Genomic DNA, 115,343 nt, shown 5'->3' on the forward strand with positions numbered 1-115,343 from the left:
CGCCCTGACCTCCACTCAGATGCAGGCACTGACCAATGACCAGATCGCCAGCCTGACCACCACCCAGATCAATGCGTTTTCCGCCACGGCGATCAGTGGCTTGAGCGGGGCGCAGGTATCGGCGCTGACAGCGGATCAACTGGCGGCCCTGAGTACCCGGCAGATTGCCGCCCTGAGCGGCACGGGTATCGAAAGCCTGTCGACAACCCAACTGCAAAGCCTGACCACGACACAGTTCCGGTCACTCACGGCAACGCAGATCGCCCGGTTCAGTGAAGACCAGATCGCTGCGCTGAGCGCTTCGGAAATCGCCGCCATGACAACTGCGCAGATAGCTGCCCTGACAGCGACAGAAGCCGGGGCGCTGCAGCCTGAGCAACTGTCCGCCCTGACATCGACGCAACTTGCGGCCCTGACCGTGACGGCTTTTGGCGGCCTCACGGCTGATCAGATGGCGGAACTGAACACGACGCAGTTGAACGGCCTGGCGGCTCAGCAGATCGCCTCCCTGACCGAGGATGAAATATCCGGACTGACGGTGACGATCCTCAAGGGCATGTCCACGACGCAGATTCGGGGACTGACTGCGACCGGTCTCGCCGCCTTCAGTGCCGATCAACTGGCGGCCTTCAATACCACCCAGATCGGCGCCTTGACCACGACGGCGCTGGCCGGACTGAACGACAGCCAGGTAGACGCCCTGAGTGATGATCAGTTGAAGGCCCTGACCTCGACCCAGCTTGGTGTTCTGACATCAACGGCACTTGGCGGCCTGACTTCCGGAGATATATCGCTTCTGACCACGACGCAGGTTAAGGGCCTGACGGCGGCGGAAATCGGTTATCTGTCAACGACACAGCTCAAAGGGCTTTCGGCGCTCCAGATGTCCGGGTTGACCACGACCCAACTCAAGGGGCTGACCGCCGACGAGGTCGGAAGCCTGAGCGCGACCCAGATGGCGGCGCTGGACCGGACCCAGGTCGCCAATCTGTCGGAAACGGGCGTCAGTGGGCTGACCTCGACCCAGATATCGAAACTGACCACGACCCAGGTTTCCAGCCTGACCTCGACCCAGATCGGCGCCCTGACCGAAACCCAGGTGAGGGGGCTTTCCACCACCCTGCTGGCTGGCCTGACCTCAACCCATATTTCCGGCCTGACCACGACCGGTATTGCGGCGCTGGAAGAGAGCCAGGTCGCCAGCCTGACGACCAGCCAGGTCGCCAGCCTCAGCCTGACAGCCCTCGGCACCCTGTCATCGACACAGGTGGACGAACTGACCGCTACCCAGTTGCACGCCCTGAGCTCCACCCAGCTCGGCGGGCTGTCGGAGACCGGCATAACTGGCTTGTCCGTGACAGATTTCGCCACCCTGACCACAACCCAAATCAAGGGACTGACCGGTAGCCTCATCGCGGCCCTGACCACAACGCAGGTGGCCGGACTATCGACGACGGATATCGCCGTTTTCTCGACGACGCAGATGAGCAGCCTGGCCTCGACCCAACTTGAAGTCCTGACAGCCGGGCAACTGGGCGTGCTGACCTCGACCCAGGTCGGTGCCCTGGCGACGGCCAGCCTCGGCGGGCTGACTTCGGACGGGGTCGCGGCCCTGACCACGACCCAGCTACGCGGGATCAGTTCGACCCAGATAGGTTATCTGAATGAAACTAATATCAAGGGCCTGACCACGACCCAGTTGATGGCGCTCACGACCACACAGATCAAGGGACTGAACGCAACCGAGGTGCAGGCCCTGTCGCAGACACAGCTATCGGCCTTTTCCACGTCGCAGCTTGCTGCGATATCAACCGATGGCATTCAGGGGCTGAACGACGATCAGATCGCCGGCATGACCCTGACGCAACTGATCTCCATGACCTCGACCCAGCTTGGTTCGCTGACCACCAGCCAGGTGGCGGCACTGAATGCCACGCATCTGTCGACCCTGACCACGACCCAGATCCATGGCCTGACGCAGGCACAGATCGGTGCGCTGAACCCGGATGAATTATCCGGCCTGACAACGACAGGGGTGGCGAGCCTCTATACCAGCCAGGTTGCCGGTCTGACCTATACGCAGTTGGGCGCCCTGACGACGACCCAGGTCGGCGCTTTGGCGACAACCCAGATGGCTGCCATTAGTCCGGACGCGATTTCAGGTTTGACGGAAACCCAGATCGGCAATCTGACGACCACGCAGATAGGGGCCCTTGGCGCCACGCAGGTGGCGGCCATGGAAACGGAAGACGTGGCGGATCTGAATGTCACGCAGATCGCCGCTTTCAACAGCACGCAACTGAAAGGCCTGACCACCACCCAGATCGGCAATCTGACGACCACCCAGGTCCAGGGACTGACGACGACCCAGGTTGGCAATCTGACCACCGTGCAGCTCAAAGGGCTGACCACGACGGAGATGGCCGTCCTGACATCATCCCAGCTCCAGGCGCTGACGACAACCCAGATGGCGGCCCTGTCGGTGACGGCGGTCAGCGGCTTCACGGAAACGCAATTGCAGGCCCTGACGACCACGCAACTCAAGGCCCTGACCTCGGTTCAGCTAGGCGCCCTGGCGGCCACCGGCATAGCAGCCCTGACTACAGCGCAACTGGCCGTCCTGACCTCGACGCAAATGTCAGGGCTGACCACAACCGAAACCGCGGCCATTACAACCACGCAACTGGCGTCATTGACATCGACCCAGCTTTCCGGCCTGTCGCCCAACGGCATGGCCGGGCTGACGGCGGAGCTTGTAGCGGCGCTTTCGACGACCCAACTCAAGGGACTGAGCGCCACCCAGCTATCGGGCCTGTCCACGACCTATATAGGCGGCCTGACGTCGGCTCAGATCGGCGCGCTGACCACGACCCAGCTAAAGGGGCTGACGGCCGATCAGATGGGCGCGCTTTCGACCACCGATATCGGCGCCTTCAGCACCAACCAACTGGCCAGTCTGACGACGACGCAACTGACCGGTCTGGTGTCGACCGGGGTCAACGCCCTGTCGACAACCCAACTGGCGGCCTTGAGCTCCGGGCAGATCAGTGGGCTTTCCACGCGTGGCCTGTCCGGACTGACCTCAGGCCAGACGGCCGCGCTGACCACCACCCAAATATCCGGCCTGACCCAGACGCAGATGGGAGCCTTGACCACCACCGTCATCAACGCCCTGACCCAGACGCAGATTTCGCAATTGACGATGGTTCAGTTCGGCTCGCTGTCCGGCACAGGCGTGGCAACCCTGCTCGAAGCGCATATCGATTCGATCACGACGACCCAGATCGCCTCCCTTTCGAACACCGGCATCAGCGGCATGACGGCAACGGAAATGGCGTCGCTGTCGCTCGATCAACTGGGCGCGTTCAATTCAACCCAGATCAGCGCCTTGTCGACCGATGCCATCAGCGGCCTCACCGAAACTCAGATCGAGGCCCTGACCCTGACGCAACTGGCTGGCCTGACCGCGACACAGATCGGATCGCTTTCGGAGGCGGATATTTCCGCCCTGGGCACTACGGAAATTGCTTCTCTCACCACAACGCAACTGGCCGGGTTGGTGCGGATGCAGCTTCGCGCCATGACGACGGCCCAGATCGCAGCGCTCACGACGACGCAGGTCGGCAGCCTGTCGGCGACGCAGCTTTCCAACCTGACGACAAACGAGATTGCCGCTCTGACGGTGACGCAATTCAAGACCTTGTCTTCCAGCCAGTTCGGCGCTCTGACGGTGACGCAGCTTGATTATCTGTCACCGGGCGAGATGGCGGCGATATCCGGCATCCAGATCAGCGGCCTGACGACAACGACGATGTCAGTTCTGGGGATGACCTTCCTGAGCGGGTTGAATACCTATCAGATCGAGGCCCTGACTCCCCAGCAGATCAGCTACCTGACACCCACCCAGATCGGCAGCCTGTCCGCCATCCAGTTGGCGGCCCTGATGGCGGCCCAGGGATAACGAGCGGATAAGCGGGAAAGGGGCCGCCGCATCGTTTTTTTACGCCGTATGATCATTGCCGCACCGGCATTTTATCCGAATGCGCACATGCTGTCCCGGCTGTTCAAAATCAGGAGGGCTATTATGTCTGCAATATTGCCGCCGGACCCCGGTTCAGGTGCGTCCAGCCGGGATAGGTTTCCATGGAGCGCGGTCGTCATCATCGGCTTTTCCATATTCGTCGTCGGGTGGATGATTATGACCGCGGGCACCATGTAGACCGGGGTGATCCTAGAACTGGAAGCGCGTGCGCAGGGACACCGAGGTGTTGGTATATTCCGGCAGTTCCTGGTATTCGGCTTCGATCGAGAAGTAACTGTAGGGATTGTCGGCCGACAAGCGGAAACCAGCCACGGGGCCGCCGCCTTCGATATTGCCGCCCACCAGGGTAAAGCTGTCGCCGCCGGTGAAGTTCGCTACCGTGTCTGGCAGGGTGGCGGATATGTTTTGCTTGTAACCCACCCACATTTCCGGCTTCAGGAATGATGTCCTGTAACTGAGGTTGAGCAGGGCCGTGGAACTCAGCAAATGCCCGTCACGCGCCCCCACTGTAAGATCGAAATAGTCGCCGCCACCGCTTTCCGTATGGTCATTTTCATGAAGCTGGTAGTAGTCAGCCAGGACTTCAGGCGTGACCGCCCATTTGCCAAGTAGGAAATCGTACGAGGCGCCCGTGCCGGCGCTGACCGAATAACCGTCCCACTTGGCCGTTGCCACATGATCAACGGTCGTGGTCAGGATGTTTCGCGTGCTCTTGAAGGTGTCGTAGCCGGCGCCGGCGTGCAGCCAGGCTTTCAGACCACTGGTGTTGAGGCGCCAGTAGGCGCCGATCGTGAGATCAGAATTGGACATCCCCTCCGCCGCCAGGGCGAAGGTGTCGCGGGGCGAGGCGGAAGTAATGGAGAGATAGGTGCCGACCATCTGGTTGCCATAGACCTGTTTTTCGCGGCCGCCGGCGAAGCTGAAGCCGGTCGATTTGAACCCGGCCGTGTCGCTGTAGGCGCGATTGATGGCGTAGCCATATTCCTGGAGCCAGTACTGCCCGCCATTATTGTCCGGGATCAGGGTCAGGTTGCTTAAGGAGCGATTCAGCGAGGCCGAACCGACAGACAGAGAGATCAGATTTTCACCGGAATAATCTGGCAGGTACTGGTTGTAGACCTGATCAAAGGCGTCCTTGTCGGTAGCCGCCAGCAGGGATGACCGGGCGCCGGAATCCTCGGCCACCACCACCAGAACCGGCATAAGCGCGGCGTACTGGTTGCTGGAATAGCCGGCTTCGCCCTGCGTCTTCAGTCGGAAATTGGCGGTCAGCACTGTATCCGTATCATTCAGCGTCAGGTCGGAATGATAGAGGTAGGGAATATAACCGTCCAGCGTCGAGGTGGTCATGTCTCCCAGGCTGATGCTGGAACCGGTCAGGACCGTGAAACTGGTCGGCGTGCTCAGGATCTTGTCGAGAGTGAGGTACAGCTTGGCGCCGTCATCAAAGGCCACCGCGCCGGAGCCGGACAGGATTGGCACGGTCGGCGTATCTACGGCCAAAGTCAGGGCCATGCTGCTGTCCGAACCGACATGCAGGGTGCTCATCCGGACCGAACTGCCAGCCAGCAGGCCGGCGCTGGCGCCACTGTCGATATCCATGGCGATGTCGCCGGACGAGGTCAGCTTGCCGAGATAGACGGCATCATTGGTCAGGCTGAAGCTGCCAGTGCCCGCGCCGTAATCCACATTGCCGTAGATGTAACCGCCGGAGGACGACAGGGTGTCATTGCCGGAGCCGAACAGGATGTTGCCGTAAATATAAGGCGCGGCGATCGCTTCGTCATCATCGCTGTCGGTCGCGTTGTTGTCTGTCTGGGTGATGGTAACGCCGGTCGTATTGGTGCTCACATCAATGGCAGTGGCCTTGCCGGTGATCGTATCCGTCGTGCCGTCGCCGTCATCATCGCTCGCGGTAATGGTGGCGCTGATCGTGCCGGAATTGCTGATGGAGGTCAAGGTGCCGGAGGTATCAGAAATGGCGGTGGCACTTCCGGTCGAGCCGGAAGACGAGGCGTAGATGCCGGAACTGGCGGCGACATTGATGGCCGGCAGGGTGGCGCCGGACGCGATGCTGACGGCCGTCGCCTCGCCAACATTGGAGACCGTATAGACCGTATTGCCATCTGCATCTTCCGCGGAGGTGAGGTAACGCGTCGTGGTGGCGGTGACGGTGCCGTCGATATCCAGACGCGGGGTCGTGGCACCGCTCAGCAGGGAAATGGCGGTGGCGTTTCCGCCGTAAGAACTGGCGGTGATACTGCCGGCATTGCCTATGCCGTTCTCGATCGTCGTCGGATAGCCCGTGCCGCCGATTTGCAGGGCGGTGGCATTGACGCCGGGATGCACGCCGTAAGCGCCGATGCTTCCACGATTGAGCAATCCGTAATTGACAGAAGGGGGATCGATGGCGGTCGAGGCATAGGTCAGGCCGCCCAGGGTAATGTCGCTGCTGGCAGAACCAATGGCCAGGGCGGGGGCGGAGCCATATTGCGTCAGGCTGGCCGTGGACTGGACCGTATCGGTCAGGCCGTCGCCATCCTCATCTGTATTGCTGTCATCCGTGCTGGTCACGGAAGCCCCAAACAGGACGCCGTTAGCGACATTGCCGGCGATGCTGACCAAAGGGCCAACCTGAAGCAGGTTATTGGCCGGGATCAGGTTTTCATAAACGGCCTGAGTCAGCGCTGAGGTCGAGCTATAGGCCGTGCCGCTGTATGAACCGTCGATGATCAGGTTGCCGCCCAGATCACCTGCAAGCGTGATCGCTGACGCGTTTGCGCCAAGGACGCCAACCGATCCGGACAGATAGACATTGCCGGTAACGCCCTTTTCCAGCGAAATGCCTGTGGAATTATCACCGATCAGCGTCATGGCGCCATCATAGGTGAAGGCGCCTTTGATCTGATTCTCGAAGCGGATGCCGTAAGACTGGTTGCCCTCCACGTCGATGACGGAATCGCTTGTGATATATACGTCGCCAACGAAAGGCGATGCGCCGGTGGAATGGATGCCGTAACGGCCGGTGCCTTCGGCCCAGGGCGCGTCAGTGTAGCCGTCTTCGGTCCCGTCGAGACTTGTGGTATCCGAGGCCGTGTAATCGTCCGTGACCGTGATGTCGCCGGTCAGAACCAGACCCTTGGTACGGTCGGGAAAGTCGGTGATCAGAATGCCGGTCGAGCTCGACTCCGAGCCGGACATGGCGATGCTGCCTTCAAAATCAAGCGAATTGTCGCTGTCCACCGTAATGGCCGTGCCGCTGGTCAGTGTGATTGAGCCATCGGAAGTGACGGTAAGATCGCCAGCTGAACTGGTGACAAGGGGCGTGGTGGTGGCGGTCGAAATCGAGGTTTCGGCAAGTGCCTGCGTGCCAAGCCCTCCGCTGCCGAGAACCAGTCCGAGGGCTGTAGCGGTCAGGAGGCTGTGTTTACGCATGATGTCGGGATTCCAGTTTCGGTAAGGCCATGAAGCCGTGCGAAAATGAAAAATCAGAAGGGCTCTATTAAGTCCGCTTTGATGCAGTCCTGACACTCCGCAACAGGATTGAAATGAAAAGGCGCCCCGCAGGGCGCCGTTTCATGAATATGAACGGTCAGTGATGCGCGTGGCTGTGCGACTTGTTGCCTCTTTTCGGAATGTGCGCCTCATGCATGGCTATGGCGGTCGCCTGCTTGCGGCTGGTGACCTTTTTGCCGCTGCCGCTTTTCAAATCGCCTTTCTTGAATTCGTGCATGACCTTTTCGACCTTCTTTTTCTGGCCGGATGTTTCCTTCGGCATGACTATGCTCCTTTGAAAGCCCGCCCCCGTGAATTAGAAAGCCTGGCGGGTAAAAATGCCATGTGGGCGCAGAGGCGGGCGGCAAAATAGTCATTGGCGAGACAGCCAAAAACAGGCATTCAGTCGGGCATGACTCTGATTCTATACGGCATACCGAACTGCGATACGGTGAAGAAGGCGCGCAACTGGCTGATGGCCAATGGCGTCGCGTATGAATTCCATGATTACAAGAAGGCCGGCATCGATGCCGCGCATCTCAAGGCATGGTCGGGAAAGCTGGGCTGGGAAAAGGTACTCAATCGCGCCAGCAGCACCTTCAAGGGGCTGCCCGATGACGCGAAGCAGGGGCTGGACGAGGCAAAGGCCATAACGCTGATGATGGCCCAGCCGTCGATGATCAAGCGGCCGATTTTCGAGAAAGACGGACAGGTTATTTCCGGGTTCAAGCCGGACAGCGCGGAACTCAAGGCCCTGCTTATCTGACGCGCGTCCAGGTTTCGGAGCGGCAGATGCGGTCACCGAGCAGGCACTCACGGCTGTAAAGGGTGGTGCCCTTAAGGTTAAGCGTTGCCGCGTATGTCTTGCCTTCCCTTGGGCTGTAAGCCTTGCCCTTCCAGTTATTGGCGCCATCGGGGATCAGGTCGTAAAATACCTTGTCCCCGATGCGGGCTTTCGTTTTGACGGCTGGACTGAGCCAGGCGATCGTACCGCACACCCCCACGGACTGGCCACCGGCGCAGGGCGCAAAAGCGATTTGTGCCTGACCGTTTGAGCGTTGCCAGTGACCGGACAGATCCGCCGCCAGTACCGTGCCCGGAATGGACAGCGAAAATGCCAGCAGAAGTGATAATGATAAACGCATAGCATGCCCAACCTTTGACGCCAGTATAGGCGTTGTTTATCTCAACTTCAGTTAAAAATCAGTCGATCGTTTCATGAGCGCCGGCGTCGCCATGTCGCCAGTAACCCGACGCCTTGATCCATGACGGGTTGACGCCGTGATCATCGATCAATTGTTGACGGATAAGTTTGGCCTGTGTGCTTTCGCACGCCACCCAGGCATGGACAATACCTTGCGGCAGGTGCATGGCCTTGAGCGCGTCATTGAGACAGTTGGCGTGGCTACCCTGGCGATAGATCCAATGGACATGGACTTCCGCCCCTGTCTCAAAAGATACGCGGTCTTCCAGTCCATCCACTTCGGCCACTACGCAGACCTTCGTGCCTTCCGGTAGTTCTTCCAGCCGTCGCGCGATGGCGGGGAGGGCGGTGTCGTCGCCGATCAATACGTAATGGTTAAAGGTGGGTGAAATCAACATTGATCCTCGTGGCCCGCCGATATTGAGAATGTCGCCGATCCTTGCATTCGTGGCCCAGGTGGTGGCCGGCCCGGCCTCATGCAGCGCAAACTCGATATCAAGAGTCTGCCCGTCAAACCGGCGCAGCGTGTAGTCGCGCATGATGGGCTTGGGCCCATCACCTGGCGGCAGTCCCGGCTCCGGAAGGATCAGGATGCCTGTATCCGGATCAGGAAAGAACAGTTTGATATGGTCATCGAAACCCAGGCTCTGAAAGCCGGTGAAGTCGCCGGCAAGCGTGATGCGCCGCAGGTGAGGCGTAACCGCCTTCACCTGCGTGACGGTCAGTTCACGGCGGCGGGTTTCATAACGGACGCGGGTAACCGAACGCCCATCGGTCAGCGCATCCATGGTTACAGTCTTTCGATCTTCTTGGCGGTTTCATCGATCAGATCGACCACCGCCTCGATCTCGGCCTTGTTCATCGGTCGCATTCCGCGTGCCCGCAGGGCAGCCTTGAGATTGGCCATGGCGCGGAAGAGCGGGGCATAGTCGCCGTGTTCGCCACGCTGTCCGTCCATCATTGAGAATAGCTGATCGACCTGCTCGGCTTTTTCCGCCAGATGGGCGATGCCGGCTTCTGTAATGGTCGCGGACTTGCGGCCGTCTTCATTGGGGGCAATGGTGATGAAGCCTTCATCTTCCAGCCAGCTCAGGGTAGGGTAGATGACGCCGGGCGAGGGGCTGTAGGCGCCGTTGAAGCGGTCCTCGATGGCCTTGATCAGTTCGTAACCGTGGCTGGGCTTTTCGCTGATGAGTTTGAGCAGTACCAGCCGAAGACCGCCGTGACCAAAGCCACGCCCATCCCTGCCGCCACGCATCCGATCGAAAGCGCGTTCAAAACCTTCGCGGCCGCGACCGCCAAGACCGCCGCCGAAACCGGCGCCAAAACCACGATGACCGGGGCCGCCAAAGCCGTCCCGATGGCTGAAATTACGGTCAGCGCAAGCGCCCTGTCCGCGACGGTGAAAAAAAATGCCTCGCATATGAGGTCTCCTTTGTTATATATAGTGCGTAACTCGATATATCGAAATTGCAGATTCTTTAAATCTATGAGTGCGTCGCTTTCGATGCAAATTAGATATAACGAAATATGATCGAATGCAAGTGTGGGTGCGAAATTATTTGATTACGAAAACTTAATGCGACTCTCTGCATCCAAAAGGTGTGTGTCGCGCCTCCTATTATTCAAAGGGCGCTATTGGCGTCCCGAAGTCAAAAGGAGTGTTTAAATGGATATGGACAGCTTAACCGGTATTCTGGCCGTTGTTCTGGCGCTCAGCATGCCTGTCGCTATTGTCGCCATCGTCTTCTATTTCCGTCACAAAGGGCGGACGGAGGTGCAGAAGACCCTGCGCATGGCGATCGAGAAGGGAACCGACCTGCCGCCGGAATTTCTCGAAAACCTCAAAAACATGCAGGCTCGCAAAACGCCTGCCAATGACATCCGTTCCGGCCTTATCCTGATTGCGATTGCCTTGGGCCTGGTTGCGCTCGACCTGGCCAATCACAGCTTCATCCTAGGCAAGTTGTCTGGTGTCGCTGCCATTCCTGGCTTTATCGGGGTTGCCTTGCTGATTCTCGGCATTATCGGCAATCGCAAGAAATAAAACTCTCGCGGCAACCCGGAGCAAACTCAAACATGGGCCTGGCAAGTGAAAAGCCTGACCTGACGCGGCAGTCCGATGTCGATCTCGTGCGCCTGTGCCTGGGCGGCGATAAGTCGGCCTTCGCCCAACTGGTGCGTCGCCACGGCAGCCTGCTGCGGACCCATATCCGACGCATGGGCGCGCAAGGGCCGGATGCCGACGACATGGCGCAGGAAGCCTTCATGAGTGCCTATGAGCATTTATCGGAGTTCCGTTTTGACGGTGCCTTTGTTGGCTGGCTTAAACGGATCGCCTCCCGCCGCTATCTGAAAAAGGTGAGGGCGAATCAAAAATACCTGCTGACTGACGATATGAGCGCTTTTGAACCTGAGCCTGCGGCGAATGAAGGCGAATTCCGCGCCCACAATCTCGATGCGGCTCTAAATCGCCTCAAACCTGTGGAACGGCTGTGCGTGACGCTCAATTTCAGCGGCGACCTGTCACATCAGGAAATCGCCGACGAACTCAAGCTGCCGCTGGGTACGGTCAAAAGCCATATCAAACGCGCGATGGAACAGTTGAAGACCATTCTGAACGCCAAACCTGCTCCCGTACTGGAAACCGGAACATGAGCGATATGAAACTGGAAGACGATGATATGCGCGCTCTGTTCGCGGCAACGCCCGTTTATGAGGATGCGACGGCCTTCGAGGCGCGCGTGATGCGCGGCCTGCGGCTGAAGCTGTGGCTGCGCCAAGGGTTCGTGGCCCTGGCCGGTGTAGTGGGCGGACTTTACGCCCTGGCGCAGTTTGTGCGCGTACCCAACTGGTCCTTCGGTGAAAAAGTCCTGAGTGGCAGCCGGATGGCCCGTGTCGAAACCGACCAGACCTTCCGTGCCGGCGTCGAATTTTTCGACGTCATCGGCAAGAACGCGGTCAATCTGTTCTATTCTTCGGTGCATTATCTCGGCATCATGCAAACGCCGATCTTCTTCTGGGTCAGTTTTTCACTATGTTTAGCGTGTCTGGCGCTGTATTACGCCTACTCCCAAGAAGAAACCATCTAGCTTTTAGATATGCCGGGTAGTTTCAGCGCTAAACGAGAGAGTTACCCTTGAGCAGCCAAACCGCCCACAGCCGAACCAAGCGCCTGACCGCACCTGAGATCCGGGCCCGCAAAGGGAAAATTCCCCTGGTTGTCCTGACCGCCTACACCACGCCGATGGCGCGGATCATGGACCCGCATTGCGATATCCTGCTGGTGGGGGATAGCCTGGGCATGGTGATCCACGGCCTTCCCAATACCATCGGCGTGACCATGGACATGATGATCCTGCACGGGCAGGCCGTCATGCGCGGGGCTGATACGGCGTTCGTCGTCGTCGATATGCCGTTCGGCTCATACGAAGCCGGCGTCGAACAGGCATTTGCCAACGCCGTGCGCCTGCTGAAAGATACCGGCGCGCAAGCGGTGAAGGTGGAAAGCGGCCCGACCGTCGCCGCCACCATCCGCTACCTGACTGAACGCGGTATTCCCGTCATGGGCCATGTCGGCTTGCGCCCGCAGGCGGTCAATGTCGATGGCGGCTTTAAAGCCAAGGGACGCACCGAGGCTGAACGCCTGAAGGTTATCAAGGAAGCTCAGGACAGTGAAGCCGCGGGCGCCTTTTCCATTGTCGTCGAAGGCGTGGCGGCTGATCTGGCGGCGGAGATCACAAAGCTCGTCAGCATTCCGACCATCGGTATCGGCGCGTCTGCGGATTGTGACGGGCAGGTTCTGGTGACCGACGATATGCTGGGCCTGTTCGACTGGACGCCGAAATTTGTCCGCCATTATGCCGATTTGCGCACAGAGATTGGTGCGGCGGTGGAAGCTTATGCGAAAGATGTCAGGGACCGTAGCTTCCCCGCCCCAGAAGAGACATATTTTGCTAAATAAGTAGAGTTAAGAGATTTTTGGGGGAAGGCTCACGGCCGCGCCGCTGTATCCGGTTGCGTTCACCCGTGCCAAAGGTTAGGTTCGCGCCGAATTGGAGCGCCTGACGGGCATTCCCCGATGATATGATTGATGAAGGATTCGCCGTGAGCGACATTTTTGACGAAACCGAAGAGAACCTGCGCGCCGACAAGTGGATCGGCATCGTCAAGAAAACCTGGCCTTGGGTGGCCGGCGTGCTGGTTTTGGCTCTGGTGATTGCGCTGGGTGTCTGGGGCTACCAAAGCTGGCAGGCCAGTATTGCGGCCAAGGCGTCTGAATCGTATGGGCAGGCTGTCGAATCGCTCGGCAAGGGCGACAAGGCCGTGGCCAAAACCCAGCTTGAAGCGACAGTAAAGGCCGGCAACGCCACTTACAAGTCACTGGCCCTGCAGCAACTGGCCGGCCTGGCGCTGGAAGACAACAAGACGGCGGAAGCCATTGCCGACCTGGATCAGGCGGCAAAAGCGACGAACAGCGCCCTGATCAGCGATGCCGCCGCTCTCAAGGCTGCCTTGCTAGCCATGGATACCAGCAGCCTGGCCGACACCCAAAAGCGCCTTGAGCCGCTAATGAAGGAAAAGCGTCCCTTTGCCGCCATGGCCAAGGAAGCGCTTGCCATGGCCAAGCTGCAATCCGGTGACGTCAAGGGCGCCCGCAGTGATCTGCAGGTGCTTTCCGTCACGCTCGGTACGCCGGATGGCGTCAAGCAACGCGCTGCTGCCTTTGTTGCCGCCATCGATTCCGGTGCCATCGGCACGGCCCAGGCCATGATCAAGCTGCCGGAAGCGCCCATGCCGGTCATGCCGCAAATGCCCGTGCCGCAAGAGGCACAGGCACCGGCGCAATAAGCTAAGGGCCAGGCGTCCGCCGGTCTCAGTCAGAATTCTTGTTATGGAAACCCCGCATATGAGCTTGTCGATGGTTGATTTTAAAGGTGTCAAGCGCAGTGGCGCCAGCCTGGTGGTTCTGGCGGTGGTTGCGGCTATAGGCTTGAGCGGCTGCGCCACGGCGAGCAAGCTGAACCCGTTCAAGGATCGCAATAGTGATCAGGGAGCGGTTGCCTCGCAGGGGCAGCGTATCTCGATCGTGGCCTTCGAACAAAAGCTGCAACCTTCCAAGAGCCTGAAAGGGATCGGTTATTACCTGCCGCCGGCCGCGCCCGTAGCGAACTGGCCGCTGGCAAGCGGACCTGACACCCTGGTGCAGAATGCCGCGGCCGCCAAAGATTTTAAAGTGGCGTGGAGCAAATCTATCGGTACGCCCAGCAAGGGACCAGGCGAGGTTCTGGCCCAGCCGGTTTCCGACGGGCATTTGATCTACACCATGGACGGCGAAGCGCGGGTTTCGGCCCATGACGTGGCGACCGGCAACCAGGTGTGGAGCATCGACCTCAACCCGCACAACAAGCGCGACAAGACGGCCTTCGGCGGCGGCCTGGCGCTGGATAATGGCAAGCTCTACGTCACCTCGGGCTTCCGGTTTGTCGAGGCGCTCGATGCCGCCACCGGCGCGGAAATATGGAAAAAGGTCGTCGATACGCAGCTTCATGCCGCGCCGACCGTCAATGCCAGCTATGTCTTCGCCAGCGATGTCGACAACCAGATTTTTGCCTTTGACCGCAATACCGGCGAAATGGTCTGGACCTATCAGGCCATTGCCGAGCCGGCGCGACTGCTGAAATCATCAGCCCCCGTCGTTTCGGGCGACATCGTCTATGCGCCGTTCTCTTCCGGCGAACTGGTGGCACTGAACGCTGCCACGGGCGATCCGGTCTGGCAGCAGGTTCTGGCGCAATCGAGCCGCACTAATGCCCTGTCGGAAATCCGTGATATTTCCGGTCGTCCGGTGCTCTATAATGGCACCGTCTTCGCCGCCAGCCATTCGGGCGTATTTCAGGCCATGGACGCCAAGACCGGCAATCCGGCATGGAAGGTCGATACCGACAGCATCAACTCGCCCTGGGTGGCCGGTGACGTTGTTTTCCTGGTCAGCCTGCAGGGCGAACTGATCTGTGTCAGCCGCGAAAGCGGCCAGGTCTACTGGATCAAGGATCTGAATGTCGGCTTCCAGAAGACCAAGAAGGGCTTCTTCGGCATGGGTCGTGAAAAGAAGGTCGGCAAGATTCCGCTCTGGGTGGGGCCTGTTCTGGCTTCTGACCGGTTGGTGATGGTCAATTCCCTGGGAGAAGCGGTGGCCTTCGATCCCAAGACCGGCGATCGCCAGGAAACGATCAAGCTCGGCGGTGCCGGCTTCATTGCGCCGATCGTGGTGGGTGACAAGCTGTTTGTCGTCACCGACGACGCCAAGCTGGTGGCGATCCGGTAATCCGACTAAATGGCGGCTATGCTTTTAAAGTGGCTATTTGAGCGTTTTTCGCTATAAGGCGGCCATGCCTTTAAAAATAGCCATTGTCGGCCGGCCCAATGTCGGCAAATCGACCCTGTTTAACCGCCTCGCGGGCAAGAAGCTGGCCATCGTTGATGACCAGCCCGGTGTCACGCGCGACCGCCGTTACGCCACCGGCCGTATCGGTGATATCGATCTGGAACTGATCGATACCGCCGGTTTTGAAGACCTGAGTGATCACTCCCTGGAGGCGCGGATGCGGCTTCAGACCGAACGCGGCATCGAAGAGGCCGACGTGGCTTTTTTCGTGGTCGATGCCCGCGAAGGCGTGACGCCGCTCGATCGTATCTTCGCCGATATCCTGCGCAAGAAGGACAAGCCGGTTGTCATGATCGCCAACAAGGCCGAGGGGCACCAAGCGGCTGCCACCGCCGAGGAGGCGCGCGTCCTGGGCTTTGGTGAGCCGATCCACCTGTCGGCCGAGCATGGCGAAGGTATGTCCGAACTCTACGAAGCCACCGAAAAGTATCGCCAGATGTTTGAAGGCGACTTCATGGAGGCAGACGATGAGGCGGAGGATGAAGATACCAAGCCGATCCGCATAGCCATTATCGGTCGGCCGAACGCCGGCAAATCGACCCTGATCAACAAGCTGCTGGGCGAGGATCGCCTTCTGACCGGCCCCGAAGCCGGCATTACCCGTGATTCCATCTCTGTGGACTGGGAATATGAAGGCCGTACCATTCGCCTGGTCGATACCGCCGGCCTGCGCCGTAAGGCGCGGGTGCAGGAGAAGCTGGAAAAACTGTCCACCAGCGATACCATCCGCGCCATTACCTTTGCAGAGGTGGTGGTTCTGGTGATGGACGAGGCCAACGCCTTTGAAGTGCAGGATTTGCAGATCGCCGATCTGGTCGAGCGCGAAGGCCGGGCGCTGGTCTATGCTGTATCCAAGTGGGATCTGGTCGAGAATCCCCAGTCGCGGCTGAATGAGATTGTGGAAATATCCGAGCGTATGTTGCCGCAACTGCGTGGCACGCCTCTGGTGACGCTTTCCGGCGCCACCGGCCGGGGGCTGGAACGCCTGATGCCGGCCGTGCTCAAGACCTATCGCAACTGGTCGGCCAAGATCAAGACGCGCGATCTCAACGACTGGCTGGCCCTGGCGATCCAGCGCCATCCGCCGCCCGCCGTCAGTGGCAAGCGGATCAAGCCGAAATACATGGCCCAGACCAAAGGGCGGCCGCCCACGTTTGTGCTGTTCGCGGCGCGCGCCTACGCTATGCCGGATCACTATACGCGCTATCTGATCAATAGTTTACGTGAATCTTTTGATATGCCGGGTGTGCCAATTCGCCTGACTGTGAAGGCCAATTCGACCACCAATCCCTATGATGAAGGGGCTGCGTCCGAAACCTCTGGCCCGCCGCGTGTTCGCTCGAAGCCCAAGTCCAAACCGGGCGAAAAGCCGGCGCACCCGAATCGCGTCCGCCAGAAGCCGAAGGGGGCGCCGCCGGCCAAGCCAAAGGTCGTGGTCAAGGACCGTGCTGAGGTCAGCAAGGCCAAGGCGGTAAAAGCCAGGGCCATGGGACCGAGCACCAAACCGGGCGCCGCAGGGCCGGGTGGTCGAGCGAAACCCAGGAAATAAAATAAAAGCCCCGGCGTTGTGCCGGGGCTTTTATCATAGCTTTTCCAGAACGCGCGCCAGTTTGGTCAGCATGGCATCGATATCGGCAATGGTGACATCGAGCGGCGGACGGAAGCGGATGCTGTCGGTGCCGGCGCCGAGCAGAAGCAGATTCTCGCTTTCCAGTGCCAGATCGACCAGGCGACCCTTGTTCCGTTTGTCGTTGACTGTAAAGCCCTGATAGAGCCCCAGGCCCCGCACATTGCTGATTAGATCAGGGAACCGCTCCACCAGTTGATTGAGGCCATCAAACAGGTAGCTACCCTTGGCCGTCACCTGATCCAGCAGCCCTTCGTCTTCGACAATCCGCCATTCCTGCACGAAACGCACCATGTCGGCGAGCGTCCCGCCCCAGGTGGAATCGAGTACGCCGACATCCTCCATCGGGTTGAGCATATAGACGGCGCCATTGCCGAACTTCTTGGCGACCGCGATGGCCTGCGGCGGCCAGGGGACGTCGAACAGATCGATGGAAAAGATAGCGCCGGTCTGGCCGCCAGAGGTCTGGACTTCATCCAGCCCCCAGCCGATGTCATAGTCGTGACAGAGCCTGGACAGGCCCTGATAGAAACGCGGCAGGGCCAGACGATGGCCGCCGGCGCCTTGCAGAGGCTCCAGAATAACGCCGGCGATTTCATCCGGGTGGGTGCGCATGAATGTTTCGATCAGGGTCAGACAGCGGTCGACTTCAAGCTCATTTTCGGCATTGGAGCGGCGCGCGTCATATTCCGGAAACGGCACCTGAAGATTGCCGTGAATGATGCCGCGAAAATCCCTGGTCGCAACCGGATCGTGAGTCAGATTGGTAATGTTAAGCGCAAAAACCGTACGTCCATGAAAGGCTTGCTCGAAATAAATAAAGCGATGGTTTAGAACCGTCCTGCCCTTGGCCTGCTGTTTGTGGTTATGCAGATTGATGAGATATTTCATCATATTTTCGACGGCCTCGGCCCCCGAATTGACGGCATAGACCTCGACATGCTGGTCGCGCATACAGACGGGCGCCAACCGGTGCAACAAGCGGTAATAGGCCAGGCATTGCGGGGTCAGGAAATCCGGATTGGCCATCTTGTTATTGGCGGCCAGGACGAGTTCGCGGACATAGTCCGGCTCGAACAGGCGCGGGTGATTGTAGCCCAGAAGCTTAGAGCCATAGAGGCCGCACCAGTCAGTAATACGATCGCCATCCACCGTGGCCAGAGTCATGCCCTGACTATTGGCCAGATCGACCACGAAGGGGTAAGGCTCGGCAATGACATACTTGCCGAGTTCTTCGAGCATGGAAGCGCTTTGCGCTTTGGGATAGGCGGGGGGCGTATGAGTGTTCATTTTGCCATTCTGAACCGATTTAGGACAAAATGGAAGCGAATTTACGCAAAATGATTGATAATCAAATCAAATTGACCCCGCTTCAGGCGTATTGCGCGGCCTTGAGTTTCCAGTCGGGAAAGCTGATTGTTTCAAGCGGCGGCACCTTGCCGGGATCGGCAAGTTCAAGGATAAGCGGCGCGATTTCCGCTGGCAGCGGCAGGGTTTCCGGATCTTCCCCCGGATAGGCGGCAGCACGCATACGAGTGCGCATGGCGCCGGGCGATACAATGGCGGCGCGGATGGGGGTGATCTCGATTTCATCGGCCCAGGCGCGGACCAGGGTTTCCATCGCGGCCTTGGTGGCGCCATAGGGGCCCCAGAAGGCCCGGCCTTGGGTCACACTGGCGCCCGTGGTCAGGAAAATGGCGCGGCCGGCGGTGGACTGGCGCAGAAGCGGCTCCAGGGCGCGCAACAAATGCCAGGTGGCGCCGAGATTGACGGCGACAACCTTGTCGAAATCCTTGGGTTCGTGGTGCGTGACCGGGCTGAGCGTGCCCGAAATCGCGGCCGCATGGACCAAGACATCGATGCGGCCGAAGCGTTCGAAAAGAACGGAGCTCAGGCGGTCAAAGGCGTCATTATCGGTGATGTCGAACGGAATGAGCGTAGCGTGCTGGCCGGTGGCGGCAAAAACCTCGTCATCCAGCTCTTCCAGCGCCGCCCTGGACCGGCCGCAGGCGATGACTTGCGCGCCGGCCTTGGCGAGGGCCAGGGCGCAGGCACGCCCAATCCCCCTTGAAGCGCCAGTGACAAGGGCGATGCGGCCGGTCTGTGCGGTCATCTGAAGTCCTGTGATTTAGTAGCTGTTGGCAAGCAGCGAAAGCTGAGCCCCGGCGTTTTCGCCTTCGGCTTCCACTTCACGGTCGGTCAGGCGGGTCGGGTATTCGCCGGTGAAATAGTGGTCAGTGAACTGCGGGTTGGCATTGTCGCGGCCGGAATGCCCCATGGCCTTGTAAAGACCATCGACCGAGAGAAAGCCTAAGGAGTCACATTCCAGCTTCTGGCGCATTTCCTCCAGGGTGTGGTTGGCGGCCAGCAGCTTTTCACGGTCCGGCATGTCGATACCGTAGAAGTCGGGCCACATGATCGGCGGGGAGGCCGAGCGCAGGTGGACTTCCCTGGCGCCGGCCGCGCGCACCATGCGGACGATCTTGACCGAGGTGGTGCCGCGCACGATCGAGTCGTCGATCAGGATGACCTTCTTGCCCTCGAGCACGATGCGGTTGGGGGCGTGCTTCTTGCGGACGCCAAGATCGCGGATGCCCTGGGTCGGCTGGATGAAGGTCCGGCCGACATAGTGGTTGCGGATAATGCCCAGTTCGAACGGCAGGCCGGACTGTTCGGCGAAGCCAAGCGCAGCCGGTACGCCGGAATCCGGCACGGGCACGACAAGATCGGCATCGGCGGGGTGCTCGATGGCCAGTTGGCGGCCCATGCGCTTGCGCACGTCATAGATGGATTTGCCGTTTACGATGCTGTCCGGGCGGGCGAAGTAGATGTATTCAAACAGGCAGGGGCGGGCCGCCTTGACGCCGAACGGCTTGAAGGAGGTCAGGCCGGTTTCGTCAATCTGGACGACTTCGCCATGCTCAACATCGCGCACGAAGGTGGCGCCGATCATGTCCAGCGCACAGGTTTCCGAAGCCAGGACATAGGAGTCGCCCAGCTTGCCGATGACCAGGGGGCGGATGCCGAGCGGATCACGAGCGCCGATCATCATATTGCGCGTCAGGGCCACCAGGGCGAAACCGCCCTCGATATGACGCAGGGCGTCCATAAAGCGATCGATGATCTTGATCGAACGCGAACGGGCGATCAGATGCAAAATGACCTCCGAATCGGAGGTCGACTGGAAGATGGAGCCTTCGCTGACCAGTTTGGTGCGCAGGTGCATGAAATTGGTAAGATTGCCGTTGTGGGCGAGGGCGATGCCGCCGTCATCCAGATCGGCGAACATCGGCTGGACGTTACGGATGAAGGCGCCGCCTGCGGTTGAATAACGTGTGTGGCCAATGGCCGAGCGGCCCTTCAGGCGGGCCACCACTTCGGGCTGGGTAAAAACGTCACCGACCAGGCCATGTTCACGTTCGGTGTAGAAGCGCTTGCCGTCGCAGGAGGCGATGCCGCAGGCTTCCTCGCCGCGATGCTGGAGGGCGTGCATACCAAGGACGGTGATGGCGCTTGCGTCATCAATACCATGGACGCCGAACACACCGCATTCGAGGCGGGGGCGGTCATCGTCTGAGTCGCGCTGGGAGGCTTGGGGATCGGTGAGAGCAGACAGTTCAGGCTGAGACAACAGCATGGAATCTCTTTTCTAAAACGCAGTGACCGTCCGCACGGGGAGACCGGAGGGTCAGGTTACTGATTGTCCTCGACCACCTTGTTGGCCACACCCGTGCTTGCCGGAATGAAGGCCTGGATGATCTTGGCGCATTTGACGCTAAGTGGATAAACCTTGGCGGCGCGAAACCAGTGAGGTTGCCGGTCAATAGGCGTCACCGCGGAAAAAATCAAATGGAATACGCCCAAAACCACCAGTGTACGGAAGATTCCGATGCCAATGCCCAGAACGCGGTCGAAGGTATTCAAGGCCTTTTGTTTCTGGATCTTCTCCGAAAGGGCATGACCCAGATAACGGATGCCGAAATAGATCAAAAGGAAGATGACAAAGGCGGCGATGTAGCCGGTGATAGTATCGAGGTGGAAATTGTTGGCAATGAAGGGTTTGGCGATAACGGAGACGAACAGCGCCAGGAAAAAGGAAATCAGATTGACCAGTTCCTTGGTGCCGCCACGCACAAAGCCTGCGACGCATGATATGGCGAGAATGGCCAGAAAAATGAGATCGTAGGCTTGCATGTTATCCCCCATATGTGATGGCGCCAGCCATTTTCCAGTCCTGAAGCGTATTTATTGAAGACTGAGGCGGCCACAGCGTCTGGGCGTAGTCATACCATTTGCGCACAGGCTTAACAACAAGGGTTAACCGGTCAGTGTGGTTAGCCCTGAGGGAACAGGCTGGTGACGGCATCGACCAGGGTGGTGAAGCCGCGTACCTGCAAGGGCGCATTTTCACTGGCGGATTGCGCGGTGACGGCACTGGAAAAACCCAGTTTCAGGGCTTCTTTTAGGCGACCTTCTGCGCGGGAAACCGAGCGGATATCTCCGGACAGGCTGATTTCGCCAAAGACCACGCAATCGCGTGGCAGGGGCACGTCGGTCAGGGCGGATACCAGGGCCAGCGCGGCGCACAGATCGCCGGCGGGTTCGGAAATGCGCAGCCCCCCGGCGACATTGAGATAGACGTCCTTCTGGCCGAAACCGACACCACAGCGGGCTTCCAGCACCGCCAGGATCATGGCTAGGCGGCCTGAGTCCCAGCCGACGACCGCGCGGCGCGGGGTGCCATAGGCTGAAGGCGCCACCAGCGCCTGGACCTCGACCAGCACCGGACGCGAACCTTCGATACCCGCAAAGACGGCGGAACCTGAGGCGCGTTCATGGCCGTCGCCGAGAAACAGGGCGGAGGGATTGGGCACTTCGCGCAGGCCGGAATCGCCCATTTCAAACACGCCGATTTCGTCGGTGGCGCCGAAACGGTTCTTGGTGCCGCGCAGGATTCGGAAGGGATAACCGCGCTCGCCTTCAAAGGACAAAACGGCATCGACCATGTGCTCGACCACACGGGGGCCAGCAATCTGGCCTTCCTTGGTGACGTGGCCGACCATGATAATCGAGGTGGATTGTTTCTTGGCCAGGCGCACGAGTTCACCGGCGCAGGCGCGTACCTGCGACACCGAGCCTTGCGCAGCCTCGACTGCGTCCGACCACAGGGTCTGGATGGAATCGATAATGACGAGATCGAACTTTTCGCGTTTCAGCGCTTCGAGGATGGTTCGCAGGGCGGTCTCTGCCGCCAGATCGACCGGGGCCTTTGCCAACCCCATCCGTCCGGCACGGCCGCGTATCTGCTCCACGGCTTCTTCGCCGGAAATATAGGCCACCTTGAGATTTTTCAGCGCGGCGCTGGCAGCCACCTGGAGCAACAGGGTTGATTTGCCGACACCTGGATCACCGGCGATCAGAATGGCCGAGCCTGGCACCACGCCACCGCCGCAGACACGATCGAACTCATCGATCCCCGTCACCATACGGACGGGGATGGCATCCTCGCTCTCAAGAGTCTCGAATTGCAGCTTGTTCAGGCGAGAGATTTTACCGGCCGGTTCCGCTTTCAACCCGCCGGGTGGCGTGTTGTAGGTTTCCTGAACCAGGGTATTCCACTGTCCGCAGCCTCCACATTGTCCGGCCCACTTGTTATGGACATTGCCGCAGGATTGACAGACGTAGATGGCGGAATCGCGGGCCATGGCACACTCATATGAAGCTATTTGTTCTTCATATGTTCCAATTCGTTGGCCGTGTCAATCGGCTTGATTTGACGTAGTAAACAGGGCCGACAAAATTGCGCTGATAGCAGCCAAGAGCAGGAGTAGGGGAGCTATCGGAAACCATATCAAATGTTGAAAGAAGTGCCAGGGCGCTTCTATGCAGCATACGCCTCGATAGATAACGCCGGGCGCATCAATCATCTGCTGTTCGCCATCATGCGACACAATGAGGGGCAATAGAAATGAGAAGCCGACCGAACCAATCGCACTGAAACAAAGCCATATGGCGATAAAGCGCAAATTTCTGGCCATGCTCCTCGGATTCCTGGCGTCCTGCATTTCTATTCGTAGTTGCTCTCATACAAATGACTATTCGCCAGATTGCCAAAGCGCACAGTGTTGGCGTCGAACGATACGCGGACCGTACCGATGGGGCCGTGGCGCTGTTTGCCGATAATGACCTCAGCCATGTTGCGGCAGCGGTCCATGTCTTCCTGCCAGGTCAGGTGTTCCGGTGTGCCTTCGCGTGGCTCTGCGCGGCCGAGATAGTAGCTTTCGCGGTAAACGAACATGACGATATCGGCGTCCTGTTCGATCGAGCCGGATTCACGCAGGTCGGAAAGCTGCGGGCGCTTGTCATCACGGCTTTCGACTGTACGGGAAAGCTGGGAGAGAGCGATGACCGGAATGGCCAGTTCCTTGGCCAGGGTTTTGAGGCCCATGGTGATGGTCGAGACTTCCTGCACGCGGTTCATATTGGCGCCGGCGTCGCCGATGGTGACAAGTTGGAGGTAGTCGACCATCAGGCAATCGAGGCCGGCGGTGCGCTTCAGGCGGCGGGCGCGGGCCGTCAGCTTGGCCAGGGTGATGCCGCCGGTATCGTCGATATAGAGCGGGGCGGCGCTGATCTCCATGGCCGCTTCCTTGATCTGCATGAATTCACCGGGCGTGATTTCGCCCTTGCGAATCTTGTCAGACGGCACGCTGGAGGCATCGGACAGAAGACGGCCCGCCAACTGGTCGGCGGACATTTCGAGCGAGTAGAAGGCGACGATACCGCCGCGCACGGTTTTGCGGGTGCCGTCGGGCTGCGGTTCGTAGGCATAGTTCTTGGCGATATTCATAGCGATATTGGTCGCCAGCGCGGTTTTTCCCATCGAGGGGCGCCCGGCCAGGATGATTAGGTCGGACTTGTGCAGACCGCCGATCTGCTTGTCGAGGTCGGACAAGCCTGTGGATATGCCGGCCAGACCGCCATCGCGATGGAAGGCTTCCTCGGCGTGGTTCAAGGCGCCTGCGACAGCATCCGAAAAGCTGACGAAGCCGGTGGAGGAGCTGCCGGTTTCGGCCATGGAAAAGAGCTGCGATTCAGCGGCTTCGATCTGTTCGCGGGCATCCTGCTCTCCCACCGCGGCCTTGGCGATTTCGCCGCCCAGGCGGATCAGGTCGCGGCGCAGGGCCAGGTCATAGATGACGCGGGCATAATCAGAGGCATTGGCTGCCGGCGGCGCACGATCGACAAGATCGGCGAAATAGCGGATGCCGCCGAGATCCTGAAATGCCTGATCCGCCTTGAACTTGTCGAGCAAAACGATCGGTTCCGCCAGATGACCGATGCGAATCTGCTCCTCGATGACCGCAAACAGGCGCTGGTGAAACGGCTCATAAAAATGGCGTGGTTGCAGACCATCATACAGGCGCTCATAAGCGCCGTTATCGAACAGCAGGCAGCCGAGAAGGGCCTGTTCCGCTTCGAGATTATGCGGAATGGTGGAAGGCGTATCTGCGGCAGTGTTAAGCGGGGGGAGGGTGTCGGGCATGGTGGTCATAAGCAGAGTTAAGACAGGAAAGGCAAGGGCTGTCTTGGCGGATTTTCTGGCGACTCACAGCTATCCACTTAAGGCCAATTCACAGCCTGTGAAGTCTGGGGATAGAATCTGCTGACCATAACATGAAAAACCCCTCGCAGGCGAACCGGCGAGGGGGGATATTTAGCCACGAAAGTCACAACACACGCTGTCACGATTCCGGGTCCAGGGTCCGTGACCCTGGTTACCAGGATTGGCTGAGCTTGGCGTAGATATAGCGGCCGTTGAAACCGAACGGCGAGAAGCGGGTGAAGGAGAGGGCGCCGACACCGTTGCCGCTGGTGATGTTCAGATTGGCCGGAGTGGCGTCCGGATATTCATCGAACAGGTTATCCGCGCCGAGCGTGACCGTCGTGCCCGTGCCGAAGCGATAGCTTGCCGACAGATCGACAAGGGTATGGTCACCGCTGTGAATGTCGTTGGCCTGAACCGAGGCCGGATCGATCACGTCGCCGTAATAGGTGGCGCGACCATTGACGGTCCAGTTGCCGGCATTCCAGTCCACGCCCACCGTGGCCTTATCCTCAGGCGACGAATTGGTCAGGATGACCTGGCGAACACGGGCGAACAGAACCGGCTGAGGATCGAGCGGCGAGTTGTTCAGCGGGTTCAGGCGGTCGATTTCGGTCTCGTTATGGTTATAGGCCAGCGAGAAGTTGAAGCGACCCAGGCGCTCGGTCGGCAGGCGATAATTGGCCACCAGGTCAACGCCATTGGTCGTGGTGTCGGCACCATTGATGAAGAAGCGCGCCGCAGATACGCCATAGGGGGCCAGCAGATCCGCAACCTGGGTTGAGAAGGTGCGGGAAATGTTTTCCGAAAGCAGGATGCGGTCTTCGATCTTGATGCTGTAGGCATCGAGCGTCACTTCAAACGGTCCGCTGTGCCAGACGCCGCCCAAGGTATAGCTGGTGGACTTTTCCGGGTTCAGCGGCTCGGCGCCTAGGGCCGTGGCGACGGCACTTGTAGCCGGGAAGGTGCCGGTTTCGACGATCTTGCCGACGCTGCCGCTGGTATCGAGCACACTGGCGGTCGAGGTGAAGTATTGCTGGGCCAGGGAAGGTGCGCGGAAGCCGGTGGAGACCGAGCCGCGCAGGGCGAATTGATCGGTTAGCTTATAGCGGGCGGCCAGCTTGCCGGAGACATTGTCACCGAAATCGGAGTAGTTTTCGGCGCGGATGGCGGCATCGAAACTGAAGCGGTCGGTGATGTCAGCGGCGACATCGGCATAGACACCGACATTGTTGCGGTCGACATCGACGACATTGCTGGGCTGGAAGCCGCTGAAGCCCTGGGCGCCGGCCGACTTGGTCGTGTCGGAACCGAGTGCGTAGGAGGCGACATCCCCGGCCTTGATGGCGTATTTCTCCTGACGGGCTTCGAGACCCAGCGCCAGGGTGAGTGGGCTGGCCCAGCCTGATACCGCGAACGGACGGCTGATATCGGCATTGAAGACGGTTTGATCATATTTCATCTGACCGTCATAGAAATCGCGTGGCGAGGCGGCGCCATAGGACGGATTGACGCTGTTAAGCGTGTAGTAGTCGAGTTTGTTGCCGCCGGCGCTCAAGGAGAAGTCGCTGGTCCATTCGCCAATATTGCCCCGCGCGCCAACTGTGGCCGAATAGTCTTTCGACTGGGCATTGATGATGGGCAGGAAACCGAAGGGATAGATTTCGGGAATATTGCCGGAGGCATTGGTGTGGCGGAAGAAGGCTGCGCTCTTGGAATTGAGGTCCGAAACGCTGGCATTGCCGTAAAGCGTCCAGTTATCGTTCAGCGGCTTGCCAGCGTTGATGAAGACACTGGCGCTCAACTGAGCCGGATCGCCATACCGGCTGGTGACGACGGCCGGCGAGACCAGGGCGTCGATATCGCCGCGCGAGGTCGGGGCGCGATGACGGGTTTCGGCGGAGATGGTCAGGAAACCGTCACTACCAAGCGGCAGGCCGACCCAGCCGGAAACATTGGTGGTGGCACCGTCTGAGGCATGACGCGAAGAATTGGCGGGATCGACATCGGTGTCGTATTCGCCGTAGGAAACACTGACGCCGGCGCCATGATCGGCTTCGCGCAGATGCAGGTTGATCACGCCGGCGATAGCGTCGGAGCCGTATTGCGCCGAGGCGCCGTCACGCAGGACTTCGAGGCGGTCGAGCGCGATTTCCGGGATGGCGTTGAGGTCGACGGCGGATGATCCGCGGCCGGTTGAGCCGTTGACATTGACCAGCGCCGAGGTGTGGCGACGCTTGCCATCGACCAGAACCAGGGTCTGGTCCGGCGACAGGCCGCGCAAGCTTGCCGGGCGGACGTTATCGGTGCCGTCGACACCGGCCGGGCGTGGGAAGTTCAGGCTGGGGGCGACGCGGGAAAGGCCCTGGGCCAGTTCGGTCGAGCCCTGGGTTTGCAGGCTTTGCGCCGTGACGACATCGACGGGCGCCAGGGTATCGAGGCGCGACCGGCGGCTGGCGCGCTGACCGGTGACGACGACTTCGGTGGGCTGTTCATCTGCCGCCGGCGTGGCCTGGGCGGAACCTTGTGCGAAGGCGGCGGGCGCAAAACCGGCCGACAGGCTGAGGACAAGGGCGGTTGTCAGATAGAGACGTGAGGTGGACATGCGTAGGCTCCATTAATTTCGGTTCGGGTTCGTCTTTAAGGCGATTTTCCGACTCGTGCGGTTGTGCTGAGCCACAATTGGTCGCATTGCTGTCATATTTAAAGAGGGTGCGCCGCAATAAATCCTGCAATATCAGATTAGTAAAACTATATTCAGTCGGGTGGGGGCGCGTAAAAAAATCATAAAAATTATTATAATTCAGATGTGTACATAAAATTCTTGTGCGTGGCGAGTTTGCTTGGCTCAACCAAAATCCGTGAATAGACGTCTGCGCTGTAACCATTCGTGACACGGTAACATGGCCATATTTGATGGCGCCCTCGTAAGCTCAATGCGTGTTGCAAACAAAAACCCTCGAAAGCCGGAGCTTTCGAGGGTTTTAAACGTTGAAATTCACAGGCCAAAGCCTGATAAATTACGCGGTTTGCAGGTTGGCAGCCGAGGTCTTGCCCTTTTCAGTGACCAGCTCGTAGCTGATCTTCTGATTTTCGTTCAGGGTGCGCAGACCGGCGCGTTCAACAGCCGAGATGTGGACGAACACGTCCGCGCCGCCGGTGTCGGGCTGAATGAAACCAAAACCTTTAGTGGGGTTGAACCACTTAACCGTACCCGTAGCCATGATGGCCTCCGTATAGTAATCGCACCTTCGTGCATGAAGTACGCATGGAATTACGCGAACTTTAAAATCCGAAAAGAGTGCGTCTTGGGAGCCTTGTGGGCGGTCGTGCAAGTCAAACCTGAATCTCGAATGCAGTGACCATACCTGTTTTCCCAGGAATAGCAAGGCGGATCAGCCGGTTGCAATAAACACGGCGTGATGCGGACATGGAAAAGCCCCCGAAAGACTGGCTTTCGGGGGCTAAATCCTCAACGCTTAGAAGCGATTAAGCTTCGTAAGGCGCGTCGGCCAGGGCAGCGCCGGCACCGCCTTCGAGCAGATCGGCCGCGGCGGCTTCATCCGCCAGGCGATCTTCTTCGAATTGCGAGGCGATGACGTTTTCGCCGGCGGCCTGACGCTCGGCTTCGTCAGCCGAACGGGCCACGTTGACCGTGAGGGTCAGCGAGACTTCCGCGTGCAGGCGCACGGTGATGACGTGCAGGCCGAGGGTCTTGATCGGCGTATTCAGAACGATCTGGTTACGCTCGACCTTGCCGCCGGCTTCAGCAACGGCGTCAGCGACGTCGCGGGCATTGACCGAACCGTAGAGTTGACCCGAGTCACCTGCCTGGCGGATGATGACATAGGTCGTGCCGTCCAGTTCCGAAGCCGACTTCTCGGCGGCGGCCTTGTTGGCGGCGTTACGGGCGACGATCTGTTCCTTCTGGGCCTCGAAGACCTTCAGGTTGGCAGCCGTGGCGCGCAGGGCCTTGTGGCGGGGCAGCAGGAAGTTACGGGCGAAGCCGTCCTTCACGCCAACCACGTCACCGATGGTGCCGAGGTTTTCGACACGTTCAAGCAAAACAACTTTCATGATCTCTGCTCCTTACTTCACAACGTAGGGCAGCAGGGCCAGGAAACGGGCGCGCTTGATGGCCTTGGCCAGTTCGCGTTGCTTCTTCTGGCTGACGGCCGTGATGCGCGAGGGGACGATCTTGCCGCGTTCCGAGATGTAACGTTGCAGTAGCTTGACGTCCTTGTAATCGATCTTCGGGGCGTTAGCGCCGGAGAACGGGCACACCTTGCGGCGGCGGAAGAAAGGACGACGGGCGGGGCCGTTGCCGACGGGCGCGCCGGGAGCGGTGGAGGCGATTGCGTCTTCAGACATCTGGGGCTCCCTTATTCTGCGAAGTCAGGCGTGCGTTCGGCACGATCGGAGCGATCCGAGCGTTCCGGACGGTCACGGCGCGACAGGACGGGCGACAGTTCGAGGTCGAGCTCTTCGACGCGAACGGTCAGGAAACGGATGACGTCTTCATTGATCGAAAGCTGGCGCTCCATTTCCTTCACGGCCGGGGCCGGGGCGTCGATGGCGAGCAGCGAATAGTGAGCCTTGCGGTTCTTCTTGACGCGATAGGTCAGGTTGCGCAGACCCCAGTATTCGATTTTGGCGATGTGACCACCGCCTTCTTCGATCAGGTGCTTGATGGTGTCGTTAAGAGCTTCCGCCTGTTGCGGCGAAATATCTTGCCGTGCGAGCACGGTGTGTTCGTAAAAGGGCATGTTTATCCTCTTCCGTTGCTCCGGGTGGCGCCTTGAACCAGCGGAAGGTCTGGTCAGGACGATGGATCGTACATGACACGATGTCAGCCGACCACCCGGAAGGGAGCGCCCTCATAGATGAGGAACGCTCAAAAGGCAAGAGTTGTTTAGTTTTGCGCCCAGGCGACGCGCCGTGTGCAGCCTACTTACCTGCGTCGACAGCCTGCAAAAGCGTGCTGACATGGGTGGAGGCGTCACCACTGTCATGGACGAAGGCAATCTTGCCATCCGTGCCGACGACATAGGAAATGCGGTTGGACATGTTCATGGTGCCCATCTGCGCATCGTAGGCTTTGGTGACCACGGCCTTGGTATCGGCGCCCACCGGGAACTTGCCCTGGCAGACTTCCTTGGAAAACTTTTGCAGCGTGCCGATCTCATCAGTGGAGACGCCGACGACGGTCACATGTTTGGCTTCAAACTTCGGGATGGCTTCGGAAAACTGATGCGCTTCGAGAGAACAGCCGCCGGTAAAGGCTTTCGGGTAGAAATAGACCACGACAGGGCCGGATTTCAGGGCGTCCTGCAATGAGAACGTGCTGACGACGCCATTGGTGGCGACCGGAATACTGAAGCCCGGCGCCTTGTCGCCAACCTTGAGGGCGGCGAAGGCCGGGGAAGCCAGCAGGGTGGCGCCAGCGAGAGCGGCCAGGCCGAGAACGATTTTCTTCATGAGCGTATCTCCTGTTTTTGTAACGCTATGCCTTATACGGCGGTATGGCAAGATCGGTTACCGTTTATGCAAAAAGTAAAAATACATGGTTTGGCTTGCCCTGAAGGTCGCATTGTCCTAACGGAGTCGCCGGTTAAATTGTGAGAGGCAAGGATCATGACACTGGCATTTGTTTTTCCGGGGCAGGGGTCGCAGAGCGTCGGCATGGGCGCGGAGCTTTACGACACATTTGCCGTGGCGCGTGAGGTGTTCGGTGAGGTTGATGACGCCCTCGGTCAGAAGCTGTTCGCCATCATGCGCGAAGGGCCAGAAGATCAACTGACCCTCACCGAAAATGCCCAGCCGGCGATTATGGCGGTGTCTGTCGCCGTGTCGCGCATTCTTGAAAAGGAATTCGGCGTTCCATGTTCCACGGCGAAATATATTGCCGGTCATAGCCTCGGTGAATATTCGGCCCATGCGGCGGCGGGAACCTTCTCCCTGGCTGATACGGCGCGCCTGCTCAAGCTGCGCGGCCAGGCCATGCAGCGTGCCACGCCGTTAGGCGTCGGCGCGATGGCGGCCCTGATCGGCAAGGCCGATCTGGAACTTGCGGAAAAAGCCTGCGAGGCTGGCGCGGCCGCCGGCGTGGTGGTCATTGCCAACGACAATAACGCCGGGCAAATCGTCATTTCCGGCATGAAGCAGGCCGTTGAACTGGCGGTCGAAAAAGCCAAGGAACTGGGCGCCAAGGGGATGTTGCTAAATGTCTCGGCGCCGTTTCACTCGCCGCTCATGGAACCGGCCGCTGAAGAAATGCGCGCGGCGCTGGCCGAGGTGGCAATCCATGCGCCCGTATCGACCCTGGTGGCCAATGTCACGGCGCGGCCGATTGGCAGCAAGGATGAAATCGCCGACCTGCTGGTGCGCCAGGTGACAGGCCGGGTGCGTTGGCGGGAATCGGTGCAGTGGCTGGCAACAGAAGGCGGTGTCACGACCTTTGCCGAACTGGGGGCAGGCAAGGTGCTGACGGGCATGAGCAAGCGGATTGCGCCTGAAGCCAATTCGGTGGCTCTGAACGGCGCGGCCGATTTCGAAGCTTTTGCGGCCTCGTTCAAAGCCTGAGTACGACAATCTGCTTGATCCCTTACATGGTTTTCGCCTAAACGCGCCGCCATACATTGTTTCTGAGGAGCCGATTCATGTTCGACCTGACCGGAAAAACCGCCCTTGTAACCGGCGCCACCGGCGGCCTGGGCGCCGCCATCGCCCGATCGCTTCACGCCCAGGGCGCGAAGGTCGTTCTGTCCGGCACACGCGAAAGCGTTCTGGCGGAACTGGCCGCCGAACTCGGTGACAATGCATTCATTGCCGCCGCCAATCTGTCCGATTCCGCACAGGTCGATGGACTGGTCGCCAAGGCCGAAGAGGCCGCCGGTTCCGGCCTTGACATCCTGATCGCCAATGCCGGCATCACCCGTGACGGCCTGATCCTGCGCATGAAGGACGAAGACTGGGAAACCGTCATCAAGGTCAATCTCGAAGCCTATTTTCGCCTGGCGCGCGCCGCCACCAAGGGCATGATGAAGCGCCGTTACGGCCGCATCATCGGCATTACCTCGGTGGTCGGCGTCACCGGCAATCCCGGCCAGACCAACTATGCCGCCTCGAAGGCTGGCATGATCGGTTTTTCCAAGGCCCTTGCGCAGGAGGTCGCCAGCCGCAATATAACCGTGAACTGCATCGCTCCGGGCTTCATTGCCTCGCCCATGACGGACGAACTCAATGACGCGCAAAAGGCCGCCATCCTGACTAAAATTCCGGCGGGCGCCCTGGGCGAAGGCAGCGACATCGCCGCGGCGGCCGTATATCTGGCCAGCGCGGAAGCTGGCTATGTGACGGGCCAGACCCTGCACGTCAACGGCGGCATGGCTATGATTTAAGGCCATGATCTAGGACGATGATTTGAATATAACAACGGGTAAAATGCGCGTCTGGTGTGTGTTTTGCCGCTCTTGCTTTGGCCGGTGTTTTTAAATGTCTTGAAACGCCGGTTTTATATGCCTACAAGACAAAACTGGATTCTATCCTCCCCTTGGGACCCTGCGGTCTCGGGTCCTGAGTTTCTACTTTCTGAAGGGACAATAAATGTCTGAAGTTCTTGAACGTGTTCGTAAGATCGTGATCGACCACCTGGATGCTGATCCGGACAAGGTCACGGAAAAGGCGAGCTTTATCGACGATCTGGAAGCCGACAGCCTCGACATCGTTGAGCTGGTCATGGCTTTCGAAGAAGAATTCGATATCGAAATCCCTGATGACTCGGCTGAGCACATCCTGACTGTGGGCGACGCTGTTGCCTACATTGATGGCAAGCTGAAGTCCTAAGTCCAAAGACTTGCTTGAGCGCGGTTTCAGACTCCTGTTATGGGGGTTTGGCCGCGCTTAGTTGTATCTAGAGCGCAATCCAACAAAGTGGTCACTACCGCATCGGCGGTCCGATTTTTGGATAAATTGCGCGCCAAAACAAAAAGCTGGAGCAAAATGATGATTCTATCTAACGTCATTTTGCTCCAGGTCTGGCCGTAGTAAGGCCAAATTGAAGGTTGATCGCCTATGGTTCGTCGCGTCGTAATTACTGGTCTCGGTCTGGTTTCACCTCTCGGTAACGGGGTCGAGATATCCTGGAAACGCCTGCTTGAAGGCAAGTCCGGCGCCGGGCCTATCACGGCTTTCGATACGACCGACTATGCCTGTACCGTGGCCTGCGAAGTCCCGACCGTCGATGGACGTGGCGGTGGCGGCCCGGACATCGAAGGCTCCTTCGACCCGTCTGCCGTGCTTTCCAACAAGGAACGCCGCAAGGTTGACGACTTTATCCTTTACGCCATCGCGGCGGCTGATGAAGCCCTGAATGATGCCAACTGGCACCCGGAATCGGATGAAGACCAGGAGCGCACCGGCACCCTGATCGGGTCCGGGATCGGTGGCCTCGGCATTATCGCCGACACGGCTCTGGAATTGCGTGACAAGGGGCCGAAGCGAATTTCCCCCTTCTTTATCCCGTCCTCGCTGATCAATCTGGCCTCCGGCCAGGTCTCGATCCGTCACGGTCTGAAGGGACCGAACCATTCCGTCGTTACGGCCTGCGCCACCGGTGCCCACGCCATCGGCGATGCGGCGCGTCTGATCATGTTCGGCGATGCCGATGTCATGGTGGCCGGCGGCGCGGAATCGGCCATCGTGCCAGTCGGGATTGCCGGCTTCATTGCCTGTCGCGCCTTGTGTACGGCCTTCAACGACGCGCCCGAAAAGGCCTCGCGTCCCTATGACAAGGACCGCGACGGTTTCGTCATGGGCGAAGGGGCCGGCATTGTTGTTCTGGAAGAATATGAACACGCCAAGGCGCGCGGCGCCAAAATCTACGCCGAAGTTCTGGGATACGGCCTGACCGGCGATGCCTACCATATCACCGCGCCTTCCGAGACCGGAGATGGCGGTTACCGGGCGATGGTAGCGGCGGCGAAGAATGGCAATATCGACCCGGCGACCATCGACTATGTCAATTCACACGGCACTTCGACCATGGCTGATGGCATCGAGTTGAAAGCCATCGAAAAGTTCCTCGGCGAGCGTGCCGCCACCGGTACTGTGTCCTCGACCAAATCGGCGATCGGCCACCTGCTGGGCGGCGCCGGTGCGGTGGAAGCAATCTTCTGCACCCTGGCAATCCGCGACCAGATCGCCCCGCCGACGATCAACCTCGATAATCCCGATGTCGATACCCCGATCGACCTGGTGCCGCACAAAGCCAAGCCAATGAAGATCAAGCGGGTGCTTTCCAACAGTTTCGGCTTCGGCGGGACCAATGCCGCGCTTATCCTGGGTGCGGTTGACGAATGATCCGCATCACCGGCCAGGCATCGTCGGAAAAGGGGGGCAAGTCGCTTTGGGCCCCTCTGGCGGGGCTTTTGGCCGGTTTGCTGCTGCTGGTTTTTTCCGGCGGCCTGTTCCTCTATGCCCAGCTCTATGGACCTGGTCTGAAAACCACGACACGGGTGACGCTGGCGCATGGCATGAGCGTCAGGGGGATGGGGCAGGCACTTGAAAAAGCACATGTCATCCACTCAGCCAGCCTGTTCCGGTTGGCAGCAAAGTTCACTGGCCGGCACAGCCTGAAGGCGGGCACCTATGAATTTCCAGCCGGCACCTCGCTGATGAGCGCGCTGCGGCGGATTGAAGACGGCAAGGTCGTCCAGACCTTCATCACCATCCCCGAAGGGCGGACCTCGGCCCAGGCCGTGCGTATCCTGATGGGTATCAAAGACCTGACCGGCGATGTCGAGGTGCCACCGGAAGGGGCTATCCTGCCGGAAACCTATCTCTATCAGCCGGGCGAAACGCGTCAGGCCGTGCTCGACCGGATGCTCGACGCCGGCCGTGATACGCTGGACGCGCTTTGGGCCAAACGCGCCCCGGACCTGCCGTTTGCCACCAAGGAAGACGCCCTGATCATGGCCTCGATCGTCGAGCGCGAGACCGCCCTGCCGGCGGAGCGCCCGCGCGTGGCGGCCGTTTTTATCAACCGCCTGCGCAGCGGCATCCGCCTGGGTTCCGACCCGACCGTCATCTATGGCATTTCACATGGTGAACCGCTTGGCCGGGGGTTGACGCGGGAGGAACTGGATACGCCGACGCCGTGGAACACCTATCAGATCGACAAATTGCCGGTAACGCCGATCGCCAATCCCGGTAAGGCGTCAATTGCCGCCGTGCTCAATCCCGCCAAAACACAGGATCTCTATTTCGTGGCCAATGGAACCGGCGGGCATGTCTTTGCCGCCAGCTATGAGGAGCACCTGGCCAATGTCGCCAAATGGCGGGCCATGGAAGCCCAGGTTAATGTCTATACGTCTTCTGCCGTTGCGCCAGAGCCACCTGTGGGGCCGTCCGTTGCCAGGACCGACAAGGCGGCAAAACCAGTGCGTCTGAGCGCCAGGCGTTAATACCCCCGACATCCGGAGACACTCCATGAGTCTGGCTAGCATGACCGGCTTTTCCCGCATTGAGGGCGGGTATGACACCTTGACCTGGACCCTGGAAATGCGCAGCGTCAATGGTCGTGGTCTCGACGTCAAATACCGATTTCCGGCCGGTTTTGAGGCCGTGGAGAGGCTGGGGCGCGACCTGGCCAAGAGCCGGTTCCAGCGCGGCCAGATGAACCTGACCGTATCGGTCGGTAGCGCCGCGGCGAAAACCGGTGTGACGCTCAAAAAGGATGTGCTTGAATTCTATCTCGAAGCCAGCCGCGCCCTGATCGACGCCGGTGAGGCGGTGACGCCTTCCGTAGATGGTTTGCTGAGCCTTCGCGGCGTCATTGAGGCAGCCGGCGACGAGCGCGCCGAACTGAATGCCGAAGCTGAGGCGGCATTGGTGGTTGACCTTGCGGCGCTCTTTGACCGCCTGAAAGAGGCTCGTGAAAGCGAAGGTCGGGCGCTTGAAGCCATATTGAAGGGCCACCTGATCACCATGGCGGCCTGTGTTGAACGCGCCAAGGGGCTGGCGGATCAGCAGGTTGAGGCGATCAGGGAACGTTTCACCCGCCGGCTGGATGAGTTGTTGCCCGATGCCCAGGATTTTCAGGAGCGCGTTCTCCAGGAAGCGGCACTTCTGGCCACCAAGGCCGATGTCCGCGAGGAACTGGACCGCCTGACCTCGCATCTCGACCAGGCGCACCAGTTGATCGAGGGGGAAGCGGCACCGGGGCGCAAGCTTGACTTCCTGGCGCAGGAGTTCATGCGGGAAGCCAACACCCTGTGCTCGAAATCGGCCTTTATCGAATTGACCCAGACCGGGCTGGAGCTTAAAGCCTCGATTGATCAGTTCCGTGAACAAACGCAAAATGTGGAGTAGGCGATGCCGAATACCTCTAACCCCGGCACGCAGCGCATAAAGCGCGGTCTCATGCTTATCGTTTCATCGCCCTCCGGCGCCGGCAAGACGTCGCTGTGCCGGCGGCTGATGGCCGATCATGCCGATCTTGATCTCTCGACATCAGTCACAACGCGAAAACCGCGCCCTGGTGAGCAGGAAGGGCGTGAATATCACTTCATCGACGACACTCACATGGATGAACTGATCGCCGAGGATGCCTTCCTGGAACATGCTTCGGTGCATGATCATCGCTACGGCTCCTTACGCGAACCGGTCGAGCGCGCCCTGTCTCAGGGCAAGAATGTGCTGTTCGATATCGACTGGCAAGGGGCGCAGCGTATCTCCGCCAAGGCGCCGTCGGACGTGGTGCGCATCTTCATTCTGCCGCCGTCGATGGAGGAATTGAAGCGCCGGCTGATCGCTCGCGCGCAGGATGAGATGGCGGTGATCGAGCGTCGTCTGGCGCGTGCCAAGGGCGAGATCGCGCACTGGGCGGAATATGATTATGTCATCCTGAATGACGATTTTGACCGGTCCTATGCCGAACTGATCCACATCTATCATGCTGAGGTCGCGCGCCGCTCGCGTGGGCTTTGGATTGCGCCTTTTGTGGATGAACTGATGTCGGAGCCTGTCTAACGGGGTTTGGGGCCTGTGGCCCCATAAACCTTGCTTTATTCAAAGAAAATATCCGCCATTTTGGCGGATATTTTCTTTGAAAGAGAGAAGACTTGGGGCCGCAGGCCCCAAACCCCGTTAGATCAGATGCGCCAGCCGCAGGAAGTCCTGCGGTGACACCTGTTCCGCCCGTTCACTCGGCGTGATACCGGCCTTTTCCAGCAGGGCTTCGCCGCCCAGTGATTTGAGCGATGCGCGCAGCATCTTGCGGCGCTGGCCAAAGGCGGCGGCGGTGACTTTTTCGAGATTTCGGATCACGCGTGGTTCCGGACGTTCCGCCTTTGGTTTCAGATGCACCACGGCGCTGTCGACCTTTGGCGGCGGCGTAAAGGCGCGGGCTGGCAGGTCCATGATCTTCTGGCAATCGCACAAAACCTGGGAGATCACCGACAGCCGGCCATAGTCATTATCGCCCACCGGCGCCACGACACGCAGGGCCACTTCCAACTGGAACATCAGGGTCATGGACAGGGGCAGCCACGGGCCGGTCAGCCACTTGATCAGCAGCGGCGTCCCGACATTGTAGGGCAGGTTGGAAACAATATGTGCTGCTTCCGTTAGGTTGCGGTCCGCAAGTGAGCGAGCTTCGTCAATCTTGGTGGCGTCTCCCTCGATGACCTCGAACCGGTCACCATATACGCCATTCAATTCACCCAGCAGGTCTATAAAGCGACTGTCCATCTCCACCGCTATGACCTTGCGGGCTTCGGTTTCCAAAAGGGCACGCGTCAAACCACCGGGGCCTGGGCCGACCTCGATCACGACATCACCATCGAACGGGCCACCCAGGCGGACGATCTTGCGGGTGATGTTGAGATCAAGCAGGAAATGCTGGCCAAAGCTCTTCTTGGCCATCAGGCCGTGGGCTTCAAGGCTTTCGCGGAGGGAGGGCAGATCGGTCATGCAGCGGCTCTATTCCGGCTGATTTCGTCGGCGGCGCGAATGGCGGCCAGCAGGCTGTCAACCCGCGCAATGCCCTTGCCGGCGATATTGAAACCGGTGCCATGATCCGGTGAGGTACGGACAATAGGCAGGCCCAGGGTAATATTGACGCCGCCCCAGAAATCGAGGGTTTTCAGCGGAATAAGTCCCTGATCGTGATACATGCACAGGGCGGCATCATAAGCCGTGCGCGCCTCGTCATGGAACAGCGTGTCCGCGGGAAATGGGCCCTGAATATTGATGCTTTCATTCTGCAATTGATTTAGGGCGGAGGCCAGAATGTCGATTTCCTCGCGGCCTAGGGTGCCCTCTTCGCCGGCGTGTGGATTCAGGCCGGCCATGACCAGGCGTGGCGCGGCAATGGCGAAATCTTTGATCAGCGCGGCATTCGTAATGCGCGCCAGTTCAACCAGTCCGGCAATCGACAGAGTCGCAGGCACGGCGCTCAAAGGCGTGTGAATGGTCGCCAGAACAACACGCAGATCCTTTGCTGTAAGCATCATGACCGGCGTGGGCACGACATTGCCCTTACGGCAAAGGTCTGCAAGGTATTCTGTATGGCCGGGGAAACGAAAACCGGTCGCGTAAAGCACAGACTTGGCGATCGGGCAGGTGATCAGGGCGCGCGCCCGGCCGCCGAGGCACAGTTCGGCGCCGGTCCTGATCCAGTCAATGATAAAGGGGGCATGGACGCCATCTGGCTGCCCGGCGACCGCCGGCGCGCTCAGTGGCCTGTCGAGCACTGGCAGGGCATCGGCGAAATGTGCATTGGTTTCCGACACATCGGCCACTGGCATGACCGGCACGCCCTGTGCGGCCATGAGCCTGGCATCACCGATCACGCAAAAAGCTAAACCAGCCTGATCTCTCAGGCTGGTCCAGGCTTTCGCCGCAAGCTCCGGGCCTATCCCGCAGGGATCACCCAGGCTCATAACCAATGGGGCGTCAGTGGTTCTCAATCGTCGCCGTACTTCTTAGTTCGCGCAGGTAGCGGCGTCCCAGCATGGACAGGCGCTGATTGACCAGATTGTTTTCGACCTGGTCGCGGCTCAGGGCGTTATCCCCCGCCAGTTGGCGGTCGCAGACATAAAGTACGTTCATGTTCTGCGCATTGCGAAGCGGTTCCGTCACCTGGTTGTTCTTCAGCGGGCGCAGGGCGTCGGCATAATTGGTCAGTAGCGTTGAAAGCTGGGCATCGCCCAGATCGGTGACCTGGACACCGGCAGGGGCCTTGCCGTCCAGGTCATCGAAGGCTTCGCAGCTATCAACACGCGACCGGAAACTGGCGAGGGCCGCATTGGCGGCGGCCACATCGGCGGGGCTGGCATTGGCTGGCAGGGGAACGGCGGCCTGCTTGAGACGGAAGACCATGTCGGCATTGCCATCGGTCTTCTGGCGCAGCAGGTAAATATAGACTCCGTCCTTGGTCACGATCGGCTCACTCATTTCACCGGGCTTGAGCGAGGCCAGAACCGTTTCGACCGACGGCTCAATATTGCCGGAAACCAGCCAGCCGGCATCGCCGCCATTGGCGGCCGAGGGTGCATTAGAAAATTGGCGAGCGACGGCCTGGAAGGGCGCGACCTTGGCCGCTATCTGGTCGCGCAACTGCTTGGCGCCCTGAAGCGCGTTGGCGGGGGAACCAGCCGTCGTATTGTCGATAAAGATTTCCGCCACAAGATATTGCGGCTTCTGGCCGTCGGCGATGACCTTGTCCATCAGGGAATCGACCTGGGCCGTGCCGACATTGGCGCTGGAATGATAGCGGCCGCCAACCAACTGGTTCCAGCCAGATTCAGCGGCAATCTGGGCGCGTAGAGTAGCCGGTTCGACCCCGACGCGCTTCAGTTCGCTCAGGAGCTGGTCGGGTTTCAGATTGCTTTGCGAGGCCATACGGGCGATTTCGTCGTCAACTTCGGCATCGGTCACCTTGACCTTCCAGTGGTCCAGCTCCTGCTGTTGCAGACGTTCGTCGATCAGGCTGTTCAGGGCCTGCTGCTGGAAGGCGGCGTAATTTTCCTGCGTCACCTGCACGCCCGACGTCACGATCAGCAGCAACATGCGCTGTTTCAGGTCATAAGAGGTGATCATGTCGTTATTGACGGAAACCAGTATGCCTTCCGCCAGCGGCGGCAATTGCGGTGCCTGGGTATCGGGTGTCAGGGCCGGCTGCGAGGCGAGGGCGGCGTCACCCGTATCTGGCGTCTGGGGGAAGCTTTGCGCCAGAACGGGGGAAGCCCCGAGCATCAATGCCACGGACAGGACGGGCAAAACCCTGGACATGAATGAACCGGAGGTCAGAGGAGTGGACATGTGCATAGCGTGACGGTTTGACCTGAGTTTAGCGGACATCGTTGACCTTCGCAGGTGATGTTCCCAATGTGGTTAAGTTAAGGCGGAAGAATATCGAGGATGACGATTTGCCGTTACGAGTGGTAAGGGCTGAATCGTTTTGTTGATAAACGAGTTCGAACCAACTGCAATCATCCTTGTAAATTACGCTGACAGTAGATTTACGCCAGGTATCGCTGACCATATCCCGGTCAATCCGGGCCGATACACCCCAGTGAGAGGTAAAGAAGTGCTGCCCGTAAAGCTGGATGTCGCGGTAATTGTCGCCGAAGGTTTTCAGCTTGCCATTGGCTGCAAGTTGGGCGAGCCGCGCAGCCTGAAGCGTGCTGTCAAAAGCCGTACCGTTATAGCCACTGTAATAGTTTTGAATCTGGCCGGGCGTCAGAACATTATTTACGATATAGCGCAAAGTCGCCTGCGTATTGGCGCGTACCGCCGTCAGACCATATTCACCCTGGTTCAGGCGTCCGGTTTGGCCATCAAATCTCAAACGTGTATAGCCATTAAGGCCAGCGCCGGTGTCGAAACTGCCGGTGGCGATCCAGTCGGAATTCTGGCTTCCCAGGCCCGAAGCGTCATAGGTATAGCTTTGACCGTTGATCGCCACAGTCTTCATGAATTGCGTTTCAATATCATTGCGCAAAACGCGGCCAAGCAAGCCGTCGACGCGCAGACCGGACTTGAAACGCAACTCACCCCGCAAGCCCAGGTTCAACCTGGAGCCGGCTTCATAGATATCAAAACCGGAAGATTTATTGAAGCTGAACAGGGTTGTTTCGTCAAATTCAAACGACTGGCTGTCTTCGGTCGGAATATAGGGGCTGACTTGTGCCTCGGGAGATACGGCTAGTTGAGCTACCGGTTCAATGATTGCCGTAAAGCCTTTAAACTTCCGGTACATTGGGTAACTGATATTGAGGCCGGCCGTTGCCAGATCACGGGAAATATCTTGCGTCAGACCTTGACCGTCAAGATTTGAAACCTTGTAATAATCATGGCGGGCATCAATGAACGGTCCCCATTTGATACCGCTGGCTGTGGTCATGTCGCCTTGCCAGTTCAGGCCGGCACTGAATCGGTTCGTGTCGTATCCGGCGGTTTGCACGAGCAGACCCGTGGGCGCTCCGATATCTTCCGCATTGAGGCCGGCCTGTGTGCTGAGCGTTTTATGATAAACGCCTATCGCATTCGCCGAAAGTGTCAGTTGTCCGCCAAGGATGCGTGATTTCGGCGACCAGTAGGCTTCAACCTGCGGCGCAATGGTCGGGAAAAAATCGGAGGTGATGGCATAGGGCTGCAGGCTTGTGCCGCTGGCGCTGTCCAGATAGCCGCCGACCTGCAGGCTTTGAAAATTCGCCAGCGTGACCGCGAAATAGGCATTGGAAACCTGGCGCGTCACATTGAACTGATTGATTAGCTGGCGAGAATCCACAGAAAGATCACCGACCTGATCAAAGGCGCCGTCAATACTATAGCGTTCAAAGAAATTGGCGTAGTCGCCTTTCGGATCGCCGCTCTCATCCTTCACATGCTGGGCGGTGAAATTCCAGCGCCAGTCTTCGTTGATCTTGAAGGCGCCATCCGCCAGAAGGTATTCGCGCGTCGCCGAAACGCCGTGGCGGTTACCGTCATTATCGAAGAATGCCTCATTGGTGAAACCGCCGCGGACATGCAACGTGCCGGAATAGAAGCGGCGCATATAGTCCAGATTGAGCAGCGGATTGACACTGGCGTTCAGTTGCGGGCTGATGATCAGGTACTGGTAGGGTGAGATCGACCAGAGATAGGGTTGCTCGTATGAAAAACCGCGTTTCTCATCGGCCGAAATTTTCGGCGGCAGGAAACCGGAGGCGCGCTCCAATTCAGGATCCGGCGTCCAGAGGTAAGGCGCATAAAGGACCGGGACGCCTTTCAGCTTCACCACAGCGTTATTGTAAAAGACCATCTTCTTGTCTTTACGCTGGGTAATCTGACTGGCCTCGATCGACCAGGTCGGGTCCTGGGTCTCGCCGTTCTTCACGCACAAGGCACAGGGCGTGTAGATGACATTGGTCAGGCGGTTGATGTCCGGACTGACCTGCTCCAGGCGGCGAGCGAAGACTTTTGAATTGTCACGGCCGATCGAGGCAAAATTCTCGCTGTACCCGGACTGCATATTGTCGTCATAGGTGATTTTGTCGGAGAACTGTACGCTGCCATCCTCATTTAGCGTCTGGGTATGGCCCTCAGCCGTGGTCACGCCGGTCACTGAATTGGAAATAACCTTGTCGGCGCGGATGGTCCGGCCGTTCTGGCGCAGTTCGACGCTGCCAACGGCGGTTGTGACATCATCATCGCTGTTGATGACCTGGTCGGCTTCCAGATAGGACGTGCCCCTGGTCAGGCCGTCAGTGCCGGGCGTGGTCTCGGTACGGATGATCTTGGGTATGGGCCTGGCGTCGGCATAGGGCGGGCGTGTTTCGGCTGGCGAAGGTGCAGGAGCCGTTATCTCGGTGGCAGCGACCTGCGCAAGCGCCAGTTCAAAAGCAAATTGCGTACCGGTGACGCCGGCCACTCGCGCAGCTTGGCCTTGGGATTGCGCCATGGCGTGGTTGCAGCCGGCACCCATGGCGATCAGGGTTATCACGCCCGCGCCGATCCGGCCTGCCTCCAGCTTGTAAGAATAGCGCTTAGTCATCGCCTGCCGTATCAGTCCTGTAGTCCAAAATCAAAAATCGCAGAACGCCGGCAGGAATGCCGCATCGGTTCATATAACATAGCCGGCGGAGAAACCGACGAAAAAGACATGTCCCATGAGACAAATCGAATCACACCGGGAAGACTAGCCTGTTTAACCGTCCTCTGTGTAAACGATCAGGGTCATGGCAGCCAGCATGGCCAGAATGGCCGGTGACCAGCCCGCCAGAAACAGGGGGATCACGCCGGCCTTGCCCATGCTGGAAAACAACTGGTTGACGAAGAAAATGACGAAACCAAGGCTGATGCCGGAAATAACCAGGCCTGTCATTCCGCCAAGGCGCATCAGGCGCAGGCTGAACACTGCGCCCAGCGCTGTCATCGCCGCAAACATCAGTGGGGTCGAAAGAAGCTGATGGAGTTTCAGTTCGTAAAGCGCTGTCGAAAAGCCTGAGACACGATTCTGGTGAATCAGCCCCGGAAGACGCCAGAAAGGGACGCTCTGGGTCGAGGCGTATTTTTTGAAAGCCTTTTGCGGGTCCAGATTTGACGGCATGGTCAGCACATCATACGGCGCGGTTGGTGGACCGGTCACGGTCGCCTCCTGGGCATTGCGCAATTGCCAGTAACCCGGGCGCAAAGTGGCTTCCTGGGCGTCAATCCGCTTGCGAAATACCGGCACCTGCCTGGCGTCGATATCGTAAATCCAGAAGGTAACGCCCAGCAGGTGACCTATAACCTTGCTGTCCTGGCTGGCGGCGCGGATGACGATCTGCTGACGGCCATCGCCCTGACGCAGATAAACGGCGCCATTTGACGACCCCTGAACGGGCGCGTCTGTCTCTCCGAGGCTCGCGGTGACGCGTTCGTAATGGTCATTCAGCTTGGATGCGACCGGATTCAATACGCCGATGGTCAACAGACCGAAGGCAAAAGCCATGACAGTGGCGGGCAGGATGAAGCGCCAGGCTGAAACGCCGGCGGCACGCATGGCGATCAGTTCACTCCGGCGATTGAGGTTCACAAAGGCGAACAGGGCGCCGAACAGAAAGGCGAACGGCAAAAGCACCAGGATCGAACCCGGTGACTTTTCCAGCATCAGACCGATGACCGAGAGGCCGGAAACATCGGCCTTGGCGCCCAGAGTCTTGGAAATGCTGACATATTCAATCAGGAAAATCAGCGCTGCGACGATCATCAGCGCCGACAGGAACGCCTGGATGCAGGTCTGGAGGATATAGGTCTCAAGGCGGCTTTTACGCCACGGATTGAGATAAGCGAGATTGTCGAGAAATTCGGGGCGGCTCAGGTTCATGGCATTTCCCCTACAATGGCCGCAGGGCCGTTTTGGCCTGGACCGCGCGGGGACGCAGGCCGGGCGTCAGGCCGTCATGTCTGCGAATCTGGCGCCAGCACAGGAAAACGGGAATAAGGGGCACAACATATTGCAGGATGTTGATTATCCAGGCTGAAGCGCTGGCCGTCTCTACCACCACCCCGAATATCCGGGTGCCGGCTGCCGCGGCTGCGGCGATGGCGATCCTTTGGGCATAGCCGTTGCGGCTGAAGCGGCCCCCCAGCACGCTGACAATGGCCAGCATGACGAAGGCCAGATTATAGAGCGGGTTGGCGATTCGCGCATTGGCCTCGGCGTAATATTTCTGCAAGACGGTCTTTTCGTAATCATAACGGATGGGGAAGGCCAGTTCGTGCATGTAGCGGTCGCCTTCCTTGTATTGCAGATAGTCGTCGCTGGTGAAGTAGGATGTGATGTCGAAGCTGTATTCATCCCAGGTCAGGTGATCGAGCACGCCCTTGCCGGCCAGTTGCTGGTTTGAGCCATCGCGCATGATCAGAATGGAACTGCCGTCGATTTTCTTGATGCGACCTTCACGCGCGGCGAAGGTCTGGTCCTTGCCGTCCGGTTCGTCGGTCCGGATAAATATCTGCCGCAGCAAACCGTTCTGGTCGATCTTCTGCACATAGATGGTCAGGCCCGATTCGGAGGTGGAGAAGTCACCTTCCCTGACCAGGCTGGAGATCAGGTCGTTTTTGACATCGAAAAGCGCCTGTCGCATCGCGCGATTGGTCAGGGGCTGGATGAACAGGTTCACCATAAGACTGATGAGGGTGAAATAGATGGCGATGCGCAGAATGGGATAGGCCACCCGCATAAGCGACATGCCGCTGGCATAGGCCGCGGTGAATTCATGCTCACCCTGCATCCGCGTTAGGGCCACAAGCGTGCCGACGAACAGGGCGATGGGGAATATCAGCCCGGCGAGCTGCGGCATGGACAGCAGGGTGATCTTGATGAAGGTCCAGGCATTCTGGCCGCGCTCGACCACAAGGTCGAACTGGGTCAGGGACTGGCTGAGCAGGGCAATGGCCGTCAGTGCCGCCACCGCGCCGCCAACCGGCAAGATCAGTTGGCGGAATATGTAGCGGTCAAGTGTGCGCATATTTCAGGTTAACTCGTCGGATGCCGTGTTCGCATCCCCTTTTGACGGCTTACCGAGTTAATTACAAGCTGTTGCATGGTGCCGTGCAAAAAAATTGAACACTTATGTACAGTCCGCCTGTGAAAGCGGGAATAAACCTCAGACGCGGCCGGCGTTCGCCGTGAAATCCGGTAACAAAAAAGTTGCAGAAAACACTTCTGTCAGCCGGCAAAAAGAGGCATAGGGCTTAAGACTGCCGCCGTTTCAGGACGGCCACTACTTCGGAGGAATTCATGCCGCAACCTGCCATCTCACTCGCCACCGCACCTGCCGCCAAAACCTGCCTGGCGCTCATTCTGGGCGAAGGCGAAGGTGTCAGCGCCGGTTTTTCCAGGCTGGCTCCAGAGGCGGCGGAAGACGTAAAAGCCTCCCTTACCGCCCTGGGATTCAAGGCGGCCCGTGGCAAGACGCAACTGCTTAGCCGCCCAGCCGGCACGGACGCCGCGGCCCTGGCGGTAACCGGTGGCGGCGATCTTGCCAAGCTTGACGATGCCGGTATGGAGACCATTGCCGCCAGCCTCTATCATGCGGTCAAGGGCGCCGGTTTTGAGGGGCTGAGCTTTGACCTGACAGGGTATGCGCCGAATCTAGTGGCGCGGGCGCTGCTGGCCTTCCATCTGGCCTCTTACCGCTTCGATAAGTATTTCGGTCAAGCCAAGCTGGACAAGGCGCCGACGCTGAAAAAAATCACCCTTGTCTGCGACGATATCAAGGCGGTGGAGGCGGCGTTTGAACCCTTGGCGGCCTTGCGTGACGGCATTCTGTTCGCCCGCGACCTGGTGTCGGAACCGGCCAATGTGCTCTATCCGCAATCCTATGCTGATCGCGTCAAGGCACTGGAAACGACTGGACTTCAGGTTGAGGTCCTGGGCGTGGCGGAAATGGAAAAGCTGGGGATGCACTCTCTGCTCGGCGTCGGCCTCGGCAGCCGCAAGGAATCGAAACTGGTGATCATGCAATGGCAGGGCGCGGGCAAGGCCCAGCCCGTCGCCTTTGTCGGTAAGGGCGTGACCTTCGATACCGGCGGCATTTCGATCAAGCCGGCCGAAGGCATGGAAGACATGAAGTGGGACATGGGCGGTTCCGCGGCCGTGGTCGGCGCCATGATCGCGCTTGCCAGCCGCAAGGCCAAGGTCAATGCCGTCGGCATCATCGGCCTGGTGGAAAACATGCCGGATGGCAATGCCCAGCGCCCCGGCGATGTGGTCAAGGCGATGTCCGGCACCACGATCGAGGTGATCAATACCGACGCTGAGGGGCGGCTCGTGCTGGCCGATGCCCTGTGGTATTGCCAGGACCGTTTCAAGCCTCAGTTCATGATTGATCTGGCGACCCTGACCGGCGCTATGATCATTGCGCTTGGCATGGATTATGCCGGTGTTTTCAGTAACAACGACGAACTGGCTGAGAGAATCGGTGAAGCGTCGAAAGCCGCGGGTGAAAACACCTGGCGAATGCCCTTGCCGCCGCAATATGAAAAGCAGATCGATTCCAAGATTGCCGATATCCGTAATATTGGCGGCCGTCCCGCCGGATCGATCACCGCCGCGTTGTTTTTGCAGCGCTTCGTCAATAACGTGCCATGGGCGCACATGGATATCGCCCCTGTTGCCTGGACCAATGAGCAGCGCATTCCGACCGTGCCGGAAGGGGCGACCGGATTTGGCGTCCGGACGCTTAATCAACTCGTCGAGCGCTTTTACGAGCAATAGGTCTCATGCCGGACATCTGGTTCTACCATCTGGAAAAAACACCCTTGCCTCAGGTTTTGCCGGACCTGTTGGAAAAGGTCGTGCAAAAAGGGTGGCGGGCCTATGTTCATGGTCATGACGATGACAAGATTGAGGTCTTGAATGGCCATCTGTGGGCCTATAGCCCGGCTTCCTTCCTGGCGCATGGCCGGGAAGGAAATGAACTGGCGCCGCGGCAGCCGGTCCTGCTCGGGACATCGGGTGATATGGTCAATATGCCAGATGTTTATGTCTCGGTCGCACCGGTGGATTTTCCGGATGTGTCTGTCTTGCAGAGATGTCTGGTTGTCTTTGAAGGCGGTGACGAAGACCATCTCGGTTGGGCGCGGCAACAGTGGAAACGATTGAAAGGCGAGGGCGCCGATCTCGCCTATTGGAAACAGAACGCACAAGGTCGCTGGGAGAAGATGCAATGAAGAAATTACATGAATGCGGTGCTCTTTTTGCCTTGTTTTTCATGGGCCTGTCTTCATGCACATCGGCGCCGGAAACGCCTGTGGCTCCAACACGTCAGCCTGCGCCTGCGCCCGTTTATCATCCGCCGGTAGTGAGCCACCCAGCGCCGCCGCCAAAACCCGTTTACAAGCCCATGCTTGAGGATCAGTGCGGCGCGGCCGCCCTGCAATACCTGGTGGGTAAGCCGCGCACGGAAATTCCGGTGCCGCTCGATCCGGGCAAGCGCCGGGTTGTCTGTTCGAGCTGTATTGTGACGCAGGAATACCGCTCGGACCGCCAGACAATCGTTTTCAGCAGCGAGACCGGTATTATTGAATCGGTTAAATGCGGGTAACCACGATTTAGCGTTTTTGATGTGGTATTTCCGTTGGTCTGTGATCCGGGTGATGCTACCCTGAGTATAAGTAAAGAGACGAATCGACGGTATTGCGGGGCGGCCCGTCGTCCATACCCACCCAAACGATCGGGTCTTGAATGCATGGATAAAAAGCTCATAGGTGAGGGAAGGCCGGCGGAGATACTGCTGGTTGACGATAACCGCGGCGATGCCCTGCTGGCAGCTCACGCCTTCAGGGAATCGCGCGTCGAATCCAACCTGACGGTCGCCTCTACCGGAGAAATGGCTCTGGCCATGCTGGCGCAGGAGGGGGACTATCGCGGTAAACGGATGCCTGACCTGATCATGCTGGATCTTGGTCTGCCGAAAATGAGCGGCGTTGAGGTTCTAAGCCGTATCAAGAGCGACCCGCGCTTCAAACATATTCCCGTGATCGTGATGTCGAATTCGGGCGCCGGTAGCAATATACTGAAAAGCTACCAGCTTTATGCCAATGCCTATGTCATCAAACCCGTCGACCTGGCGAAATTCCGTGAAGCTATTTCGCTGATAGAACAGTTTTTTTTCCTTCTGGCCTGCGTGCCTTCCCAGAATATAGACGCATAAGGAGGACGTGCCATGCAGGAACCGCGACACATTACCATGACTGCTCCCGCCGATCCCGCCGAAGAATTCAAGGATTTTGCCTATATCGTATCTCACGATCTCGCCGGTCCGGTCCGGTCGATGGTGGCATTTTCTCAACTGCTGAAGGAGAGCCTGCCAGTTGTCGAAAAGGCGGAGGATCAGCTTCATCTCGACCTCATTATCGAAAGCGGCCAGAAACTCGGGGAAATGATCCAGGGGCTTCTGGCCTTTTCACGCCTGAACACGGTGCCGCGCAGCCGCTCACTGGTTGAGCTCGAAATTGTGGTGGCGCGTTGCTACATGCAGTTGCAGTCACAACTGGATGCGACCAAAGGGCATTTCAACTATCCGCGGATGCCGGAAGTGATGGCCGATGCCCAGCAGATGCACACGGTATTCTTCGCGCTGCTGGATAATGCCATCAAGTTCCGCAAGCCTGATCAGGCGCCCGATATCCGTATTCGTTGCGAAAAAACGGCTGATTTCTGGGAGTTCAGCATCTCGGACAACGGAATCGGCATCGATCCGCTGTTCTATGACGATGTTTTTCGCCCGTTGCGCAAACTGCATACGGATGAGGTCTATCCCGGTGTCGGGATGGGGCTGACTTTGGCGCGCAAGATCATTATGGCCCATGGCGGTGAAATCTGGCTTGAGCCATCCGACATGGGCGGCCTGAAGGTCAATTTTACCATTCCGCGTTAAACGCCGGCTTCAAGTCTGGCCGTTTCGTAGATTTCCGCGGCTGTCATCCATTCGGCTTCCAGCGCGACCATCTTTTCCTCCAGTTTTGCTTTGTCTTTACTGAGGTTTATGGCCAGGGCCTGATTTTTCGCATAGAGGTCAGCATCCCCCAGCTTGAGATCGAGCAGCTTGATTTGGTTGCTGGTCACCTCTATCTGACGCTCCAGGTCGTCGGCCTTCTTCTTCAGGGGCGCGATGGCATTGCGCGCGGCTGCGGCGGCCTTCCGCGCTTCCTTGGTATTGACGTTGACCGGTTTCTCCTTGGCCGCGGCCTGAGCTTCTTCGCGCGTCGCCGTCTTGGCGCGTTCGATCACCAGTTTGGCGTAGTCGTCCATGGTGCCGGTATAGGTTTTCACATTGCCATCATTGACCAGCCACAGCTTGTCGGCCACCAGTTCGACCAGCGAACGGTCATGGGTGATGATCAGGACGGCGCCTTCATAGTCATTGAGCGCATCGAGCAGGGCGCGACGGCTGTCGATATCCAGGTGGTTGGTCGGTTCGTCGAGGATCAGCAGGTGCGGCGCATCCATCGCCACCATGTTGAGCAGCAGGCGGGCGCGTTCGCCGCCACTGAGATCCTTGACCTTGGTCTCGACCTTGGTGGCTGTCATCCCGAAGGAACCGAGGCGCGAACGGCGTTTGGCCTCGGTTTCGTCCGGCCGGGCGCGACGAATCATTTCCAGCGGCGTATCTTCCGGGTCCATGGCTTCGATCTGGTGTTGGTGAAACCAGGCCACGGTCATGCGGCGGTCACGCCATTGCGTGCCGTGACTTTCGGTGAGAGCGCCGGCCAGCAGTTTGGCGAAGGTCGATTTACCGGCACCATTGACGCCCAAAACGCCAATCCGATCATCGGGATCGAGACGAATATTCATGTGACGCAATATGACGGTATCACCATAACCGACACTGGCATCTTCCAGGCGCAGAATGGGCGGCGAGAGTTGCTTTTCCGGCGACGGTAACATGAATGGCGCCACCCGGTCTTCAATGGAGGCGGAAATGGGCGGCAGCTTTTCCAGCTTCTTCATGCGCGATTGCGCTTGCGACGCCTTGGATGCCTTGGCGCGGAAGCGATCGACAAAGGCTTGCAGGTGGGCGCGCTCGGCTTCCTGCTTGGCGGCATTGGCGGCATTCAGGCGGGCCTTCTCGGCGCGCATACGCTCGTAATTGTCGTAATTGCCGCTGTAATAATCTAAGCGCTGGCCGACCACATGGACGATGGCATCGACCGATTCATTGAGCAGGTCGCGGTCGTGCGAAATCATCAAGGCGGCATTGGGGTAGCGCTTCAGGCGCGCTTCCAGCCACAGGGCGCCTTCGAGATCGAGATAGTTGGTCGGTTCGTCCAGCAGCAGCAGGTCGGGCTCCGCCAGCAGGGCGCCGGCCAGGGCGGCGCGCATCCGCCAGCCGCCGGAAAAGTCAGAAATCGGCCGGGTCAGATCGGCATTCGAAAAGCCAAGGCCCGAAAGGATTTCCGCCGCCTTGGCCGGGGCGCGGTCGGCGCCGATGGCGTAGAGATCGTGGTGGATTTCCGCCTGGTGCATCGGATCGGCCGTTTCCAGCGCCAGCAGCAGGTCGCGGCGGCGCACGTCAAGGTCCAGAACCTCGTCGATCAGGTGTTTGGGCGAGGCGGCGATTTCCTGATCGACGCTGGCGATACGCCATGATTTCGGCGTGGTGATTTCACCGCCGCCGGGTTGAGATTTGCCAAGGATGAGGCCGAACAGGGTCGATTTACCAACGCCGTTCAGACCGACCAATCCCGCCTTGGTGCCCGGCGTCAGGGTCAGGTTGGCGCCATCAAAAAAGCGACGGCCATAGGCGTCATAGACCAGGTTGGTAATCTGCAACATTGACTTAAAAACTTTAGAAAATACGGGTTGGCGAATGCATCGGGTGTCGCTATAAGCCAGCCAACTTTAAATACCAACACAAAATGGATTTCCTATGTCCCGTACCTTCTCGATCATCAAGCCCGACGCCACCCGCCGCAACCTGACCGGCGCGATCAACGCCGTCATCGAAGCGGCCGGCCTGCGCATCGTCGCTCAGCGTCGCGTGAAGCTGACCCAGGCGCAAGCCGAGCAGTTCTACGGCGTCCACAAGGAACGTCCTTTCTTCGGTGAACTGGTTGCTCAGATGACCGCCGAGCCGGTCGTCGTCCAGGTTCTGGAAGCCGATAACGCCGTGCCGAAGTACCGCGAAGTCATGGGTGCCACCAACCCGGAACAGGCCGCTGAAGGCACCCTGCGCAAGCTGTTTGCCCTGTCGATCGGTGAAAACTCGGTCCACGGTTCGGATTCGGACGAAAACGCTGCGATCGAAATCGCCCAGTTCTTCACCGAAGACCAGATTGTGGGTTAAGCCTATGGGGCGTGGGGGCTGTGCCCCCACAAACCTTGCCTTATCAAAGAAAAAAGCCCGGTCGATTGACCGGGCTTTTTTCTTTGAAAGAGATAAGACTTAGGGGCACGGACCCCACCCCCCATTAGTTTGTCCGCAATTCCGCCAACAGCGCCTGATTATCGTAAACCTTGTCCAGAGCCACACTGACAGCGGCCGTCGATACCACCACCGCCCGGTTAATCCCTGAGTCATAAAAATACGCGCCGCCCAGGCTATGAATATTGCCATCGAATACCGCACCGATGATTTCGCCCTGGGCATTAACCGCCGGCGAACCGGAATTGCCGCCGACAATGTCATTGGTGGTGACGAAATCCATCACCGTATTGCCATCGAATTTGCCGCGCGCCTCGATAAACGATTGCGGTAATTGATAAGGCGCCTTGCCGGTGGCCCGGTCATAGATCCCCTTCATATAGGTGAAGGGGGTGACCGTCGTGCCGCGCCAGTTCCAGCCCTGAATACGCCCATAGGAGAGGCGCAGCGACCAGGTCGCGTCGGGATAGGTGTTCGTGCCATAGGCCCTGAAGCGCACACGCGCGATCTTTTCCGCCGCGATACGCGTGGGACCGGCAACCCGGTTTTCATACGCCCGGCGAATGTCGCGCGATGCCGGATCGATGCGCAGGGCGTATTGAATCATCGGGTCGTTTGATGCCTTGATCGCCGTCATGCCGCCCTCCCACAGGGCTTTGCGGGTATCGACATTATCCAGTCCGGTGTTTTCCACCAGAAATGCTGCCAGTTGCTCGGGGGAGGATTTTCCCAACAGTATCTGCGTTTGCGGGGCGTCTGTACCCATATACTCCCGCGCTTTTGACAGGCGAAATTCCAGGTAAAGCTGTTCGAGCGGCTTCTGGACCTGCGCATTGGCGAAGAGATCGCGCTCGATCGCCGGCAGGCGCGAGTCGGCATATTCCGGCAGGCGTTCCGCGGAAGGTTTCTGACGTTCGGCGGCGCCGCGCACCAGTTCGCGGGCATAGTTGAGCAGGGTGGAGCTGTAGGGCGTATTTTCAAGGAAATTATAAGGCAGAAAGAGTTCCGTATATGCCTTTTGCGCCTCGGCGATCTCGGCCCACGGATCGCCGATTTCCGTGGCAAATGAACCGGACAGGGTTGATTTGAGGTAGGCTTCCTCCTGGCGTTTGGCGGCGATCATGGCCGGATCGCGCAGCGCCTGCCATTCAGCGCCCATGGCCTTGAAGCCGTTCTCGACGCCAAAGACCGCATCCTGGCTGATGCGCCGGTTTTCCTCGTCCTGCCCGGCGAAGGTGATCAACCGGCCCCGCAGTTCCGATTTCATCATCTGCACTGGCGGATAAACCACATCACGCAGGGTTTCCAGTTGCGCGGCGGTCATCAGGCGTTTTGTCGTGCCGGGATTGCCGGCGACAAAAACCGGATCGCCCTCTCGCGGTGTATCGGTATTCCAGGTCAGGTGATCGGGTGTTCTGACCGGGGCATCATTTTCATAAATACGCAGAAAACCGATATCGAGCGCATAGCGCGGAAAGTTGAAATTATCCGGATCGCCGCCAAAGAATGCCGCCTGGAATTCCGGTGCAAAAACAAGGCGTACATCGGAATACTTGCGGTATTTGTAGAGCCTGTACTGACCGCCTTGATAGAGCGGTACGATTTCGCAGTGCATCCTGGTATCGTCATCACAGGCTTTTTTCTCGATGCCAGTAGCGGCCGCAGATTGCGCGCGGACAAAGGCGTCACCGGTCAGACCGGCCGTCGCTGCGTTGATCTCTTTCGTGTAGTCCGTGACCGAGGTCAGAATTTCGGCCATCAGGCCGGGGCACGTGCGTTCGTCCGCTCGCGCTGCCATGTAGCCATCAGTAACATAATCCTGCTCCCGATCAGACAGGTCCTGCGCACATTCCATGATGCAATGGTGATTGGTGAAGATCAATCCTTCGCCTGAGACGATAGCGCCCGAACAGCCGGAAGTCAGGCGAACACTGGCGCCCTGAAGATGGTCAAGCCACTTTTGATCAAGCTTCGTGCCGTAGGTGGCATTGACCCTGGCTAGAGGGAAATTGTCGAATGTCCACAGCCCCTCTTCGGCGGTGGCGCGTCCGGAGGTCAGGGCAAACATCGCCAGAAAGACAAGGATAGCTGTACGGATCATCAAAAGCCCAGACCATGTAAAGTAGGATCATAGCATGGTTGCTATTGTTGCCGTGTAACCGCCCGGATTACATTTTTGTAAGGAACTTTTCCGCGAGAACCTGGCGCACGGCCTGGGCATAGAGCCGATGTTCCTCAGCCAGCACGCGTGTGGCCAGCATGTCGGCGGTATCGCCTTCGAGTACAGGTACGCGGGCCTGGGCGATGATTTCGCCCTCATCCACGCCGCTGGATACCCAGTGAACCGTGGCACCATGTTCGATCACACCGGCTTCCAGTGCGCGTTCGTGGGTGTGCAGGCCCTTGAAATCGGGCAACAGGGCAGGGTGGATATTGATCATCTTCCCTTCCCATTGCTGCACGAGCCAAGGCGTCAGCACGCGCATATAGCCGGCCAGGCAGATAAATTCGACGCCATTGCCACGCAGTTCAGCATCGATCAATCGTTCATGGGCCTCGCGGTCCTTGCCGTATGGCTTGTGATCGAGGGCAAAGGTTTTCAGTCCATGCGCCGCGGCCCATTCCAGGCCGCTGGCGTGTGGATCATTGGAAACGACCAGCACGAACTCGGCCGGAAAATCCGGCGCTTTCGCCGCCTCGACCAGCGCCATCATGTTGGAACCGCGGCCGGAGATAAAAATGGCCGCCTTAATCTTGCGCATCACTTTGCTGCCAGTTGACCGACAATAAAGGCATCCTCGCCGGCGTTGAGCAGAGCGGCCAGGACTGCATCGGCATCCTTCGGCGCGACATAGAGCACGAAGCCGACGCCGCAATTGAAGGTGCGCAGCATTTCATGCCTGTCGATATTACCGGTTTCCATCAGCCACTTGAAGACGGGCGGGAATTCCCAGCCATCAAAATCGAAGGTGGCGGTCAGGTGATCCGGCACGGCGCGATCAGGATTCTCGATCAGGCCGCCGCCGGTGATGTGGGCGCCGCCCTTGACCAGGCCGGCCTTCATCAGCGGCAGGACCGTCTTGATATAGATGCGGGTCGGTTCCAGCAGGGCCTGGGCCAGCGACATGCCCTTGGCGAACGGCGCATCCGATGCCCAGGACAGGCCGGAGATTTCGATCACCTTGCGGATCAGGGAATAGCCGTTGGAGTGCGGGCCGGAGGAAGCCAGGCCGATGATGATATCGCCGTCGCGCATGTCGTCCATGCGCGGCAAGACCTTGTGGCGATCGACGGCGCCGACCGAGAAGCCGGCCAGATCGTAATCGTCATTGCCGTACATGCCGGGCATTTCCGCGGTTTCACCACCGACCAGCGCGCAACCGGCACGCTTGCAGCCCTCGGCAATACCAGAGACGACGCGCTTGGCGGTATCCACGTCGAGCTTCGAGGTGGCATAGTAGTCGAGGAACATCAGCGGTTCCGCACCCTGGGCCAGCAGGTCATTGACACACATGGCGACAAGATCGATGCCGACGGTATCGTGGCGATGGGTCTCGATGGCGATCTTGAGCTTGGTACCGACGCCATCGGTCGTGGTGACGATCAGGGGATCGTCATAACCGGCGGCGCGCAGGTCGAACAGGGCGCCAAAGCCGCCGAGCGAAGCTTCCGCACCGGGGCGACGGGTCGATTTGGCCAGCGGCTTGATGGCATCCACCAGGGCTTCGCCCGCGTCGATATCGACTCCGGACGCTGCATAGGTTAAGCCAGATTTTGAGCCGGGTTCGGACATAAATAAATTCCTGTGATCACTTTGCCCTGTATCGGGGCTATTCGGGTTTGCTATAACTACAAAATGACGCCAATTACAAATACCAATGACCTGATCGCCTTTTGTGATGCGATAAAATCCGCCCCGTTCATTACGGTTGACACCGAATTCATGCGCGAGACGACCTACTGGCCGAAGCTCTGCCTGATCCAGGCGGCCAGCGAGGAACATGAAGCCATTATCGACCCTTTGGCCAACGGACTGGATTTAAAGCCTTTTCTCGATGTTTTGGCCGATGAAAGCGTATTGAAGGTGTTTCATGCCTGCCGTCAGGATATGGAAATCTTCGTTAATCTGGGCGTGATGCCCAGGCCCGTATTCGATACGCAGGTCGCGGCGATGGCGGCAGGTTATGGCGACCAGGTGGCTTATGATTCGCTGGTCCGGCAAAAACTGAAGATCGATATCGACAAGGGTTCACGCTTTACGGACTGGGCGCGCCGGCCCTTGAGTGATCATCAACTGAATTATGCCCTGGGGGATGTTACCCACCTGGCCAAGCTGTTTCCCAAATTGCGTGACCGTCTGGAGCGTCAGGGGCGCCTGGACTGGGTGTCGGAGGAAATGAAGGCGCTGACGGCGCCCGGTCTTTATTCCACCAATCCGGACGATGCCTGGCGCCGGCTCAAGCCCCGGAAGCATTCGGTCAAGTACATGGCGGTCTTTTCGCAGGTCGCCGCCTGGCGGGAACGCATGGCGCAGGAACGCGACATGCCGCGCGGCCGCATCCTGAAAGATGAGGGCATAGACGAGATCGCCACTCAGTTGCCGACCGATGCGGCGGCGTTTGATCATCTCCGCTCGACCTCAAAGGGCTTCGGCGCCTCGAAGTTCGGGCTGGATCTGGCGGAAATTATTCGCAACGCCCTGAAAAATCCGGAAGCCTTCGCGCCTAAGGTCGAGAAATCGGCGCCGCCGGTTCAGGTGCCGGCTTCAGTTGTCGAACTGCTGAAGGTGCTGCTGCGTATCCGCTGTGAAGAAGAGGGCGTGGCGCCGAAGCTGATCGCCACCGTGGCCGATCTGGAAAAGATTGCGCTGGATGACAAGGCGCAGGTGCCGGCATTGGAAGGCTGGCGCCGGAACGTCTTTGGCGATGACGCTCTGCGTCTGAAACGCGGCGAACTGGCTCTGGTTCTCAACGGCACCAAGGTGGAATTGGTGGAACTGGATTAGCAGCTTCCGCCGCTGTCGGCTTCCTTGCGGTTCAGCACATAGGTCTTGCCGTTCCAGCGCATAACCGGGAAGCAGAAGCCCGGACCGCCGATCATGACGTCCGGCCAGCCGCCCGGCGTCTTCTGCTTTGTGGGCAGGAAGGTGGGGATGCCTTCGCTGGCATAGATGACCTGCCACTTGCCCGACGCCTTGCTGAGCAGGCTGAAACCCTGACCGGTCATGCCGTAGCAATAGGTGCCGTTGTCGGTAATGACGAGGTCGGCTATGCCGTCGCCGTTTATATCGCGGTAGTCTTCGGGGGCAATGGTGGCCAGGCCGTTTTCATCGTCCGGGCAGCCCGTCCACTGGCCGTTTTTCATCACCATGCCGGCCGCCTGGTATGCCTGGGCGATATCAGGTGGCAGGGGCTCCGCCTCGGCGGACAGTGACAGCAGGGATACGCAGAATACTGGAACTGCGACATATTTCATGGCCGCCTCCTGTAAATGGTGAATACAGAAAACGCCTGAAACGCGGAACTGGCAAGCCTAATAGGTGATAATATTGAGATTCAGCTTGAGCGACTGGGCCAGAGCACGGGCACGCCGGCGCGTTTGTTCGCCCAGAAGCAGGTCTTCCCAACCCGATTTGGCGCTTAAGGTCAGGCTTCGTTCGTCCTTGCGAATATGGGCGTGGCTCAGCAATTCGGCGGATTTGGCAGAAAGATCGCAACCGAGACGCAGGAGTAGCCCCAGTTGGGTCGCCTGCCTGAGCATGTCTTCGCCCAGTATGCGGCTGATCAGAACGGGCTCCTTGGTGTAAGGATCGCCGCTGTAGCGCGTATAGATCGTGCAGGCGAGGAAGACGCGTTCCTGATGGTTCTGGCCGGGAATGGGCGCGCGCAGCACCTGATCACAGGCGAGGTCGGCGCGGTGATCCGGGTGCAGTCGGGCGCCGATGTCAGACAGTTTCGCCGCCGCGCGGATCAGCCGGACAGCGGGGCGCTCGATGATGGCCTCGTCGATACTGTCGTAGAATTCGGTCGCCCATTGTGCCAGTGCCGGACCGAGATCGTCATTGATGCCGAGCCGATGGCCGAGGGAGGCGCAGCCGGCAATCAGCGGATCATCGGCCCTCAAGGGCGCTTCGAGCGCCTCGAACAGCAGCCCCTCGCGCAGGCCGAAGGCGGAAAAGCACAAGGTCTCGAAGTGCAAGACCTCGATCAGCCCCTGCATTACAAGGGCGGCATAGGCGATATTTTCCAGACGTCGCTTCGATACACCCGGCAGCTTTTCCAGCGATGACGGCGACTGACTGGCTATCAGGCGGGCGATAGACAATGCCTCACGCGCCGGTAATTCAAATTGTTGAATGACTTGCAGCGGATAGTTCTGCTTTTGCATCCAGATCAGGGCCAGATTACGCCAGGCGCCGCCTACGGCATGAAACTGCCGGCTGGAAAAGCGGCCCTGCAGAGGCTCCAGGCGATCCCGAACAATCCTGTAAGTGGCATCTAAATCGACGGGCCTGGGCGCGCCGAGCGCAAAGGGGCCAAGCGGCAGCGTGATTCCGCGCAGGCCCTGTTCATTTTCACTGCTGAGATTGACAAGTTCGAGGCTGGAGCCGCCGAGATCGCCGACCACACCTTCGGCATCGAGATGGCCGCACTTGACGCCCATGGCGGAGTAGTGTGCCTCTTCGGCGCCGCTGAGCACCCGGACCTCAAAGCCCGTTGTGTCCAGAATTGTGGCGGTAAAGTCAGGTCCATCAACGGCTTCACGAATGGCGGCCGTAGCGACGACATGGACATCTTTCAGGTCGTAGGATTCCAGAATGGCCTTGAAACGGCGCAGCGCGACCAGGCTTTCCTGCATCCCGCCCTTGTGCAGACTGCCAGTCACTTTCAGTTCGCGGCCCAGGCCCGCCAGCACCTTCTCGTTGAAGATGGGCCATATGGAACGCCCTTCAACGCGGTATATGACCAGACGAACGGAATTCGAGCCGATATCGATGACTGCGGTATTGTAATTCAAGATATCCGTTTCCCGCATTTTACGCCGAGACAAGACTTCGCTAGCCCGTTTAGGGGGCTTTTACCAGCCCCTGAACGTTTGCGCGACTGACTTCATTGTGAGTGGACTATTTGCGCGCGCCGACGTGGTCGAAAGCTTGCGGCAGATCCTTGACACCACGACCGCGGCCGGAAAGCGACGGATTGGTCATGAAATAGTCGTGGGCGGAGAAGGGCTTGTCGAGGTGGCTGGCATCGAGCCGGCTATAGGTGCCGTTCGTTTGCAGGAACCAGGTCTGGGCTTCGTCATTAAGATTGGCGACCATGATCTGGTCGAGCACCTGGCGATGAACCGTTGGGTTTTCGATCGGGATCAGGGTTTCAACGCGGCGGTCAAGATTACGGCTCATCCAGTCGGCGCTGGAAATGAAGACGCGCGCCTGATCGGACGGCAGGGCATGGCCATTGGCGAAACAGACGATGCGCGCATGTTCGAGGAAGCGGCCGACAATCGACTTGACGCGAATGTTTTCCGAAACGCCGGGCACGCCGGGACGCAGGCAGCAGATACCCCGAATGACGAGATCGATCTGAACGCCGGCCTGGCTGGCCTGATAAAGTTTTTTGATGATGGTCGGATCGACCAGGGCATTGAGCTTCGCCCATATCTGGGCTGGTTTACCCGCCTGGGCATTGAGAATTTCCTGATCTATCAGGTGGATCAAGCCGGGTTTTAAGGTGACGGGCGAGAAATACAGCTTCTCCATCATTTCAGGGCGGGCATAGCCGGTGATGAAATTGAAGACGCGCATGGCGTCGCGGCCCAGTTCCGGATTGGTGGTGAAAAGGCTGAGATCAGTGTATATCTTGGCTGTGATCGGGTGATAATTGCCGGTGCCGAAGTGGCAGTAGGTGCGTAAGGCTTCGCCTTCGCGGCGGACGACCACCGACAGCTTGGCGTGGGTCTTGTACTCGACGAACCCATAGACGACGTGGACGCCGGCGCGTTCCATGGCGCGCGCCCAGCGCAGATTGGCTTCTTCGTCAAAGCGCGCCTTGATCTCGACGAGGGCGGTGACATTCTTGCCCTGCTCGGCGGCCTCGATCAGCGCGGCCACAATCGGGCTGTCCTTTGATGTACGGTAAAGGGTCTGCTTGATGGCGATGACATTCGGATCGCGCGCGGCCTGGCGCAGGAACTGCACCACGGCGTCGAAAGATTCAAACGGATGGTGGACGAGAATGTCCTTTTCGCGGATGGCGCCAAAGACATCGCCGCCATTGTCACGGATACGTTCCGGGAAACGCGGTTCAAAAGGTTTGAACTTCAGATCATTGCGGTCGCGCGGAATGAGCTGCGACACCTCGGCCATGCCCAGGATACCGGTGATATTGACGATATCTTCCGGGGCGGCATGCAGGTGACCGATGATAAAGCTGCGCAGGTCATCCGGCATGGTTGAATCGATTTCGACGCGCACAACGGAGCCGAGACGGCGCTGTTTGATAAGCGCCTCAAACTCGCGCACCAGGTCTTCGGCCTCTTCTTCCATTTCGATATCGGAATCCCGCAGAATGCGGAACAGGCCGCGCGAGACGATGTCGAAACCGGGGAAAAGCTGATGCAGGAACAGCGAGACAAAGTTTTCCAGCGAGATGAACTTGCGGCGGATCGGTCCGGTATCGCCGGGCTTGCGCACGGCGGATTCAACCTCCCAGAAGCGCTTTACACCGGTCGGGATCGGGACCAGGGCATACATGGTCTTGTTGTCCTTGCGGCGCAGCAGCTTGAGGACGATCGAGAAGCCCAGGTTTGGGATGAACGGGAAGGGATGCGCCGGGTCGATGGCCAGCGGCGTTAGAACCGGGAAAAGCTGGTTCTCGTAGACCTTTTCCAACCAGGCCGTGTCCGTCTTGTTGACATCCTTTGCCGAAAGCAGGTTCAGGCCATTGTCCTGAAGCTGGTTGCGGATGCTGGACCAGATCGTCTGCTGCTTGCTCATCAGTTCGCCGGCCGCGCGGTTGACCATTTCCAGTTGTTCCTGCGGCGTGTGGCCGTCGACCGAAAGCACGCGCACACCCTCGCGCACCTGACCCTGCAGGCCAGCGACGCGCACCATGTAGAATTCATCCAGGTTATTGGCGGAAATCGACAGAAAGCGCAGGCGTTCCAGCAGGGGATGGCGCGGGTTTTTGGCTTCTTCAATGACGCGCTGGTTGAAAGCCAGCCAGCTCAGTTCCCGATTGATGTAGAGGGACGGATCAAGCGGCGCGTCACCGCTGAAATCGAACGGTGCCGGCGCCGTGGCGGTCGCAACCGGCCCACCCTCCGTCACGGCGGGAGCGGAGGTCATATCCAGGGCCAGGTTCGAATCGGTCATATTGGTCGCTTCATCAATGGAATCAGTCCTTGCCGGCAATTTAGCGTAAAAACTTAAAGAAACTGCCGGGTTTGGCTGATTATCGCAAATTATCGAACGGCGTTACAGGCTCATCGCCAAACATATCCGTTTCGTGATCGAAAAAGGACTTGGCCAGGGCGCGATTGAACGCACGTCCATTGGCATAATGTTCCAGTTCTGTGACAATTTTTTGCGCGGCGCTGACAGAGCGGTCCATTCGCCTGACAATGTAGTCGATAAAATCGGGCGAAGGCGAAATGGCCCGCTGGGCGAACAACTTGTTGAGGATGGCGATCAGCAGATCCTCATCCGGTTCGGGCAGGGTGATGATCCGCATGGCGTTGAGGCGGCTGGCGAGATCCGGAAGCTCTATGTCCCAGGCGATGGGTTGATTTTCTGTCAGCAGAACAAGCTGTTGCCCGGATTTCTGAACATGGTTGAAGAGATGGAACAGGGCCTCTTCCGACGCCTGTTCGGCATCATCAACCACATACGGCACCGGCTGAAAGGCTGACAGATCGAGATCATGCGTTTCCGCGGCGGTCAGGAACAGGCCGCGGGTCTGCGCCGCGAAAATATGTCCCAGATGGGTCTTGCCGCTGCCAGGCGGTCCCATAAGGATCAGGTGCGGGCTCAACCATTGATCCGGATGCAGCAGAAGGCCCATGGTCGCCGCCAGTTCCGTGGTGACGATGAAGCGGTCGCGGCTGTAGCGATCGCCGGATTCCAGATCGAGGGGCAGTTGCAGGGACATATGGCTAATGTAGAATTGCCGGCTGTCGATGACAATGACCGCCTGACAGATATTCCGGGGACGATCCATGACGAATTGTGAGTAAAATCAGCCCGGCGCGCCGGACAAATGTGGCAAAAAGCTTGACTTTACTGGCGCATCATGTGCCCTACGGCGCAACGAAATTCCTTATGTCATCGGCTTTCACATGCATATCTATCGCTCCCATACCTGTGGCGCCCTGCGCGCTTCCGACGCCGGCACCCAGACCCGTCTGTCGGGCTGGATTCACCGCAAGCGCGACCACGGCGGCCTGTTGTTCATCGACCTGCGCGACCATTATGGCCTGACTCAGCTTGTTTTCGATCCGTCTTCGCCAGGCTTTGCCAAGGTGGAGCGTCTGCGCGCCGAGAGCGTGATCCGCATCGACGGCAAGGTGGTGGCGCGTGACGCCGCGACGATCAATCCGAACCTGCCGACGGGCGAGGTTGAGGTCTATGTCGGTGAGGTAGAAGTCCTGTCCGAAGCCGCCGAACTGCCGCTGCCGGTCTTTGGCGAACCGGAATACCCGGAAGAAATCCGCCTGAAGAACCGTTTCCTCGACCTGCGCCGCGAAACCCTGCACAGGAACATCGTCCTGCGCTCGAAGGTGATCCATTCCATCCGTCAGCGCATGGTCGACCAAGGCTTCCTTGAATACCAGACCCCGATCCTGACGGCCTCTTCGCCGGAAGGCGCGCGCGACTTCCTGGTGCCGTCGCGCCTTCATGCCGGCAAGTTCTACGCCCTGCCGCAGGCGCCGCAGCAATTCAAGCAACTGTTGATGGTTTCGGGTTTCGACCGTTATTTCCAGATCGCGCCGTGCTTTCGTGATGAAGACCTGCGCGCCGACCGTTCGCTGGAGTTCTACCAACTCGACGTTGAGATGAGCTTTGTCACGCAAGAGGATGTTTTTGCTGCGATTGAGCCGTTGATGCACGGGCTTTTCACCGAATTTGGTGAGGGCAAGCGCGTCTCGGCTTATCCGTTTGTGCGCATCCCTTACCGGGAATCTATTGCCAAGTACGGCTCGGACAAGCCTGACCTGCGCAACCCGATTGAGATGCAGGACGTTTCCGAACAGTTCCGCGGTGGCGGCTTCGGCCTGTTTGCCCGTATTCTGGAAAACCCGGCCAATGCCGTCTGGGGCATCCCGGCGCCGAAGGGCGGCAGCAGAGCCTTCTGTGACCGCATGAATTCGTGGGCGCAAGGCGAAGGGCAGCCTGGCCTTGGCTATATCTTCTGGTCGGAAGACCAGGGTGGCTGGGGTGGCCCGATTGCCAAGAATCTCGGCCAGGAAGGCACCAATGCCGTCATGGGGCAGCTTGGTCTCGGCCAGGGCGATGCCGCTTTCTTTGTGGCCGGTGATCCGAAGGTTTTCTATAAGTTTGCCGGTTCGGCGCGCACCAAGGTCGGCACCGATCTTAACCTGGTGGACGAAGACCAGTTCAAGTTCTGCTGGATCGTCGATTTCCCGATGTTTGAATATAACGAGGATGAAAAGAAGGTCGATTTCTCGCACAATCCGTTTTCGATGCCGCAGGGCGAGATGGAGGCGCTACTCAGCAAGGACCCGCTCGATATCCTGGCCTACCAGTACGATATCGTCTGTAACGGCTATGAGTTGTGCTCCGGCGCGATCCGGAATCACAAACAGGACATCATGCTGAAGGCATTCGAGATTGCCGGCTATGACGAAGCCTTCGTAGAAAGCCAGTTCGGCGGCATGTTGAACGCCTTCAAGTACGGCGCCCCGCCGCACGGTGGCCTGGCGCCGGGCATCGATCGCATCGTCATGCTGCTGGCCGGCCAGACGGCTATCCGCGAAGTTATCGCCTTCCCGCTGAACCAGCAGGGTCAGGACGTGATGATGAGTGCGCCATCCGATGTGCTCGACAAGCAATTGAAGGAACTGCATATCCGCACGCAAATGCCGATCAAGGTCGGCTAACTTATGGGGTTTGGGGCCTGTGGCCCCAGGATTTTTCTCTTTCAAAGAAAAAGCCCTGCCAATTTGGCAGGGCTTTTTCTTTGAATAAGGTAAAGTTTTGTGGGGTCATAGACCCCAAACCCCATAAGTTTAGTGAACCACGCACACCGGAATACGGAGGCCGCGCGGCAGTTCTGTCGCTTCGTCGCCGCAGGTTTGATCAAGCTGGCGCTGGGTCAGGCCGATGGCTGACCCCATTTCCGCACCGGAAAAGTTTACGCCACTCAGGATCGCGCCCTTGAAATTGGCGTGTTCGAGATAGGCGCCGACAAAATTGGCATTGGTCAGGTTGGCGCCGGCGAAATTGACGCGGCCGAACAGGGCGGCCGAGCCGTTAATGTCGCGCAGGTCGGCCCCGGCGAAGTTCGTGCCGTTGAAGATGCCAAGCCCCATATCTGACTGACGCAGGCGCGCACCGGCGAAATTCCTGTTCTTCAGGGTACGGTTATTGAAATCGGCCTGAAAGAGATTGCAGCGCGGACAGTTGGCGCCATTTTGCGCGCTGGAAACCTGGGCGGCATTCTGCGCCATGGCAGGAGCGCTGATGAAGCAAGAGGCCAGCAAAGCCAGGACAATACGTTTCATAAAAGGACACCTTCGCTGATTTGGCGCTGATTTGGCGCTGACTGCCGGAAGACCAGCAAGGGAAGGGCCAGTTGATACCCTCCGTTACCGTTCCTCTACATCATCCTTTTCAAACGCCGGGTTAACCGCATCCTGCTTTTTGCGATTGCCGAATGGTATGACCACCAGATTGTCGGTCGCCGTGCCGCGTGCAAAGCCTTTCGAGATCAGTTGCGAAGCCGGCATGGCATTGCTCGGCACGTCGTCTGTTTCGGGCAGGGCGTCGCCATGGAAATAGCCCTGGCCCAGACCATCGGCGTTCAGTTCGTCCGGGTCGGCGTTGGAAAGATCATCGCGGTCAAGATAGGAGATCGCCAGTTCACGGAAGATATAGTCGAGAATTGAGGTCGCCGACTTCACACGGTCATTGCCGGTGACCGGACCGGCCGGTTCAAAGCGCGTAAAGACATAGGCGTCGACGAATTCTTCAAGCGGCACGCCATATTGCAGCCCGATCGAGATGGCGATGGCGAAATTGTTCATCAGCGAGCGGAAGGCCGCGCCTTCTTTGTGCATGTCGATGAAGATTTCACCGATCGAGCCGTCTTCGTATTCGCCTGTGTGTATATAGACCTTATGGCCGCCGACACCGGCCTTCTGGATATAGCCTTTTCGACGATCCGGCAGCTTGGTACGGGACCGCTCGCGCTCGACAATTTTTTCAATAACCCGCGGCGCAGCCTTCTCGATTACCGGTTCAGGGATTGGTCGCTTTGGCGCGTCCTCGATGTCAGGAATATCGAGCTTGAAATCAGGCGGCGGATCAGCCCGATGAACGGAAACGGCGCGCAGGCCGGAACTGGCGGCCAGAGAATAGATTTTCATGACATCGACCACGCCCTGGTCCCAGGTCAGGCGGAAAGGCGTTGTCACGGGCGCGTCGATCAGGCTTTCAATGGATTGGCGGAGGTGAATTTGCGCCTTGCGGCCAAGAGGGCTCAGTAACTGGTATACCTGGTCCGATAAGAGTCTGAGTGCTTCCGGATCCTTGTGACCGAAGATATGGATATCCGCTTCCTGAATTTCCGGTTTTGAAAAACCCATGACAGCCAGAAGGTTGAAAGCCGGATCTGAGAGATCGCTTTCACTCAGGCCCCAGATGTCCTGGATGAATGCGGCATCGATATGACGGACGGAAAAGACCTCGGCCAATGAAGTTGCCGTGAGAAGCGCCGTTTCCAGACGAGTGATCTCAAATTCACTCAGGCCCTTTGATTTCAGGCTGGCGACATTGATATGCGGCGCGTCGATCAGGCTACGGCTGCCAAGCAGGATCTGGCGAACATCACCCCAGCTATGAGAAATGGTGCTCAACCCCATGATAACATAGGGTTTGATTGTTGGCACAAAAACGCCGTCCTCGGTTTCCATGACCGTCAAAAGCGCGCTGACACCCTTGTCGCCCAGCCCGGCGCCCAGGCGCAGGGCCAGTTCGGCATCATCGAACAGGGCGGTCACCTGCGCATTACGCAGGCCGGTTTTCTTGGTCAATTTGAGCGCGGTTTGAGTGAGGTCCAGCGCCGCGGACTTCATCTCGGCCTGGCCTTTCAGGGCGGTGATCCGGTAGAGGCGCTGGCTGAGCCGATCGGTCTGCTCCGCCTTGTCGACGGCGAAATTGTCATAAGGGGCCAGATGCGCGGCCAGGGAGGCAGATGCATGGACGGCCGCCGCTTCGAACAAAGCAAAGATATGGGTGGCCAGATCGACGCCGGCGGGTTCGCCAAGGCTGAGCCCGCGGCTCATTATAGCTTCGCCGAGTCCCGCCAGGGTCAGGGCCAGCGGGCGCGTGGCGGCTCGGCGCAGGCTGTCATCAAGCGTTGCCGAAAAACCGACAGCCGCTTCGATATCCAGCGCCTGTGTCCAAAGGGTGACGGCATCGATAAAGGCGTCTACCGCGAATATGCCGTCATCCGAGATGAAACGTTCAACATTGATCGCCGCGCGGGCCGCATAATTTTGGGCTTCAACCGCCTCAGCATCCTGCGGAGCAAAAACAACATGGAGTGCGCCGGTTTCCAGTGCCGTTTCGGCCGCCAGCACAGCCGAGGGATCACCGGCGGCGAGAAGGTCACGTTCGCCGATCACTGCCCGGAAACGGGAGGATACCTGTGCAGTCGCCGCCGCGCGTGACCAATCGGCAGGCGCCATGCCCTGGCTGAGTTGAATCTGCCGGGCGATCACGGCATCCGAGGCCCCGAAGCGCCGGGCCCTGGCGGCGGCGCGGGCAAGCGCCGGATTGTGTTTCAGGCTGGCGCGTTGCTCTCCTTCGGACCGGTCGATAGCACTGGTGATCTCATCGAGTGCCTGGGCCAGCCGGGTCTGTGTCGCAGCGGCCAGAGCACTGGCGCGGGCTTCGATCAGCAATTGGTTGATGGCGTTGCGGCCGGCATGGTCATCAAGGAAGAGCGGCGCCGTTTCCGCGGCCGCCGGCAGCCTGTCGCCGGCGGTCGGGTGGACGCGGTGCCCGGACTTAAGTCCGATGGCGGGGGCCGCCAAGCCGGCCACAAGCGTCATTCCCAGCATATCGGCGAATTCAGCCGCCGTTTTCGCATCGGGGAAATATCCGAGCCGCAGTCCCCATTGGGAGAGGCGATGGGCATAGCCGACCATGGCGCCATCGAAAGCGTCATTTTCGGGATTTGCCGACAAGGCGGCTGCGCCGGCCGGCAGGTCTTGCGGCAGCGAATCAGCCCAGTCCATCCAGGCTTCAACCTGGACTGTGGTCAGATCGCGTGGGCACAAAACCTCCGCGAACCCGTTCACGCGCTCGATCTCACGCAATTCCAGATCGGGCAGGGTGGCGAGTGCGCTCAGGGCAGGAGACAGATACGACATGCCTTTATCCTTGGTTTATGATGCCTTATCCCCAGATGTAGCGTTAATTTCAACAGGCATCAATAAATCTGGTGGGCTGAAGGCTAATCATCCACAATATGTTGATCTGTGGTCAGGGCGTGACGATGGACAATATTTTCAGTGCCCGCTTTACCTTGGGCGGGCGTCTCACTATAGATATGGGCAGGTTTCGGGGCCGTGACTGGCTCCACGCAAGGATATCACGATGCAATGGTTGCTTAATCTACTCGCTCCCTCATTCACGTGGTGGAATGGCGCCACGCTTGGCACCCTGTTCACCATTGGCAAGCGCGGCCGTAAGGTCGGGGAGGACGAATTCGGCAATCGTTACTATGAAGACCGCACGGCCAAGAACACCTATGATGCTGGCCGCAAGCGCCGCTGGGTGGTCTATAAGGGCTATGCCGACGCCTCCAAGATTCCGCCCGACTGGCATGGCTGGATGCACTACACCTATGACACGCCGCCGTCTGAGGCGCCGCTTCGCCGCAAGGCCTGGGAAAAGCCGCACCTGCCGAACATGAGCGGAACACCTTACGCGCAGTTTCCGCCGGGCTCAATGAATGCCGAAGCCGAGCGCGCGAAGACAACAGGCGATTACGAAGCCTGGAAGCCGTAAGGAGAGTTGTGGCATGAAACGCATCACTGTTTCCGGCTGGGCCTTGCTGGCGGCGGCTGCGGCGTGCGTTGTCATTCCGGCCTCCGCGCAGGTGCCGCCGCCCGACCGGGGCGGTGATGGCGGCCAGGCGCCCCATTATGTCGATAACGCGGACTACGATCCGCAGCCCTACTATGTCGATGGCGTGCAATATAAGCCCTATGTGCCTGAGAAGAAGAAGGCCAAGCCGGCCGCGGATAGTGTCAAGCCGGCTGCCACGCCTGTAACGCCGGACGGTGAATCGCTCAGCGAACTTCATCCTTACGTGCCATCCAGCTCGGCGAGCGTCGCGCAGGCGGAAGCGCCTCAAAAAGCCGCTGCCGCGTCTTCGTCGTCCGAAAGCGTCATCAGTTATGCGCCCAAAAAGCGGCCGCGTTACGCCGTGGCGATCATAGAGGCGTTGGACAAGGTAACAGCCGAAAGTGTGCGGTTCGAGGCGCCCATCGGCAAGCCCATCCGCTACAAGGGTTTGATCTATACGGTAAAGGCGTGCGAAACCACCGCCGATGACGAGGCGATGAGCGACGTCATGGCCTATGTGCGCGTACGCAGCAATCCGGTGGCGGCCACCAATACCTCGCCGGCGGTGAAGTCGAAGGAAGTTTTCCGCGGCTGGACCTTTGCATCAACGCCCAGCCTGAACCCGATCCAGCATCCGGTATATGACGCCTGGGTGATCGGCTGCCGTCAGCCTCTGCCAGGCGCGGCTACTTAAGCAGTGACATGACCATCTGCCCGGAGGCGGTGCGCGGCAGGTCATAGAAGTCGGTTTTCAGGTCGATGGCGGCGGCCAGTTTTTCCAGATACTCGGCCTTTGGCATTTCAACCACGCCGAACTGGCGCAGGTGATCGGTCTGGAACTGGCAATCGAGCAGGGTGAAGCCACCCGCCTTCAGCCGAGCCACCAGATGGACGAGGGCGATCTTCGACACGTCGCGGGCGCGCGACACCATGCTTTCGCCGAAAAATGCGCCGCCGATGGACACACCATAGAGCCCGCCCAGCAGGGTTTCGCCGTCCCAGACCTCGACACTGTGCGCCAGACCGCGTGCAAACAGCGCCTGATACAGGGCCTGTATGGAATGACTGATCCAGGTAGAAGTTCGGTTTTGCGCTTCCTCTGCGCATAGCTCGATGATCTGCGTGAAGGCCGTATCGATACGTATGGTATACATGTCCTGTCGCACGGTGCGCGCCAGCCGTGAAGATACATGAAAGGCATCCAGGGGGAGGACGCCGCGGATCGGCGGATCGACCAGGAACAGGTAATCGTCATCGCGGGCATCGGACATCGGGAAGATGCCCGTGCGGTAGCAATTGATCAGGTCATCAAGTGTAAAGTCTGTCAAGTCGGCGAATCCGTGGTCTGGCGCCCATGAATACCGTCTGGAAATCAGAAAGCAATAAGGTTCAATGCCTTATGTGGCCTTGCAATTGAAGCTGTCCATGATCTTGTTGGGAACGCGGACATTTCCGAACGGCGTGGTGGCGCCATCGGTGAAGCTTGTGTGATAGGCGATATCGCAGGTCTGGCCGGGCTTCGGCAGCATCTGGTTCTTGTCGATATAGGTGGTATGGACGGTGTCCGGCGCATAACCGGATTTGGTGACAGGAATAACCAGCCAGTTGGTGATATAGCTGAATACAAACAGCGGCCGTTTGTAGGGCTCGATGTGGACATCCTTGAGGACATAGGAATCGAACGGCCGCGACGGCAGGACATATTCCTTTGCCTGTGCCGGCATACTGACCAATAAAATAAGAGGTAATAACCCCAGACCCGGATTCATCTTGCCCAACATATCGGCGACAATATCACTCTAAACCACCCGTTGATGCGTGACAATGTGGACGAAACCAAGGCCACCTTCACGTGACGACCCGTACATCATAACGCAGTCATGCGCATCATCGAGCCCTGTTATTATCTTACATTATCAATGAACCTGTCATGAACAAAAAAAGCCTTGCGATCCGCAAGGCTTTTTCCGGATGGTTTCAGGACAATATTCAGGCTGGATTGGCCAGCGCTTCCTGAGCTCTGATCCAGTTTTCCAGCCAGTGAATATTGTAATCACCCGACTGAATATCCCTTTCCTGCAACAGGTCGAGGAACAGGGGGATGGTGGTGTCGATGCCGGTAACCACGGTTTCACCCAGGGCGCGTTTCAGGCGGGCCAAGGCTTCCGGGCGGTCGCGGCCGTGGACGATCAGCTTGCCGATCATCGAGTCATAATAGGGCGGAATGGTGTAGCCGTTATAGACCGCCGAATCCATGCGCACGCCGAGCCCGCCGGGAGCATGGAAGTCCGTTACCGTTCCTGGTGAGGGCACGAAGGTACGGGCGTTTTCAGCATTGATGCGCACTTCGATCGCGTGACCTTGCAGGTCGATATCCGCCTGCGTAAAGCTCAGTGGATAGCCTTCGGCGATGCGGATCTGTTCGCGCACCAGATCGATGCCGGTGACATATTCGGTAACCGGATGTTCGACCTGAAGGCGTGTGTTCATTTCGATGAAGAAGAATTCACCATCTTCATAAAGGAACTCGATGGTCCCGACGCCGAGATAACCAATGGCTTTGATGGCGTTGACGACGATCATGCCGATCTTGTCGCGCGCCGCCTTGTCTATGGCGGGCGAGGGGGCTTCTTCCAGCACCTTCTGGTGGCGGCGCTGCAGGGAGCAGTCGCGTTCACCGAGGTGGACGACATTGCCATGGCTGTCGGCGATGACCTGGATTTCGATATGGCGCGGCTTCTGGAGATAACGCTCCATATAGACCGTACCGTCACCAAAGGCGGCGGCGGCTTCGGTCTGAGCACTCATCACCTGCTCAGCCAGGGAGTCACGGTCCTTGGCGACCTTCATGCCGCGTCCGCCACCACCGGCGGCGGCCTTGATGATCAGTGGGAAGCCGATCTTCTCGGCGGCTTCCATGGCTTCCTCGACCGTGGCGACGCCGCCATCCGAACCCGGAACAACAGGGATGCCGGAATCCTTGGCGGCCTGCTTGGCGGTGATCTTGTCGCCCATCATGCGGATATGTTCGGGCTTAGGCCCGATAAAGGTCATGCCGTGCGCACCGACGATCTCGGCGAAGCGGGCATTTTCCGACAGGAAGCCGTAGCCCGGATGAATCGCATGGGCGCCGGTGATCTCGGCGGCGGCGATGATCGACGGGATGTTGAGGTAGGACTTGCTGGCGGCCGGCGGGCCGATGCAGACGCTTTCGTCGGCCAGGTGGACGTGCATGGCGTTGCGGTCGGCTTCCGAGTGAACGGCCACCGTAGCAATGCCCATTTCCTTGGCGGCGCGGATGACGCGAAGGGCGATTTCGCCGCGGTTGGCGATCAGAATCTTGTCGAATGTCTTGGTCATTGCGTCTTACTCGAAGACGACGAGCGGTTCGCCAAATTCAACCGGCTGGGAATCGCTGACCAGAATCTGCGCCACCACGCCTTCACGCGGGCTGGGGATGGGGTTCATGGTCTTCATGGCTTCGATGATCAGCAGGGTCTGGCCTTGCTTGACCTTGTCGCCTACCTTGATGAAGGCGGCAGCACCCGGCTGCGGCGCCATATAGACGGTGCCGACCATGGGCGACTTGATGGCGTCCTTGGCGACGGCCGGGGCAGCGGCGGGCGCTGGATCAGACGCCGGGGGGGCAACCGGTGCGGCGGCAGGCGCGGCAACCGGGGCGGCGGCCTGCGGCACATAGGACACGCTGGCAGCGGCGGTCAGTTGGCGCGCAACGCGAATCTTCAGTTCGCCCTGCTCGACCTCGATCTCGGTCAACTCGGTTTCCTTCAGGATGTCGGCGAGCTTGCGGATCAGCTTGGGATCGATCGGATCGGCTGCGGGAGCTTTGGGAGTCGTCATGTGATAACCTTGTACAAAGTCTTGAAAAACAAAGACTCTACTATTTAACGAGGGACAGAACGGCGCGAACGGCCAGTTCATAACCAATGGAACCGAATCCTGCAACAACCCCTTTGGCGGCCAGCGACACATATGAGTGATGCCTGAAAGGTTCGCGGGCATGGGGATTGGAGAGGTGGCATTCGATAATCGGGATGCTCAGGGCTTTCAGGGCGTCATAGAGCGCGACCGATGTGTGAGTATAGGCCGCCGGATTGATGATCAGGGCGTCTGCCTGCGTGCGGGCTTCCTGTATCCAGTCAACCAGTTCGCCTTCATGATTGCTTTGCCTGAAGACGAGACCGTGGCCCGTGCCTTCAAGCAGGGCCAGGCAGCGCAATTCGATATCCGAAAGCGTGTCATGACCATAAATTTCCGGCTCACGGACCCCAAGGAGGTTGAGGTTTGGGCCATTGAGGACATATATGGGCTTGGACATGAAACCTTCGAAAAAGCGCGAAGCGGACCTTGTAACGTGTCGCGGATAGGCTCACAAGCCGAACGACGCTAAATGGCGTCAGTTTCGGTAAAAAATGGCGTAAAAATGGTGAAAATTCTGTTGAACGGCGAAGAAAGGGAGGTTACGGCCTCCAATCTGACGGCACTTATCGAAAATCTCGGACTGGATGGCCGCAAGGTGGCCGTGGAAAGGAATCTCGAAATCGTGCCGCGCTCGACCTATCTGGCCACGCCGCTAAATGACGGCGACCGGCTGGAAATTGTACATTTCGTTGGAGGCGGCAACTGAGCCATGGATGATCTGTCTGTAAAACCTGAAACCTGGAGCGTCGCTGGCCGCACCTTTACGTCGCGCCTGATCGTCGGCACCGGCAAGTATAAGGATTACGCCCAGAACGCTGCTGCGGCGCGGGCTTCGGGCGCCGAAATCGTTACTGTGGCGGTGCGCCGGGTCAATCTGACCGATCCGAACCAGCCTATGCTGATGGATTATGTGAAGCAGAACGAGTTCACCTACCTGCCCAACACCGCCGGCTGTTTCACCGGCGAGGATGCGGTGCGCACCCTGCGCCTGGCGCGCGAGGCGGGCGGCTGGAATCTGGTCAAGCTGGAAGTCCTTTCCGATCCGAAGACGCTTTATCCCGACATGGAAGAAACCCTGCGGTCGCTGAAACTGCTGGTCAAGGATGGCTTCGACGTCATGGTCTACTGTTCGGATGATCCGGTCTATGCCCGCAAGCTGGAAGAGGCGGGCGCTGCCGCCATCATGCCGCTGGCCGCCCCCATCGGCTCCGGGCTCGGGATTCAGAACCCGGTGACTTTGCGCATTATCATCGAAAACGCCAAGGTGCCTGTACTGGTCGATGCCGGGGTCGGAACGGCCTCCGAAGCTGCCGAGGCCATGGAACTGGGCTGTGATGCGGTGCTGATGAATACCGCCATCGCCGAAGCGAAAGACCCGATCCGCATGGCGCGGGCCATGAAACACGCCGTCATTGCCGGACGGGAAGCTTATCTGGCTGGACGAATGCCGCGAAAGCTTTATGCCGATCCGTCATCGCCGCTTGCGGGTCTGATCTAAAAACAAAAGCCCCGCAAGCCTGACTTGCGGGGCTTTTGTTATTTGCCGCTGCGAGCGGCTGTAACCGCCTTTTCCAGTTCATCGAGCTTGGCGCCATCAATGGCGGTATCGCCTATGATAAAAGTTGGGGTGCCTGTGATGCCGAGATCGGCGCCCAGTTGCATGACCTTGTCGATATGGGCCTTGACCTCAGCCGATGCGGCGCTGGCCCTGACGGCCACTGGATCAAGTCCCAGCCGGCCCAGGAGCGCAGTCATTTCCGTCTCGCTGCCAACCTGTTCGGTCATCAGGGCATAATGGACAGCTTCATATTGTCCGGCCTTCGCCGCACCAAGCGCGAAAGCCGCGAGGGGGCGCGAGTTCTGGTTGATGACCGGATATTCCTTGACGATGATGGCAACGTCCGGATTTTTTGCCAGGAAGTCCTTCAGCACCGGCGTGGCGGCGCGGCAGTAGCCGCAATTGTAATCCAGGAATTCGACGATTTTAATTTTAGCATTCGGGTTGCCGAGAATGGGATCGGATTTGTCATTGAACAGTGAGTCATGCTTGCTCTTGACCGCCGCGGCCATGGCCTTCGCCTTGTCGGCATCGTTTTGCGCATTTAGCTTCGTAATTGCCGTTTGCAACATGGTCGGACGGTTCAGCATTCCCTTTTCAACGACGAAGCTCTGGATTTGCGGCACCACATAGGGCGCGCCGGCCAGCACCACGGCAAAAACAGCCAGGGCGGTTGTGATATTGGCCTGGGAGAACAGGTCTTTCCAGGGATTTGCGGATGTTTCGGTCGGCACTTTGGGATCGGACACTTATAAAGCCTTGTCTGTTTTCAATTCTTGCGGCGGCGCTGGGTTTCCCGATCGACCGGATCGATGCCCATTTCCGAGGAACTGGTCATCACGATATCACGGGCGCGCCGGTATTCGGGTGACTTGATGTCGAGGTATTTCTGCGACCATACTGCGGAAGTGCGCGCGGCCATATAGTCGCCGGCATAGAACTGCGCTTCGGCAGTGGATAATCGTGCGAGACCCGGCTGGTTGAGAGCATCGTAGGCTTGCGCCAGTTGCTGCCAGGCGAAGCTGTCATCCTCCTCGTATTTGATCGACTGCTGAAGATGCGCTACGGCGGCGTTAAGACTGTCCTTGTCACCGACGGCGATCAGGGCCTGGCCCAGATTGAGTTGCAATAAGGGCGCCTGCGGCATCAGCTCGACGGATTTCAGGTGTGCCGGCACGGCCAGAGCGGCGCGACCGGTCTCGAAATAGATTTGCCCCTTCAGTTCCCACAGGTAGGGATTTTCCGGTTGCTCCGCGATCAGCTTGTCCAGTTGGGAGATCGCCTGATCCCACTGCCCGCGCTTGTAGGTGGCGATGACACGAGCGTAACGGGCGGGGTAAGAGGTGTCGGTTTCCGGGTATTTCTGGTAGGTTTTAAGCGGATCATCGAGAAAACCGGACAGCTTGGCCTTGACGATGTCGAATTCCTTCACCGTTTCCGGATTGTCCGGTGTGTTGTAATGCGGCTGCGATTGCGCCAGGCGCGTCGTCGCCTGAATCCGTTCCCGTGAAAGGGGGTGCGTGATGAAGAACTGGTAGCGTTCGGCATTGCTGAAGGTTTCAACATTACGGAACTTGTAGAAGAAATCGACCAGCCCCTTGGCCGACATACCAGCTTTTTCCATGGCCTTGACGCCGGCGACATCAGCGGCGGATTCCTCCGTTTGCATATAGTGCAGGGCGCCCAGCGTACCAAAAGTGCTTGAACTGGCAGCAATGCCCAGGCCGGCATCCGGCGCGCCGGCCAGGGCCGCCACAATGCCAAGGCCGAGGGAAATGGCCATAGGAGCACGGGCGGCGCGCTCGATCTCATCTGTACGCATCATGTGGCCGCCGCTCAGGTGTCCGGTTTCGTGGGCAATCACGCCGAATAACTGGTTCGGATTGTCAGCTTCCATTATGGTGCCGGTATTGATACCGATGCGCAGGCCCGTGGTGGCAAAGGCGTTCAGTTCATCACTTGCGATCAGCAAGTAATGAACGCGATCGGGGTCCAGGCCGGCGGCATCCAGCACAGGGCGGGTATTGGTCTTGAGAAAGGCTTCGACTTCGGTATCTCGGATAATGCTTTGCGAATCCTGGGCATTGGCGCTGACCGGCAAAAAAACGGCGGCCGTCATCAGGCAGGCCGGGATCACCATCCCTGCCGCATATCGCTTCAGCGTTTGAAAAGCCGGCATTCTCAAGACCCTGTTTAATCTCCGCTTCGCAAATTTCATTAGGCGGTAAGGATGACAAATCTAAGGCGGGCATTGATCCAGATCAATGCCCGCCCTGTCAGGTCTTGGATATTTGGTATCAAATATTTGGGGCGCTTAACGGCGCCACCAACCGCGTTTTGGCTTCTCCGGCGGCGCGCTGATTTCATTCGGATCAATGGCTGTCACCACTTCTGGCACCGCTTCCGGTTCCGGCGGTGCGACCGCCACGGTTTCGGTGATGACCGGTTCCGCAACTACGGCTTCCGGCGCAGCCTTGGCCGCCTTGGCGCGCGAAGTCCTGGCCTTGGCCGGTTTGGTGGTCGTTTCCGCAGGTGTGGCCTCGACCGTTTCGGCCTCGGCAGCCTTCTTGCGGCTGCGCGTCTTGCGCGCCGGCGGGGCATCTTCAACGGCGACCATAGGCGGCGCACTGGCAGCGAAGGCCGCTTCCGGATCGACATAGACATCATGCGTCAGGGGCATGGGAGCGGTGTCATTCGCGGCGGCGGCTTCATCGACAATCATGGTCACCGCTTCCTGCACGCCCTTGCGGCTGCGGCGCGGGCGCGGACGGCGACCGGATGGCGCACCGGTATTTTCCGGCACCAGCGAGGTCGGCTGCGTTGTTTCCGCACCGAGCGCCGATGTCACGGCCTCGGCAATGGCGGCCTGCGGTGAGGCGGCTTCCTTCAGGGCGTCGCGCGAGGCATCTGCCGAACGCGCGGGCGGTTCAAAACGCTTCTGCTGCTCTTCGAACGGATCGATCCAGACGTATGGCGCCTCAAGCGATGGGGTGCGGGCGCGCACCCAGCTATAGGTTTCGCGCGGACGGTTGTCGAAACCGGCGCGGCGCCCGCCGCGACGGCCACGGCGACGGCGGCCGCGGCGGCTGTCTTCGCCGCTGTCGTCTTCTTCATCCTCATCGCCTGGCGCTGCTTCCGTCTGCGCGGGACGCTCTTCACTTTCGTAGCGGTCACGGCCGCCACGGCGGCGGCGGCGGCGCTTGCCGTTACGGCCACCTTCACGCTCTTCGCGCTCCGGACGCTCAGTGCGTGTGTCACCGTCATCCTCGTCGCCGTCTTCGGCTTCGATGGCCTCTTCGTCCTCATCCTCTTCTTCGGCCACGTCGGGCGTGGTGTCGAAGGCAATGGGCTCCGGCCGAACGGGTGGAACGAAATCGACCTCGTCGGCATGAACCGTGCGGACGATCTGCACCTCGGTGTGCCCCAGGTCGGTATCGATCTCGATATTGACCTTCAGACCCCATTCGAGACGCAGCTTCGACAGATGAACCTGCTTTTCATTGAGAATGTAGAGCGCGACATCCATCGGCACCTTGACGGTGATGGCGCCGGCGCCGTTCTGCATGGCTTCCATGTCGATGGTGCGCATAGCCGAAAGCGCGGCGGAATCGACCGAACGGATGCGGCCCTGGCCTTCGCAGTGCGGACAGACGATGGTCGTGCCTTCGAGGAAGCCGGTGCGGCGGCGCTGGCGGCTGATTTCCATCAGGCCGAAGCCGGAAATCTTGCCCATCTGGATGCGGGCGCGGTCCTCGGCCAGCGCGTCCTTCAGTTTCTTTTCGACGGCGCGGTTATTCTTCGGTTCGTCCATGTCGATGAAGTCGATAACCACTAGACCGGCCAAGTCGCGCAGACGCATCTGACGCGCGGATTCTTCGGCCGCTTCGAGATTGGTCTTGAGCGCGGTCGCCTCGATATTGCGTTCCTTGGTCGACTTACCGGAGTTGACGTCGATGGCGACCAGGGCTTCCGTCTGGTTGATGACCAGGTAGCCGCCCGATTTCAGCGGCACGACCGGTGAATAGATTTTCGAGATCAGATCCTCGACGCCATAACGGGCGAAAAGGGGTGTATTGGCCTTGTAGAGCTGAATTTTTTTGGCCTGGGACGGCATGATCATGCGCATGAAGTCCTTGGCGGAGCGGTAACCGTCCTCGCCCTCGACCAGCACGCCGTCGAAATCCTTGTCGAACAGGTCGCGGATGGCGCGCTTGACTAGGTCTTCTTCTTCATAGATCAGCGCCGGCGCGTTGGATTTCAGCGTCGTTTCGCGGATGGTTTCCCAGACGCGCAGCAGGTAATCATAGTCGCGCTTGATCTCCAGCTTGGTGCGCTTGGCGCCAGCGGTGCGGACGATCAGGCCCATGCCGTGCGGCACATCGAGGCTCTGAACCAGAGTCTTCAGGCGCTTGCGATCGGAGGTATTGGTGATCTTGCGCGAAATGCCGCCCCCGCGCGCCGTATTCGGCATCAGCACGCAATAGCGGCCGGCCAGCGACATGTAGGTGGTCAGCGCAGCACCCTTGTTGCCGCGCTCTTCCTTGACGACCTGGACGAGCAGGATCTGGCGACGCTTGATGACTTCCTGAATCTTGTAGCGGCGTATCAGGTGTTGACGCAGGCGGCGTTCTTCATCCGGCAGGTCGTCATCGTGACTATGATCATCATCCTCGGATTCGTCTTCATCCTCGGCGTGACCGTTGCCATTGCCGTTATTGGCGGCGGCCTGCGCAGCCAGTTCCGCCATCAGCTTTTCGCGGTCGGCGACCGGGATCTGGTAATAGTCTGGATGTATTTCGTTGAAGGCCAGGAAGCCGTGACGGTTGCCGCCATATTCGACGAACGCCGCCTGCAGGCTGGGCTCTACGCGTGTGACCTTGGCAAGATAGATATTGCCGCGGAGTTGTTTTCTGGCATGGCTTTCGAAATCAAACTCTTCGACGCGGCTTCCGTTCATCACGACGACACGGGTTTCTTCCGTGTGCGTCGAGTCGATCAACATGGTCTTTGACATTAAAGATATCTCCGGAGCGCTCAAACGCGGGCGTCCGCGCGGATCGTGATCCGGCGGCGGCAAGGGCGTGGCGCTGATAGGGGGTAAGAAGGCGCGCGCAGACGAGGACGACGTTTAAGGCATCTGTCTTCGTTTGATAGCGGTTGAGGCTCAAGGCGCAGCCCATAAGGTATTGTTCCAAACGCAATATCTGCGCGCCATGAGGCCGCGCAAACTTAATAAGGGTGTGATGCGGGTTCCGGGCGAAAAGCGCTTTCATTCCCCGGCAGGGTTGCCGGAACGGGCATGAAGGCGAGATAGGCGCGCGGCGCCGTTATCACAAGGGTTCGTCATAATCAGTCGGCGAAAAGTCTGCGCTTTGGCCGGACTCATGACGGACGATACCCGAATGTCACATGTTCGCAAAAAGCCGGATACGTCAATCTAATTCTTTGTGTGTGTCGGCTGGGACATATTTTTACCGCCCCGTCGCGCTCCTTAACAACATGGCAACCATATTCGGTAATGGAAAGATAACCGTACCCCTTAATCGTATTTCTACATCCGTGTGGCAATATGACGGGACAGCCGGAGAATACCGGCGGGAAAACACACATAATGTGGTGCGTGGAGTAGTGAATGTTTCGACGGTTTGACGTCTCTGGCTATGCGAAGGTAATCCTGAAGGCGATAACGCTGGCAGGCTGCGTTTGCGGGTCCACGCTTGTTACGCAGCCGGCGCTGGCGGCTGGCAGCGACGTGGTCAAGGTACGCCTGGGCGGTGATGCAGCGCAGACTCGCATCGTCATCGAATTGGAAAAGTCGGTCGCCGCCAAGATTGTTACGCGCGACAGCGAAACGGATCGTCAGGTCATTGCCCTGCCGGATATTGACCTCAACAAGGCCATGGCCGGGCAGGGGCAGGGGCTGGTCGGCGACTGGAAGCTGGAAAACGTCGCCGGCAGCGTCCGCCTGAAGCTCAACTTCAAATCCGGCGCAAAGATTTACCGTCGCTTCCTGCTACCGCCGGCCGATGGCATCAGCGTCTACCGCTATGTGATCGATATCGTGCCCCAGGGGACGGAAAAAAGCGCGGATGCGGCCAGCCAGCTTCTGGCGTCCGTACCGGTGGTCACGGCCGCGGTTCAGGCGCCGGTCCAGCCGGTTGCGCCCCGGAATCGCAAGAAGATCATCGTCATCGATGCCGGCCACGGCGGCAAGGACCCTGGCGCCCATGGTGGCAAGACCTGGGAAAAGGATGTCAACCTGGCTGCAGCCAAGGCTTTGCGTACCGCCCTGGAAAAGACCGGTCGATATAATGTCATCATGACGCGCGACACCGACAGCTTTGTCGACCTGCCGGCGCGTGTCCGCATCGCCCGCTCGGCCAATGCCGACCTGTTCATCTCTCTGCATTCCGATTCCGGCGGCGACGGCAATACGCGCGGCGCTTCGATCTATACCCTGTCGGATTCCGGGACAGAACGCGCCGCCAAAAAGGCTTTGATCAAGGGCGACTGGTCGCAGGGCGAACCGCCGGCCGATGCCATTGTCAGCCGCATCCTGATCGACCTGACGCAGCGTGCCACCAAGAACCGCTCCGCCACTTTCGCACAACTGGTCATGGATAATATCGGCGACTCGACGCCCCTGCTGAAAACGAACCAGCGCCAGGCCGGTTTCGTGGTTCTGCTGGCGCCGGACGTGCCGGCCGTGCTGCTGGAAATGGGGTTCGTCAATAATCCGCAGGATGAGGCCATGCTCAACGATTCGGGACATCGCGCCGTCATGATGGGACAGGTGGCCAGGGCGATCGACAAGTATTTCGATAACAGCGTCCAGTATGCCTCGTTCGCCGGCCTGAATTAACTGACAGGCGCAAGCTACTGAAAACATAGAAGCCCTGCCGTAATCGGCGGGGCTTTTTTGCTGCATAGATTTCCTTGCACCAGATATGGGACAAGTCCGGCACATGCAAATGAAATTTCGCCGAATGGCTTTGCCAATCGCGCACTGTTTGCTAAGTGTTGCTGTCAATGACGCGCAGATCGCATCGATCTGAGAGCCGGATCGGTGGTTGGAGGTTTTTTGGTAAGGTCGTCTGAGCGTTGGTTTGCCATGGCAGGTGTCGCCGTGATGACCGCTGTGGCCATAGCGGGCTTCGCGGTCGCCATATATGCCGCGTGGCTGTTCCATGACATGCCTGACGGCAGCGAACTGGCGGATTTCCATCCGGTTACCTCTGCGCGTGTGTTCGCCTGGGATGGCACCCTGATCGGTGAATATGGCCAGGAACGACGCATCTATGTGCCTTACAACCGGATGCCGACACGGGTGACCCAGGCCTTCCTGGCCGCCGAAGACCGGAACTTCTTCACGCACAACGGGGTCGATGTCAGCGGCGTTTCGCGCGCCATGGCGAAAAACGTCTTCAACCTGCTGCGCGGCAAGCGCTTTGAAGGCGGCTCGACCATCACCCAGCAGGTGGCGAAGAACCTGCTGCTGAATAATGAGCGCACCGTCGGGCGCAAGCTCAAGGAAGTCATCCTGGCGCGCCGGCTGGAAAACTCTCTGCCGAAGGATCAGATCCTCGAACTGTATCTTAATGATATTTATCTTGGCTATCGCTCCTATGGCGTGGGCGCCGCCGCCTTCAACTATTTCGGCAAGTCGCTCGATCAGTTATCCTTAAGCGAAATGGCGTTCCTGGCGGCCCTGCCCAAGGGGCCGGAAAACTATCGTCCGTCGACCCACAAGGCGGCCGCCATCGCCCGCCGTAACTGGGTGCTGGGCGAAATGGCCAAGGCCGGTTGGGTGTCGCGTGAAGAAGCCGCAGCGGCCATGCAGGATGACCTTGTCATTCAGGACAAGCCGCGCCGCGCCAAGTACGCCGATGCCGACTATTTCGTCAGTGAAGTTGAGCTGCGTTCCAGGAAGCTGTTCAACGACGCCATTTACACCGAGGGCTATTACGTCAAGACGACGCTCGACCCCAAGCTTCAGACCATGGCGCGGGAAGCGCTGATGGACGGGCTGGAAGTCTATGATCGCCGCCACGGCTGGCGCGGCGCCTGGGGCAATATACCGGTCACCGATAACTGGGAAGCTGATGCCCTGCAGGCGGAAAACAATCTTCCGGACTCACGCCGGGCGCCTTCCGAACGTGCCGACTGGCAGGTCGGGATGATCGAGAAAAGCAGCGGCTCGGTTCGCGCGATTGATGGCGGCCACGGTATGATCCGCGCCGACGACCTGGCGTGGGCGCAGGCCAATCGCCCCCTGAAATCGGGCGATCTGGTCTATGTGTCGCAAGCCTCGACCGGCGTTTACCGCCTGCGTCAGGTGCCGAAGGTCAATGGCGCGCTGGTGGCCATCGATCCCTATTCGGGCCGGATCGTCGCCATGGTCGGCGGCTACAGCTACTCACTTTCCAAGTTCAACCGCGCCACGCAGGCCTCGCGCCAGCCGGGTTCCTCGATCAAGCCGTTCGTCTATGCAGTGGCGCTATCAAAGGATTTCACGCCGGCTTCCATGGTGGACGATGGGCCCATCAGCATGATGGGCGGCGACGGCAAGATGTGGACGCCGTCGAACTATGAACATGACTATCTCGGTATGCAGCCGATCCGACGCGGCCTCGAACTGTCACGTAACCTGATGACCGTGCGCCTGGCGCAGAAGACCGGGATCAAGCCGATCACCCAGGGAATCGTCAATTTTGGCGTGCTCGATAAGATGCCACCGGAGATGTCGATGGTTCTGGGCGCGGGTGAAGTCAATCCGTATCGCCTGACCAATGCCTATTCGATCTTCGTCAACGGTGGCCGCAAGGTAAAGCCGCACATGATCGATGAGGTGCAGGATCGTAACGGCAAGGTCGTCTACAAGGCGGATGAACGCAACTGCCCGACCGCCTGTACCGCTGATTTTGACGGCCTGGAAAGTCCGCGCCTGTCGCCCCAGGGCGATGTGGTGCTGGACCCTATTACCGCGTATCAGGTCAACTCGATGCTTCAGGGCGTGGTCCAGCGCGGTACGGGTGCGGCGGCACGCTCGCTTGGCATTCCGATGGGGGGCAAGACCGGCACGACCAATGACTACCGCAGCGCCTGGTTTGTCGGTTATACGGCGGACCTGGTCGTTGGGGTCTTTGTCGGTTTCGATGATAACAGTTCGCTGGGCAATCACGAAACCGGCGCGGTGGCTGCGCTGCCGATCTGGATGGATTTCATGAAGAACGCCAATGCCGGCAAGCCGAACCGTGAGTTCAACAAGCCGCGGGACGCGGTCTATATGTCGGTGCATGGTATCGAGGAAGCCTTTAAGCCCGGCACGGAGCCGAAATATACGGCGCCATCTGAGGATGACGGCCCCAAACCCTACCTCGATACCTGGTCGGATGACGGCGACACCAGCGGGCCGGTAACGGTTGTGCCGGCAGAAGAGCCGCCTCCGCCGCCTAAGCAGAAGGCTGATACCGGCACGCTTTATTAGGCAATGAGGGTTGTCATTCAGGGCGTTGCTCTGTAAACCCGCCCGCACACTTTTAGGAAAATTACCATGCGTTTGGATATCGAAGCCTCTGCTTCCGAGATCGAGCAGTCCATCGGACTGCTCAGGAGGCGTCTTTGACTGGGATGTCGCCCTGCGTCGTCTCGATGAATTGAATGCCAGGGTCGAAGACCCGACCCTGTGGGACAGGCCCGACGAAGCGCAGAAGGTGTCGCGCGAGCGCTCGAAGCTCTCGGCTTCCGTGGAAGCGGTGCGTTCGATCGAAAAAGAGCTGAAGGATGCCATCGAATTCGCCGAGCTCGGCGACATGGAAGGCGATGAAAGCCTGGTCGAAGAAGCCCGCAGCCTGTTGAAAGACCTCAAGGCGCGCACCGATCGCGCCGAACTGGAAGCGCTTCTGTCCGGTGAGGCCGATGGCAATGACGCCTATCTGGAAATCAATTCCGGCGCCGGCGGCACGGAATCCAATGACTGGGCGGGTATATTGCTGCGCATGTATACGCGCTGGGCCACGGCGCACGGCATGTCGATCGATGTTGAGGAAGAAACCCAGGGTGAACAGGCCGGCATTAAGTCGATCACGCTGAAGGTATCGGGTGAGAACGCCTATGGCTGGCTCAAGACCGAAGCGGGTGTTCACCGTCTTGTGCGGATTTCGCCGTTCGATTCCAATGCTAAGCGCCACACCTCGTTTGCTTCGGTGTGGGTCTATCCGGTGGTCGACGACACAATCGTCATCGATATCAATCCGTCGGATGTCCGTACCGATACTTACCGCGCCTCCGGTTCCGGCGGCCAGCACATCAACAAGACCGATTCCGCCGTGCGCCTGACGCACATCCCGACCGGGATCGCCGTCGCCTGTCAGGCTGGCCGTTCGCAACACGCCAACCGCGACGAAGCCTGGAAGATGCTGCGCGCGCGTCTCTACGAGATGGAATTGCAGAAGCGCGAAGCCGCGCAGCAGGCGCTGGAAGATTCCAAGACCGATATCGGCTGGGGGCACCAGATCCGTTCCTACGTGTTGCAGCCCTACCAGATGGTCAAGGACCTGCGCACCAATGTCGAAACCTCCGATACTCAGGGCGTGCTCGATGGTGATCTTGATGCCTTCATGGGCGCGTCACTGGCGCAGCGGGTCGGTGTCACGCGGGATGGGGCTGGCGCTTAAATATCTGGTTTTGCGGCTTTGGCATGGCCGGGTGCCTTGGCGACATTGACAACTTCAGCATGGGCGGCGGCTTCAGAATGGGCAGTTGCCGCGATGTGTGCCGGCTGCTTGCGGCGGCCTTTCTTGATAACGATCTGCGCGCCCATATAGCGTGAATAGACCTGGGTGAATTCCGCACCCAGAAAGAATATCTGCGTCGAGTAATAGATCCAGATCAGCACCACAATCAGCGATCCGGCGGCGCCATAGGCCGAACTGAAGGCGCTCTGACCGAGATAGATGCCGATCAGGAACTTGCCGAAAGTGAACAGGATAGCGGTGATCGCCGCGCCGATCCAGACATCGCGCCATTTGATATGGACATCGGGCAAAACCTTGAAAATCATGGCGAACAGCACGGTGATGACGCTGAACGAAATCACCAGGTTGACGGTGTGCAGCAGGAAAGTGATCGGGATATAGTCTTCAAAAAAGGCACTGATCGCCGAAAGCGCGGCTGAAATGACCAGCGCGATCAGCAGCAGAAAGCCTATGCCGACAATCATGGCGAAGGACAGCAGCCGCTTCTTGATAAACCAGGTCCAGTGGCCGTTTTCGCGTTCATCCACATTCCAGATGGTATTGAGCGCATCCTGCAACTGGGCGAAAAAACTGGTGGCCGAGACTAAAAGCGTGACGATACCAATCAGGCTGGCGATGTAGCTGGCCTTGGGATTGCTGGTGTTGGCCAGCATAGTCTGGATCGCGCTGGCGCCCTGATCGCCGATCAGGCCGCGTATTTCATCGAAAATATAGCCGCTTACGGCATCGCGCCCGAAAGCCAGCCCGGCCATGGCAATGACGATCAGGAGCAGAGGGCCGATGGACAACATGCTGTAAAAGGCCAGCGCGGCGCCTAGGCGCGGCACCTTGTCGTCATTCCATTCGCGGATGGTTTCCTTGAGGATGAACCACAAGGCCGGAAGCGTCAGGGGCGGGCGCTTGCGAAATGTGTCCGTCATGAGGAGCCGCCGGTAAAAGGAGAATCGAAAGCGCGGATATGAACATAAAGGAAATAAAGAAAAAAGCCGGAGAGGGCGAGGTCTCCGGCTCTTTAAGGCTGCATTCGGTGTGCGTTTTCTACTTCAGATCAGAAAGCGCGTTCAGGTCGTAGCTGTTCAGGCTCGGCGTACCAAAATCGGACGGCGCGGCAGGCGCCGCCGGGCTGACAGAGGCCACAGCCGCGGGCTCGGCCCGGCGGCTTTGCAGGCAGCGTCCCTGGAAGAAGGCGCCGACATCGATGGCCAGTTGATCATGGGTGATATCACCTTCGACATAGGCCGTGGCTTGCAGCTTGATCTGCTTGCCGGTGATCGAACCGACGATGCGACCGCGTACTTCGATGGTTTCGGCCTCGACCTTGCCTTCGATATTGCCCGATTCGCCGACGATCAGGTGGCCGACCTTGACATCGCCGCGTACGGTGCCATCGAGGTGCAGGTCACCATTGCCGGTAATATTGCCCTCGATCAGCAGGCCGGAGCCGAAGCTGGAGAGGGGACGCGCACCCGTGCTCATGGCAGGCTTGGTGCGGTTCATGTTGACACTGGGCGTCTCCAGCGGCGGAACGACGGCGGGGGTCGGCTGCGGCTTGGCGGCGGGCGGGGTCGGTTTGCTAGTTTTGTTGAACATAATCTCCAGCCTTTAAGAAACGTGCGGGGTTTTGAGCGCGACCATTTTGCCAAACTTCGTAGTGAAGGTGGTTGCCGGTCGAGCGGCCTGTGCTGCCCATGGAGGCGATCCGCTGATCGACGGCGACCCGTTGTCCGGGACGAACGGCGGCGGATGCCAGGTGGGCATATCGGGTCTTGAAGCCATTGCCGTGATCGATTTCGACCACATTGCCGTAGCCTGTACGGACGCCGACGAAGGAAACGATGCCGGGCGCCGTCGAATAGATCGGAGTCAGGTAGGGGCCGGCGAAGTCCTGTCCCTGATGCATATGGGGACGGTGATTGAACGGATCAAATCTTACGCCAAAGCCGCTGCTTTCACGCGTGCCGATCGTCGGGCGATCGAAGGGCAGGCGCTGGGCACTGTTTTGCAGCCCGCGCATATCGCTCAGGTCCATGGCGGCATTGCGGATGCGTTCGGCGAAATCTTCGTCCACGCCCAGGAAGCTGGCCAGGGCCTTGTTATCCTTGGCATCGGTCAGGGGGTTGCCACTGCGGCCGCCGGCAAAAGCCTGCGGGTTGAGGCCGGCGATGCGGAATGCGAGGCGCAGCTTTTCAGCGCGGGTCTTGGCGAAGACCTCGGCCTGGCTGACCATGCGCTCCTGCTCTGCGCGCACCGAATATATGCGTTCGATAGGCGGCAGGCTGTCGTCGATGGGCGCGGGCGCCAGAGCGGCTACAGCACCGGGAACACCCTTGAAATCTTTAAGAAGCGCAACCAGCCCCTGGTGGCGCTTCTCGACCGTTTCGGCCAGTTGGTCGAGTGAACCGGAATTGGCCGTTGCCTGTTGTGTGGCGATATCGAGCCGAGCCTGGCGATCGGCGATCCAGCGCTCAGATTGGGCCTTGACCATACGCAATTGTTTTTCAGACCCGCCGCCGTGATTGGCCGCGAAAAACAGAGTAAAACCTGTGGATATAGCCAGCCAGGTGACCAGTGCCGAGGCCAGGATCGTCAGGACAAGTTGTTTTACGGGGCTTAGAACATAGCCACGGGTTTCGGCGCCCGAACGAATGTAGAGCTGACGTTCTGGAAATATAGATTCCATCCAGCCGCCCAGGGAGCTCTCGTTTGTCTTGGTCGTCATCATCCGCACCCTCAACCGCCTGTTAACTATGCCTTTACGGCGTTAATTGCGCAAGATGTATATCGAGTCGGCAGAGGGGCGCCCAAGGCTGCTGAGGTAATGCTCAATAAAATCAGTTTATTAAGATTCGCAGCCATGACCTGTGTCCCAATTTGAATGCTTGTGACCAGACTGCTTCAAGATTGGTGCCGCTCCGAATTTACCAATAAATCCCTTTTCACGCGAGTTGTGGATAACCGCCCGCAAAACCTGAAATGCCAAAGGGCGAGCCTGTGCATGGATTTTATTGAACTGTCATTAAACTGACTTATTCAGTTTGAATATCTTTCAATGTGTTTAAAACCTCATCAATATGGCCCTTAATCCTTACCTTACGCCATTCTTTTCTGATCATTCCTTGCGGATCAATAATAAAGGTGGAGCGGTCCGTGCCCATATAGACCCGGCCATACAGACTCTTTTCACCCCATGAGCCAAAAGCGGCGATGGCGGTTGTGTCAGGATCGGACAGAAGCGGCATTCTCAGGCCATATTTGGTGATAAACTTTTCGTGATCCTTCAGGCTGTCCTTCGACAGGCCATAGAGTTTCGCCCCCAGTTTTTCAAATTCCGGCAGGGCTTCTGAAAAAGCGCAGGCTTCCTGTGTGCAGGTGGGCGTATTATCGGCCGGGTATAAAAACAGCACAGCCCAATGGCCTTTCAGGTTGCCGAGCGAGACATGCCCTCCGGCACTGGAAGCCAGGCTGAAATCGGGTGCTGGGTAGGGCTGGAAATAAGTTTCAGTTTTCAATGATTTCGCCATGACATCGCCTCGCTCTGACTCTAAAGAAGAATAGGTTGCGTTAATATTATTTTGCGCCGACCGTCCTATACATGAACTGCCCCTGTGCCTAGCCGCCAATAAAGTAAAAACAGTCGAGCCCAGCCGAACCTAAGTGAAGAGAATTTTCGACATAATCCGCAAGCGGCTGCGCCTTTTCATCCTGGGCTGGGTAGTGTTCATGGTCGTGGTTCTGGGGGCGCGGCTGGCCCAGGGACCGATCCGCGTCGACGGTATCCGGTCCATTATTATTTCCCGCGTGGAAGCGCAATTGCCGCGTACTGAGGCGAGCATCAAGCATCTGGATCTTGTCTGGTTCGGCGATGCCCGCGCGGTTGGTTTCCGCTTTGAAGACCTGATCATCACCGACCGGCAGCACCGGATTATTGCCCGTGCCGGCCGGATGGAAGCGGCACTTGCGGCGGACAGTCTCATTGTGGCGCATTTCGCGCCGGCGCGACTGACGGCGGAGGATTTTTTTGTCGCCGCCTCGGTCTCGAAGGAAGGGCGCTACGATCTCGGCTATGAGGCTCACGGCAAGCCTGGGCGTACAAGTGGCCTGGCGCGTTTCTTCTATGACCTGACGGGGCCGGAAAGGCTGGGCCAGCCAGTCAGTTTCACCCGTCAGCTTAGCCTGAAGAACGGTCAGTTGCGCCTGATCCAGGAAGGCGCGCCGCTTGACTGGACGGCCAATGTTTCGACCATCGACTTTACCAAGCTGAACGGTAAACTGACCGGGCACACGGCGCTTTCCATAGATGGTCTGGGCATGGAGGCGGGGGCACCTGCCACCTTTAAAGCCGAAGCCTCTGGTGTGGTTGGTCTGGCCCATGCCAGCATCTCGGCCAATCTCCATAACCTGGTGCCGGGCCGGGTATTCCCGTCGGTGGGCCTGACCCGGGCGCTGGCGGGCATCAATGCGCCGGTCGATGGCCTGACCCGCGTGGATTACAGCCAGAAAAAGGGATTCGAAGGGGCCGCTTTCGATATCCGTGCGGCGGCGGGTCGGATCGATATCGGTGATTTCCACCAGCCCTTCAACGAAGCGCGTATCCGGGCGAACTACACCTCGGCAACGCATACGGCGCAGTTCGATACTTTCCGCGTCAAATCACGGATGCTGGATACCGACCTTAAGGGCGCGGTCATTGTGCGTCCGGGGGACGCCAAGGCCAAACGTGACATGGCCCTGGCGTTCAATTTCACCGGACCACGCGTCACTGCCCGGCTGGCCGATGACTTCGCCCTGCAGACCTTGACCAATGCCCGCGTCAGGGGCAATTATGTGCCACGTCAGCGTCGCTTGCAGTTCGAAAGCGTGACGGGGCTGATCAATGGCGCGCCGCTGCAAAGCCAGGGCGTCGTCTACACGGACGATACGGGAGAACTGGGCGCCGACCTCACGGCGCAGATCAAGGGGCGCTTCACCAAGGAGGAGGTGTTCGCTTTCTGGCCGGAAGACCTGTCTCCGAATACGCGCGCCAATCTGATTGAACGCATTCGCGGCGGGGATTTCGCCAATGCGGATTTCGTTCTCAAGGCCGAACCGGGCGATTTCCATAATCTTGAAAACGAGGATCTGCGGCTCGATTTCGATTTCGAGAATCTCGAACTCTATCTCGAACACCGACTGCAAAACGCCAAGGGGCTGAAGGGTCACGGCATTCTGCTCGGCAACAGCTTCGCCATGGATGTTTCCGGCGGCCGGCTGGTGGATGTCAATCTCGTCAAGGGCGGGCTAAGTGTACCTGACTTCCGCGATCGCCGGACAAAAACCCATATCTGGCTTGATGCTGAGGCGGATGTACCGAGTGTTATCGAGGCGATCGACCCGATTACCGATAACCACCTGAGCCAGAATGGCCTGACCCGCCAGCGTTTGAGCGGCGCGGCCACCGCCCATGTTGAGATCGATTTCCCGGTCTTCGGCAATATCACCAACGATAATTTCAGCGTCAAATTCAACGGCCATATCAACAATGGCGCCTTCAAACAGGCGGCGCTCGGCTGGGATATGACCGAAGGGCAACTAAACATAATCGGCGACCTACTGGCCGATAAGCTGACCATCACCGGGCCGGCGCATCTGGGGCCCTATTACGGTGATATCGGCTACCGCACACAAATGAACGTCAGGTCGCAGGACATTGACTTTACAGGTCATTTTAATGCCGCGCAGTTCGGTGGTTCGCCGAAAGTTCCTGTGGCGATCACCGGGCAGTTTACCGTGGCTGATCGGGCTGGAAAGGGCCGGATCAGTTCGGACATCTTCCGCGGAGATGTAAGCTGGAGCGGCAACCCCGAAGGCGAGGAGCAGCGGCCGACCGACATGCTGATCGAGGGCGCGATCCTCTCTGACGGCATGGAAGGGCAGGGACTGCCGATTTTCGAGCACCTGAAGCGTGAAATACCGACCCGTATATCCCTGTTGCGCTCCGGTGATATCTGGAGCGGCGAAATAGACGCGGAGGCTCTTTCGGGCGATATCGCCTATATCCAGGGCACGCGGTCGCGCCTCGTCTATAAATCGGTCATCACACCGGATGAAGCCGATGAAATGGGTTATGGCGCCTTGCCTATGTTCAAGGCGCCGCGCCACCTGACGGTCAATATCTCGCTCGATGGCCAGTCGCGCGAGGCTCTGCTCAAGCTTGATCAGATGAGCGCGGTGCTGGGCTGGTCGGAGATACCCGGGACGGACGAATTGCGCCGCCGGCTCGACATGAAGGTCATGCCGGATGACTGGTATGTGCTGGGCCTGCCGAAAGCCTTTTTCGCACCGCCGGCGCCGGTAAATGTTACGGCCCTGTGGCAACAGGACGACAAGACCCTTACCGGCGAAGTGAAGTTGCTGGATCAGACCATCGCCTTCGATATGCCCCTGCGCGGCCACGGCAGTCCGCCGCCCATCATGCTGCCCAATACCTCGGTGCCTTATGAACTCCAGGTGCGCGGCACCGCCAGTGATGCCGTGCTGGCGGCCCTGGGTTATTCGCAGACCCCTGTTCATATCGCTGGTAATGTTGGACTGGTGTTTAGTCTTTACAGTACACCGGGACAACCAGCCGCCGTGCTCAATCTCGATGCCACCAATGCCCAGTTGGGCGTGCGGGCAACGGACTGGAACAAGCCGGTGGGCGAATCCGCCCAATTTGCTGTCTCCATCGATGAGCAGGGGCCGAATGGCGGCACAAACCTGTCGCGCATATATGGCGAGGGCGCGCATATCGGTATTGACGGCCGGGCGTCATTTTCGGACGCCGGCGACCTGCAATTTGGCGATTTTTCAAAGCTTTATCTGAAGGACTTCATTGATGTTGCTTTCAAATATTATGCCGTACCCGATAAAAACACCAATATCATCTCGATCAGCGGCAATCAGCTTGATCTGCGTCCCTGGCTGGACGCCAAGAAGGAGCGTGTCCTGAAGGCCGTAACCAAGGCCGTTATTCCGGCAGAAATACCCCCCGCGGGGCCGCCTGTGCCGGCGACGCATCTAGTTGTCGATCTGGCGCGGCTGCGCATGGCGCCGGCCGGCGTTTTCAATGATCTGAACCTGGACCTGACCTGGGACGGCCGCAATGGCCTGAGCGGGTCGGGACATGGCGAAAGCATGGATGGCAGCCCCTTCACCCTGGCCATGACATCCGAAGGTGGTTACAGCCTGTTTACGGCCAGAACCGGTAATCTCGGCAATGTCATCGAGACGGCAACCGGCAATCACAATGTCAGGGGCGGCGTGGCCGTTATTGACGGGGTTTATGCCAACGGTCAGATAGATGCCTCCTTGCGGGGGCACGACGTCCGAGCCCAGCAGATACCCATATTGGCGCAGTTGCTGACGGTGGCGTCGCTCCAGGGGTTGAACGACACCCTGGTGGGGGATGGTATCCTCTTTACCGATTTCGATTTTCCAATCCGCTACAAGGACAATGTCGTCTTTATCCGTGACGGTTATGCCAAGGGCGAGGCGCTCGGCATCAATGTCTGGGGCACAAGCGACCTGGATACAAAGGCTTTGGCCCTGAGTGGCACCCTGATCCCGGCCTACAGCCTGAATGGTATCTTCGGCGACCTGAGATCGAACGGGCTGGGCCTTGTCGGGATCAAGTACCATGTCCATGGCACGCAGAAAGCACCGGAAGTGCTGGTTAATCCGCTGTCGGTTGTTTTGCCGGGCTTCATGAAGGTGTGGTTCGATTCCAGCCGCAAGGAACCTTTCCCGGCGCTCGACCTGCCGACCCTGGAAAACAAGCTCGACGACCTGCGTGACCGCAACGACAAGAGTCTGAAAAAATAAGCCGGCTGAAAATTCAACCGGCTTAACTGTGTTCGGAAAATCAGAGCGGCCTGACCAGGACAATCTTCTTCTTGCCCTGCGAAATCTTGATGACGCCATCCGCATTCAGGTCGGCTTGCGTCACAAGTTGATTGCCGTCAGTAATTGCTACATCATTGACGCGCAAGCCACCGCCCTGGGCCAGACGACGCGCCTCGCCATTGGAGGCGGTCAGACCGATGCGGGTGGCCAGGGCCGCCAGCATGATGCCTTCTTCCAGGACGGCCGTTTCGATCTCCACGGTAGGTAAGTCGGCCGAGAGCACGCCCTGCTCGAAGGCTTTCTGGGCCGTGTCGCGGGCAATGACCGCGGCTTCGACGCCGTGGACCATTTTCGTGGCTTCATCGGCCAGGATCTTCTTGGCCTCGTTGATCTCGGCCCCTTCCAGCTTTTCAAGACGCGCGATCTCGGCCATCGGCAGGGTTGTGAACAGGCGCAGGAAGCGGCCGACATCGGCGTCTTCGGTATTGCGCCAGTATTGCCAGTAATCATAAGCGCTGAGCATGTCGGCATTGAGCCAGATGGCACCGCCCACCGTCTTGCCCATCTTGCCGCCGGAGGCCGTGGTCAGGAGCGGCGTGGTCAGACCGAAGGCCGCTTTCGTATTCATGCGACGTGTCAGTTCGACGCCGTTGATGATATTGCCCCACTGGTCAGAACCGCCCATTTGCAGGACACAGTTGTACTTTTCGTTCAGTTCGCGGAAATCGACCGCCTGCATCAGCATGTAGTTGAATTCCAGGAAGGTCATTGGCTGTTCACGATCGAGCCGCAGCTTGACGGAATCGAAGGTCAGCATCCGGTTGATGGTGAAATGGGTGCCGAAGGTGCGCAGGAACTCGACATAGCCGAATTGCGACAGCCAGTCGTCATTATTGACCATGATGGCGTCATTGTCGTCTGCCCCGAATTTCAGGAAATTGGCGAAGACGCGCTTGATGCCGTCCATGTTGGACTGGATCTGTTCGTCGGTCAGCAGTGGACGCTGGGTATCCTTGAAGGTCGGGTCGCCGACCTTGGTGGTGCCGCCGCCCATCAGGACAATCGGCTTGTGGCCGGTTTGCTGCAACCAGTAAAGCAGCATGATCTGAACCAGCGAGCCGGCGTGCAGAGATGACGCCGTGGCATCGAAGCCGATATAGCCGGTCATCATGCCTGCCGCCGCCAGGGTGTCGAGCGCTTCTGCGTCGGTACACTGATGGATGAAGCCGCGCTCTTGCAGCGTGCGCAGAAATTCGGATTTGAAGCTGTGTTCGGTCATGATAGCTATAACAGTGTCGAAGTTGGGCCGCCTGTGTGGCCTGATATGCAGCGAAACGTCAAGACATAAGAGGCCCTGGATGATGAAAGTGCTTGGTTTTATGACCGGAACCTCTCTGGATGGTGTCGATATGGCAATGCTCGAAACCGACGGCGAGGATCAGGTCGTTTTCGGGCCATGGGCGGAACTGCCCATGCCTGCCGAGACGCGCAGTCTATTGGAAGCCACGATCAGGGCGGCCTTGAACTGGCCGCGCGGCGAAGCAGAGCCAGCCATATTCGATGAGGCCCGGCGGGCGATCGTGGAGTGTCACTTTCGATCGGCCAGTGATTTTCTGACGCGCAATGACCTGAACTTCAGTGATTTCGACGTTCTGGGCGTCCATGGCCAGACGGTCCTGCACGAGCGACCGAAAAATGGTGTAAAGGGCCGCACTGTACAGCTTTTCGATGGCCAGGCATTCGCCGACCTGACCGGTGTGCCCGTGGTTTGCGATTTCCGCCAGGCGGATATAGAAGCGGGTGGCGAGGCGGCGCCGCTCATGCCAGTCTATCATCAGGCTCTGGTGGAAAATGCCGGTCTGGATCTGCCGCTCGTGGTCATCAATCTCGGCGGCGTGGCCAATATCACGGCCATTTCCGACAAGGGGCTGATGGCGATGGACACCGGTCCGGCCAACGGATTGATGGATCAGTGGATGCGCCTCCACGGGCGCGGGGATTTCGATCATGAAGGACGCATCGCGGCGTCTGGCAGGGTTCATGAAAATATCGTCGCGCAATATATGTCGCACGCGTTTTTCAGAGCCTCAGCGCCTAAGTCGCTTGATCGTTATGATTTCACTTTGCAAGCGATCGGGGGGCTGGACTTTGAGGACGGCCTGGCCACCCTCAGTGCCTTTACGCTGCAAAGCCTTCTGGCAGGGATCGACCTGACCGGCATCAAACCAAAGACGGTTGTCCTGGCGGGTGGCGGGCGACATAACCGGCACCTCGTCGACCAGATCAAAACGGCCCTGGCGCCGGCGGCGGTGCGGCTGGCCGAAGACCTGAGCTGGCGCGGCGACGCACTGGAAGCCGAAGGTTTCGCCTACATGGCCGTGCGTTCGCTGAAAGGGTTGCCGATTTCCTTCCCTGGCACCACGGGGGTTAGGGCGCCGTTAACAGGCGGACGGATCAGTTATCCAAAAGCAAGCCGTCAATCACTGGCGGGTTAGGAGGCGGAATATGAGACTTGCGCTTATGGCGGGATTGCTGGCGCTGGCGGCCTGCTCGCCGTTCAAGCCGACATCGGATGGCTCCGCCGCCGCTTCGTCTGCGGAAAACGCCTCGGAATCTCTGGCGCCGGAAGCGGTGTTATTGCCGGAAGCCTTCACAGGGCGCTGGGATGCCAGTCTTGAGGCATGTAAGGCGACCAGCGACATGAAGCTGGTCGTTACGCAGACGGAGCTGACTTTCTGGGAAAGCAGCGGACAGATATCCAGCATCACCATCAACGGCCCGGATGATGTGACGGTCAAGGCCGCCTTTTCCGGCGAAGGTGAGCAATGGAAGCGCGATCTGCACCTGGTGCTGGCCGATAACGGCCAGACCCTGAAAGTGGATGATGCGGCGCGCGTCCGCTGTCCGTAATTATTATTCGCTTTCGCCTGCCATGCGGCGATCGATATAGGCGCCGATGCGACGCTCGACTTCCGGCAGTTGCTCGTTCCAGAAGTGATTGGCTTCCGGCACCACTTCCGAGGCAATGGTAATGCCCTTCTGTGTCCGCAGCTTGGCCACGACGCGATCGACTTCGGCGGTCGGCACGATCGAATCGTTGCCACCATGCAGGAACATGCCGGAGGCCGGGCAGGGCGCCAGGAAGCTGAAATCGTAGGCATTGGTCGGCGGCGAGACGGAGATGAAGCCGTCGGTTTCCGGGCGGCGCATCAGCAACTGCATCCCGATATAGGCACCGAAATCATAGCCGGCCACCCAGAACTGAGAGGCCGTCGGGTTCTTGGCCTGCAGCCAGTCGAGCGCCGTGGCGGCATCCGCCAGTTCGCCAATGCCGGAATCGAATTCGCCCTGACTTTTCTGAACGCCACGGAAATTGAAGCGCAATACCGAAAACCCGCGCGTCATGAACAGGTGAAACAGTTGCACCGTGACCGGATTATTCATATGGCCGCCCGCCTTGGGGTGCGGATGTAGAATCAACGCGATGGGCGCATTCTCTGTCTTGCCGGCGCTGTAGCGGGCTTCGATGCGTCCGGCGGCGCCGGCCAGAATGACTTCGGGCATTCAATCACCTTGTAAAATCATAAATATGTCATGTCAGCCGCTATAATAGTTGACTGCATTAGTCGGAATTATTACATTCAGACCCACACAGCCGCAGGCAGCTTTTGCGCCTCTTAGCACAAAGATTTCTCTTTGCGCAGGTTTTTGAAACAAATCCATACTGGAAACCCACTATGCGCCTATCCACCAAGGGACGTTATGCGGTCATGGCCATGACCGACCTGGCGCTGAATGCCCGAACGGAAGAAAAGTCCGGCCGTCCCATTTCCCTGTCCGAAATTTCCGAGCGCCAACAAATTTCCTTGTCTTATCTGGAACAGTTGTTTGCGCGCTTGCGTAAGGCCGGACTGGTCAAGAGCGCGCGTGGCCCCGGTGGCGGCTATACGCTGGCGCGCGATGCGGGCAGCCTGTTTGTCTCTGAAATTGTCCTCGCCGTTGATGAGCCGATCAAGGCCACCCGCTGCTCCATGACCTCAAACAAGCTGGGGGCCAACAAGCGCCTCACCAAGGACCAGGCGGTGCGTGAAATCGGCTGTATGCCGGGCGGCCAGCGCTGCCTGACGCACAATCTGTGGGAAGATCTGGGCGTGGCCATCCATGACTATCTGAGCCAGGTCTCTCTGGAAGATGTGGTGCGCAAGCGTACCCGCAAGACGGTGAAGATCACCACGCCGGAAGCCTATGCACCTGCTATGATGGAGGCGTAAGAGGGTGAGTGATATCCTCTATCTCGACCATGCTGCGACCTCGCCGCTTCGCCCTGAAGCGCGCGAAGCGTTCCTGCGTGCGGCCGATATGGGTGGCAATGCCTCCTCGGTGCATAGCCTGGGGCGCAAGGCCAAGCTGATCCTGGAAGAGGCGCGCAACGATATTCTGTCAGGTGTCGGTGCGGTTGGCATCGGCGGCCTGGTCTTTACCTCCGGTGGCACGGAAGCCAATGCCCTGGCCCTGCATCAGGCGAACGGTTACGATTACACAGTTTTTTCCGCCGGCGAGCATGACAGCATCTATGGCGCAGTCTCCGGCGCTGTAATTGCGGCCCTGAAAGCCTCCGGCGAGATCGACCTGACCGCGCTGGAAACCTTGTTAGAGCGCGATGGTCGGCCGTTTGTCTCGATCATGCTGGCCAATAACGAAACCGGCGTGATCAATGATGTTGCCTGTGCCGCGTCACTGATCCACGCCCGTGGAGGCTGGCTGCATGTCGATGCCGTGCAGGCGCTGGGCAAGATCGCTATCGATTTCTCCGAACTGGGCGCGGATTCACTTTCATTGAGCGCCCACAAGATCGGTGGCGGGCAGGGCGTCGGAGCCCTGATCTATAACCGCGATCATGCGCCGAAAGCCCTGATCACCGGCAGCGGCCAGGAACTGGGTTTGCGCGCCGGCACGGAAAATATCGCCGGCATCGCGGCCTTTGCCGCGGCGCTTAAGGCTTGCCACGGCGCATCCAAGGATTTATGCAGCGCACAAAATTCGGTCGAGGCCGCGTTAAAAACGCTCGGCGTCACCATATTGGGTGAAGCGGCGGCGCGTGTGCCAGGCATTCTCTATATCGCGCAACCCGACTGGGTGTCGAACCTGCAACTGATCCATATGGACATGGCCGGGATTTGCGTCAGTTCGGGTGCGGCCTGTTCGTCCGGCAAGGTGAAGTCAAGTCGCGTGGTCACAGCGATGGGGCGGCCCGACCTGGCGGACAAGGGGCTTCGTATCTCCACCGGCTGGACCACGAAGGCGGAAGACTGGCAGCGTTTTTATGACGTGTGGTCAAAGGGTTATGAGGTGTATTTGAAGCGTCATGCGAAAGAACTGGTGTAATGGCTGCGGTTAAGGAAACCATCGAGACGGTCGCCGGGCTGGAAACCTACGAGCACGGCTTTGTCACCGATATCGAAATGGAGTTCGCCCCTAAAGGATTGAACGCCGAAACGTTACGCTTCATTTCCGCCAAGAAGAACGAGCCGGAATGGATGCTCGAAATGCGTCTGGCCGCCTATGAGCGCTGGCTGACCATGGAAGAGCCAGACTGGGCCAAGGTCAATTACCAGAAGGTCGATTATCAGGACCTCTACTATTACGCCGCGCCGAAGAAGAAGGCAGGGCCGAAATCGCTCGACGAGATCGATCCCGAACTGCTGAAGACCTATGAGAAGCTGGGCATTCCGCTGAAGGAGCAGGAAGTGCTGGCGGGTGTGGTCGGCGCGCCGAAATATGCCGTCGATGCTGTGTTTGACTCAGTGTCGGTCGTCACCACTTTCAAGGATGAATTGAAAAAACACGGCGTGATTTTCTGTGCCATTTCAGAGGCCTTGCGCGAATATCCTGACCTTGTGCGTCAATATCTCGGTTCGGTCGTGCCGGTATCGGACAACTATTTCGCCGCCCTGAATGCCGCCGTCTTTTCGGATGGGTCTTTTGTCTATGTGCCGCCGGGCGTGCGCTGCCCGATGGAACTGTCGACCTATTTCCGCATCAATGCCGAAAACACCGGCCAGTTTGAGCGCACCCTGATCATCGCCGATAAGGGCGCTTATGTTTCCTATCTCGAAGGCTGCACGGCGCCGCAACGCGACGAAAATCAGCTTCATGCCGCCGTGGTTGAACTGGTGGCGCTGGATGATGCCGAGATCAAATATTCGACCGTGCAGAACTGGTATCCGGGCGATGCCGAAGGCAAGGGCGGTATCTATAATTTTGTCACCAAGCGCGCCGATTGCCGCGGTGCGCGTTCCAAGGTGTCATGGACCCAGGTGGAAACCGGCTCTGCCGTGACCTGGAAATATCCCTCGTGTATCCTGCGCGGCGATGAGAGCATCGGTGAGTTTTACTCGATCGCCGTCACCAATGGCGCGCAGCAGGCCGATACCGGCACCAAGATGATCCATCTCGGCAAGAACACCAAGTCGCGCATCATCTCCAAAGGTGTGTCAGCAGGCAAGTCGTCCAATACCTATCGCGGTCTGGTCTCGGCCCATGCCAGGGCGACCGGCGCGCGCAACTTTACCCAGTGCGACAGCCTGCTGATCGGCAAGACCTGCGCGGCCCACACCGTGCCCTATGTCGAGAGCGATACAGCCAGGGCGCAGTTCGAGCACGAGGCGACAACGACGCGCCTGTCCGAAGATCAGCTCTTCTATGCCATGCAGCGTGGCCTCAGCCAGGAAGAGGCCGTGGCCCTGCTGGTCAATGGTTTCGTGCGCGATGTGTTGCAGGAACTGCCGATGGAATTCGCCGTTGAGGCACAAAAACTGGTAGCCATCTCCCTGGAAGGGAGCGTGGGTTAGGAAATTGACTATTATGCTTTCGATCAAAGACTTATCCGTCGCTGTTGACACCAAACAAATCCTGAAAGGCCTGTCGCTGGACGTGCCTGCCGGTGAGGTACACGCCATCATGGGGCCGAACGGCGCCGGCAAGTCGACGCTCGGCTATGCGCTGGCCGGCCGCCCGAACTATGAGATCAAGGGTGGCAGCGTCGATTTCAACGGTGTGGACCTGCTGGACAAGGACGTGCATGAGCGCGCCGCCGCTGGCCTCTATCTGTCGTTCCAGTATCCGCTGGAAATTCCCGGCGTGCCGGCCCTGACCTTCCTGCGCACGGCTCTGAATGCACAGAAGAAGCTGCGCGGCGAAACCGAGATGTCGGCGCCCGATTTCCTCAAGCGCGTCCGCGAAGTCGCCAAGACCCTGAAGATCGACATGGACATGCTGAAGCGTCCGCTCAATGTCGGTTTCTCCGGCGGCGAAAAGAAGCGCATGGAAGTGCTGCAGATGGCGCTGCTGGAGCCGAAGTTCCTGATTCTCGATGAGACCGATTCCGGTCTCGATATCGATGCGCTGAAGGTCGTCTCCGATGGGGTCAATGCCCTGCGTTCGCCCGATCGCGGCATGCTGGTCATCACCCACTATCAACGGTTGCTCGATCATATCAAGCCCGACCGCGTCCATGTGCTGGTCGCCGGCAGGATCGTCCGTTCGGGCGGGCCTGAGCTGGCGCTGGAACTGGAAGCCCACGGCTACGACCAGTATCTGGGGGAAGCGGCGTGACCCTTCCCGCGCTCGACATTTTCGATCCGTCGTCCTATCCGACGCGCCGCGACGAGGAGTGGAAATATTCCGACCTCAGCCGCGTTTTGCGCGAGGCGCCAAAGAAGGCGATGGTCGTCCGCACGCTCTCCGAACTGGAAGCGGAGCCGGATGGCTTCGTCTATTTCTCGGCCGATGAAGCCGGTTTCGATGGTCTGCAACAGGCCGCCGATTTCGCCATGCGGAAATCCCACGGCCGCCTCTATATTGACGGCAATGATTTCGGAGACGAGGACGGTTACCTCGGCTATCAGGGCCGCGGTGAGATCAACCTGGCCGCCGGTCAGGAACTGGTGGTCTTTGAGGACTATACCGGCGCCTTCGATTACGCTGTCCATAGCCATCTGCGCTTCGCCTTGGCCGAAGGTGCCAAGCTCACCCGCGTGGTGATCCTGGATGAGCCGGAAAGCGCCGTGTCGGTACGCCAGTCAACTATTGAGACCGCGCCGGGTAGCGTCTTCAAGCAATACGTCTTTTCGACCGGTGCGAAGTTCCAGCGCTTCGAGACCCATGTGAACCATGCCGGCCATGGCGCGGTTGTCGAAATGAACGGCGCGTATCTGCTGAAGGACAAGCGCCATTTCGACCTGACCACGCGCGTGAACCACGCCGAGATCGATGGTGAAACGGCCCAGTTGATCAAGGGATTGGTCAAGGACACCGCCACCGGCGTCTTTCAAGGCCATATTCTGGTCGAAAAGGGCGCGGACGGCACCGACGCCCGTATGCGCCACCAGGCCCTGATCTTGAACGATGGCGCTCATATCCGTGCTAAGCCTGAACTGGAAATCTATGCCGATGACGTGCAGTGCGCGCACGGCAATACGATCGGTGCGCTGGACGAAGAAGCGCTGTTCTTTTCGATGAGCCGTGGCATTCCGGAAGAAACGGCGCGCGCCATGCTGACCCACGCCTTTGTCCTGCCGGTGGCGGATCAGATCGAAGATGAGGTTTTGCGCGAGACAGTGTTGAATTTCCTGGAAAATGCCTCCGAAGGCATGAAGGAGGAGCGCGCGAATGCCCTTTGATGTCGAAAAAGCGCGTGCTGATTTTCCGATCCTGTCGCGCGAGATCAGGGGCAAGCCCCTGGTCTATCTTGACAGCGGCGCCTCGGCACAAAAGCCCAATGCCGTGATCGATGCCATGTCGCACGCCATGCGCCATTCCTATGCCAATGTGCACCGGGGCCTGCATACCCTGGCTAACGAGACGACAGACGCCTATGAGGCCGGCCGCGAGACTGTGGCGCGCTTTATCGGCGCGCAGACGAACGAGATCGTCTTCACCAAGTCGGCGACGGAATCGATTAATCTGGTCGCCAATAGTTGGGGCGAAAGCCTTGAGGCCGGCGATGTGGTCCTGACGACCGAGATGGAGCACCACGCCAATATCGTGCCGTGGTACATGCTGACGCAGCGCAAAGGCGTGAAGCTGGTCTATGTGCCGATCCTCGATGATGGTTCGCTCGACATGGTCGCCTTTGATCAACTGTTGACCCCGCAGGTCAAGCTGGTCTGCGTCGCCCATATGTCGAATGTGCTGGGCACGATCAACGACGTTGCCGACATCATCGCCAAGGCCCATGCGATGGGCGCCAAGGTCATGGTCGATGGCTGCCAGGGCGTGGTCCACCTGCCTGTTGATGTGAAGGCGCTTGATGCTGATTTCTATGCCTTCTCGGCCCACAAGCTTTATGGCCCGACCGGCTTGGGCGTGCTTTATGCCAAGGCCGAATTGCTGGAAGCCATGCCTCCCTGGCAAGGCGGCGGCGAGATGATCGCGCACGTCACCAAGGAAAAGATCACCTGGAACGAACCGCCGCACCGCTTTGAAGCGGGCACGCCGGCCATTCTCGAAGTGATTGGCCTGAAAGCGGCTATCAACTGGCTGTCGCAATTTGACCGCGCCGAGGTCATCGCTCACGAACACGCCTTATATCAGCGTGCCCACGATGCCCTGACGCAGATCAATTCCCTGCGCGTCCATGGCGAGGCTCCGGGCAAGGGCTCGATCCTGACCTTCAGTCTTGGGCAGGCGCACGCGCATGACGTGGCGCAGATCCTTGACCGGTACAATGTCGCCGTGCGCGCTGGCACGCACTGCGCGGAGCCTTTGATGACCCGATTGGGCGTAACCTCTACCGTTCGCGCCTCTATCGCCCTATATAATACGGAAGCCGAGATCGATGTCCTGGCCGAGGCTGTCGCTAAAGCCCAATCCTTCTTCGCGTAAAGAGTGAATCCAATGACCGAAGCTCCAGAATCTCAAGAACTATCACAAGAGTCATTGTTTAGCCTGGAAGATATGGGGGCCAACCAGCCTTCCGCCTTGGCGCAGGAAGAATTGACGCGCCTGACCGACGACCTGATCGCGGCTTTCAAGACGGTTTTCGATCCTGAAATCCCGGTCGATATCTACGAACTGGGCCTGATCTATCGCGTAGACGTGTCGGATGACCGAGACGTGGTTGTCGATATGACCCTGACCGCACCGGGCTGTCCTGTAGCCGGCGAAATGCCAGGCTGGGTTAAGGAGGCCGTGCTGACCGTCAAGGGCGTGCGCGATTGCGAAGTCAATCTGGTGTTCGATCCACCCTGGGAGTCGTCGAAGATGAGCGACGAGGCCAAGCTGCAACTGAATATGTTCTGATCATGGAAGTACAAGTCACCCCTCGCGTTCGCCGTCCACGTCCTGCCGTTGTCTCCCTGACTGACGCGGCCGCCGCGCAGGTCAAGGCCATTATGGCGAAAGCCGAGAAGCTCTATGTCGGGCTGCGCGTCGGCGTGAAGCAGGGCGGCTGTGCCGGTCAGGAATATGTGCTTTCCTATGCCGAAGAGGTCGGGCCGATCGATGAGGTCGTCACTGACAAGGGCGTGACCATCCTGATCGAGCCCAAGGCGGTTTTGTATCTGGTTGGGACGGTCATCGATTACGAGACGACCAAGCTGGCCTCGAAGTTCGTCTTCAACAATCCGAACGAAACGGATGCCTGCGGTTGCGGCGAGAGCGTGACGATCAAGCCTGCGGACGGCGAATAGTCAGCCACAGGCCAGTCTGGCCGTGTTTTCCTGTAGCCAGGTAAGCGCGTCATCCAGCGAATCGAAGGATTTCCTGATATCACGAGGGAACAGGCTATCAACGGTATGGACGCGCCGGGCGTCCAAAGGATTATTGACGATGATCGCCGCTTTCAGGCTGTAATCAATGCCTTGTGTGCGGCCTTCCCACCAGACAGCGAAGCGTTCAAGCTCATTGACATCAACCAGTCCATCGGCGCGGCGATAGTCCAGAAGGCGATTGTATAGCCACGGTTCTTCGAGGCTGGCATAGGTCTCGATCCATTTGTCAACAAGGGCCTTGCTGTCTATATCGCCGCTGATATTGAAAACGATCAGATTCTGGTCTTCATCAATACGTGCGCTGATACGAAAGCCGCGAGGCATAAGAAACTCCAAGATCCACCGGTACGGTTAATCATAGCCTGCACCCCCTAAAAGAGACTTAATCGCTCACCAGTACAGAAGGGGTGAAAGGCGCACCTGTCGCCTCGCTGATCAGCGCCTGCGAACGCGCCTCGATGCGGTCGCGCAGGGTAGCCAGGAATTCGTCCTTCCCCATGCCTGGCCGTATCGGCTCAAGAAATTCCAGGACGGCCGTGCCCGGAGTCTTCTTGTAATGATCCTCCTGCCAGAACAGGCCCAGATTGGTGGCGACCGGCACCACAGGCATATTGAAACTATTCATCATGTGCCAGACACCGGAACGATAGCGACGATAGGTGCCGGGCGCGTTCAGGTGGCCTTCCGGATAAATCAGAATGCTGCGACCGTCCCTGGCGGCGTCCGCCGAGCGATTGGCCAGAGCCTTGCGCGCTTCTATACCACCGCAGTTATTGACGACAATGGCACCCAGCTTGGAGAGGAGGGTGCTTATAAGCGGAAATTTTTCCAGATGATCGCCGGTAACGAAGGCCAGATCATCGAACTGAGAGTAGATGCAGAAGCCGTCGCCCCAGCTATGATGCTTGCAGGCGAAGATTACCGGCTGGGCCGGAATATGCTCACGGCCGCGGACCTCCAGCCGGATGCCGGCGAATATCCGCATCGCCTGTACCATGCGGCGCGTGTAGCGCTGTATGATCCACTTGACCGGCTTGCGCCCTGGAAAAAGCGTCAGGACCAGCGCCATCAGGCTGTAGGTAACTGACAAAAACCAATAGACGACGGCAAACAGAAAGCTGCGCATGATAGACGGATCCCAAATTGACAACACCACCTGAACATTGTTCAAATGGTGTTGTCAATGGTAATTCAGGGCAGGCTTAGGCCGCGTTGGAATCCGTTTTTAACGACTCGGCAATGGTCACCTTGTTGCGGCCATTATTTTTGGAGGTATAGAGCGCCTTGTCGGCCCGATCGAGCAGGTCGAAGGAATCCTCGGCATATTCGCGCTGGGCGATGCCGGCCGAGATGGTGACGGTGCCCAGGTCTTCGTTGGTGGAGCGGCGCTTGAGAACACGCGAAGCGATTTCACTGCGGGCTTCATTCAGAAGCCGTTCGACCGTATCACAGGTTTCACCAGGGAAGAGCAGTCCGAATTCCTCGCCACCGTAACGGGCAGCCAGGCGTGGCGGACGGCCAATACGGGCCAGGACCGAAGCGACATAACGCAGCACCTGGTCGCCGGTCTGATGGCCCCAGGTATCGTTGAAGCGCTTGAAATGATCGATGTCGATGACGGCCAGGGTCAGCGGGCTGGAAATATCATCGTTTTCGCAGTGACGATCCAGGGCTTCGTCAAATGACTTGCGATTTGCCAGGTTTGTCAGGGCGTCAGTCATGGCCTCCATGCGCACCTGATCCAGATGCTTGCGCAGGCGATTGACCTCGCGCGAGGATTCCGAGAGACGGCCCTCCAGCAGGGAATGGTGATCGAGAACGGTTGTGGTGGCTTCCGTCAGGCTGTCGATCAGGCTCTTGAGTGCGACGGCCTCAACCTCGCTCATCGACTTGCGGGCCCCCTCCAGGGTTTCGCCATAGGTCTTCTGCGCCTTCTGGGCCTCGACGATCACTTCTGTGATGGAGGCCAGTTCGCGCGTCAGCTTCAGGCCGGCATCGCGCACTTCATCATTAAGCTTCAGGCGGGCAATGAACTTGCTGGCCAGGCTTTCGGAAATGTCTTCAGTAATGGTCTCGCCGGCGGCAACAAGTCGCTGGATTTCCTGCGCCAGGGGGCATTCCGGATCACCGGCGACATAAAGCCAGATCTCATAGTTGAGCGGGGTCGGCCAGACGCCGTGATCCTGCATCAGGCGCAAGGCTTCGCCGGCTAAGGCATAGGCGGCAGGACTTCTTACGCTGATCTCTATGTCGTTGTTCATTCGTTCTTCTGGCCCCCTTTCAGGAACCTTCCCTGGCGGTCTCGTGCGGCCTGATTCTTCTGGACGCACTCGCACCTTAAACGAACTTCTCTGACAGGCGGTTAACGGCCAGAAGGCAAACGCAGCAAAATTCAGTCCTTGAGCGGCGTTGCCCGCATTAAAAATGCCGGCATGTGATCACCAAAGGGCGTTTCATTTGATGACTTGGCTTTTGATTTTTCTTCGTTTTTTTCTTTCTTGCCCGTACGGCGGGCCGCCTTGGCAGGCCGTGCCTCCTGTACATCCGGCGCCGAAATTATTTCTTCGGAAACCGACTTTTTTTCTGCCTTAACCGGCTCAACGGGAGCGGATTGAGTAGCTGAGCGTTCGCGGGGCTTGTGATCACGCTGCGACCTACCTCTGGTTTTGCCTGATTCGCGGCGAGGTTGCCGTGAGCCTTCGCGTGGCGCATCGCTGAGCGCAGAATAATCGACATCAAGCTCAAGATTGGCTGGCTCTTTCTTAATGAGCTTGACGACCTTGTCGTAGTTTTTCTCATCGTGTGGCGACAGCAGCAGGTAGGTTTCGCCTGTCCGTCCGGCGCGCCCGGTGCGGCCGATCCGGTGGACGTAATCGTCGGCGTGAATCGGCGCGTCAAAGTTGAAGACATGCCCGACCGCTGGGATATCCAGACCGCGGGCGGCGACATCCGAAGCGACCAGCAGGGTCAGTTCGCCCTTACGGAAAGCATCGAGCGTCTTCATGCGCAGCGACTGATCCAGGTCACCATGGATAGGTGCGGCATTGAAACCGTGAACGCTCAGGGACTTGGCGACGATATCGACATCGGTCTTGCGATTGCAGAAAACGATCCCATTCTGGATATCGAGTGTTTTGAGAAGGGCGCGCAGGGCGATCCGCTTGGCCTTTACGTCCTTGTGCGGCACGCGCAGCACGTACTGGGTGATGTTTTCGTTGGTCGTGGCTGGGCGGGAAACTTCGATGCGGACCGGATTTTTCAGGAAGGCTTCGGTCAGGCGGGTAATTTCCGGCGGCATGGTAGCCGAGAAGAACAGGGTCTGTCGCGTCGGCGGGGTCAGTTTGAAAATACGCTCGATATCCGGGATGAAACCCATATCGAGCATCCGATCCGCTTCATCGACCACCATCATGGTGACGCCATTGAGCATGACCTTCGAGCGCTCGAACAGATCGAGCAGACGGCCCGGCGTGGCGATCAGCACATCAACACCCTTATCGAGCTTGGCCACCTGGTCCGCCATGGAGACGCCGCCGATCAGAAGCGCCCAGTTCAGCTTGTGGTATTTCGCGTATTTCTCGAAAGCTTCCGCAACCTGGTCAGCGAGTTCACGCGTCGGCTCCAGCACAATGGCGCGCGGCATACGGGCGCGGGAACGGCCAGCGGCCAGTTTTTCAATCATCGGCAGGGTGAAAGCGGCGGTCTTGCCGGTACCGGTCTGGGCAATGCCAAGGACATCGAGGCCAGTCATGGCCACTGGAATGGCCTGTTCCTGAATAGGGGTAGGGGTATCGTAGCCGGTTTCGGCAACAGCCTTGAGGACCTGTTCGCTCAGGCCCAAATCGGAAAATTTCGTCATGACACTCTTTGAATGGAATGCATTTCCATCCGGGCAAGCGATCTTACGGGGCTGGGAATGCGGCGCGCCGATCGTGGCGCTAAGGATGGGCGGCCGGTGCCTGCGAAACCGGAGCAAGGCTCAGGCGCAGACACGCGCGAACCGGATATTTCGGCTCGCGCGTGTCTGATACCAGAATTTACAACAATTAACAGGCTTTTTTAGATTAGACGTCCAGGTCATCCGCCACGAACTCGGCATGATCCTGAATATAACGAAAGCGCAGTTCCGGCTTGCGGCCCATCAGGGTCTCGACCAGGTCTTCGACATCTTCCTCATCATGGGGCAGGGTAACGCGGGCAAGAGTCCGCGTCCTGGGGTCCATGGTGGTTTCCTTGAGTTGCGCCGGCATCATTTCGCCAAGGCCCTTGAAGCGGCCGATTTCCGGTTTCTTGCCCTTGAAATGCTTTGCCAGGATTTCAGCCCGGTGGGCGTCATCCTTGGCGTAATGGGTCTCCTTGCCGTGGCTGATGCGATACAGCGGCGGCATGGCCAGGAAGAGATTGCCGTTGCGGATCATGTTGGGCATGGTCCGGTAGAAATAGGTAATCAACAGGCTGGCAATGTGAGCGCCATCGACATCGGCATCGGTCATGATAATGACCCGCTCGTAACGCAGATCCTCTTCCTTGAACCGGGCACCAGGCTGCACGCCGAGCGCCAGGCCGAGATCCGACAGTTCCACATTGGCGCGCGCTTTTTCGCCGGTCGCCGAGGCCACGTTCAGTATCTTGCCGCGCAGGGGCAGAATGGCCTGGGTATTGCGGTTGCGGCCTTGCTTGGCGGAGCCGCCGGCCGAATCACCTTCGACAATGAACAACTCAGTGCCTACGGCGTCCTGGCGGGCGCAATCGGCCAGCTTGCCCGGCAGGCGCAGCTTGCGCGTAGCGGAGGCCCGCGCCACTTCCTTGTCCTTGCGGCGCTTCAGACGCTCCTCGGCGCGCTCGACAATGAATTGCAGGATGCGATCGGCCTGCTTGGGGGATGAGGTCAGCCAGTGGTCGAACGGATCGGCCAGTGCTTTCTCCACCAGACGCTGAGCGTCACTGGACGACAGGCGGTCCTTGGTCTGGCCCTGGAACTCCGGATTGCGGATGAAAACCGAAATGACGATGCCCGCCTGGGCGGCAACGTCTTCGGCGGTAATCAGGCCGCCACGCTTATCGCCGGTCATTTCGGCGTAAGCCTTCAGGGACCGGGTAAGGGCGGCGCGCAGGCCGGCCTCGTGCGTACCGCCATCGGGCGTGGGAATAGTGTTACAGTAACTCTGGCAGAAGCCATCATGCTCACCGAAACCGGCGCCGGACCACACCACGGCCCATTCGACGGCCCCGGCCTCACCTTTACGCTCGACCCGTCCGGAGAAAATGTCCCCCAGGGTTTCGGTATCCTTGACGCGCTCGGCCAGGTAATCCGCCAGGCCGTTCGGGAAATAGAATTTATCCTCGGCCGGTGTCTGGTCGTGGATCAGTTCTGGTGCGCATTTCCAGAAAATCTGTACGCCGCGGAAGAGGTACGCCTTGGCCTTGGCCATGCGGTACACGCGCGCCGGTTTGAAGCGGGCCTCAGGCCCGAAGATTTCAGGGTCAGGCAGGAACCGTTCCAGTGTGCCCTTCTTCTTTGAGGGGCCGACCTGGATGACATCGGTCAGCTTATGACCTTTGGAGAAATTTTGCTGCCACTCGTAGCCATCGCGCCAGACGGTCACTTCCAGTTTTTCGGACAGGGCGTTGACCACCGAAATGCCGACGCCATGCAGGCCGCCGGAGGTTTCATACGCCTTGCCCGAGAATTTGCCGCCAGAGTGCAGCATGGTCAGGACGACTTCAAGCGCCGATTTGCCGGGATATTTCGGATGCGGATCGACCGGGATGCCGCGGCCATCGTCGCGCACACTCAAATAGCCGTCCTTGTCCAGCTCCACCCAGATTGCCTTGGCGTGACCGGCCACGGCTTCGTCCATGGCGTTATCAAGCACCTCGGCGAAAAGGTGGTGCAGGGCCTTCTCATCCGTGCCGCCTATATACATGCCAGGGCGCTTGCGGACAGGCTCCAGCCCTTCAAGCACCTCAATACTTGAAGCGCCATAACCGGGATCTACTGTGACCGGCGCGTGCTGTTTGGTAGGCGCAGGCGTGGTCCGGGCAGCGGGCGCAGAGGCTTCCGGCGAAGGCGAGGCGGGCTTTTCAGGCTCATCCCCAAAAAGCGAGGATTGCGGGATATTGGACGTCATAACTCTAACATGGGGTGATTCGGCTCTCAGTCATAAAGAGGCAACAAGCAACCCACAATAAAAAAGGCCGCGAACCCGAAGGTTCGCAGCCAGCTATTTCTTTACCCTTGGTCAGGCTTAGAATTTTTTTAGAACGACGCCTTGATGGTGGCGGCGAAGGTTGAAGGCTGCTTCGAGGCATCGGCCCAGCGCAGATCAAGACCCAGTGTATCGTTGATGGCGTAGGTGAAGCCGATATTCTTGGTGGTGTAGCCGTACATTTCGTAGTTACCCAGGGCGCCCGAAACCGACCACTTGTCGGTCAGCGGATACGAAGCGTTGACTTCATAGTACGGATCTTCGAGGGTTTCGGCATCGAGGTACATGGCAGCACCGATCGTACCTTTGCCCATCGGATGGTTTACTGCGGCCTTCAGTTCGCTGATCACGTCACCGCCGGAAGACGGATAGGTATATGCAATAGCGCCGAAGTCGAAGTGGAAGTCGCCGGCCGAAGGCGTAAGGCCCATATACAGGTCGAGTTCGGTATCGGCATTCCCGTCGCCATAAGGGAAGTCAACGTTCGACGCCCAGGCGCCGGCATAGAACATGCCCTTGGAGTAGTCGATGCCGCCTTGCAGAGCCGCGTTGTTGTCGGTTTGGGTGACACCGCGCCAGACATAGTTGCTGGTCACAGCGATATTGTAGCTCAGGTGACCGGCATCGTCTTGAGCCATTGCAGCCCCGCCGGCGAAAAGTGCGCTGATGGCAACAGCGGCGACAAGAGTCTTTTTCATGATCATATCCCAGTTCAGTGGTTGGCGCCGGTTCGTAATGGCCGGCTCAGGAGGATTTGGTGTGTGACGGTAAAGCCGAAGTTAATCTAGCAAGTTTTTAGGGCGAGCAAAGTCCCCTAATGTCATTTAGCAACGCTTTGATGTATATTTACAACGTTTGTTTCAATGGCTTAATGCGCGCCGACCGCACTTGAAACCTAACCTGATGACCTTTATTTTTCGCCGGTTTTATTTGCTGCTGCAACGATTGTCATAATTATGAAATCAAAAAGTCAAGTAAATCATATAGCAGCTAAGGTAACCGTATTGCAGCGCAAAAGGTGAGGGCCGCGTCCGGAAACACGACCCTCTGTTACCAGCTTAGAAAGCAGCCTTAAGCGTGACGGCGAGGCGGGCCGCCGACGGCTTGATCACTTCCGGAATGTTGGTGTCGGACGCGCGAACATCCACCGAGAAAACCGGGGTGATGGCGTAGGTCAGGCCGAGATTCTCGGTCGTGTACTTGAAGCCACCGGTCTTTTGTTCACCAACGGCGCCCGAAACGCTGAGCTTGCTGGTCAACGGGTACGAACCATTGATTTCATAATATTCGGTGTCATCGACATCGGTGTTATAGAAATAGGCGGCGCCGATGGTACCCTTGTAGAACGGGTGGCTCACGGCAGCCTTCAGTTCGGTCGAATCAAGAGTGTCGTCATTGTAGTTGTAGTAGATGGCGCCCAGATCGAAGGTGAAGTCCTTATAGACCGGCTTGATGCCGGCATAGAGGTCGAGTTCGTAATCGGCGAAATCGACATTGGACGCCCATGCGCCAGCGTAGAACAGGCCGTGCGAATAGTCGATGCCGCCCTGGATGGCCGGATCACCTGCCGTCTGGCTGACGCCGCGGAAAACGTAATCGCTAGTGGCGGCAACGTTATAGCTGAGAGTGCCGCCTGCGAATTCGGTGGCGGAAGCCGAACCGGCAATGACGGCAGCGGCGATGGCCGTAGCGGCCAGGAGCATTTTTTTCATTATCATGTCCTCAGATTGAGTTTGTGTGCCAAACCCCATCCGAAGCGTTTCCCGCGCCAGTTATAGTGGAATATTGCGGCGCGGAATCAGATTACATTTTTATGACAGCCAAACCAACACCTGTGATTACAAAACACAGTTCTGTGGCATATTTGCACAAAATGCGGCCAAAAGACGGCCAAAAGATTAATAATAACAAGGCTGTGGATAAAAAACGGAGCGCTCCTTGAAGAGGCGCTCCGTCTCATTTGTGCAACTGATTAAAGATGGTAGTTTAGTGATCCATGACTTCGTCGTGAAGCGAGGCGTCGAGGCCGGCTTCTTCCTGATCGGCCGTCACGCGGAGACCCGTCGTGAACTTGCAGATGATCAGGATGACGAGGGTGCCAAGGGCGGACCAGCCGATGGTGACGCCCAGGCCGATCAATTGCTTAACAACCGTAGCGCCTTCGGCCAGGGAGTTTACCGTGGTGTCGGCAAACAGCCCGGTCAGGATTGCGCCGAGGAAACCGCCGGCGCCATGGATGCCGAAAGCGTCGAGGGAGTCGTCATAGCCGAGCAGTTTCTTCATCCAGGTGGCCGAGACGTAGCAGACCGGACCGGCGACAGCGCCGATGATCATTGCGCCCGTCGGGTTGACGAAGCCGCAGGCCGGGGTGATGGCGACCAGACCGGCAACCAGGCCAGACAGGATGCCGATCAGCGACGGCTTGCCACGGAAGATCCATTCAACGACCTTCCAGGTCAGGCCAGCAGCGCAGGTGGCCAGCAGGGTGTTGAGCAGGGCCACCGAAGCCACCGAATCGCCCGCCCATTCCGAACCGGCATTGAAGCCGATCCAGCCGACGAACAGCAGCGAGGCGCCGATCAGGACGAAGATCGGGTTGTTAGCGGGCATCGATTCCGTGCCGTAGCCCTTGCGGCGGCCGAGGAAGAGAGCCGCCACCAGACCAGCGACACCGGCATTGACGTGAACGACCGCGCCGCCGGCGAAGTCCTTGACGCCCAGGGTGCCGAGGAAACCACCACCCCAGACCATGTGACAGATCGGCGCATAGACCAGGATCGACCACAGGGCCATGAACAGGATCAGGCCGGAGAACTTGACGCGCTCAGCAAACGCGCCCGTGATCAGGGCAGGCGTGATGATGGCGAAGGTCATCTGGTAGGAGATCCAGGTGTATTCCGGCACCGCCGCCGTAGCCATATAGGCCGTATTCGGCGTGACATGGTTGAGCATGGCTGTATCGAAGCCGCCGAAATACTTGTTCAGCAGTTCGCCGCTGAAGCCAAACAGATCGGTGGCCGTGCCGAACGACATGCTGTAACCGACAACGTACCACAGGACCGCGACAACGGCCGTGACGCTGACCGACTGGGTGACGGTGGCGATGACGTTCTTGCGGCGGACCATACCGCCATAGAAAAGGGCCAGGCCCGGCAGGGTCATCATCAGCACCATGGCGGTGGAGAAGATGAGATAGGTTGTGTCCGCCTTGTCGATGGCGAGTTCTTTCTGCGACGCCAGCAGGGCGGGCGCCGGAGCAGCCTCAGAGGTCGCTTCCGAAGCGGCGGTTGATTCCGCAGCGGAGGCGGCTTCAGAGGTTACGGCTTCAGCAGAGGCCGCAGCCGACTCCTGAGCCAGAGCGAAACTGGCAACGGGTGCCGCCAGCAGAAGAGTCGCCGCCGCGGCGATGACTTTCGAGAGTTTGATCCACGTTTTCAAAGTATCCCCCTTGGATAGCGGATATTGCACCTGCTCACAGTGCCGTGACTGCAAACTATCGCAAGTGCTTTATGGGGCGGATCAGGGGAGAAGGGGGCGCATATGTCGCCTTGCGTCATTTATGTGTCGGAATGCATGTAAATAGCATGAAAACAAAGAGTTTTTATGCGGTGGCATTTGCAACTATAATGATTTCGTCTGAAACTATAAAATGTAATACAATATAGCTCCGCATCAGGCTTGCCGCTTCAATTGTGCAGCGCAAAGAAACAGGCCGCCCCCGAAGGAACGGCCTGTTATGAAATTCATATCCTGAGACAGAAAATTCAGCTTAGCACTTGTAATACATCTCGAATTCGATCGGGTGCGGACGCAGTTCGAGGTTCATCACTTCTTCCATCTTCAGTTCGATGTATGAGTCGATGAAGTCGTCGTCCATCACGCCGCCCTTCTTGAGGAAGGCGCGGTCCTTGTCGAGGTTTTCCAGGGCTTCACGGAGCGAACCGCAGACTTCCGGGATGTTCTTTTGCTCTTGCGGCGGCAGATCGTACAGGTTCTTGTCGGCCGGCGCGCCCGGATCGAGGCGGTTTTCGATACCGTCAAGACCCGCCATCAGCAGGGCGGTGAAGGTCAGGTAGGGGTTGCCCATCGGGTCCGGGAAGCGGGCTTCCAGACGCTTGCCCTTCGGCGACGACACCCACGGAATACGGATCGAGGCGGAGCGGTTGCGGGCCGAATAGGCCAGCTTGACCGGAGCTTCGTAACCCGGAACCAGGCGCTTGTAGCTGTTGGTCGTCGAGTTCGAGAAAGCATTGATGGCCTTGGCGTGCTTGATGATGCCGCCGATGTACCACAGGCACAGATCCGACAGGCCGGCATACTTGTCGCCGGCGAAGAGCGGCTTGCCGTCCTTCCAGATCGACTGGTGAACGTGCATGCCCGAACCGTTATCGCCGAACATCGGCTTGGCCATGAAGGTCACCGACTTGCCATAGGCGTGGGCGACGTTCTGAACAACATACTTGTAGAGCTGAGTGCGGTCGGCCATGGTCAGCATGTCCGAGAACTTCAGGCCGAGTTCGTGCTGGGCCGGCGCCACTTCGTGGTGGTGCTTTTCCGGTTCCATGCCCAGTTCGCCCATGATCGAGAGCATTTCGCCGCGGATGTCCTGCGCCGAATCGACCGGGTTGACAGGGAAGTAGCCGCCCTTGGGCCCAGGACGATGGCCCATATTGCCTTCCGGATAGACCTTGGCCGAGTTGTGCGGAAGTTCGGTCGAATCGAAAGCGTAACCGGTGTTGTCGGAAGAGATCGACCAGCGGACGTCATCGAACATGAAGAATTCGGCTTCCGGGCCAAAATAAACCGTGTCGCCAACGCCGGCCGACTGTGTATAGGCCAGGGCCTTCTTGGCGATCGAGCGCGGGTCGCGGTTATAGGGCTCGTTGGTGTCGGGATTTACGACGTCGCAGAACATGAACAGGGTGGTCTGCTGATAGAACGGGTCGATATAGGCTGTGTTCAGGTCAGGGCGCAGCTTCATGTCGGATTCGTTGATCGCCTTCCAGCCGGCGATCGAGGAACCATCGAACATGGTGCCGTCATCGAGGAAATCTTCGTCGACGAGATCGATATCGAAGGTCACGTGTTGCATTTTGCCGCGCACATCGGTGAAACGCACGTCAACATACTTGACGTCCTTTTCCTTGATGAGCTTGAGAATGTCTGCAGATGTCATATTTGACGCCCCATTAGCCTGTAATTAATAAAGTGGGAGAGGCGAAACGCCGGCGGGGGTTAAACCGCCTGCGGTCCGGACTCTCCGGTTCTGATGCGGACGACGTCGAGGACATCGCTCACAAAAATCTTGCCGTCACCAATCTTGCCCGTGCGGGCCGCCGTCTGGATCGCTTCCAGCGCAGCGGGCGCGAGGTCGTCGGCAACAACCAGTTCGATCTTGATCTTCGGCAGAAAATCAACAACGTACTCGGCCCCCCGGTAGAGTTCCGAGTGGCCTTTCTGGCGGCCATATCCCTTGGCCTCCAGCACGGTCATGCCTTGTACGCCGATTTCCTGAAGGGCTTCCTTCACTTCGTCGAGCTTAAAGGGTTTGATGACGGCTTCTATCTTTTTCATGAGCTATCCATAAAACTGTAGACCGTTCAGCCCCGTAACTTGTTTGCATTGCGCAAGAATGCAAGCTCATTTCCGGCGAGCGATCTCACATGGCTGTAAAACTTGTTTACGATGCGTGAACGGCGGGTGCCGCAGCCTTTAGCGGCTGGCGGCGCGGAATTCAAAAGGAAAATGCGTTTTAGCGCGATTTGCGCGCTTATAAAGAGAAAATTTACCCGACTCGGCAAGCCATCCTCTAAATCGGCGAAAATACGTTTCCATTGCAATTATTTTGGCGGATTGCAGGCGCACTACCGCTGTCTGGCTGTCTGAATTGACGCGGCGCAGCATTACAGTCCCCGTGATTCATTTTCATGACACTTGACTGCGCGTGCGCTTTGGGCCAGACAGCGCCCCCTTGGGCCTGCGTCCTCAGGCGCCCATGATTCAAGGCTGACACATGCGGATGTGGCGGAACTGGTAGACGCACTGGGTTTAGGTTCCAGCGCTGCAAGGCGTGGAGGTTCGAGTCCTCTCATCCGCACCAGCCATTTTTGACACTTGTTGAATTTGAAACAGGGGTGGCGCAACGCCCGTGCCTCGGCTAGTGTCGGCGCCAGATACCGTTCAGGGGCCGTGCATGAAGTCGAAATTCGCGTTGTTCATCCTTTTCGCCATGATCGCCGGCGTCGGCGCCGGCTGGGCCAGTCACGAATATCTGGCCGCCGAAAATCTGTCGACCGCGACGATGATTTACGGCCTGCTGACCAAGATCTTCATCACCCTGATTAAGATGATCATCGCTCCCCTGGTATTGTTCACCCTGATCGCCGGCATCGGCCACATGGAAGACGCGGCCTCCGTTGGGCGTGTAGGTGTCAAGGCGCTGGCCTGGTTCCTGCTGATGTCGATCGTGTCCCTGGTCATCGGCATTCTGATGGTCGAATGGCTGAAGCCCGGAGTCGGCATGAGCCTCCAGGTCGCCGGTGAAGCGATCAAGGTGCCGTCAACAGAAGGGTTCACTATCGAGAAGTTCATCGAGCACCTGA

102 protein-coding genes and 1 tRNA gene (2 of these 103 cut by a window edge) are annotated in these 115,343 nt (G+C 58.7%); 44 read left to right on the top strand and 59 right to left on the bottom strand.

Annotated features, from left to right (window positions below; all coding sequences use genetic code 11):
• A protein-coding gene (locus BLO49_RS00250; RefSeq protein ID WP_090642766.1) for a beta strand repeat-containing protein crosses the window boundary here: on the top strand, positions 1-3,961 show its 3' portion. The gene continues 3,545 nt to the left of window position 1, outside the view; the window shows 3,961 of its 7,506 coding nt (coding positions 3,546-7,506); its start codon lies off the left edge, out of view; it ends in the stop codon at positions 3,959-3,961.
• A gap of 270 nt (positions 3,962-4,231) precedes the next feature.
• Here the strand turns inward: BLO49_RS00250 and BLO49_RS00260 are convergent, their stop codons facing one another.
• Positions 4,232-7,477, bottom strand: coding sequence for an autotransporter outer membrane beta-barrel domain-containing protein (locus BLO49_RS00260; RefSeq protein ID WP_090642770.1), 3,246 nt, complete (start codon positions 7,475-7,477; stop codon positions 4,232-4,234).
• Positions 7,478-7,634: 157 nt separating this feature from the next.
• Complete coding sequence (locus tag BLO49_RS00265; RefSeq protein ID WP_090642773.1) at positions 7,635-7,820, bottom strand: DUF6496 domain-containing protein; 186 nt, start codon at positions 7,818-7,820, stop codon at positions 7,635-7,637.
• 129 nt (positions 7,821-7,949) lie between these two features.
• Between BLO49_RS00265 and BLO49_RS00270 the strand changes: the two genes are divergently transcribed.
• Positions 7,950-8,303, top strand: a complete 354-nt coding sequence (locus BLO49_RS00270; RefSeq protein ID WP_090642775.1) for an arsenate reductase — start codon at positions 7,950-7,952, stop codon at positions 8,301-8,303.
• Here the strand turns inward: BLO49_RS00270 and BLO49_RS00275 are convergent.
• The 3 genes from BLO49_RS00275 to BLO49_RS00285 are packed head-to-tail and all read right to left on the bottom strand — an operon-like array spanning position 8,296 to position 10,164.
• A complete protein-coding gene (locus tag BLO49_RS00275; RefSeq protein WP_090642777.1) occupies positions 8,296-8,682 on the bottom strand; it encodes a DUF2147 domain-containing protein in 387 nt (128 codons plus the stop codon). The two genes, BLO49_RS00270 and BLO49_RS00275, sit on opposite strands and share 8 nt — an antisense overlap.
• 58 nt (positions 8,683-8,740) lie before the next feature.
• Entirely contained in the window at positions 8,741-9,529 is a 789-nt protein-coding gene (locus BLO49_RS00280; protein ID WP_090642779.1) for a siderophore-interacting protein, read from the bottom strand.
• A 2-nt stretch (positions 9,530-9,531) separates the two neighbouring features.
• A complete protein-coding gene (locus tag BLO49_RS00285; RefSeq protein WP_245678801.1) occupies positions 9,532-10,164 on the bottom strand; it encodes a PadR family transcriptional regulator in 633 nt (210 codons plus the stop codon).
• Between the two features lie 246 nt (positions 10,165-10,410).
• Between BLO49_RS00285 and BLO49_RS00290 the strand changes: the two genes are divergently transcribed.
• From BLO49_RS00290 to der, 7 genes are all read left to right on the top strand, one after another.
• Entirely contained in the window at positions 10,411-10,788 is a 378-nt protein-coding gene (locus tag BLO49_RS00290) for a DUF6249 domain-containing protein (RefSeq protein ID WP_090642782.1), read from the top strand.
• 32 nt (positions 10,789-10,820) lie between these two features.
• The gene (locus tag BLO49_RS00295) at positions 10,821-11,399 is read left to right on the top strand and encodes an RNA polymerase sigma factor (RefSeq protein ID WP_090642785.1); all 579 of its coding nucleotides are present in this window, start codon (positions 10,821-10,823) and stop codon (positions 11,397-11,399) included.
• Positions 11,396-11,833 (top strand): hypothetical protein, encoded by a 438-nt coding sequence (locus BLO49_RS00300; protein ID WP_090642788.1) that lies wholly within the window; start codon positions 11,396-11,398, stop codon positions 11,831-11,833. Before BLO49_RS00295 ends, BLO49_RS00300 begins: the two co-directional genes overlap by 4 nt.
• A 47-nt stretch (positions 11,834-11,880) precedes the next feature.
• On the top strand, positions 11,881-12,705 hold the full coding sequence (gene panB / locus BLO49_RS00305) for a 3-methyl-2-oxobutanoate hydroxymethyltransferase (RefSeq protein ID WP_090642791.1): 825 nt from the start codon (positions 11,881-11,883) through the stop codon (positions 12,703-12,705).
• Positions 12,706-12,848: 143 nt separating this feature from the next.
• The gene (locus tag BLO49_RS00310; RefSeq protein WP_090645893.1) at positions 12,849-13,592 is read left to right on the top strand and encodes a tetratricopeptide repeat protein; all 744 of its coding nucleotides are present in this window, start codon (positions 12,849-12,851) and stop codon (positions 13,590-13,592) included.
• A gap of 70 nt (positions 13,593-13,662) precedes the next feature.
• Positions 13,663-15,069 carry a PQQ-like beta-propeller repeat protein gene (locus BLO49_RS00315; RefSeq protein WP_245678802.1) on the top strand — a complete coding sequence of 469 codons (1,407 nt, stop codon included), beginning with the start codon at positions 13,663-13,665 and terminating at the stop codon, positions 15,067-15,069.
• Positions 15,070-15,133: 64 nt separating this feature from the next.
• Entirely contained in the window at positions 15,134-16,738 is a 1,605-nt protein-coding gene (gene der / locus BLO49_RS00320) for a ribosome biogenesis GTPase Der (protein WP_090642796.1), read from the top strand.
• Between the two features lie 33 nt (positions 16,739-16,771).
• Here the strand turns inward: der and BLO49_RS00325 are convergent, their stop codons facing one another.
• The 13 genes from BLO49_RS00325 to BLO49_RS00385 all read right to left on the bottom strand — a co-directional run bounded on the left by BLO49_RS00325 (position 16,772) and on the right by BLO49_RS00385 (position 29,900).
• Positions 16,772-18,106 carry an aminotransferase class III-fold pyridoxal phosphate-dependent enzyme gene (locus BLO49_RS00325; RefSeq protein ID WP_090642799.1) on the bottom strand — a complete coding sequence of 445 codons (1,335 nt, stop codon included), beginning with the start codon at positions 18,104-18,106 and terminating at the stop codon, positions 16,772-16,774.
• Between the two features lie 82 nt (positions 18,107-18,188).
• Positions 18,189-18,929: an SDR family NAD(P)-dependent oxidoreductase gene (locus tag BLO49_RS00330; protein WP_090642802.1), complete on the bottom strand. Its 741-nt coding sequence runs from the start codon at positions 18,927-18,929 to the stop codon at positions 18,189-18,191.
• Positions 18,930-18,944: 15 nt separating this feature from the next.
• Complete coding sequence (gene purF, locus BLO49_RS00335) at positions 18,945-20,453, bottom strand: amidophosphoribosyltransferase (protein ID WP_090642804.1); 1,509 nt, start codon at positions 20,451-20,453, stop codon at positions 18,945-18,947.
• Between the two features lie 56 nt (positions 20,454-20,509).
• A complete protein-coding gene (locus BLO49_RS00340) occupies positions 20,510-21,010 on the bottom strand; it encodes a CvpA family protein (protein ID WP_090645895.1) in 501 nt (166 codons plus the stop codon).
• A 140-nt stretch (positions 21,011-21,150) separates the two neighbouring features.
• Positions 21,151-22,521 carry a DNA repair protein RadA gene (gene radA / locus BLO49_RS00345; RefSeq protein ID WP_090642808.1) on the bottom strand — a complete coding sequence of 457 codons (1,371 nt, stop codon included), beginning with the start codon at positions 22,519-22,521 and terminating at the stop codon, positions 21,151-21,153.
• A gap of 54 nt (positions 22,522-22,575) precedes the next feature.
• Complete coding sequence (locus BLO49_RS00350) at positions 22,576-22,854, bottom strand: hypothetical protein (RefSeq protein WP_139159588.1); 279 nt, start codon at positions 22,852-22,854, stop codon at positions 22,576-22,578.
• Between the two features lie 29 nt (positions 22,855-22,883).
• Positions 22,884-24,371 (bottom strand): replicative DNA helicase, encoded by a 1,488-nt coding sequence (locus BLO49_RS00355; RefSeq protein WP_090642813.1) that lies wholly within the window; start codon positions 24,369-24,371, stop codon positions 22,884-22,886.
• Positions 24,372-24,594: 223 nt separating this feature from the next.
• Positions 24,595-27,027: a TonB-dependent receptor plug domain-containing protein gene (locus BLO49_RS00360; protein WP_090642815.1), complete on the bottom strand. Its 2,433-nt coding sequence runs from the start codon at positions 27,025-27,027 to the stop codon at positions 24,595-24,597.
• A gap of 415 nt (positions 27,028-27,442) precedes the next feature.
• A complete protein-coding gene (locus tag BLO49_RS00365) occupies positions 27,443-27,646 on the bottom strand; it encodes a cold-shock protein (RefSeq protein WP_090642818.1) in 204 nt (67 codons plus the stop codon).
• 265 nt (positions 27,647-27,911) lie between these two features.
• Positions 27,912-28,499: a 50S ribosomal protein L9 gene (gene rplI / locus BLO49_RS00370; protein ID WP_090642819.1), complete on the bottom strand. Its 588-nt coding sequence runs from the start codon at positions 28,497-28,499 to the stop codon at positions 27,912-27,914.
• 12 nt (positions 28,500-28,511) lie between these two features.
• Positions 28,512-28,793 (bottom strand): 30S ribosomal protein S18, encoded by a 282-nt coding sequence (gene rpsR, locus BLO49_RS00375; RefSeq protein ID WP_090642822.1) that lies wholly within the window; start codon positions 28,791-28,793, stop codon positions 28,512-28,514.
• Positions 28,794-28,804: 11 nt separating this feature from the next.
• The gene (gene rpsF, locus BLO49_RS00380; RefSeq protein WP_090642825.1) at positions 28,805-29,188 is read right to left on the bottom strand and encodes a 30S ribosomal protein S6; all 384 of its coding nucleotides are present in this window, start codon (positions 29,186-29,188) and stop codon (positions 28,805-28,807) included.
• 181 nt (positions 29,189-29,369) lie between these two features.
• A complete protein-coding gene (locus tag BLO49_RS00385) occupies positions 29,370-29,900 on the bottom strand; it encodes a peroxiredoxin (protein ID WP_090642828.1) in 531 nt (176 codons plus the stop codon).
• 156 nt (positions 29,901-30,056) lie between these two features.
• On the opposite strand from BLO49_RS00385, the gene fabD reads away from it, so the two are divergent.
• From fabD to gmk, 7 genes are all read left to right on the top strand, one after another.
• On the top strand, positions 30,057-31,004 hold the full coding sequence (gene fabD / locus BLO49_RS00390; protein WP_090642831.1) for an ACP S-malonyltransferase: 948 nt from the start codon (positions 30,057-30,059) through the stop codon (positions 31,002-31,004).
• A 77-nt stretch (positions 31,005-31,081) separates the two neighbouring features.
• Entirely contained in the window at positions 31,082-31,822 is a 741-nt protein-coding gene (fabG, locus tag BLO49_RS00395) for a 3-oxoacyl-[acyl-carrier-protein] reductase (RefSeq protein WP_090642834.1), read from the top strand.
• A 205-nt stretch (positions 31,823-32,027) separates the two neighbouring features.
• Positions 32,028-32,267 (top strand): acyl carrier protein, encoded by a 240-nt coding sequence (locus tag BLO49_RS00400; protein WP_090642836.1) that lies wholly within the window; start codon positions 32,028-32,030, stop codon positions 32,265-32,267.
• 228 nt (positions 32,268-32,495) lie between these two features.
• The gene (fabF, locus tag BLO49_RS00405) at positions 32,496-33,782 is read left to right on the top strand and encodes a beta-ketoacyl-ACP synthase II (protein ID WP_090642839.1); all 1,287 of its coding nucleotides are present in this window, start codon (positions 32,496-32,498) and stop codon (positions 33,780-33,782) included.
• Entirely contained in the window at positions 33,779-34,885 is a 1,107-nt protein-coding gene (mltG, locus tag BLO49_RS00410; protein ID WP_090642841.1) for an endolytic transglycosylase MltG, read from the top strand. The genes fabF and mltG overlap by 4 nt, the downstream gene beginning before the upstream one ends.
• A 25-nt stretch (positions 34,886-34,910) precedes the next feature.
• Positions 34,911-35,792, top strand: coding sequence for a YicC/YloC family endoribonuclease (locus BLO49_RS00415; RefSeq protein WP_090642843.1), 882 nt, complete (start codon positions 34,911-34,913; stop codon positions 35,790-35,792).
• Positions 35,793-35,795: 3 nt separating this feature from the next.
• Positions 35,796-36,452 (top strand): guanylate kinase, encoded by a 657-nt coding sequence (gene gmk, locus BLO49_RS00420; RefSeq protein ID WP_090642846.1) that lies wholly within the window; start codon positions 35,796-35,798, stop codon positions 36,450-36,452.
• Positions 36,453-36,569: 117 nt separating this feature from the next.
• On the opposite strand, the gene rsmA is transcribed toward gmk, so the two are convergent.
• The 6 genes from rsmA to BLO49_RS00450 all read right to left on the bottom strand — a co-directional run bounded on the left by rsmA (position 36,570) and on the right by BLO49_RS00450 (position 44,923).
• Positions 36,570-37,394 carry a 16S rRNA (adenine(1518)-N(6)/adenine(1519)-N(6))-dimethyltransferase RsmA gene (gene rsmA, locus BLO49_RS00425; protein ID WP_090642848.1) on the bottom strand — a complete coding sequence of 275 codons (825 nt, stop codon included), beginning with the start codon at positions 37,392-37,394 and terminating at the stop codon, positions 36,570-36,572.
• Positions 37,391-38,392: a 4-hydroxythreonine-4-phosphate dehydrogenase PdxA gene (pdxA, locus tag BLO49_RS00430; protein ID WP_281187165.1), complete on the bottom strand. Its 1,002-nt coding sequence runs from the start codon at positions 38,390-38,392 to the stop codon at positions 37,391-37,393. Before pdxA ends, rsmA begins: the two co-directional genes overlap by 4 nt.
• The gene (locus tag BLO49_RS00435) at positions 38,379-39,716 is read right to left on the bottom strand and encodes a foldase protein PrsA (RefSeq protein WP_245678803.1); all 1,338 of its coding nucleotides are present in this window, start codon (positions 39,714-39,716) and stop codon (positions 38,379-38,381) included. The genes pdxA and BLO49_RS00435 overlap by 14 nt, the downstream gene beginning before the upstream one ends.
• Positions 39,717-39,774: 58 nt before the next feature.
• Positions 39,775-42,462 carry an LPS-assembly protein LptD gene (locus BLO49_RS00440; protein WP_090642858.1) on the bottom strand — a complete coding sequence of 896 codons (2,688 nt, stop codon included), beginning with the start codon at positions 42,460-42,462 and terminating at the stop codon, positions 39,775-39,777.
• A gap of 153 nt (positions 42,463-42,615) precedes the next feature.
• Positions 42,616-43,776: an LPS export ABC transporter permease LptG gene (lptG, locus tag BLO49_RS00445; protein ID WP_090642861.1), complete on the bottom strand. Its 1,161-nt coding sequence runs from the start codon at positions 43,774-43,776 to the stop codon at positions 42,616-42,618.
• Positions 43,777-43,786: 10 nt separating this feature from the next.
• Positions 43,787-44,923 (bottom strand): LptF/LptG family permease, encoded by a 1,137-nt coding sequence (locus BLO49_RS00450; RefSeq protein ID WP_090642863.1) that lies wholly within the window; start codon positions 44,921-44,923, stop codon positions 43,787-43,789.
• 272 nt (positions 44,924-45,195) lie between these two features.
• On the opposite strand from BLO49_RS00450, the gene BLO49_RS00455 reads away from it, so the two are divergent.
• The 5 genes from BLO49_RS00455 (at position 45,196) to BLO49_RS00475 (ending at position 48,838) form a co-directional block, all read left to right on the top strand.
• Positions 45,196-46,674, top strand: coding sequence for a leucyl aminopeptidase (locus BLO49_RS00455; protein WP_090642866.1), 1,479 nt, complete (start codon positions 45,196-45,198; stop codon positions 46,672-46,674).
• Between the two features lie 5 nt (positions 46,675-46,679).
• Positions 46,680-47,129 carry a DNA polymerase III subunit chi gene (locus BLO49_RS00460; RefSeq protein ID WP_090642868.1) on the top strand — a complete coding sequence of 150 codons (450 nt, stop codon included), beginning with the start codon at positions 46,680-46,682 and terminating at the stop codon, positions 47,127-47,129.
• 80 nt (positions 47,130-47,209) lie between these two features.
• Entirely contained in the window at positions 47,210-47,503 is a 294-nt protein-coding gene (locus tag BLO49_RS18295; RefSeq protein ID WP_245678804.1) for a proteinase inhibitor i78, read from the top strand.
• Between the two features lie 144 nt (positions 47,504-47,647).
• Positions 47,648-48,112, top strand: coding sequence for a response regulator (locus BLO49_RS00470; protein WP_090642874.1), 465 nt, complete (start codon positions 47,648-47,650; stop codon positions 48,110-48,112).
• 12 nt (positions 48,113-48,124) lie between these two features.
• The gene (locus BLO49_RS00475; RefSeq protein WP_245678805.1) at positions 48,125-48,838 is read left to right on the top strand and encodes a sensor histidine kinase; all 714 of its coding nucleotides are present in this window, start codon (positions 48,125-48,127) and stop codon (positions 48,836-48,838) included.
• On the opposite strand, the gene BLO49_RS00480 is transcribed toward BLO49_RS00475, so the two are convergent.
• On the bottom strand, positions 48,835-50,736 hold the full coding sequence (locus BLO49_RS00480) for an ABC-F family ATP-binding cassette domain-containing protein (protein WP_090642876.1): 1,902 nt from the start codon (positions 50,734-50,736) through the stop codon (positions 48,835-48,837). The two genes, BLO49_RS00475 and BLO49_RS00480, sit on opposite strands and share 4 nt — an antisense overlap.
• 94 nt (positions 50,737-50,830) lie before the next feature.
• On the opposite strand from BLO49_RS00480, the gene ndk reads away from it, so the two are divergent.
• Positions 50,831-51,247 carry a nucleoside-diphosphate kinase gene (gene ndk / locus BLO49_RS00485; RefSeq protein ID WP_090642879.1) on the top strand — a complete coding sequence of 139 codons (417 nt, stop codon included), beginning with the start codon at positions 50,831-50,833 and terminating at the stop codon, positions 51,245-51,247.
• A 124-nt stretch (positions 51,248-51,371) separates the two neighbouring features.
• Here ndk and BLO49_RS00490 read toward each other — a convergent pair whose 3' ends face one another.
• The 3 genes from BLO49_RS00490 to purM form a co-directional block, all read right to left on the bottom strand.
• Positions 51,372-53,426, bottom strand: a complete 2,055-nt coding sequence (locus BLO49_RS00490; RefSeq protein WP_090642881.1) for a S46 family peptidase — start codon at positions 53,424-53,426, stop codon at positions 51,372-51,374.
• A gap of 67 nt (positions 53,427-53,493) precedes the next feature.
• Complete coding sequence (gene purN / locus BLO49_RS00495) at positions 53,494-54,087, bottom strand: phosphoribosylglycinamide formyltransferase (protein ID WP_170828153.1); 594 nt, start codon at positions 54,085-54,087, stop codon at positions 53,494-53,496.
• Positions 54,087-55,118: a phosphoribosylformylglycinamidine cyclo-ligase gene (gene purM, locus BLO49_RS00500; RefSeq protein WP_090642887.1), complete on the bottom strand. Its 1,032-nt coding sequence runs from the start codon at positions 55,116-55,118 to the stop codon at positions 54,087-54,089. Before purM ends, purN begins: the two co-directional genes overlap by 1 nt.
• A gap of 63 nt (positions 55,119-55,181) precedes the next feature.
• Here purM and rnd point away from each other — a divergent pair, with 63 nt between their 5' ends.
• Positions 55,182-56,330: a ribonuclease D gene (gene rnd, locus BLO49_RS00505; protein ID WP_090642889.1), complete on the top strand. Its 1,149-nt coding sequence runs from the start codon at positions 55,182-55,184 to the stop codon at positions 56,328-56,330.
• Here rnd and BLO49_RS00510 read toward each other — a convergent pair.
• From BLO49_RS00510 to BLO49_RS00525, 4 genes are all read right to left on the bottom strand, one after another.
• Positions 56,327-56,800, bottom strand: a complete 474-nt coding sequence (locus BLO49_RS00510) for a hypothetical protein (protein ID WP_090642892.1) — start codon at positions 56,798-56,800, stop codon at positions 56,327-56,329. The two genes, rnd and BLO49_RS00510, sit on opposite strands and share 4 nt — an antisense overlap.
• A 57-nt stretch (positions 56,801-56,857) precedes the next feature.
• Positions 56,858-58,360 carry a Ppx/GppA phosphatase family protein gene (locus BLO49_RS00515; protein WP_170828230.1) on the bottom strand — a complete coding sequence of 501 codons (1,503 nt, stop codon included), beginning with the start codon at positions 58,358-58,360 and terminating at the stop codon, positions 56,858-56,860.
• A gap of 88 nt (positions 58,361-58,448) precedes the next feature.
• Positions 58,449-60,701 carry an RNA degradosome polyphosphate kinase gene (locus BLO49_RS00520; protein ID WP_090642895.1) on the bottom strand — a complete coding sequence of 751 codons (2,253 nt, stop codon included), beginning with the start codon at positions 60,699-60,701 and terminating at the stop codon, positions 58,449-58,451.
• A gap of 79 nt (positions 60,702-60,780) precedes the next feature.
• On the bottom strand, positions 60,781-61,545 hold the full coding sequence (locus BLO49_RS00525; RefSeq protein ID WP_245678806.1) for a P-loop NTPase family protein: 765 nt from the start codon (positions 61,543-61,545) through the stop codon (positions 60,781-60,783).
• A 118-nt stretch (positions 61,546-61,663) separates the two neighbouring features.
• Here BLO49_RS00525 and aspS point away from each other — a divergent pair, with 118 nt between their 5' ends.
• Positions 61,664-63,445, top strand: a complete 1,782-nt coding sequence (gene aspS, locus BLO49_RS00530) for an aspartate--tRNA ligase (protein WP_090642897.1) — start codon at positions 61,664-61,666, stop codon at positions 63,443-63,445.
• Positions 63,446-63,574: 129 nt separating this feature from the next.
• Here the strand turns inward: aspS and BLO49_RS00535 are convergent, their stop codons facing one another.
• On the bottom strand, positions 63,575-64,069 hold the full coding sequence (locus BLO49_RS00535) for a pentapeptide repeat-containing protein (RefSeq protein WP_090642900.1): 495 nt from the start codon (positions 64,067-64,069) through the stop codon (positions 63,575-63,577).
• 84 nt (positions 64,070-64,153) lie between these two features.
• Positions 64,154-66,943, bottom strand: coding sequence for a TSCPD domain-containing protein (locus tag BLO49_RS00540; RefSeq protein WP_090642902.1), 2,790 nt, complete (start codon positions 66,941-66,943; stop codon positions 64,154-64,156).
• Positions 66,944-67,169: 226 nt separating this feature from the next.
• Between BLO49_RS00540 and BLO49_RS00545 the strand changes: the two genes are divergently transcribed.
• Together BLO49_RS00545 and BLO49_RS00550 are read left to right on the top strand one after the other, a co-directional pair.
• Entirely contained in the window at positions 67,170-67,583 is a 414-nt protein-coding gene (locus tag BLO49_RS00545; RefSeq protein ID WP_090642905.1) for an NADH:ubiquinone oxidoreductase subunit NDUFA12, read from the top strand.
• 13 nt (positions 67,584-67,596) lie between these two features.
• Positions 67,597-68,337, top strand: coding sequence for a DUF2155 domain-containing protein (locus BLO49_RS00550; protein ID WP_245678807.1), 741 nt, complete (start codon positions 67,597-67,599; stop codon positions 68,335-68,337).
• Here the strand turns inward: BLO49_RS00550 and aat are convergent.
• The 5 genes from aat to aroQ all read right to left on the bottom strand — a co-directional run bounded on the left by aat (position 68,330) and on the right by aroQ (position 71,982).
• Positions 68,330-68,971, bottom strand: coding sequence for a leucyl/phenylalanyl-tRNA--protein transferase (aat, locus tag BLO49_RS00555; RefSeq protein WP_090642909.1), 642 nt, complete (start codon positions 68,969-68,971; stop codon positions 68,330-68,332). The genes BLO49_RS00550 and aat overlap by 8 nt on opposite strands.
• A 69-nt stretch (positions 68,972-69,040) precedes the next feature.
• Positions 69,041-69,367: a hypothetical protein gene (locus BLO49_RS00560; RefSeq protein WP_090642911.1), complete on the bottom strand. Its 327-nt coding sequence runs from the start codon at positions 69,365-69,367 to the stop codon at positions 69,041-69,043.
• Positions 69,368-69,632: 265 nt separating this feature from the next.
• Positions 69,633-71,003: an acetyl-CoA carboxylase biotin carboxylase subunit gene (gene accC / locus BLO49_RS00565; protein WP_090642914.1), complete on the bottom strand. Its 1,371-nt coding sequence runs from the start codon at positions 71,001-71,003 to the stop codon at positions 69,633-69,635.
• 6 nt (positions 71,004-71,009) lie between these two features.
• Complete coding sequence (gene accB / locus BLO49_RS00570) at positions 71,010-71,504, bottom strand: acetyl-CoA carboxylase biotin carboxyl carrier protein (protein ID WP_090642917.1); 495 nt, start codon at positions 71,502-71,504, stop codon at positions 71,010-71,012.
• 40 nt (positions 71,505-71,544) lie between these two features.
• Positions 71,545-71,982: a type II 3-dehydroquinate dehydratase gene (gene aroQ, locus BLO49_RS00575; protein ID WP_090642919.1), complete on the bottom strand. Its 438-nt coding sequence runs from the start codon at positions 71,980-71,982 to the stop codon at positions 71,545-71,547.
• Positions 71,983-72,090: 108 nt separating this feature from the next.
• On the opposite strand from aroQ, the gene thiS reads away from it, so the two are divergent.
• Positions 72,091-72,291 carry a sulfur carrier protein ThiS gene (gene thiS, locus BLO49_RS00580; RefSeq protein ID WP_245678890.1) on the top strand — a complete coding sequence of 67 codons (201 nt, stop codon included), beginning with the start codon at positions 72,091-72,093 and terminating at the stop codon, positions 72,289-72,291.
• Positions 72,292-72,294: 3 nt separating this feature from the next.
• Positions 72,295-73,083 carry a thiazole synthase gene (locus tag BLO49_RS00585; RefSeq protein WP_090642923.1) on the top strand — a complete coding sequence of 263 codons (789 nt, stop codon included), beginning with the start codon at positions 72,295-72,297 and terminating at the stop codon, positions 73,081-73,083.
• A gap of 38 nt (positions 73,084-73,121) precedes the next feature.
• Here the strand turns inward: BLO49_RS00585 and BLO49_RS00590 are convergent, their stop codons facing one another.
• From BLO49_RS00590 to BLO49_RS00600, 3 genes are all read right to left on the bottom strand, one after another.
• Positions 73,122-73,892 carry a DsbA family protein gene (locus tag BLO49_RS00590; protein ID WP_090642926.1) on the bottom strand — a complete coding sequence of 257 codons (771 nt, stop codon included), beginning with the start codon at positions 73,890-73,892 and terminating at the stop codon, positions 73,122-73,124.
• Positions 73,893-73,912: 20 nt separating this feature from the next.
• Complete coding sequence (locus BLO49_RS00595) at positions 73,913-75,322, bottom strand: M48 family metalloprotease (RefSeq protein WP_090642928.1); 1,410 nt, start codon at positions 75,320-75,322, stop codon at positions 73,913-73,915.
• A gap of 135 nt (positions 75,323-75,457) precedes the next feature.
• A complete protein-coding gene (locus tag BLO49_RS00600; protein WP_090642931.1) occupies positions 75,458-78,157 on the bottom strand; it encodes a ribonuclease E/G in 2,700 nt (899 codons plus the stop codon).
• A 618-nt stretch (positions 78,158-78,775) separates the two neighbouring features.
• On the opposite strand from BLO49_RS00600, the gene BLO49_RS00605 reads away from it, so the two are divergent.
• The 3 genes from BLO49_RS00605 (at position 78,776) to prfB (ending at position 83,819) form a co-directional block, all read left to right on the top strand.
• The gene (locus BLO49_RS00605) at positions 78,776-80,005 is read left to right on the top strand and encodes an N-acetylmuramoyl-L-alanine amidase family protein (protein WP_090642934.1); all 1,230 of its coding nucleotides are present in this window, start codon (positions 78,776-78,778) and stop codon (positions 80,003-80,005) included.
• A gap of 267 nt (positions 80,006-80,272) precedes the next feature.
• Complete coding sequence (locus tag BLO49_RS00610) at positions 80,273-82,630, top strand: penicillin-binding protein 1A (RefSeq protein WP_245678891.1); 2,358 nt, start codon at positions 80,273-80,275, stop codon at positions 82,628-82,630.
• Between the two features lie 66 nt (positions 82,631-82,696).
• Positions 82,697-83,819 (top strand): peptide chain release factor 2 gene (prfB, locus tag BLO49_RS00615; protein WP_139159589.1). Its coding sequence is split into 2 segments (ribosomal slippage): positions 82,697-82,765 and positions 82,767-83,819, totalling 1,122 coding nucleotides; the frame shifts between segments, so codons are not numbered across the junction.
• On the opposite strand, the gene BLO49_RS00620 is transcribed toward prfB, so the two are convergent.
• The 4 genes from BLO49_RS00620 to BLO49_RS00635 form a co-directional block, all read right to left on the bottom strand.
• Positions 83,816-84,820 carry a YihY/virulence factor BrkB family protein gene (locus tag BLO49_RS00620; RefSeq protein ID WP_090642940.1) on the bottom strand — a complete coding sequence of 335 codons (1,005 nt, stop codon included), beginning with the start codon at positions 84,818-84,820 and terminating at the stop codon, positions 83,816-83,818. The genes prfB and BLO49_RS00620 overlap by 4 nt on opposite strands.
• 118 nt (positions 84,821-84,938) lie before the next feature.
• Complete coding sequence (locus BLO49_RS00625; protein ID WP_090642942.1) at positions 84,939-85,490, bottom strand: bactofilin family protein; 552 nt, start codon at positions 85,488-85,490, stop codon at positions 84,939-84,941.
• Positions 85,474-86,619, bottom strand: coding sequence for a M23 family metallopeptidase (locus BLO49_RS00630; protein ID WP_245678808.1), 1,146 nt, complete (start codon positions 86,617-86,619; stop codon positions 85,474-85,476). The genes BLO49_RS00625 and BLO49_RS00630 overlap by 17 nt, the downstream gene beginning before the upstream one ends.
• A gap of 307 nt (positions 86,620-86,926) precedes the next feature.
• Positions 86,927-87,421 (bottom strand): peroxiredoxin, encoded by a 495-nt coding sequence (locus BLO49_RS00635; protein ID WP_090642945.1) that lies wholly within the window; start codon positions 87,419-87,421, stop codon positions 86,927-86,929.
• 133 nt (positions 87,422-87,554) lie between these two features.
• Between BLO49_RS00635 and BLO49_RS00640 the strand changes: the two genes are divergently transcribed.
• Positions 87,555-91,739 carry a YhdP family protein gene (locus BLO49_RS00640; RefSeq protein WP_090642948.1) on the top strand — a complete coding sequence of 1,395 codons (4,185 nt, stop codon included), beginning with the start codon at positions 87,555-87,557 and terminating at the stop codon, positions 91,737-91,739.
• Positions 91,740-91,779: 40 nt separating this feature from the next.
• Here the strand turns inward: BLO49_RS00640 and tyrS are convergent, their stop codons facing one another.
• Positions 91,780-93,039: a tyrosine--tRNA ligase gene (gene tyrS, locus BLO49_RS00645; protein ID WP_090642951.1), complete on the bottom strand. Its 1,260-nt coding sequence runs from the start codon at positions 93,037-93,039 to the stop codon at positions 91,780-91,782.
• A gap of 82 nt (positions 93,040-93,121) precedes the next feature.
• On the opposite strand from tyrS, the gene BLO49_RS00650 reads away from it, so the two are divergent.
• Together BLO49_RS00650 and BLO49_RS00655 are read left to right on the top strand one after the other, a co-directional pair.
• Entirely contained in the window at positions 93,122-94,255 is a 1,134-nt protein-coding gene (locus tag BLO49_RS00650) for an anhydro-N-acetylmuramic acid kinase (RefSeq protein WP_170828231.1), read from the top strand.
• Between the two features lie 10 nt (positions 94,256-94,265).
• Complete coding sequence (locus BLO49_RS00655) at positions 94,266-94,670, top strand: hypothetical protein (RefSeq protein WP_139159590.1); 405 nt, start codon at positions 94,266-94,268, stop codon at positions 94,668-94,670.
• A 3-nt stretch (positions 94,671-94,673) separates the two neighbouring features.
• On the opposite strand, the gene BLO49_RS00660 is transcribed toward BLO49_RS00655, so the two are convergent.
• Complete coding sequence (locus BLO49_RS00660) at positions 94,674-95,324, bottom strand: alpha/beta hydrolase (RefSeq protein ID WP_090642958.1); 651 nt, start codon at positions 95,322-95,324, stop codon at positions 94,674-94,676.
• Positions 95,325-95,497: 173 nt separating this feature from the next.
• Here BLO49_RS00660 and BLO49_RS00665 point away from each other — a divergent pair, with 173 nt between their 5' ends.
• From BLO49_RS00665 to BLO49_RS00700, 8 genes are all read left to right on the top strand, one after another.
• On the top strand, positions 95,498-96,031 hold the full coding sequence (locus BLO49_RS00665) for an Rrf2 family transcriptional regulator (RefSeq protein WP_090642961.1): 534 nt from the start codon (positions 95,498-95,500) through the stop codon (positions 96,029-96,031).
• A gap of 4 nt (positions 96,032-96,035) precedes the next feature.
• Entirely contained in the window at positions 96,036-97,145 is a 1,110-nt protein-coding gene (locus BLO49_RS00670) for a cysteine desulfurase family protein (protein ID WP_090642964.1), read from the top strand.
• Positions 97,145-98,611, top strand: a complete 1,467-nt coding sequence (gene sufB / locus BLO49_RS00675; protein ID WP_090642966.1) for a Fe-S cluster assembly protein SufB — start codon at positions 97,145-97,147, stop codon at positions 98,609-98,611. The genes BLO49_RS00670 and sufB overlap by 1 nt, the downstream gene beginning before the upstream one ends.
• A gap of 13 nt (positions 98,612-98,624) precedes the next feature.
• Complete coding sequence (gene sufC, locus BLO49_RS00680; RefSeq protein WP_090642969.1) at positions 98,625-99,374, top strand: Fe-S cluster assembly ATPase SufC; 750 nt, start codon at positions 98,625-98,627, stop codon at positions 99,372-99,374.
• Positions 99,371-100,441: a Fe-S cluster assembly protein SufD gene (gene sufD, locus BLO49_RS00685; protein WP_090642971.1), complete on the top strand. Its 1,071-nt coding sequence runs from the start codon at positions 99,371-99,373 to the stop codon at positions 100,439-100,441. Before sufC ends, sufD begins: the two co-directional genes overlap by 4 nt.
• The gene (locus BLO49_RS00690) at positions 100,431-101,645 is read left to right on the top strand and encodes an aminotransferase class V-fold PLP-dependent enzyme (RefSeq protein WP_090642974.1); all 1,215 of its coding nucleotides are present in this window, start codon (positions 100,431-100,433) and stop codon (positions 101,643-101,645) included. The genes sufD and BLO49_RS00690 overlap by 11 nt, the downstream gene beginning before the upstream one ends.
• Before the next feature lie 72 nt (positions 101,646-101,717).
• Complete coding sequence (locus tag BLO49_RS00695; protein ID WP_090642976.1) at positions 101,718-102,062, top strand: SUF system Fe-S cluster assembly protein; 345 nt, start codon at positions 101,718-101,720, stop codon at positions 102,060-102,062.
• Positions 102,063-102,064: 2 nt separating this feature from the next.
• Complete coding sequence (locus tag BLO49_RS00700; RefSeq protein ID WP_090642980.1) at positions 102,065-102,451, top strand: HesB/IscA family protein; 387 nt, start codon at positions 102,065-102,067, stop codon at positions 102,449-102,451.
• Here the strand turns inward: BLO49_RS00700 and BLO49_RS00705 are convergent, their stop codons facing one another.
• The 11 genes from BLO49_RS00705 to BLO49_RS18085 all read right to left on the bottom strand — a co-directional run bounded on the left by BLO49_RS00705 (position 102,452) and on the right by BLO49_RS18085 (position 114,645).
• Positions 102,452-102,856, bottom strand: coding sequence for a hypothetical protein (locus tag BLO49_RS00705; RefSeq protein WP_090642982.1), 405 nt, complete (start codon positions 102,854-102,856; stop codon positions 102,452-102,454).
• Between the two features lie 58 nt (positions 102,857-102,914).
• Positions 102,915-103,658 (bottom strand): lysophospholipid acyltransferase family protein, encoded by a 744-nt coding sequence (locus tag BLO49_RS00710; protein WP_090642984.1) that lies wholly within the window; start codon positions 103,656-103,658, stop codon positions 102,915-102,917.
• Positions 103,659-103,734: 76 nt separating this feature from the next.
• Entirely contained in the window at positions 103,735-104,793 is a 1,059-nt protein-coding gene (locus tag BLO49_RS00715) for a GGDEF domain-containing protein (RefSeq protein WP_090642987.1), read from the bottom strand.
• A 131-nt stretch (positions 104,794-104,924) separates the two neighbouring features.
• On the bottom strand, positions 104,925-106,391 hold the full coding sequence (locus tag BLO49_RS00720) for a DEAD/DEAH box helicase (RefSeq protein ID WP_090642989.1): 1,467 nt from the start codon (positions 106,389-106,391) through the stop codon (positions 104,925-104,927).
• Positions 106,392-106,596: 205 nt separating this feature from the next.
• Positions 106,597-108,663, bottom strand: coding sequence for a DNA topoisomerase IV subunit B (gene parE, locus BLO49_RS00725; RefSeq protein ID WP_090642991.1), 2,067 nt, complete (start codon positions 108,661-108,663; stop codon positions 106,597-106,599).
• 128 nt (positions 108,664-108,791) lie between these two features.
• Positions 108,792-109,439 (bottom strand): TorF family putative porin, encoded by a 648-nt coding sequence (locus tag BLO49_RS00730; protein WP_090645912.1) that lies wholly within the window; start codon positions 109,437-109,439, stop codon positions 108,792-108,794.
• A 360-nt stretch (positions 109,440-109,799) separates the two neighbouring features.
• Entirely contained in the window at positions 109,800-110,453 is a 654-nt protein-coding gene (locus tag BLO49_RS00735; RefSeq protein ID WP_090642994.1) for a TorF family putative porin, read from the bottom strand.
• A 274-nt stretch (positions 110,454-110,727) separates the two neighbouring features.
• The gene (locus BLO49_RS00740) at positions 110,728-112,179 is read right to left on the bottom strand and encodes an ammonium transporter (protein WP_245678810.1); all 1,452 of its coding nucleotides are present in this window, start codon (positions 112,177-112,179) and stop codon (positions 110,728-110,730) included.
• Positions 112,180-112,510: 331 nt separating this feature from the next.
• The gene (glnA, locus tag BLO49_RS00745) at positions 112,511-113,917 is read right to left on the bottom strand and encodes a type I glutamate--ammonia ligase (RefSeq protein WP_090642997.1); all 1,407 of its coding nucleotides are present in this window, start codon (positions 113,915-113,917) and stop codon (positions 112,511-112,513) included.
• A 59-nt stretch (positions 113,918-113,976) separates the two neighbouring features.
• Entirely contained in the window at positions 113,977-114,315 is a 339-nt protein-coding gene (locus tag BLO49_RS00750; protein ID WP_018080099.1) for a P-II family nitrogen regulator, read from the bottom strand.
• A 138-nt stretch (positions 114,316-114,453) separates the two neighbouring features.
• Positions 114,454-114,645 carry a hypothetical protein gene (locus BLO49_RS18085; protein WP_139159591.1) on the bottom strand — a complete coding sequence of 64 codons (192 nt, stop codon included), beginning with the start codon at positions 114,643-114,645 and terminating at the stop codon, positions 114,454-114,456.
• Between the two features lie 111 nt (positions 114,646-114,756).
• Here BLO49_RS18085 and BLO49_RS00755 point away from each other — a divergent pair.
• Positions 114,757-114,841, top strand: a tRNA-Leu gene (locus BLO49_RS00755).
• A 93-nt stretch (positions 114,842-114,934) separates the two neighbouring features.
• Positions 114,935-115,343, top strand: the 5' portion of a protein-coding gene (locus BLO49_RS00760; protein ID WP_090642999.1) for a dicarboxylate/amino acid:cation symporter. 830 nt of this gene lie beyond the right edge of the window; the window shows 409 of its 1,239 coding nt (coding positions 1-409); its start codon is at positions 114,935-114,937; its stop codon lies beyond the right edge, outside the window.

This window comes from Asticcacaulis taihuensis (assembly GCF_900100255.1).
Classification (GTDB): Bacteria; Pseudomonadota; Alphaproteobacteria; order Caulobacterales; family Caulobacteraceae; genus Asticcacaulis; species Asticcacaulis taihuensis.

Bases quoted from the DNA above. Each gene is read 5' to 3' on its own strand.
- fabG (WP_090642834.1), top strand. From the start codon at position 31,082: ATGTTCGACCTGACCGGAAAAACCGCCCTTGTAACCGGCGCCACCGGC.
- rsmA (WP_090642848.1), bottom strand. From the start codon at position 37,394: ATGACCGATCTGCCCTCCCTCCGCGAAAGCCTTGAAGCCCACGGCCTG.
- BLO49_RS00735 (WP_090642994.1), bottom strand. From the start codon at position 110,453: ATGAAAAAAATGCTCCTGGCCGCTACGGCCATCGCCGCTGCCGTCATT.
- BLO49_RS00665 (WP_090642961.1), top strand. From the start codon at position 95,498: ATGCGCCTATCCACCAAGGGACGTTATGCGGTCATGGCCATGACCGAC.
- BLO49_RS00635 (WP_090642945.1), bottom strand. From the start codon at position 87,421: ATGGCGAAATCATTGAAAACTGAAACTTATTTCCAGCCCTACCCAGCA.
- rpsF (WP_090642825.1), bottom strand. From the start codon at position 29,188: ATGCCCTTTTACGAACACACCGTGCTCGCACGGCAAGATATTTCGCCG.
- BLO49_RS00525 (WP_245678806.1), bottom strand. From the start codon at position 61,545: ATGGATCGTCCCCGGAATATCTGTCAGGCGGTCATTGTCATCGACAGC.
- BLO49_RS00440 (WP_090642858.1), bottom strand. From the start codon at position 42,462: ATGACTAAGCGCTATTCTTACAAGCTGGAGGCAGGCCGGATCGGCGCG.
- purF (WP_090642804.1), bottom strand. From the start codon at position 20,453: ATGCTGTTGTCTCAGCCTGAACTGTCTGCTCTCACCGATCCCCAAGCC.
- BLO49_RS00470 (WP_090642874.1), top strand. From the start codon at position 47,648: ATGGATAAAAAGCTCATAGGTGAGGGAAGGCCGGCGGAGATACTGCTG.
- BLO49_RS00550 (WP_245678807.1), top strand. From the start codon at position 67,597: ATGAAACGCATCACTGTTTCCGGCTGGGCCTTGCTGGCGGCGGCTGCG.
- rnd (WP_090642889.1), top strand. From the start codon at position 55,182: ATGACGCCAATTACAAATACCAATGACCTGATCGCCTTTTGTGATGCG.
- sufB (WP_090642966.1), top strand. From the start codon at position 97,145: ATGGCTGCGGTTAAGGAAACCATCGAGACGGTCGCCGGGCTGGAAACC.
- BLO49_RS00510 (WP_090642892.1), bottom strand. From the start codon at position 56,800: ATGAAATATGTCGCAGTTCCAGTATTCTGCGTATCCCTGCTGTCACTG.
- BLO49_RS00275 (WP_090642777.1), bottom strand. From the start codon at position 8,682: ATGCGTTTATCATTATCACTTCTGCTGGCATTTTCGCTGTCCATTCCG.
- BLO49_RS00605 (WP_090642934.1), top strand. From the start codon at position 78,776: ATGTTTCGACGGTTTGACGTCTCTGGCTATGCGAAGGTAATCCTGAAG.
- BLO49_RS00280 (WP_090642779.1), bottom strand. From the start codon at position 9,529: ATGGATGCGCTGACCGATGGGCGTTCGGTTACCCGCGTCCGTTATGAA.
- aroQ (WP_090642919.1), bottom strand. From the start codon at position 71,982: ATGTCCAAGCCCATATATGTCCTCAATGGCCCAAACCTCAACCTCCTT.
- der (WP_090642796.1), top strand. From the start codon at position 15,134: ATGCCTTTAAAAATAGCCATTGTCGGCCGGCCCAATGTCGGCAAATCG.
- BLO49_RS00660 (WP_090642958.1), bottom strand. From the start codon at position 95,324: ATGCCCGAAGTCATTCTGGCCGGCGCCGCCGGACGCATCGAAGCCCGC.
- BLO49_RS00730 (WP_090645912.1), bottom strand. From the start codon at position 109,439: ATGAAAAAGACTCTTGTCGCCGCTGTTGCCATCAGCGCACTTTTCGCC.
- BLO49_RS00620 (WP_090642940.1), bottom strand. From the start codon at position 84,820: ATGACGGACACATTTCGCAAGCGCCCGCCCCTGACGCTTCCGGCCTTG.
- BLO49_RS00400 (WP_090642836.1), top strand. From the start codon at position 32,028: ATGTCTGAAGTTCTTGAACGTGTTCGTAAGATCGTGATCGACCACCTG.
- gmk (WP_090642846.1), top strand. From the start codon at position 35,796: ATGCCGAATACCTCTAACCCCGGCACGCAGCGCATAAAGCGCGGTCTC.
- BLO49_RS00595 (WP_090642928.1), bottom strand. From the start codon at position 75,322: ATGCCGGCTTTTCAAACGCTGAAGCGATATGCGGCAGGGATGGTGATC.
- BLO49_RS00630 (WP_245678808.1), bottom strand. From the start codon at position 86,619: ATGACGACCAAGACAAACGAGAGCTCCCTGGGCGGCTGGATGGAATCT.
- BLO49_RS00520 (WP_090642895.1), bottom strand. From the start codon at position 60,701: ATGACCGATTCGAACCTGGCCCTGGATATGACCTCCGCTCCCGCCGTG.
- BLO49_RS00705 (WP_090642982.1), bottom strand. From the start codon at position 102,856: ATGCCTCGCGGCTTTCGTATCAGCGCACGTATTGATGAAGACCAGAAT.
- BLO49_RS00475 (WP_245678805.1), top strand. From the start codon at position 48,125: ATGCAGGAACCGCGACACATTACCATGACTGCTCCCGCCGATCCCGCC.
- BLO49_RS00365 (WP_090642818.1), bottom strand. From the start codon at position 27,646: ATGGCTACGGGTACGGTTAAGTGGTTCAACCCCACTAAAGGTTTTGGT.
- purN (WP_170828153.1), bottom strand. From the start codon at position 54,087: ATGCGCAAGATTAAGGCGGCCATTTTTATCTCCGGCCGCGGTTCCAAC.
- BLO49_RS00360 (WP_090642815.1), bottom strand. From the start codon at position 27,027: ATGTCCACCTCACGTCTCTATCTGACAACCGCCCTTGTCCTCAGCCTG.
- parE (WP_090642991.1), bottom strand. From the start codon at position 108,663: ATGACGTCCAATATCCCGCAATCCTCGCTTTTTGGGGATGAGCCTGAA.
- BLO49_RS00700 (WP_090642980.1), top strand. From the start codon at position 102,065: ATGGAAGTACAAGTCACCCCTCGCGTTCGCCGTCCACGTCCTGCCGTT.
- BLO49_RS00690 (WP_090642974.1), top strand. From the start codon at position 100,431: ATGCCCTTTGATGTCGAAAAAGCGCGTGCTGATTTTCCGATCCTGTCG.
- fabF (WP_090642839.1), top strand. From the start codon at position 32,496: ATGGTTCGTCGCGTCGTAATTACTGGTCTCGGTCTGGTTTCACCTCTC.
- glnA (WP_090642997.1), bottom strand. From the start codon at position 113,917: ATGACATCTGCAGACATTCTCAAGCTCATCAAGGAAAAGGACGTCAAG.
- BLO49_RS00560 (WP_090642911.1), bottom strand. From the start codon at position 69,367: ATGCCGGCACAGGCAAAGGAATATGTCCTGCCGTCGCGGCCGTTCGAT.
- accC (WP_090642914.1), bottom strand. From the start codon at position 71,003: ATGACCAAGACATTCGACAAGATTCTGATCGCCAACCGCGGCGAAATC.
- BLO49_RS00315 (WP_245678802.1), top strand. From the start codon at position 13,663: ATGGTTGATTTTAAAGGTGTCAAGCGCAGTGGCGCCAGCCTGGTGGTT.
- BLO49_RS00545 (WP_090642905.1), top strand. From the start codon at position 67,170: ATGCAATGGTTGCTTAATCTACTCGCTCCCTCATTCACGTGGTGGAAT.
- BLO49_RS00600 (WP_090642931.1), bottom strand. From the start codon at position 78,157: ATGTCAAAGACCATGTTGATCGACTCGACGCACACGGAAGAAACCCGT.
- BLO49_RS00295 (WP_090642785.1), top strand. From the start codon at position 10,821: ATGGGCCTGGCAAGTGAAAAGCCTGACCTGACGCGGCAGTCCGATGTC.
- BLO49_RS00385 (WP_090642828.1), bottom strand. From the start codon at position 29,900: ATGAAGAAAATCGTTCTCGGCCTGGCCGCTCTCGCTGGCGCCACCCTG.
- fabD (WP_090642831.1), top strand. From the start codon at position 30,057: ATGACACTGGCATTTGTTTTTCCGGGGCAGGGGTCGCAGAGCGTCGGC.
- rpsR (WP_090642822.1), bottom strand. From the start codon at position 28,793: ATGTCTGAAGACGCAATCGCCTCCACCGCTCCCGGCGCGCCCGTCGGC.
- BLO49_RS00325 (WP_090642799.1), bottom strand. From the start codon at position 18,106: ATGAACACTCATACGCCCCCCGCCTATCCCAAAGCGCAAAGCGCTTCC.
- BLO49_RS00300 (WP_090642788.1), top strand. From the start codon at position 11,396: ATGAGCGATATGAAACTGGAAGACGATGATATGCGCGCTCTGTTCGCG.
- BLO49_RS00650 (WP_170828231.1), top strand. From the start codon at position 93,122: ATGAAAGTGCTTGGTTTTATGACCGGAACCTCTCTGGATGGTGTCGAT.
- BLO49_RS00695 (WP_090642976.1), top strand. From the start codon at position 101,718: ATGGGGGCCAACCAGCCTTCCGCCTTGGCGCAGGAAGAATTGACGCGC.
- BLO49_RS00340 (WP_090645895.1), bottom strand. From the start codon at position 21,010: ATGCAAGCCTACGATCTCATTTTTCTGGCCATTCTCGCCATATCATGC.
- mltG (WP_090642841.1), top strand. From the start codon at position 33,779: ATGATCCGCATCACCGGCCAGGCATCGTCGGAAAAGGGGGGCAAGTCG.
- BLO49_RS18085 (WP_139159591.1), bottom strand. From the start codon at position 114,645: ATGCTGCGCCGCGTCAATTCAGACAGCCAGACAGCGGTAGTGCGCCTG.
- radA (WP_090642808.1), bottom strand. From the start codon at position 22,521: ATGGCCCGCGATTCCGCCATCTACGTCTGTCAATCCTGCGGCAATGTC.
- BLO49_RS00285 (WP_245678801.1), bottom strand. From the start codon at position 10,164: ATGCGAGGCATTTTTTTTCACCGTCGCGGACAGGGCGCTTGCGCTGAC.
- accB (WP_090642917.1), bottom strand. From the start codon at position 71,504: ATGACGACTCCCAAAGCTCCCGCAGCCGATCCGATCGATCCCAAGCTG.
- aspS (WP_090642897.1), top strand. From the start codon at position 61,664: ATGCATATCTATCGCTCCCATACCTGTGGCGCCCTGCGCGCTTCCGAC.
- ndk (WP_090642879.1), top strand. From the start codon at position 50,831: ATGTCCCGTACCTTCTCGATCATCAAGCCCGACGCCACCCGCCGCAAC.
- BLO49_RS00355 (WP_090642813.1), bottom strand. From the start codon at position 24,371: ATGACCACCATGCCCGACACCCTCCCCCCGCTTAACACTGCCGCAGAT.
- BLO49_RS00720 (WP_090642989.1), bottom strand. From the start codon at position 106,391: ATGACGAAATTTTCCGATTTGGGCCTGAGCGAACAGGTCCTCAAGGCT.
- BLO49_RS00490 (WP_090642881.1), bottom strand. From the start codon at position 53,426: ATGATCCGTACAGCTATCCTTGTCTTTCTGGCGATGTTTGCCCTGACC.
- BLO49_RS00290 (WP_090642782.1), top strand. From the start codon at position 10,411: ATGGATATGGACAGCTTAACCGGTATTCTGGCCGTTGTTCTGGCGCTC.
- BLO49_RS00715 (WP_090642987.1), bottom strand. From the start codon at position 104,793: ATGAACAACGACATAGAGATCAGCGTAAGAAGTCCTGCCGCCTATGCC.
- BLO49_RS00655 (WP_139159590.1), top strand. From the start codon at position 94,266: ATGAGACTTGCGCTTATGGCGGGATTGCTGGCGCTGGCGGCCTGCTCG.
- BLO49_RS00750 (WP_018080099.1), bottom strand. From the start codon at position 114,315: ATGAAAAAGATAGAAGCCGTCATCAAACCCTTTAAGCTCGACGAAGTG.
- BLO49_RS00435 (WP_245678803.1), bottom strand. From the start codon at position 39,716: ATGTCCAGGGTTTTGCCCGTCCTGTCCGTGGCATTGATGCTCGGGGCT.
- BLO49_RS00610 (WP_245678891.1), top strand. From the start codon at position 80,273: ATGACCGCTGTGGCCATAGCGGGCTTCGCGGTCGCCATATATGCCGCG.
- BLO49_RS00460 (WP_090642868.1), top strand. From the start codon at position 46,680: ATGCCGGACATCTGGTTCTACCATCTGGAAAAAACACCCTTGCCTCAG.
- BLO49_RS00540 (WP_090642902.1), bottom strand. From the start codon at position 66,943: ATGTCGTATCTGTCTCCTGCCCTGAGCGCACTCGCCACCCTGCCCGAT.
- rplI (WP_090642819.1), bottom strand. From the start codon at position 28,499: ATGAAAGTTGTTTTGCTTGAACGTGTCGAAAACCTCGGCACCATCGGT.
- BLO49_RS00535 (WP_090642900.1), bottom strand. From the start codon at position 64,069: ATGAAACGTATTGTCCTGGCTTTGCTGGCCTCTTGCTTCATCAGCGCT.
- BLO49_RS00330 (WP_090642802.1), bottom strand. From the start codon at position 18,929: ATGACCGCACAGACCGGCCGCATCGCCCTTGTCACTGGCGCTTCAAGG.
- BLO49_RS00265 (WP_090642773.1), bottom strand. From the start codon at position 7,820: ATGCCGAAGGAAACATCCGGCCAGAAAAAGAAGGTCGAAAAGGTCATG.
- BLO49_RS00710 (WP_090642984.1), bottom strand. From the start codon at position 103,658: ATGCGCAGCTTTCTGTTTGCCGTCGTCTATTGGTTTTTGTCAGTTACC.
- BLO49_RS00260 (WP_090642770.1), bottom strand. From the start codon at position 7,477: ATGCGTAAACACAGCCTCCTGACCGCTACAGCCCTCGGACTGGTTCTC.
- tyrS (WP_090642951.1), bottom strand. From the start codon at position 93,039: ATGACCGAACACAGCTTCAAATCCGAATTTCTGCGCACGCTGCAAGAG.
- BLO49_RS00625 (WP_090642942.1), bottom strand. From the start codon at position 85,490: ATGTTCAACAAAACTAGCAAACCGACCCCGCCCGCCGCCAAGCCGCAG.
- BLO49_RS00270 (WP_090642775.1), top strand. From the start codon at position 7,950: ATGACTCTGATTCTATACGGCATACCGAACTGCGATACGGTGAAGAAG.
- BLO49_RS00350 (WP_139159588.1), bottom strand. From the start codon at position 22,854: ATGGCCAGAAATTTGCGCTTTATCGCCATATGGCTTTGTTTCAGTGCG.
- lptG (WP_090642861.1), bottom strand. From the start codon at position 43,776: ATGAACCTGAGCCGCCCCGAATTTCTCGACAATCTCGCTTATCTCAAT.
- BLO49_RS00585 (WP_090642923.1), top strand. From the start codon at position 72,295: ATGGATGATCTGTCTGTAAAACCTGAAACCTGGAGCGTCGCTGGCCGC.
- BLO49_RS00415 (WP_090642843.1), top strand. From the start codon at position 34,911: ATGAGTCTGGCTAGCATGACCGGCTTTTCCCGCATTGAGGGCGGGTAT.
- BLO49_RS00450 (WP_090642863.1), bottom strand. From the start codon at position 44,923: ATGCGCACACTTGACCGCTACATATTCCGCCAACTGATCTTGCCGGTT.
- sufC (WP_090642969.1), top strand. From the start codon at position 98,625: ATGCTTTCGATCAAAGACTTATCCGTCGCTGTTGACACCAAACAAATC.
- BLO49_RS00480 (WP_090642876.1), bottom strand. From the start codon at position 50,736: ATGTTGCAGATTACCAACCTGGTCTATGACGCCTATGGCCGTCGCTTT.
- BLO49_RS00455 (WP_090642866.1), top strand. From the start codon at position 45,196: ATGCCGCAACCTGCCATCTCACTCGCCACCGCACCTGCCGCCAAAACC.
- BLO49_RS00515 (WP_170828230.1), bottom strand. From the start codon at position 58,360: ATGCGGGAAACGGATATCTTGAATTACAATACCGCAGTCATCGATATC.
- purM (WP_090642887.1), bottom strand. From the start codon at position 55,118: ATGTCCGAACCCGGCTCAAAATCTGGCTTAACCTATGCAGCGTCCGGA.